The organism is Streptomyces sp. NPDC102274, assembly GCF_044766385.1.
In the GTDB taxonomy this organism is placed as follows: Bacteria; Actinomycetota; Actinomycetes; order Streptomycetales; family Streptomycetaceae; genus Streptomyces.
Map to the genome: position 1 here is coordinate 109,670 of NZ_JBIWLW010000009.1, position 113,033 is coordinate 222,702.

The 113,033-nt window shown below is 70.3% G+C and carries 110 protein-coding genes, 2 tRNA genes and 1 pseudogene (2 of these 113 running past the window's edge); 42 read left to right on the top strand and 71 right to left on the bottom strand.

What is annotated here, in order from left to right:
• From ACIRQP_RS15005 to ACIRQP_RS15090, 18 genes are all read left to right on the top strand, one after another.
• Positions 1–1,709, top strand: the 3' portion of a protein-coding gene (locus tag ACIRQP_RS15005) for a major capsid protein (RefSeq protein WP_403888967.1). 52 nt of this gene lie to the left of the window's left edge; the window shows 1,709 of its 1,761 coding nt (coding positions 53–1,761); the start codon falls outside the window, past its left edge; it ends in the stop codon at positions 1,707–1,709.
• 70 nt (positions 1,710–1,779) lie between these two features.
• A complete protein-coding gene (locus tag ACIRQP_RS15010; RefSeq protein WP_403888970.1) occupies positions 1,780–2,646 on the top strand; it encodes a hypothetical protein in 867 nt (288 codons plus the stop codon).
• Positions 2,647–2,662: 16 nt separating this feature from the next.
• On the top strand, positions 2,663–2,881 hold the full coding sequence (locus tag ACIRQP_RS15015; RefSeq protein ID WP_403888973.1) for a hypothetical protein: 219 nt from the start codon (positions 2,663–2,665) through the stop codon (positions 2,879–2,881).
• A complete protein-coding gene (locus ACIRQP_RS15020) occupies positions 2,881–3,576 on the top strand; it encodes a hypothetical protein (protein ID WP_403888976.1) in 696 nt (231 codons plus the stop codon). The genes ACIRQP_RS15015 and ACIRQP_RS15020 overlap by 1 nt, the downstream gene beginning before the upstream one ends.
• 65 nt (positions 3,577–3,641) lie before the next feature.
• Complete coding sequence (locus ACIRQP_RS15025) at positions 3,642–4,439, top strand: hypothetical protein (protein WP_403888979.1); 798 nt, start codon at positions 3,642–3,644, stop codon at positions 4,437–4,439.
• Positions 4,436–4,957 carry a hypothetical protein gene (locus ACIRQP_RS15030; protein WP_403888982.1) on the top strand — a complete coding sequence of 174 codons (522 nt, stop codon included), beginning with the start codon at positions 4,436–4,438 and terminating at the stop codon, positions 4,955–4,957. The genes ACIRQP_RS15025 and ACIRQP_RS15030 overlap by 4 nt, the downstream gene beginning before the upstream one ends.
• 145 nt (positions 4,958–5,102) lie before the next feature.
• Positions 5,103–5,513 (top strand): HK97 gp10 family phage protein, encoded by a 411-nt coding sequence (locus ACIRQP_RS15035; protein ID WP_403888985.1) that lies wholly within the window; start codon positions 5,103–5,105, stop codon positions 5,511–5,513.
• A 5-nt stretch (positions 5,514–5,518) separates the two neighbouring features.
• Positions 5,519–5,854 (top strand): hypothetical protein, encoded by a 336-nt coding sequence (locus ACIRQP_RS15040; RefSeq protein WP_403888988.1) that lies wholly within the window; start codon positions 5,519–5,521, stop codon positions 5,852–5,854.
• A complete protein-coding gene (locus ACIRQP_RS15045; protein ID WP_403888991.1) occupies positions 5,847–6,377 on the top strand; it encodes a hypothetical protein in 531 nt (176 codons plus the stop codon). Before ACIRQP_RS15040 ends, ACIRQP_RS15045 begins: the two co-directional genes overlap by 8 nt.
• Before the next feature lie 16 nt (positions 6,378–6,393).
• Positions 6,394–9,150, top strand: coding sequence for a hypothetical protein (locus tag ACIRQP_RS15050; RefSeq protein WP_403888994.1), 2,757 nt, complete (start codon positions 6,394–6,396; stop codon positions 9,148–9,150).
• Entirely contained in the window at positions 9,150–10,028 is an 879-nt protein-coding gene (locus ACIRQP_RS15055) for a hypothetical protein (protein ID WP_403888997.1), read from the top strand. The genes ACIRQP_RS15050 and ACIRQP_RS15055 overlap by 1 nt, the downstream gene beginning before the upstream one ends.
• 3 nt (positions 10,029–10,031) lie before the next feature.
• A complete protein-coding gene (locus ACIRQP_RS15060; RefSeq protein WP_403889000.1) occupies positions 10,032–10,631 on the top strand; it encodes a hypothetical protein in 600 nt (199 codons plus the stop codon).
• A complete protein-coding gene (locus ACIRQP_RS15065) occupies positions 10,631–11,770 on the top strand; it encodes a DUF5047 domain-containing protein (RefSeq protein ID WP_403889003.1) in 1,140 nt (379 codons plus the stop codon). The genes ACIRQP_RS15060 and ACIRQP_RS15065 overlap by 1 nt, the downstream gene beginning before the upstream one ends.
• A gap of 12 nt (positions 11,771–11,782) precedes the next feature.
• Positions 11,783–12,346, top strand: coding sequence for a hypothetical protein (locus ACIRQP_RS15070; RefSeq protein ID WP_403889006.1), 564 nt, complete (start codon positions 11,783–11,785; stop codon positions 12,344–12,346).
• Positions 12,343–13,074 carry a hypothetical protein gene (locus tag ACIRQP_RS15075; RefSeq protein ID WP_403889009.1) on the top strand — a complete coding sequence of 244 codons (732 nt, stop codon included), beginning with the start codon at positions 12,343–12,345 and terminating at the stop codon, positions 13,072–13,074. The genes ACIRQP_RS15070 and ACIRQP_RS15075 overlap by 4 nt, the downstream gene beginning before the upstream one ends.
• On the top strand, positions 13,074–13,652 hold the full coding sequence (locus ACIRQP_RS15080; RefSeq protein WP_403889012.1) for a hypothetical protein: 579 nt from the start codon (positions 13,074–13,076) through the stop codon (positions 13,650–13,652). The genes ACIRQP_RS15075 and ACIRQP_RS15080 overlap by 1 nt, the downstream gene beginning before the upstream one ends.
• Positions 13,649–13,858 (top strand): hypothetical protein, encoded by a 210-nt coding sequence (locus tag ACIRQP_RS15085; protein ID WP_403889014.1) that lies wholly within the window; start codon positions 13,649–13,651, stop codon positions 13,856–13,858. The genes ACIRQP_RS15080 and ACIRQP_RS15085 overlap by 4 nt, the downstream gene beginning before the upstream one ends.
• 1 nt (position 13,859) lies before the next feature.
• Complete coding sequence (locus tag ACIRQP_RS15090) at positions 13,860–14,444, top strand: hypothetical protein (RefSeq protein ID WP_403889017.1); 585 nt, start codon at positions 13,860–13,862, stop codon at positions 14,442–14,444.
• An 89-nt stretch (positions 14,445–14,533) separates the two neighbouring features.
• On the opposite strand, the gene ACIRQP_RS15095 is transcribed toward ACIRQP_RS15090, so the two are convergent.
• Entirely contained in the window at positions 14,534–14,734 is a 201-nt protein-coding gene (locus tag ACIRQP_RS15095; protein ID WP_403889020.1) for a hypothetical protein, read from the bottom strand.
• A 63-nt stretch (positions 14,735–14,797) separates the two neighbouring features.
• Between ACIRQP_RS15095 and ACIRQP_RS15100 the strand changes: the two genes are divergently transcribed.
• The 7 genes from ACIRQP_RS15100 (at position 14,798) to ACIRQP_RS15130 (ending at position 19,179) form a co-directional block, all read left to right on the top strand.
• Positions 14,798–15,439, top strand: coding sequence for an HAD family hydrolase (locus tag ACIRQP_RS15100; RefSeq protein WP_403889023.1), 642 nt, complete (start codon positions 14,798–14,800; stop codon positions 15,437–15,439).
• A 103-nt stretch (positions 15,440–15,542) separates the two neighbouring features.
• The gene (locus tag ACIRQP_RS15105) at positions 15,543–16,727 is read left to right on the top strand and encodes a helix-turn-helix domain-containing protein (RefSeq protein WP_403889026.1); all 1,185 of its coding nucleotides are present in this window, start codon (positions 15,543–15,545) and stop codon (positions 16,725–16,727) included.
• Between the two features lie 280 nt (positions 16,728–17,007).
• Positions 17,008–17,397: a recombinase family protein gene (locus ACIRQP_RS15110; protein WP_403889433.1), complete on the top strand. Its 390-nt coding sequence runs from the start codon at positions 17,008–17,010 to the stop codon at positions 17,395–17,397.
• 184 nt (positions 17,398–17,581) lie between these two features.
• Positions 17,582–17,890, top strand: coding sequence for a hypothetical protein (locus ACIRQP_RS15115; protein WP_403889029.1), 309 nt, complete (start codon positions 17,582–17,584; stop codon positions 17,888–17,890).
• The gene (locus tag ACIRQP_RS15120; RefSeq protein WP_403889032.1) at positions 17,887–18,132 is read left to right on the top strand and encodes a hypothetical protein; all 246 of its coding nucleotides are present in this window, start codon (positions 17,887–17,889) and stop codon (positions 18,130–18,132) included. The genes ACIRQP_RS15115 and ACIRQP_RS15120 overlap by 4 nt, the downstream gene beginning before the upstream one ends.
• A gap of 314 nt (positions 18,133–18,446) precedes the next feature.
• Entirely contained in the window at positions 18,447–18,944 is a 498-nt protein-coding gene (locus ACIRQP_RS15125; RefSeq protein ID WP_403889035.1) for a hypothetical protein, read from the top strand.
• A 43-nt stretch (positions 18,945–18,987) separates the two neighbouring features.
• Entirely contained in the window at positions 18,988–19,179 is a 192-nt protein-coding gene (locus tag ACIRQP_RS15130; RefSeq protein ID WP_403889038.1) for a hypothetical protein, read from the top strand.
• A gap of 18 nt (positions 19,180–19,197) precedes the next feature.
• On the opposite strand, the gene ACIRQP_RS15135 is transcribed toward ACIRQP_RS15130, so the two are convergent.
• Together ACIRQP_RS15135 and ACIRQP_RS15140 are read right to left on the bottom strand one after the other, a co-directional pair.
• Positions 19,198–19,455, bottom strand: a complete 258-nt coding sequence (locus tag ACIRQP_RS15135; RefSeq protein WP_403889041.1) for a helix-turn-helix domain-containing protein — start codon at positions 19,453–19,455, stop codon at positions 19,198–19,200.
• Between the two features lie 381 nt (positions 19,456–19,836).
• Positions 19,837–20,466 (bottom strand): annotated as a pseudogene (locus ACIRQP_RS15140) (alginate lyase family protein); the annotation flags it as partial.
• A 332-nt stretch (positions 20,467–20,798) separates the two neighbouring features.
• Between ACIRQP_RS15140 and ACIRQP_RS15145 the strand changes: the two are divergent.
• Positions 20,799–21,728: an LLM class F420-dependent oxidoreductase gene (locus tag ACIRQP_RS15145; RefSeq protein ID WP_403889044.1), complete on the top strand. Its 930-nt coding sequence runs from the start codon at positions 20,799–20,801 to the stop codon at positions 21,726–21,728.
• Between the two features lie 52 nt (positions 21,729–21,780).
• Here the strand turns inward: ACIRQP_RS15145 and ACIRQP_RS15150 are convergent, their stop codons facing one another.
• The 3 genes from ACIRQP_RS15150 to ACIRQP_RS15160 form a co-directional block, all read right to left on the bottom strand.
• On the bottom strand, positions 21,781–23,502 hold the full coding sequence (locus ACIRQP_RS15150) for a flavin monoamine oxidase family protein (protein WP_403889047.1): 1,722 nt from the start codon (positions 23,500–23,502) through the stop codon (positions 21,781–21,783).
• A 133-nt stretch (positions 23,503–23,635) separates the two neighbouring features.
• Positions 23,636–24,532: a carbon-nitrogen hydrolase family protein gene (locus ACIRQP_RS15155; RefSeq protein ID WP_403889050.1), complete on the bottom strand. Its 897-nt coding sequence runs from the start codon at positions 24,530–24,532 to the stop codon at positions 23,636–23,638.
• A 156-nt stretch (positions 24,533–24,688) separates the two neighbouring features.
• Positions 24,689–25,162, bottom strand: coding sequence for an Lrp/AsnC family transcriptional regulator (locus ACIRQP_RS15160; RefSeq protein ID WP_403889053.1), 474 nt, complete (start codon positions 25,160–25,162; stop codon positions 24,689–24,691).
• Between the two features lie 161 nt (positions 25,163–25,323).
• Between ACIRQP_RS15160 and ACIRQP_RS15165 the strand changes: the two genes are divergently transcribed.
• The gene (locus ACIRQP_RS15165; protein ID WP_403889056.1) at positions 25,324–25,719 is read left to right on the top strand and encodes an ATP-binding protein; all 396 of its coding nucleotides are present in this window, start codon (positions 25,324–25,326) and stop codon (positions 25,717–25,719) included.
• 123 nt (positions 25,720–25,842) lie between these two features.
• On the opposite strand, the gene ACIRQP_RS15170 is transcribed toward ACIRQP_RS15165, so the two are convergent.
• The 4 genes from ACIRQP_RS15170 to rpe all read right to left on the bottom strand — a co-directional run bounded on the left by ACIRQP_RS15170 (position 25,843) and on the right by rpe (position 30,459).
• Complete coding sequence (locus ACIRQP_RS15170; protein ID WP_403889060.1) at positions 25,843–26,718, bottom strand: SigB/SigF/SigG family RNA polymerase sigma factor; 876 nt, start codon at positions 26,716–26,718, stop codon at positions 25,843–25,845.
• Positions 26,719–26,914: 196 nt separating this feature from the next.
• On the bottom strand, positions 26,915–28,363 hold the full coding sequence (locus tag ACIRQP_RS15175; protein ID WP_403889436.1) for a GuaB1 family IMP dehydrogenase-related protein: 1,449 nt from the start codon (positions 28,361–28,363) through the stop codon (positions 26,915–26,917).
• A gap of 245 nt (positions 28,364–28,608) precedes the next feature.
• Positions 28,609–29,658 (bottom strand): sugar-binding transcriptional regulator, encoded by a 1,050-nt coding sequence (locus ACIRQP_RS15180; protein WP_403889063.1) that lies wholly within the window; start codon positions 29,656–29,658, stop codon positions 28,609–28,611.
• Positions 29,659–29,775: 117 nt separating this feature from the next.
• On the bottom strand, positions 29,776–30,459 hold the full coding sequence (rpe, locus tag ACIRQP_RS15185; protein ID WP_403889066.1) for a ribulose-phosphate 3-epimerase: 684 nt from the start codon (positions 30,457–30,459) through the stop codon (positions 29,776–29,778).
• Between the two features lie 342 nt (positions 30,460–30,801).
• On the opposite strand from rpe, the gene ACIRQP_RS15190 reads away from it, so the two are divergent.
• A complete protein-coding gene (locus tag ACIRQP_RS15190; protein WP_403889069.1) occupies positions 30,802–32,490 on the top strand; it encodes a TIGR03086 family metal-binding protein in 1,689 nt (562 codons plus the stop codon).
• A 34-nt stretch (positions 32,491–32,524) separates the two neighbouring features.
• Here the strand turns inward: ACIRQP_RS15190 and ACIRQP_RS15195 are convergent, their stop codons facing one another.
• Positions 32,525–33,958, bottom strand: a complete 1,434-nt coding sequence (locus tag ACIRQP_RS15195) for an RsmB/NOP family class I SAM-dependent RNA methyltransferase (RefSeq protein ID WP_403889072.1) — start codon at positions 33,956–33,958, stop codon at positions 32,525–32,527.
• A 95-nt stretch (positions 33,959–34,053) separates the two neighbouring features.
• Positions 34,054–34,992: a methionyl-tRNA formyltransferase gene (fmt, locus tag ACIRQP_RS15200; protein ID WP_403889075.1), complete on the bottom strand. Its 939-nt coding sequence runs from the start codon at positions 34,990–34,992 to the stop codon at positions 34,054–34,056.
• Between the two features lie 229 nt (positions 34,993–35,221).
• Here fmt and ACIRQP_RS15205 point away from each other — a divergent pair, with 229 nt between their 5' ends.
• Positions 35,222–35,746 (top strand): hypothetical protein, encoded by a 525-nt coding sequence (locus ACIRQP_RS15205; protein ID WP_403889078.1) that lies wholly within the window; start codon positions 35,222–35,224, stop codon positions 35,744–35,746.
• Positions 35,747–36,121: 375 nt separating this feature from the next.
• Here ACIRQP_RS15205 and ACIRQP_RS15210 read toward each other — a convergent pair whose 3' ends face one another.
• The 14 genes from ACIRQP_RS15210 to pyrR form a co-directional block, all read right to left on the bottom strand.
• Positions 36,122–38,266, bottom strand: a complete 2,145-nt coding sequence (locus ACIRQP_RS15210) for a primosomal protein N' (RefSeq protein WP_403889081.1) — start codon at positions 38,264–38,266, stop codon at positions 36,122–36,124.
• A gap of 158 nt (positions 38,267–38,424) precedes the next feature.
• Complete coding sequence (metK, locus tag ACIRQP_RS15215; RefSeq protein WP_403889084.1) at positions 38,425–39,633, bottom strand: methionine adenosyltransferase; 1,209 nt, start codon at positions 39,631–39,633, stop codon at positions 38,425–38,427.
• Positions 39,634–39,993: 360 nt separating this feature from the next.
• Entirely contained in the window at positions 39,994–41,211 is a 1,218-nt protein-coding gene (gene coaBC / locus ACIRQP_RS15220) for a bifunctional phosphopantothenoylcysteine decarboxylase/phosphopantothenate--cysteine ligase CoaBC (protein ID WP_403889087.1), read from the bottom strand.
• A 150-nt stretch (positions 41,212–41,361) separates the two neighbouring features.
• A complete protein-coding gene (gene rpoZ / locus ACIRQP_RS15225; protein WP_030355514.1) occupies positions 41,362–41,634 on the bottom strand; it encodes a DNA-directed RNA polymerase subunit omega in 273 nt (90 codons plus the stop codon).
• 77 nt (positions 41,635–41,711) lie between these two features.
• Entirely contained in the window at positions 41,712–42,275 is a 564-nt protein-coding gene (gmk, locus tag ACIRQP_RS15230) for a guanylate kinase (protein ID WP_403889090.1), read from the bottom strand.
• Positions 42,276–42,313: 38 nt separating this feature from the next.
• On the bottom strand, positions 42,314–42,637 hold the full coding sequence (locus ACIRQP_RS15235; protein WP_030355512.1) for an integration host factor: 324 nt from the start codon (positions 42,635–42,637) through the stop codon (positions 42,314–42,316).
• A gap of 399 nt (positions 42,638–43,036) precedes the next feature.
• Positions 43,037–43,900 carry an orotidine-5'-phosphate decarboxylase gene (pyrF, locus tag ACIRQP_RS15240; protein WP_403889092.1) on the bottom strand — a complete coding sequence of 288 codons (864 nt, stop codon included), beginning with the start codon at positions 43,898–43,900 and terminating at the stop codon, positions 43,037–43,039.
• On the bottom strand, positions 43,897–45,006 hold the full coding sequence (locus tag ACIRQP_RS15245; protein ID WP_403889095.1) for a quinone-dependent dihydroorotate dehydrogenase: 1,110 nt from the start codon (positions 45,004–45,006) through the stop codon (positions 43,897–43,899). The genes pyrF and ACIRQP_RS15245 overlap by 4 nt, the downstream gene beginning before the upstream one ends.
• A gap of 93 nt (positions 45,007–45,099) precedes the next feature.
• Entirely contained in the window at positions 45,100–48,438 is a 3,339-nt protein-coding gene (gene carB, locus ACIRQP_RS15250) for a carbamoyl-phosphate synthase large subunit (protein WP_403889098.1), read from the bottom strand.
• Positions 48,431–49,615, bottom strand: coding sequence for a glutamine-hydrolyzing carbamoyl-phosphate synthase small subunit (carA, locus tag ACIRQP_RS15255; RefSeq protein WP_403889102.1), 1,185 nt, complete (start codon positions 49,613–49,615; stop codon positions 48,431–48,433). Before carA ends, carB begins: the two co-directional genes overlap by 8 nt.
• Positions 49,612–50,190, bottom strand: coding sequence for a hypothetical protein (locus ACIRQP_RS15260; RefSeq protein ID WP_403889105.1), 579 nt, complete (start codon positions 50,188–50,190; stop codon positions 49,612–49,614). The genes carA and ACIRQP_RS15260 overlap by 4 nt, the downstream gene beginning before the upstream one ends.
• A complete protein-coding gene (locus ACIRQP_RS15265; protein ID WP_403889108.1) occupies positions 50,187–51,476 on the bottom strand; it encodes a dihydroorotase in 1,290 nt (429 codons plus the stop codon). Before ACIRQP_RS15265 ends, ACIRQP_RS15260 begins: the two co-directional genes overlap by 4 nt.
• A gap of 2 nt (positions 51,477–51,478) precedes the next feature.
• On the bottom strand, positions 51,479–52,540 hold the full coding sequence (locus tag ACIRQP_RS15270) for an aspartate carbamoyltransferase catalytic subunit (RefSeq protein WP_403889111.1): 1,062 nt from the start codon (positions 52,538–52,540) through the stop codon (positions 51,479–51,481).
• A gap of 85 nt (positions 52,541–52,625) precedes the next feature.
• On the bottom strand, positions 52,626–53,285 hold the full coding sequence (pyrR, locus tag ACIRQP_RS15275; RefSeq protein WP_403889114.1) for a bifunctional pyr operon transcriptional regulator/uracil phosphoribosyltransferase PyrR: 660 nt from the start codon (positions 53,283–53,285) through the stop codon (positions 52,626–52,628).
• A 221-nt stretch (positions 53,286–53,506) separates the two neighbouring features.
• Here pyrR and bldD point away from each other — a divergent pair, with 221 nt between their 5' ends.
• Positions 53,507–54,007, top strand: coding sequence for a transcriptional regulator BldD (gene bldD / locus ACIRQP_RS15280; protein WP_005319862.1), 501 nt, complete (start codon positions 53,507–53,509; stop codon positions 54,005–54,007).
• A 219-nt stretch (positions 54,008–54,226) separates the two neighbouring features.
• On the opposite strand, the gene nusB is transcribed toward bldD, so the two are convergent.
• The 14 genes from nusB to ACIRQP_RS15350 all read right to left on the bottom strand — a co-directional run bounded on the left by nusB (position 54,227) and on the right by ACIRQP_RS15350 (position 67,956).
• The gene (gene nusB, locus ACIRQP_RS15285; protein WP_030355501.1) at positions 54,227–54,655 is read right to left on the bottom strand and encodes a transcription antitermination factor NusB; all 429 of its coding nucleotides are present in this window, start codon (positions 54,653–54,655) and stop codon (positions 54,227–54,229) included.
• 2 nt (positions 54,656–54,657) lie between these two features.
• Positions 54,658–55,224, bottom strand: a complete 567-nt coding sequence (efp, locus tag ACIRQP_RS15290; RefSeq protein ID WP_403889118.1) for an elongation factor P — start codon at positions 55,222–55,224, stop codon at positions 54,658–54,660.
• Positions 55,225–55,273: 49 nt separating this feature from the next.
• Positions 55,274–56,389, bottom strand: coding sequence for an aminopeptidase P family protein (locus tag ACIRQP_RS15295; protein ID WP_403889121.1), 1,116 nt, complete (start codon positions 56,387–56,389; stop codon positions 55,274–55,276).
• A 154-nt stretch (positions 56,390–56,543) separates the two neighbouring features.
• Positions 56,544–57,518, bottom strand: coding sequence for an AAA family ATPase (locus tag ACIRQP_RS15300; protein WP_403889124.1), 975 nt, complete (start codon positions 57,516–57,518; stop codon positions 56,544–56,546).
• A 131-nt stretch (positions 57,519–57,649) separates the two neighbouring features.
• A complete protein-coding gene (gene aroQ, locus ACIRQP_RS15305; protein WP_403889127.1) occupies positions 57,650–58,090 on the bottom strand; it encodes a type II 3-dehydroquinate dehydratase in 441 nt (146 codons plus the stop codon).
• Positions 58,087–59,181 carry a 3-dehydroquinate synthase gene (gene aroB / locus ACIRQP_RS15310; RefSeq protein ID WP_403889129.1) on the bottom strand — a complete coding sequence of 365 codons (1,095 nt, stop codon included), beginning with the start codon at positions 59,179–59,181 and terminating at the stop codon, positions 58,087–58,089. Before aroB ends, aroQ begins: the two co-directional genes overlap by 4 nt.
• Positions 59,178–59,735 (bottom strand): shikimate kinase, encoded by a 558-nt coding sequence (locus ACIRQP_RS15315; protein ID WP_403889132.1) that lies wholly within the window; start codon positions 59,733–59,735, stop codon positions 59,178–59,180. Before ACIRQP_RS15315 ends, aroB begins: the two co-directional genes overlap by 4 nt.
• A gap of 50 nt (positions 59,736–59,785) precedes the next feature.
• Positions 59,786–60,970 carry a chorismate synthase gene (gene aroC, locus ACIRQP_RS15320; protein ID WP_403889135.1) on the bottom strand — a complete coding sequence of 395 codons (1,185 nt, stop codon included), beginning with the start codon at positions 60,968–60,970 and terminating at the stop codon, positions 59,786–59,788.
• 174 nt (positions 60,971–61,144) lie between these two features.
• Positions 61,145–62,011, bottom strand: coding sequence for a shikimate dehydrogenase (locus ACIRQP_RS15325; RefSeq protein WP_403889138.1), 867 nt, complete (start codon positions 62,009–62,011; stop codon positions 61,145–61,147).
• The gene (gene mltG, locus ACIRQP_RS15330; RefSeq protein WP_403889140.1) at positions 62,008–63,846 is read right to left on the bottom strand and encodes an endolytic transglycosylase MltG; all 1,839 of its coding nucleotides are present in this window, start codon (positions 63,844–63,846) and stop codon (positions 62,008–62,010) included. Before mltG ends, ACIRQP_RS15325 begins: the two co-directional genes overlap by 4 nt.
• 123 nt (positions 63,847–63,969) lie before the next feature.
• The gene (ruvX, locus tag ACIRQP_RS15335) at positions 63,970–64,434 is read right to left on the bottom strand and encodes a Holliday junction resolvase RuvX (protein ID WP_030355491.1); all 465 of its coding nucleotides are present in this window, start codon (positions 64,432–64,434) and stop codon (positions 63,970–63,972) included.
• A 6-nt stretch (positions 64,435–64,440) separates the two neighbouring features.
• Positions 64,441–67,110 (bottom strand): alanine--tRNA ligase, encoded by a 2,670-nt coding sequence (gene alaS / locus ACIRQP_RS15340; protein ID WP_403889144.1) that lies wholly within the window; start codon positions 67,108–67,110, stop codon positions 64,441–64,443.
• Complete coding sequence (locus ACIRQP_RS15345) at positions 67,110–67,505, bottom strand: DUF6167 family protein (protein ID WP_403889147.1); 396 nt, start codon at positions 67,503–67,505, stop codon at positions 67,110–67,112. The genes alaS and ACIRQP_RS15345 overlap by 1 nt, the downstream gene beginning before the upstream one ends.
• 7 nt (positions 67,506–67,512) lie before the next feature.
• Entirely contained in the window at positions 67,513–67,956 is a 444-nt protein-coding gene (locus tag ACIRQP_RS15350) for a DUF948 domain-containing protein (protein ID WP_030355488.1), read from the bottom strand.
• A gap of 169 nt (positions 67,957–68,125) precedes the next feature.
• On the opposite strand from ACIRQP_RS15350, the gene ACIRQP_RS15355 reads away from it, so the two are divergent.
• Entirely contained in the window at positions 68,126–70,390 is a 2,265-nt protein-coding gene (locus tag ACIRQP_RS15355; RefSeq protein WP_403889150.1) for an ATP-binding protein, read from the top strand.
• A gap of 37 nt (positions 70,391–70,427) precedes the next feature.
• On the opposite strand, the gene rpsD is transcribed toward ACIRQP_RS15355, so the two are convergent.
• Entirely contained in the window at positions 70,428–71,042 is a 615-nt protein-coding gene (rpsD, locus tag ACIRQP_RS15360; RefSeq protein WP_030355486.1) for a 30S ribosomal protein S4, read from the bottom strand.
• Positions 71,043–71,218: 176 nt separating this feature from the next.
• Here rpsD and ACIRQP_RS15365 point away from each other — a divergent pair, with 176 nt between their 5' ends.
• Positions 71,219–71,920 (top strand): DUF2470 domain-containing protein, encoded by a 702-nt coding sequence (locus ACIRQP_RS15365; RefSeq protein WP_403889153.1) that lies wholly within the window; start codon positions 71,219–71,221, stop codon positions 71,918–71,920.
• Here ACIRQP_RS15365 and ACIRQP_RS15370 read toward each other — a convergent pair.
• From ACIRQP_RS15370 to ACIRQP_RS15385, 4 genes are all read right to left on the bottom strand, one after another.
• Complete coding sequence (locus ACIRQP_RS15370; protein WP_403889155.1) at positions 71,917–73,272, bottom strand: replication-associated recombination protein A; 1,356 nt, start codon at positions 73,270–73,272, stop codon at positions 71,917–71,919. The genes ACIRQP_RS15365 and ACIRQP_RS15370 overlap by 4 nt on opposite strands.
• Before the next feature lie 105 nt (positions 73,273–73,377).
• Positions 73,378–74,013, bottom strand: a complete 636-nt coding sequence (locus ACIRQP_RS15375; RefSeq protein WP_403889158.1) for a vitamin K epoxide reductase family protein — start codon at positions 74,011–74,013, stop codon at positions 73,378–73,380.
• 166 nt (positions 74,014–74,179) lie between these two features.
• Entirely contained in the window at positions 74,180–75,442 is a 1,263-nt protein-coding gene (gene hisS, locus ACIRQP_RS15380; RefSeq protein ID WP_403889161.1) for a histidine--tRNA ligase, read from the bottom strand.
• 13 nt (positions 75,443–75,455) lie between these two features.
• Positions 75,456–76,178, bottom strand: coding sequence for an MBL fold metallo-hydrolase (locus tag ACIRQP_RS15385; protein WP_403889164.1), 723 nt, complete (start codon positions 76,176–76,178; stop codon positions 75,456–75,458).
• A 141-nt stretch (positions 76,179–76,319) separates the two neighbouring features.
• Here ACIRQP_RS15385 and ACIRQP_RS15390 point away from each other — a divergent pair, with 141 nt between their 5' ends.
• Both ACIRQP_RS15390 and ACIRQP_RS15395 read left to right on the top strand, forming a co-directional pair.
• Positions 76,320–77,117, top strand: coding sequence for a peptidylprolyl isomerase (locus ACIRQP_RS15390; protein ID WP_403889167.1), 798 nt, complete (start codon positions 76,320–76,322; stop codon positions 77,115–77,117).
• Between the two features lie 150 nt (positions 77,118–77,267).
• A complete protein-coding gene (locus ACIRQP_RS15395) occupies positions 77,268–78,497 on the top strand; it encodes a DUF349 domain-containing protein (protein ID WP_403889169.1) in 1,230 nt (409 codons plus the stop codon).
• Between the two features lie 174 nt (positions 78,498–78,671).
• Here ACIRQP_RS15395 and ACIRQP_RS15400 read toward each other — a convergent pair whose 3' ends face one another.
• The 18 genes from ACIRQP_RS15400 to pgsA form a co-directional block, all read right to left on the bottom strand.
• A complete protein-coding gene (locus ACIRQP_RS15400) occupies positions 78,672–79,847 on the bottom strand; it encodes a caspase family protein (protein WP_403889172.1) in 1,176 nt (391 codons plus the stop codon).
• Positions 79,834–80,238, bottom strand: coding sequence for a hypothetical protein (locus ACIRQP_RS15405; protein ID WP_403889175.1), 405 nt, complete (start codon positions 80,236–80,238; stop codon positions 79,834–79,836). The genes ACIRQP_RS15400 and ACIRQP_RS15405 overlap by 14 nt, the downstream gene beginning before the upstream one ends.
• On the bottom strand, positions 80,231–81,616 hold the full coding sequence (locus tag ACIRQP_RS15410) for a serine/threonine-protein kinase (protein ID WP_403889178.1): 1,386 nt from the start codon (positions 81,614–81,616) through the stop codon (positions 80,231–80,233). Before ACIRQP_RS15410 ends, ACIRQP_RS15405 begins: the two co-directional genes overlap by 8 nt.
• 34 nt (positions 81,617–81,650) lie before the next feature.
• Complete coding sequence (locus ACIRQP_RS15415; protein ID WP_403889181.1) at positions 81,651–84,257, bottom strand: RelA/SpoT family protein; 2,607 nt, start codon at positions 84,255–84,257, stop codon at positions 81,651–81,653.
• A gap of 108 nt (positions 84,258–84,365) precedes the next feature.
• A complete protein-coding gene (locus tag ACIRQP_RS15420; RefSeq protein ID WP_030355477.1) occupies positions 84,366–84,911 on the bottom strand; it encodes an adenine phosphoribosyltransferase in 546 nt (181 codons plus the stop codon).
• Positions 84,908–86,032, bottom strand: coding sequence for a protein translocase subunit SecF (secF, locus tag ACIRQP_RS15425; protein WP_403889184.1), 1,125 nt, complete (start codon positions 86,030–86,032; stop codon positions 84,908–84,910). Before secF ends, ACIRQP_RS15420 begins: the two co-directional genes overlap by 4 nt.
• A 1-nt stretch (position 86,033) precedes the next feature.
• Positions 86,034–87,833, bottom strand: a complete 1,800-nt coding sequence (gene secD, locus ACIRQP_RS15430; protein WP_403889187.1) for a protein translocase subunit SecD — start codon at positions 87,831–87,833, stop codon at positions 86,034–86,036.
• 144 nt (positions 87,834–87,977) lie between these two features.
• Entirely contained in the window at positions 87,978–88,430 is a 453-nt protein-coding gene (gene yajC / locus ACIRQP_RS15435) for a preprotein translocase subunit YajC (protein WP_403889190.1), read from the bottom strand.
• 165 nt (positions 88,431–88,595) lie between these two features.
• Positions 88,596–89,678, bottom strand: coding sequence for a Holliday junction branch migration DNA helicase RuvB (gene ruvB, locus ACIRQP_RS15440; RefSeq protein ID WP_403889193.1), 1,083 nt, complete (start codon positions 89,676–89,678; stop codon positions 88,596–88,598).
• Positions 89,679–89,755: 77 nt separating this feature from the next.
• The gene (gene ruvA, locus ACIRQP_RS15445; protein ID WP_403889196.1) at positions 89,756–90,379 is read right to left on the bottom strand and encodes a Holliday junction branch migration protein RuvA; all 624 of its coding nucleotides are present in this window, start codon (positions 90,377–90,379) and stop codon (positions 89,756–89,758) included.
• A complete protein-coding gene (gene ruvC, locus ACIRQP_RS15450) occupies positions 90,376–90,933 on the bottom strand; it encodes a crossover junction endodeoxyribonuclease RuvC (protein WP_403889198.1) in 558 nt (185 codons plus the stop codon). Before ruvC ends, ruvA begins: the two co-directional genes overlap by 4 nt.
• A gap of 128 nt (positions 90,934–91,061) precedes the next feature.
• Entirely contained in the window at positions 91,062–91,814 is a 753-nt protein-coding gene (locus ACIRQP_RS15455; protein ID WP_249951051.1) for a YebC/PmpR family DNA-binding transcriptional regulator, read from the bottom strand.
• A gap of 62 nt (positions 91,815–91,876) precedes the next feature.
• The gene (gene pdxT / locus ACIRQP_RS15460) at positions 91,877–92,467 is read right to left on the bottom strand and encodes a pyridoxal 5'-phosphate synthase glutaminase subunit PdxT (RefSeq protein WP_403889201.1); all 591 of its coding nucleotides are present in this window, start codon (positions 92,465–92,467) and stop codon (positions 91,877–91,879) included.
• A gap of 6 nt (positions 92,468–92,473) precedes the next feature.
• On the bottom strand, positions 92,474–93,388 hold the full coding sequence (gene pdxS, locus ACIRQP_RS15465; protein ID WP_403889204.1) for a pyridoxal 5'-phosphate synthase lyase subunit PdxS: 915 nt from the start codon (positions 93,386–93,388) through the stop codon (positions 92,474–92,476).
• A gap of 108 nt (positions 93,389–93,496) precedes the next feature.
• Positions 93,497–94,042, bottom strand: a complete 546-nt coding sequence (locus ACIRQP_RS15470; RefSeq protein ID WP_403889207.1) for a hypothetical protein — start codon at positions 94,040–94,042, stop codon at positions 93,497–93,499.
• A gap of 1,035 nt (positions 94,043–95,077) precedes the next feature.
• The gene (locus ACIRQP_RS15475) at positions 95,078–96,268 is read right to left on the bottom strand and encodes a glycosyltransferase family 4 protein (protein ID WP_403889210.1); all 1,191 of its coding nucleotides are present in this window, start codon (positions 96,266–96,268) and stop codon (positions 95,078–95,080) included.
• Complete coding sequence (locus tag ACIRQP_RS15480) at positions 96,265–97,170, bottom strand: phosphatidylinositol mannoside acyltransferase (RefSeq protein WP_403889213.1); 906 nt, start codon at positions 97,168–97,170, stop codon at positions 96,265–96,267. Before ACIRQP_RS15480 ends, ACIRQP_RS15475 begins: the two co-directional genes overlap by 4 nt.
• Entirely contained in the window at positions 97,167–97,835 is a 669-nt protein-coding gene (gene pgsA, locus ACIRQP_RS15485; protein ID WP_403889215.1) for a phosphatidylinositol phosphate synthase, read from the bottom strand. The genes ACIRQP_RS15480 and pgsA overlap by 4 nt, the downstream gene beginning before the upstream one ends.
• A 286-nt stretch (positions 97,836–98,121) precedes the next feature.
• On the opposite strand from pgsA, the gene ACIRQP_RS15490 reads away from it, so the two are divergent.
• Positions 98,122–100,329, top strand: a complete 2,208-nt coding sequence (locus tag ACIRQP_RS15490; protein ID WP_403889218.1) for an elongation factor G-like protein EF-G2 — start codon at positions 98,122–98,124, stop codon at positions 100,327–100,329.
• Positions 100,330–100,591: 262 nt separating this feature from the next.
• Positions 100,592–102,247 (top strand): hypothetical protein, encoded by a 1,656-nt coding sequence (locus ACIRQP_RS15495; RefSeq protein WP_403889221.1) that lies wholly within the window; start codon positions 100,592–100,594, stop codon positions 102,245–102,247.
• 20 nt (positions 102,248–102,267) lie between these two features.
• Here ACIRQP_RS15495 and ACIRQP_RS15500 read toward each other — a convergent pair whose 3' ends face one another.
• Positions 102,268–102,840: an HIT family protein gene (locus ACIRQP_RS15500; RefSeq protein WP_403889224.1), complete on the bottom strand. Its 573-nt coding sequence runs from the start codon at positions 102,838–102,840 to the stop codon at positions 102,268–102,270.
• Positions 102,841–102,906: 66 nt separating this feature from the next.
• Here ACIRQP_RS15500 and ACIRQP_RS15505 point away from each other — a divergent pair, with 66 nt between their 5' ends.
• Complete coding sequence (locus tag ACIRQP_RS15505) at positions 102,907–103,596, top strand: potassium channel family protein (protein WP_403889227.1); 690 nt, start codon at positions 102,907–102,909, stop codon at positions 103,594–103,596.
• A 65-nt stretch (positions 103,597–103,661) separates the two neighbouring features.
• On the opposite strand, the gene thrS is transcribed toward ACIRQP_RS15505, so the two are convergent.
• Complete coding sequence (gene thrS / locus ACIRQP_RS15510; protein WP_403889230.1) at positions 103,662–105,638, bottom strand: threonine--tRNA ligase; 1,977 nt, start codon at positions 105,636–105,638, stop codon at positions 103,662–103,664.
• Between the two features lie 239 nt (positions 105,639–105,877).
• Between thrS and ACIRQP_RS15515 the strand changes: the two genes are divergently transcribed.
• The gene (locus tag ACIRQP_RS15515) at positions 105,878–106,612 is read left to right on the top strand and encodes a 3'-5' exonuclease (protein ID WP_403889233.1); all 735 of its coding nucleotides are present in this window, start codon (positions 105,878–105,880) and stop codon (positions 106,610–106,612) included.
• A 73-nt stretch (positions 106,613–106,685) separates the two neighbouring features.
• On the opposite strand, the gene ACIRQP_RS15520 is transcribed toward ACIRQP_RS15515, so the two are convergent.
• Positions 106,686–106,757, bottom strand: a tRNA-Val gene (locus ACIRQP_RS15520).
• A gap of 124 nt (positions 106,758–106,881) precedes the next feature.
• Here ACIRQP_RS15520 and ACIRQP_RS15525 point away from each other — a divergent pair.
• Positions 106,882–109,389: an SCO7613 C-terminal domain-containing membrane protein gene (locus ACIRQP_RS15525; protein WP_403889237.1), complete on the top strand. Its 2,508-nt coding sequence runs from the start codon at positions 106,882–106,884 to the stop codon at positions 109,387–109,389.
• 58 nt (positions 109,390–109,447) lie between these two features.
• Here the strand turns inward: ACIRQP_RS15525 and ACIRQP_RS15530 are convergent.
• Positions 109,448–109,519, bottom strand: a tRNA-Val gene (locus ACIRQP_RS15530).
• A 54-nt stretch (positions 109,520–109,573) separates the two neighbouring features.
• The gene (locus ACIRQP_RS15535) at positions 109,574–110,044 is read right to left on the bottom strand and encodes a TIGR02611 family protein (RefSeq protein ID WP_403889240.1); all 471 of its coding nucleotides are present in this window, start codon (positions 110,042–110,044) and stop codon (positions 109,574–109,576) included.
• A gap of 190 nt (positions 110,045–110,234) precedes the next feature.
• Here ACIRQP_RS15535 and ACIRQP_RS15540 point away from each other — a divergent pair, with 190 nt between their 5' ends.
• Together ACIRQP_RS15540 and ACIRQP_RS15545 are read left to right on the top strand one after the other, a co-directional pair.
• On the top strand, positions 110,235–110,648 hold the full coding sequence (locus tag ACIRQP_RS15540; RefSeq protein ID WP_003959770.1) for an SsgA family sporulation/cell division regulator: 414 nt from the start codon (positions 110,235–110,237) through the stop codon (positions 110,646–110,648).
• Between the two features lie 209 nt (positions 110,649–110,857).
• Positions 110,858–111,433, top strand: coding sequence for a CGNR zinc finger domain-containing protein (locus ACIRQP_RS15545; protein WP_403889243.1), 576 nt, complete (start codon positions 110,858–110,860; stop codon positions 111,431–111,433).
• Positions 111,434–111,439: 6 nt separating this feature from the next.
• Here ACIRQP_RS15545 and ACIRQP_RS15550 read toward each other — a convergent pair whose 3' ends face one another.
• Positions 111,440–111,592 carry a hypothetical protein gene (locus ACIRQP_RS15550; protein WP_403889246.1) on the bottom strand — a complete coding sequence of 51 codons (153 nt, stop codon included), beginning with the start codon at positions 111,590–111,592 and terminating at the stop codon, positions 111,440–111,442.
• Positions 111,593–111,770: 178 nt separating this feature from the next.
• A complete protein-coding gene (locus ACIRQP_RS15555; RefSeq protein ID WP_403889249.1) occupies positions 111,771–112,220 on the bottom strand; it encodes a hypothetical protein in 450 nt (149 codons plus the stop codon).
• Positions 112,221–112,399: 179 nt separating this feature from the next.
• Between ACIRQP_RS15555 and ACIRQP_RS15560 the strand changes: the two genes are divergently transcribed.
• Positions 112,400–112,912: a DsbA family protein gene (locus ACIRQP_RS15560; protein ID WP_403889252.1), complete on the top strand. Its 513-nt coding sequence runs from the start codon at positions 112,400–112,402 to the stop codon at positions 112,910–112,912.
• A 19-nt stretch (positions 112,913–112,931) separates the two neighbouring features.
• Here ACIRQP_RS15560 and ACIRQP_RS15565 read toward each other — a convergent pair whose 3' ends face one another.
• Positions 112,932–113,033, bottom strand: the 3' portion of a protein-coding gene (locus ACIRQP_RS15565; RefSeq protein ID WP_403889255.1) for a GNAT family N-acetyltransferase. Its footprint extends 738 nt past the window's final position; only the last 102 of its 840 coding nucleotides appear in the window; its start codon lies off the right edge, out of view; the stop codon is at positions 112,932–112,934.

A 113,033-nucleotide genomic window follows, 5' to 3' on the forward strand; every position in this document is an offset into this window, starting at 1 on the left:
TCGACGACGACGCCCTGTACGCCGAGTACGGACGCATCCGCGAGCGCGGCGCCGAACTCTCCTCCAAGACCGACCTCACCGCCGAGGAGATCACCGAGTTCACCGACCTCGGCGACCGCGTCGACACCGTCCGCACCGAGATCGAAACCCGCCAGACCCGCGCCGCCGAACTGGCCGCGCGACGCGAGACCTTCGGCGCGCTCCCCGACCTCACCCCGCCGGCCGCCCCGCAGCCCCCGGCCGCGCCCGAGACGCCAGCTGCCCCGGCTGCCGAGCCGACCGCGCCGGCAGCGGCAGCTGCGGTTCCGTCCGTCGCCGAGCTGGGTGCGCAGCCCCCGGAGCCGCCGGTCGTCCTCGGCCGTGAGCGCCCGCGCGAGTTCTCCATCGTCCTTACCTCTGACGGCGCCGCCTCCGTGGGAAAGAGGTATGGGGAGGAAGTCACTGTCTTGGACGTCTCCAACGCCGTCGCAAAGTCGTTCTCCTCCTATGGCCGCGCCGGCGGCGGCCAGAGCAGCAAGCGGACCCTCGCGCAGTTCACGCGCGACCGCGGCGCTGACTTCAAGCTCGGCGGCGGCGAGGAGGCGGACTACACGGCGATCGAGCGGGCGCGGAAGGAGTCGCGTCTCGACGGCGGGTCGCTCCTCAAGTCGTGGTCCGGGCAGGTCACCGAGGACGCGAACAGCCTCACGGCGGCCGCCGGGTGGTGTGCACCGTCGGAGAACCTCTACGACACGTGTGGCCTGTGGTCGATGGACGGCATGCTCGACCTGCCGACCCTCACCGCGACGAGGGGCGGCTTCAACTACGCGTCGAACCAGCCGACCTACGCAGACCTCCAGGCCAGCACCAGTTTCACCGTGCTGACCGAGGCCCAGGTCATCGCCGACACCGCGAAGTCGTGTGCCGAAATTCCCTGCCCGACGTTCACGGACGCCCGCCTCGACGTCGCCGTGTCCTGCATCACCGCGTCGTTCATGCAGATGGCCGGGTACCCGGAGTGGGTCAACAACTACGTCGACGGGCTCCTCACCAACCACGCCCACAGGCTCAACGGGAACATCATCGCCCGCATCGCCACCAAGGCCGGCGCCGCGACAGTGATCCCCGCGCAGGGAGCCACCCCCGCGCCCGGCTCAGGCCCGGACTCCTCGGCCACCGCGTCCCTTCTGTCGGCGCTGGAGGTCGCCGCGACGGACATGCGGTACCGCGAGCGGATGCCGTTCTCCCAGACCTTCGAGGTGATCCTCCCGGAGTGGTCGCTCGCGCAGATCCGCGCGGACCTGTCCCGCCGCAACGCCTACCCGAACGACCCGTTCGCGATCACCAACCAGATGATCGTGTCCTGGTTCACCACCAGGAACATCCGGCCGCAGTTCGTGTACGACTACCAGGACGCCTACGCGACGACCCCCGCCACCGGACTCCCCGGCGGCACGACCGCGCTCACCGCGCTCCCCGTCACGGTGAACTTCCTGATCTACCCGGCCGGGGCGGTCGTTCTCGCCCGGCAGGACGTCGTCACCCTCTCCTCCGTGTACGACGCGGCGAACCTCGCTCAGAACCTGTTCACCCGCCTGTTCTCGGAGGAGGGCTACCAGCCCATCTACCCCTGCGGCTCCATCCGCCAGTACACCGCGCAGCTCTGCCCCTCCGGCGCCACCGGCGCCCAGGTCTGGACCTCCTGCGCCGTCCCCGCCGCCGCAGCCTGACCCACCCCTCTGACCGGCGGCCGGGCCCCGTCCCTGGCCCGGCCGCCACTCACATCAGAAGGGAGGGACCATGGCAATCCTCACCAACCCCCAACTCGTCGAGGCACCTTCGCCCGGCCGGTTGCGGTATGGCGTGTTCACCGCAGCCCGCGTCACGGATGACCTCGACGACCGCACCGTCGCATCGGGCTTCCAGTTCCCGGCGGAGGACTGCGGTGTCGCGCGGCTGTACGACGCGAACTGCGACACCCACCCGGACAAGGTCTTCGATGAGGGCCTCGGCTACGTCGCCGGTGACCCGTACTGGGTGTACGCCACCCACAAGTGCGGCTCAGTGGGCCGTACTCCCCAGGAGGTCGAACGGACCGTCCGGCGCAAACTCGCCGGCGCCGAGCAGGAGCAGGTGGAAGCCGCGATCTGGGGCGGCACATCACCGCCCGTCGATCCGGCGCTGACCACTACCGCCGGAGTCGTATCCGTCACCCCTGACGGGCCGGGCGCTGGTGCGGCGATCGCCGCCCTGGAACAGAGCTTTTACGACGCGTACGGGTACGTCGGGACCATCCACATCAACACCAGGGCGTACGCGGCCCTCGCATACGCCGAGCTGATCAGCGACAGCCCGTCGGCAGGCGTCCTCACCACGCCGCTCGGCTCTCAGTGGTCGATCGGAGCCGGGTACGGCGTCACCGGCCCGGCTGGCGCTGCCCCGGCAGTTGGTTCGGTATGGGCGTTCATGACACCACCGGTGTGGATCCGCCGCATGCAGCGGCCGATCGTCCCGGACGTCGTACAGACGATGGACCGAGTCCACAACCAGTACCTCGCGTTGGCGGAGCGGGTGTACGCGCACACGTGGGCGTGCCCGATCGTCCACGCCGTGCAGGTGCCCGTCGCTGCCCCGGCCGTCGTCGACATCACCCCACCGGCGGCATGACCCCATGGAGACCCTCATGAGTGACACCAGCAGCCGGGTGGTCCCGCCACCCGGGGAGATCAAGGAAACCGCGAAGCTCCTGCTGGAGCTGGCCGACGACCCGCAGGACGTCCTCACCGTCGCAGGCGGCGCCGAGTTCGTTGTTCCGGCCGCGCTGGCCGACGCCTACCACGACAAGGTCAGCGCCGCCGGGAAGCGCCGCACCTCCACCCCGAGCAGGAAGGGCGGCGCCTGATGCCTGCCATCTGTGGAAGTTACGCCCGCGGCAAAGCCATGCGCCTGACGCGCCTGGACGAGTGCGGTACACCGGTACCGGGCCCGACTGGCACGCTGGTCACCAAGGGCTTCGTGTCCGTCGGCATGACGCCGAACTACCAGGACCCCGAGGAAATCACGCAGCCCGACGCCAACGGTGACCTGTGCATCGACGACCAGGGTCGTCCGGCGCTGCGCTGGGTGGATCTGACGGTGGTGCTCTGCAACATCGACCCGGAGGCGCTGAACATCATCACCGGTAACCCGCTGGTGGTGAACGACGCGACGCCGACCCCGTCGTCCGTGGGCTGGCGCCTCGACTCCGACCTGACCGGAACCGCCAACTTCGCGCTGGAAGTGTGGTCCGGGAAGACCGGCCAGTCCTGCGGGACCGGTGGCCTCGAATACGGCTACTGGCTGTGGCCGTTCGTGGTGCAGGCCCGGATCGGCGAGGCGACCATCGCGAACGCCGCGCTCACCCTGACGCTGACCGCGCGGACGAGCACCGGCTCCGGCTGGGGTGTCGGCCCGTACGACGTCATCAAGTCCGCGGTCACGCCGTTCGCGGAGGGACCGCTCCTCACCGCGATCGGACCGGCCCAGCACCAGCACTTCGAGGTCACTACCGTCGCCCCGCCCACCCCTGCCTGCGGCGCCGTAGCACTGGCGTCCTGACCACGTCCGGACCCGCCGCGACTTCCCTGGCGGCGGGTCTGGGCCCTGCGCGAGGAGCGTGAGATATGCCCGCATGCGACTGGACGTTGAACACGTCGTGCTGCCCCGCCTGGTCCGGGTACGACGAGGCGGTACAGGCGGCTGCCACCGCGTGGGCAATGGGCATCCTCGACTCACTCACGGGCCACCAGTTCGGCCAGTGCCCCGTCACCGTCCGCCCCTGCGGCCCCAAGTGCGCCAACTGGGGCGGCTACATGACGTTCCCCGTCACCCGGGACGGCTACCTCCGCGGCAACGGCATGCCGTGGATGCTGCCGTACATCGACGGCGCCGGGGCGTGGCGGAACTGCACGTGCGCGGGCACCTGCTCGTGCCGGGCGCGCTGCGAGGTGCCGCTCCCGGGCCCAGTGGAGGCGGTCGACGAGGTCCGTGTCGACGGACTGGTCCTCGACCCCAGCGCGTACCGGGTCGACAACGGCTCGCTGCTGGTCCGCACGGACGGGGAGTGCTGGCCACAGTGCCAGGACATGGGCCTTCCGGTCACCGCAGAGGGGGCGTTCGCGGTCACGTACCGGCGCGGCCTGCCCCTTCCGCCCGCCGGCCAGATCGCGGCCGGGGAACTCGCCTGCGAGTTCGCCAAGGCATGCGCCGGGGACTCCTCGTGCGCCCTGCCGCAGCAACTTCAGTCCCTATCCCGGCAGGGCATCAACGTCCAAGTCGTCGACCCCCAAGCGGTGCTCTCCGAAGGGATGACGGGCATCGCAAACGTCGACCTGTGGATCCGCAGCGTGAACCCCAGCGGGAAGCGGCAGCGCTCCCGCGTCCACTCGCTGGACATGCCGGCCACGAGGTGGATGTCATGAGCGTCCCCGGAGACCTCGCGCAGCAGCTCCTCACCTGCTTCCACGCCGAGCTGGACGCCGGCCCGGCGCCGATCCCCGCGGACAAGGTGTGCCTGCGCGCGGGCGAGACGATCCCGATCAGCGCGGGCACGGCGGAGAACGAGGCGTGCGGCCTGGCGTGGGTGCGGATCGTCGGCATCGCCCCGGCGCAGGTCCTCATCCCTGGCGGCGCGGACTCCGAACCGAACTGCTCGGCCTCCGCGTGGCAGGTCGAGTTGGAGATGGCCGCGGTCCGCTGCCTGCCGTACGGGACGGTCGCCGCGGGCCCGTCGTGTGATGAGTGGACGGCGGCGGCGCTGCTGATGGACGCAGACGCGGCGGCCATGCGCCGGGCTCTGTGCTGCTTCACCCCTGTCGTCAACGACAACTGGCCCGTGGCTGCTGCTGCTCCGGGCGCGTGGGTGCCGCATGGGCCGGAGGGCGGCGCGCTGTGGTCGACACAGTCCGTCGTCGTGACCCTCGACTGCTCGGAGTGCTGAGAGATGACACGGAAAACGACGACGAAGCAGACCCGTATCCGGGTCCTCACCTCGTTCAACGGCATGGTCCACGGCGACGAAGCCACCGTCGACCTGGACGAACGTGTGCAGGGCTGGATCAACGCAGGGCTCGTGAAGGAGGTGGATGGTGGCGCGGATCAGGCTGGACCGGGCGGCGCTGAACAGGACGATCCGGGGAGCGAACCGGCGCGAGCTGGAGGCCGCCGGCCGTCAGCTTCTGAACCGGGCCCGGATCTTGGCGCCGGTTGATACAGGGCGCCTCCGCGCGAGCCTGCGCATGGAGTACCGGCGGTCGTTCACCCTGCGCCCCATGGTCACCGTCGGATCGGATGTCGAGTACGCGCCGATGGTCAACGACGGCACCGGTCCGCACATCATCCGACCGCGCCGCGCGCAGGTCCTTCGCTTCGTGATCGGCGGCCGGGTGGTCTACGCGAAGGTCGTCCACCATCCCGGCACCCGCGCCCGGCCCTTCTTGGACCAGGCGCTTCGAGAGACAGCCGCAGCACGCGGATATTCGTTCAGACAGGGATGACACACATGAACACGCTGGACATCACCACCCAGATCTCCGACGGCACGCCCCCTGCGCAGACTGTTCCGCAGCCCGAGCGGGTCGAGCTGCCCCGCAACTTCGTCTTCGCCGGCAAGACCCTCCGCGGAAAGCGCGTCACCGAAGGACAGCTCGTCGCCATCCAGATGGCCAAGGACGACGGCACCGAAGCCCTTTTCGCCGCTGTCCGCACTGTCATCCGCACGGCCGTCGGCGAAGCCAACTGGACATGGATGAACGAACAACTCCTCATCGGCGCGGTCGAGTTCTCTGAGATGACCAACGTCCTCACCCAACTGTCAGGCGCCCCGGCCGATGCCTGACCCCTACGCCGCGATCTCCCGCAGCCCCGCCACGGTCACCGTCGCAGGACACCTCGTCACGATTCCGCACCGCCCCGCAGGCGCCTGGCTGGCAGCGCTCGCCGACGCACGGCCCTCGCTCGCACTGATGCGGGTAGCGGACGGACCCTCCCGGGCGTGGCTGATCGGTCAGCTGGCCGCCGGAGACCTGCCGTGGGACATCGCGGCGCAGGGCTCATACGACGCGCTCACGGCGGCAGGCGGCCGGCCGTGGTGGGAGACGCACCGGCTGCTGTCGCTCAGCGTCGAGCCGTCCACGCTCGGGCATCTGGTGCTGGCCGGGCTCGATCCGTGGGCGCGGTCGACCGGTGAGTGGACGGCGGCGGTGTACACGCTGCTGACCCGTCACGCGAAGCCGGAGGAGGTCTTCAAGTTCGACTCTCAGCTGGGAGCGCCTCCGCCCGGCTTTGAGGACCACTGGGACGACGACACCGACTTCGAGGCCATGGCAGCCGCCGCCCGCAACATGCCTGGCATGAACTGAAAGGAGGTGAACATCCATGGCGTCAGAGGCTGAAGTTGACCTCATCATCAACGCGACCCGCGCGCTTCCCGAGCTGGAGCGCGACCTGTCGCGCATCGTTACCATCGCTGAAAACGGCGCACCCGACGTCGACGTACAAGCCGCCCTCGACCTCACCCAGAGCCTCAACCGTCTCACCCGCGACCTCGACCAGGCCGTTGCCAGCGCAGCGGCGGGCGCGAGCGACATCGACCTCGACGCCGTCCTCGACCAGCAGCAGACCCTCAGGCAGCTCCGGGCAGACCTCAACCGCGTAACTGCCGCGGCAACAACCGGAGCCTCCGCCGACCCCGTATCACTTCAAGGCGTCCTCGACGGAGCCCAGACGCTGCGCAATGTCCGCGGTGAGCTCCAACGCGTCGTTGCTGCGGCGCAGCTGACCGCTCCGGACATCACCATCGACGTGGATGTCGACGACGCGCCCCTGCGCCGCCTCGACGACACCACCGGCCGGCTGGGGCGTACCGCACTCGGCGCGCTGGGATCCATCGGCGGCCTGGCTGGCAGCCTGGGGACGGCCGGGGCCGCTGCGGGTTCCGCGGTGCCTCTTCTGGCCGGCGTGGTGACTGCGGTGGAGAATCTGTTGCCGGCCGCTGCGGTGGCGACGACGGGGATGTTGGCGCTTCAGTCAGCGTCGGGAGCTGTGCAGCTCGCCATGGTCGGGGTGTCGGAGGCCATCGAGACTGCTTTCGATCCGGATGCGACTCCGGAGGACCTCGCGGCGGCTATGGAGAAGCTCGCGCCGGAGGCACGCGCGTTCGTCACCGAACTCCAGGGCATGCGGAAGGAGTTGAACGGTCTCCAGCAGGGGGTGCAGGACCGCTTCTTCGCGGGCTTCGACGATTCGCTGAAGCAGTTGTCCACGTCGGTCCTTCCGGCAGTCCAAACGTCTTTGAATGCCAGCGCCGTGTCCCTGAACCGTATGGCGTTGGGGGCGTCGTCGGCGGCGGCGACGCTGGGCTCGTCGGGTGTTTTGGGGACCGCGCTCAAGAGTGCGAACGCGGGCCTGGCAGATCTGGAGAAGATCCCCGGGCAGGCTGTCACCGCGTTCGGGCAGCTCGCTGCGGCGGCTGGCCCGTCCTTCGAGCGGATCACCACGGCGGCGGCTGGGCTTGCGGACAAGGTCTCGGCGTCTCTGTCCCGCGCGTTCGCGTCGGGCGCCTTGGAGGACGCGATCGACGGCGCGATCGACCTGATCGCACAGCTTGGCCGCATCGCTGGAGACGTTTTCACGATTCTCGGGAACGTCCTGTCCGCCGCTTCCCAGGACGGCGAGGGCCTCTTCACTATGCTGGAGACCATCACCGGTGCTCTCGCCGATGCCACCGCGTCGAAGGGGTTCCAGGACGCGATCGGCGCACTGTCCGACGTGATGGCCACGGTGGCGAGCACCGTGGCGCCGCTTCTGGTGCAGGCTCTCGCGATCCTGGGTCCGGTAATCACTGCGCTGGCGCCGCCGGTGGAACAGCTTGTCGAGCTGATCGGGCAGCAACTCGGGAGAATCCTCACTGAACTCGGGCCCGTGCTGCTGTCCCTTGCGGAGGCGTTCGGTGAACTCATTGTCGCCGTGTCCCCGTTGATCACCTTGGCCGGTGATTTGATCGTCGCGCTGCTGCCCGCACTCGTCCCCCTGTTTCAGGCACTCGGTGAACAGATCGCGATCCTTGCGCCGTTCATCGCGCAGCTCGCGGAAAACATCGCCAACCAGCTCGTTCCAATCCTGGAATCCATCACCCCCATCCTCGAAGAGCTTCTGCCGCAATTCGCGCGCATGGCTGAGGAAATCGTGCCGGTCCTCACACAGGTACTGATCAACCTTGCCCCGTCCCTGCTGGAGATCAGCACTGCGCTCGCAGAACTCCTCATCGAACTGGCCCCGCTGATTGCAAAATTCCTGGAATTCCAGGTCCTGATCCTCAGCACTGTCATGCCCGTCATCGCGGACCTCGCACGCATCCTGACCGCACTCTTCGGAGGCGCACTCCGACTCACAGCTGACACACTGCGCAACGTAGTCATCCCCGCAATCCGGCTGGTCGCGGATCTCCTCAACGGAGATTTCCGGGGCGCACTGAACAACGCAATCCTCATCGTGAACAAAATGATCGGCACCGCCGTACAGGGCTTCAGCAACCTGAAATCGCAGATCACCACGATCATGGTGTCGATCGTCGCCACCATCGCCGGACAGGCCACTCAAGCAGGCCAGCGCCTCGTGCAGGGCGTCATCCAGGGCATTACTAATCTCCTCTCGCGGGTGCGTGCACTCCCAGGCCAGATCCGCGGCGCAGTCGGAAACCTGTCGGGCATTCTCTTCGCAGCCGGACGGTCCCTGATCTCGGGCCTCATCAGCGGTATTCAATCCAGAATCGGATCCCTCATCAGCACCCTCGGCAGCATCACCAGCCGCCTGCCTGATTGGAAGGGCCCCGAGGATTTGGACAAGCGGATCCTGATCCCCGCAGGCCGGTCAATCATGGACGGCTTCATGAAGGGCATCAGCGACTCCATCCCGGAATTGCAGCGGCAGCTCGGCGACGTCACCGTGGCCCTCCCCGGATTCCTGCCCACACAAATCGACTCGGCCCGCATCACCCGCCCCCAAGTCGCCTACACGCCGCCGCCGGTGTACGTGACCATCGGCAACGAGGCCGTCGACCGGTACGTCGACGTACGCATTGACCGCTCGAACCAGACGCGAGACCGCGTCATCGCGCAAGGGGTGCGTTTCTGATGACCGATCCCTACATCGTCCTCTCGGTCACCTGGACCGGCACAGCAGGCACCCAGACCACCGGAGACATCTACCGCTCCAGCATCAGCGCGTCGGGCCCGTGGACGTTCCTCCAGACCGTGCCTCTGCTCGGACAGCGCGCCGTGTTCTACGACACCGGCGCCCCAATAGGCACCCCCATCTGGTATCGAGCCATCGGCCACCCAGGAACCGGGCAGGAGCTGTTCGCGGGCCCGGCCCAGCTGCCGCAAGAAGGCTCGGTGTGGGTCAAGGACCCCCTGCGCCCATGGGCAGACCGGCCGTTCGACTTCTGCGCCGGCGGCACAGAGGGGCACGCCGAGGGCTGCTCGACACCGAACCCGGAACGGGTCTGGGTCGGCTTCGGCGACCGCAACCGCGAACCCGACGCAGGGCTCTTCGACCGCACCGGCGCCGAGACCCCTTCAGTCGTCTGGGCACGCCGCAAGAGCCACGAGGGCACCTTCACCTTCATGACCCGCACGCTGGCAGCGAAGGACGAGGTCTACGACCTGCTCACGGCCGGCGGCCCGCTCATGCTCCAACTGCCTCCGGAGTACGGGCAGAAGGACCTGTACGTACAGCCGGGCACGGTGAAGGAGGCATACCTCTATCAGGACCAGCGGCGCCCTCACCGGCTGTGGACGGTCCCGTACACGGTGGTCGACGGGCCTGTCGGCCCGAAGCAGGGCTCGGCGTGCGCCAACTGGTGCGCAGTCGAAAGCACCTTTCCGACGTTCGGGGACATGACTGCGGCGGCGGGCACCTACCAGGACTTGGCGGCCGGGACGCTCGTGTGCGGGTCCAGTACGGACGGCTACGGCGATGGGCTGTACGGCGATGGAATCTACGGAGAGTAGAAAATGATCACTCTGCCAGTTATCGGTACCCCCTCATGGGGCAGCCCCTTGAATTTTGCGTTGGCGGCCCTCGCGCACTCCGAGTTCCAGGCGAACGACCACGGCCTGCTCGCCTGGACGTACGACATCGCCCAGGTCAGCACCTCGGCCGCGCCGACATCGGGAACGATCCGCCTGATCAAACTGCCGTCCCTGGTGCAGTCGGTGAGCATCACGTCCGTGGCCCTCCACGTGAACACCGCCGCGAGCGCAGGTGTGGTCGGGCAGAACTTCGTGGGCCTGTACTCCTCGTCCGGCACCCGGCTTGCCCAGTCCGCTGACTGCACCGGCGACTTCGCCACCAGCGGCGCCAAAGTCATCCCACTCACCGCGCCATACGCAGCCGCCCCGAGCCGCTACTACGTCGCGGTCCTCGCCAACGCCGGGACCCCGCCGGTGCTCGGGCAGTCGTCTTCGTCGGCGAGCACCGTGGGCAACTTCAACCTCGCGACTGGGTCCGCGCGATTCGCGAACGGTCCGGCCGCTCAGACGGTGCTGCCCCCCACGATCACCATGACCGGTATCACGCCGTCGGCCAACGCCACGTGGGCTGGTATCGCCTGATGCGACCGACCTCGGACCTCTACCGGCAGACGCTGGCCCGGCCTCACCAGGTGGTTTTTCATGTCACCTCGACGGACATTGCCGGGGTGCCGCTGACGGTGGACTCGCTGGGGGCACCGTTGCTGCGGGATATTCCGTTCTCCAAGGGGTCGGTGACCGCGTCGATGACGAACCGGGTGACCAGGACCGCGACGCTGACGTTGTCGGATGACTGGTACCCCCGTACTCCGACAGCGCCGTTTGCACCGGAAGCGGCTGTGATTCGCATCAGCGGTGGCATGAAGTACGGCGACGGCACCGAAGAGGTCTTCCCGCTCTTCACCGGTCGGGTGTACGACGTGACCCGCACCCAGGATGGAACCGTGACCGTCAGCTGCGACGACCTCGCGGCGGACGTGATCGGCTACCAGCTCGAACAGATCTGGACCGTCCGCAACCGCACATCGGTGCTCGCGGAGATCCAGGCGCTCATCCGCGACGCCCTGCCGTCCGCCGCATTCGCCGTCGGCGACGCCGTGGATGCGCCGGTCCCTGAACTCAACTGGGACAAGGACCGAGGGTCGGCACTCGACAACTTGGCGCAGGCCCTCGGCGCCCGCTGGTACGCCCTCGGCGACGGTTCCTTCACCGTCAACCGCCTGCCGTACACCATCCCCGCAGTGCCGCCGCTGGTCATGCAGGACGGCCCCGACGGGACGATCAGCGGAGCGCGCATCAGCCGCTCCCGCGACGGCGTCGCCAACAGCGTGACCGTGATCAGCGAACGGACCGACGGCACCAACCCGGTACGGTCCACGTCCCGCAACACAGCCTCGGGCTCGCCCACCCGGTTCGGGGACCGCTTCGGACGCGTCGCCCAGGTCATCCAGGTCCAGACGCCGCTGACGCAGGCCGAGGCCAAGACGTTGTCCTTGGCGCAGCTCGGCGCCTCGATCGGTCTCACCGAACAGTGGGACGTCACCTGCGTCCCTGACTACGCGCTTGAGCCCGGGGACGCCATCCGCTGCATCGTCACCGGACAGGGCACCAACGAGCGCCTCATGGGTGACCAGATCATCGACCGGATCACCTACCCGCTCGACACCACCACCGCGCAGACCCTGGCCGGACGCGGCCCGGTCCCGCCCGACCTGTCCTGAAAGGGGGAACGTATGAAGCAGACACCCAACCGCAGTTACCCGTACCCGGAGTGCGAGCCGCCGGTACAGAAAGACGCCTCGGACATCATCCAGGTGAAGCAGCTGGCGGACGCGGTCAACACGGATGTCCAGACGCTCCGCAATCGGATCTCCGACGAGATGGCGTACCCGGACTGCGCCAAGATCTTCGCCAACGGGATTGTGACGACCGAGACCGACTTCAACGTGGTCTACACCAACTTCTCCTGGAACAACCGCTCCGGACTATGGGATGCGGCACGAGGCGGCTTCACGATCCAGCGGTCCGGCTGGTATCTGGTCATGGGCTACGTTTTCGCGACGTCCACCCTTCAGCTGCATCTGCGCTCCCGTCTCACGTTGGACGGCGCGCCACGGGGCAACTGGCAGGGCTACAGCCGCAACACGACGGGCATCGCGTCGCAGGCGCAGCAGTTCTTCTACAGCCTGCATCTGGACCAGGGGGACTTCCTCACCAACCAGATCCGCCACGCCTTCCCCGGTACGTCGATCACGTTCGGCTCCCGTATGGAGCTGGTCAGGATCGTGGCCGGATGACCAACCAGACCCCCATGCTCGTCGCCGCGGCGAATGGCCCGTACGCGCAGGTCCGCACGGGCACCGTGAGCGGCGTCTCCGACACCGCGCTGCGCGTCAACGTCGGCGGCACCACCATCACCGCCTCGTACCTCATCGGCTACCAAGCGGCGGAGGGAGACCTCGTTCTGCTGCTCCGGCAGGACGCCTCGTGGTGCGTCCTCGGCGCGTTGGCCGGCGTGGGCTCCAACGAGGTCGTGAACCCGTCTTTCGAGGACAACTCGGCCGAGATCATCAACTGGACGACGTACGACGTGTCCGGGACCTCGTCCATCACCCTCGTCGGCCCCGTAGACAGCGCACCCGACGGCGCCTTCTACGTCAACGCCGCCACCGACGGAACACCGGCCACCGCGCTGCTGTACTCCGACCCCATCCCCGTCACGACGGGCGACGCCTTCGCAGTGTCCGTGTACGTCTGGGGCAGCTACGTCGCCGACGCCCCCGAGACCGCCGACGGGGATCTGCTCGCACTGTGGTTCACCACCCCAACGGACCTGTACCCGACCACCTCGTCCGCAGACACAGTCATCGCCAGCGCGGTGGACGTGCCGGCCGCGCCCCCGTTTTCGACGTTGTCGGGTTCGCTGACGGCGCCGGTGACTGGCTATATGCGGGTCGCGCTCCGCTCGACGACGAGTGCGGACGCGTCCTTGAACTGGGACCTGGCCGTAGCAAGGAGGACCTGATGCCGCAGAACACGTCCCGGGGTTACCCGTACCCGCTGTACACAGACCCGCAGAACCTGCTGGGTGACATCCAGGCTCTGGCGACCGCGATCAACGACGACGTAGCGGTGCTGGACGCGGCCCGGCTGGCAGCCCTGGACGAGCCGACCGTCCGCGTGGGCAGCTCCACCAACCAGAGCATCCCCGGGTCCACGGTGACGCCGCTGACGTGGTCCGCTGCCTCGTACGACAACACGGGCATGTGGTCCGCGAGCACCCCCACGGTGATCACATTCACCGTCACCGGGATCTACCTGCTCTCGACCAGGCTTGAGGTCGCAGTCAGCGGCACCGCGACCGAGGTCGGCACGTACACCCAAATGGTCACGACCGGCACCTTCGGGCCGACACCAGTCGCACAGTCCCTCCGCATGTCCCAGACCGGGCCCACACGCCCGGACCTGTACGCCATCTACTACGTGGCCGCCGTCGGCGAGACCCTCGGCGTCAGCTTCTTCCACGACCACACCACGGCCAAAACGGTCGGCGCCCGCAACCTGACCGCCACCCGCATTTCGATCATTGGAGGACTCCCGTGACGACTATCCCCGAAGACGCGTGGACCCCGGGCCCCGAAGAGTCCGGCCCAGGGCCGGAGCCCGAGACCCCGCCGGAGCCGGACCCCACCACCGGCGTCGGCATCCCCGGCGACGACCCGCAGAACCCCCCGCCGCCCGAGCCCGACCCGCCTACGCCGCCGGACAACGGCGAGGAGACCCTCCCGGGCCCTGGAACAGGGACCTGACATGCCGGCCACGACATCGCGGGGCTATCCGTACCCAGTGCCGAGCGATCCGGCGGACGTCCCGCAGGCCCTGGGGGACCTCGCAGGGGCGATCGACGGTGATGCGCAGACGGTCTACAACGGGATCAGCTCCCGGCCGAGTGCGAAGGCGGTGGGGCAGACCACGGCGAAGTACAACAACGTCGTGTCCGGAAGTCTTCGCGGGCTGCCGTTCGAGTACTTCGACTTCAACATCGGTGGCGCTGCTGTCTCCGACACCCAGTTCTACCGGGTGATCCCGAAACTGCCGGGCTTTTGGATGGCGTTCGGCGCCGCATCGTTCCCGAAGCCGGCGGGCGGGGCGAGTGCGATCCATACGGCAATCGTGCTGCTGCTCAACGACTCCCAGGTCATCAGCCGGTCGGGGATCAACGGGAACACCTTGGCCGCTGATGGGACGGCGCAGCTGGTGACGTCCGGGGGCGCCTTCTGCAACGGGACCACCGACTACTTCAATCTCGTGTGGACGCCCACGCATACGTCGACGATCCCGTCTATCACGGTCAACAACCGGAATCTGACGCTGATCCGCATGACGCAGAGCTGACGGTGCTCCCCGCCTATGCAGGGACGTGAACGCCCCCTGCTCTGGCCCCACAGGGCTGGAGCAAGGGGCGCTTCCTCTGTTCGGCGCGGCTACTCGTCCGGCGCCGGGTGCCGTACGCGCCTTTTGAGCGCCTGCTCCACCTCATACCGGTTCTGCCCTGCCGCCTCGGCGTGCACGGTGATGGCGGCCTGGACAGCGACCGCGGTGTCCACGGTGAGCGCTCCGGCCTGCTGTTCCTGCCAGGCTCTTTCTTCGAGCTTGATCAATTCGTCAGTAAGTTCGATTGCCACGCCCGGAGCTTAGATCACCACTCGCCCGGCGAACCGAAGACTCGACCGCCATAGACTCGCGCCATGATCCGCGCAGTAGTCCTCGACATCGGAGAGACAATCACCCGCGATGATCGGTACTGGGCATCCTGGGCCGACTGGCTCGACATCCCGCGGCATACCGTCTCTGCGCTCGTCGGCGCCGTGGTCTCCCAGAGCAGGGACAACGCCGACGCCCTCCGGCTCATCCGCCCAGGCATCGACATCGCCGCCGAATACGAAGCCCGTGAAGCCGCCGGCCGCGGCGAGCACCTCAACGAATCCGACCTGTACCCCGACGTACGGCCTGCCCTGGCAAGCCTCCAGGCGCTCGGTATCCGCGTGGTCATCGCAGGCAACCAGACCGTCAAGGCGGGACAGATGCTGCGCGGCCTCGATCTGCCCGTCGATCTCATCGCCACCTCGGACGAGTGGGGCACCGCGAAACCGGACCCGGAGTTCTTCGCGCGGGTCCTTGACGCGGCCGGGGCGCTCGCGTACGAGACGGTGTACGTGGGAGACCACCCAGCGAACGACATATTCCCCGCACGGCAGGCAGGTCTGCGCACTGCCCATCTGCGGCGCGGCCCGTGGGGCTACCTGTGGGCGGATGCCCCGGAGGTGATCGAGGCAGCAGACTGGCGGATCGACAGCCTCACAGGCGTGGCCACGGCCATCGCACCCTGATCATGGAAACGACCTCGCCCTAACGGAGGAGACGGGGCCGTTCCCATGTCAACCGCCAGCTGACGGCGCTACGTTCGGAGTGACGCCCCGAACGGAGACCAGTATGCCCACGCCCTACGAGCGGGGGGTAGGCCAGCGTATCGCCTACTACCGCAGTGTTGTTCGCCCAAAGATGACCCAGCAGCAGCTCGCCACCGCAGCCTGCCTCGCCCTCGGCACCATCCGCAAGATTGAACGCGGAGAGCGCGGTGTCGGCGACAGCGCCCTCGACGCGATCGCTGGCGCCCTCGGCGTCGATCCGTCCCGGCTGCTCGACGACCGGCGCCCCCACACCCGTGTACACGAGGCGCTGCCCGCCCTCTCCGCAGCGATCGCCGCCTACGACCTCCCCGACGACGGCCCGGTCCGCCAACTCCACGAACTACAGGCCGCAGTCGCCGAGACGACATCCTGGCGCCTGTCTGCCCAGTATCTGAAGATCGCCCGCCGCGCGCCGAACCTTCTCCCCGAACTGACCCGCGCCCTGCACTCCGTCCCGTCAGAGCAGACGCCAACGGTGGCCTCACTCCTTGTCGCCGCATACCGAAGCGCAGACGCGGTCGCCTACAAACACGGAGCCAGGGACCTGTCAGCACGCCTCATCGAGCTGATGCGCTGGACAGCACCCCAGGCCGACAACCCGCTGATCGACGCCGGGGTGAGCTACGTCCGTACAGAGACGTTCTTCGCCGCCCGCGCCCACACCCAGGGACTACGCGCCCTGGAGAAGGCCATCGACACCAGCCCCACACCAGACACCCCGCCAGCAATCGCCGCCCGCGGAGCCCTACACATGCGCGCTGCCGTCATCGCTGGCCGGGCCCGACGTCACGATGCGGCAGACACCCACCTCGACGAGGCGCGGACCCTCGGTGACTCAATCGCCGAAGGCGTCTACCAGGGGACCGCATTCGGGCCCGACAGTGTCCGCATCCACGAGGTCAGCGTTGCCGTGAGCCTCGGCGACGAGCACGTGCAACGGGCATTCGACGTCGCCGCCGAATGGGCACCCCCCAAGAACCTTCCAGCCGAGCGCCGATCGGGTTTCTATGTGGAGCTGGCCCGCGCACAGCTGTGGGGCGGCCTCGCCGACGACGCGTTCGAGTCTCTGAAGGTAGCCCGGCGGATCGCCCCCCAGCACACCCGCGAGCACCCGTGGGTACGCGAGGACGCGGCAACTTTGCGCCGTCTGAAGCGGGCGGACGCTGAGTCCCTTACGGGCTTTGCCGAGTGGTGCAACGCCACCTGAGCAACTACCCCTGGGTACCCCTCACTGGGGTACTTGTGGCCCTTGCCGTACTCCACCATCTGTCTCACCTGCACGAATGAGACAGAGGAGCGGGCATGGTCGAGGAATCACCGACGCTCGTAAAAGGGCACGTCAGCGTCGCGCGGCTGCACGGCGAGGCGTGCTTCCACTGTGGTGCCGTGACGAGGCCGCTCTTCGCGCACGGTCACATCACGCTTGCTGGGACGGGCCGTGTCTGGCCGGTCGTCACCTGCGGCTGCTCCGCAGGCGGCACATCATGATGCCGCTCGTGTTCATTTACGACCGCCACGCCACGGAGCATCGCGCCCCCTTGGACTTGCGCCTTGACGGATGCCGGAACTGGGCAGAGCTCCACGGCTGGGAGATCGCGGGCATCTGGCTCGACCTCGGCGACAACGCGCTGACCGACGGGCGCAGGCCGCAGTTCGACGGCCTGTGTGGCGCGATGGCGCTGTACGCGGGCAGCCGTGAGGTTCTCTGCCTCGTCCACACCTGGGATCGCCTCACCCGCACCGGCGCCCTTCCCGGGTACCTGCGCCGGGTGGCGGCGGCCGGCGGGTACACGGTCACCGGCCTTGGCGAGGACGACCGCCAGGCGCTGGCCGCCGAGGGCCTTACCGCGCATGCCGGATCCACGGGACAGTCATGAGGCCCGCGGAAGGGAGACCCGCAGGAACCTCCGGGGGAACCACCAGCGCCATCCTCGTCGTCCCGCCGGAGGTCCAGGCGCCATATACCGACGCCCTCGATCACGTCGCGCAGTGCGGAGAGTGCAGCGCCCTCCGCGACTGCCCGACCGGCACCCGTCTGCGCCAGACCGCACGGGAGGCACGATGACCCGCTGCCCCGGCGGAAGCCACGACTTCCCTGTAGAGGACGAGGACGGCGCCCGCTGCGAACCGCACGGCATCACCCTGCTGTGGAACGGTGCCCCCATCACGGAGGACGACCTCCCCTCGGAGCCCGGTGCCCTGGCCCCGTGCGGGCCGTGCATGGCGGCCCGCATGTTCGAGCTCAGCTCTCCGCACCGGTGCATGGGCCTGAGCGTCGCGCGCGCCCTGGTCACCGGGATGGCGGTGTCGGAGCCCCAGCCCTGCCCCTGTGACTGCGGCACCGCCGAGCTCCGGAGCGAGGGGCCGTGACCATCCGACTCCAGCTTGACCCGACAGCTACCGGCGCACTGGGCGCCTGCTTCATGTGCGCCCGCAATCATCTCGCCGTGGTCACGGTCGGCGTGCTCACCCACACCGGCGGCCCCGGCCACCAGGCCACCGAAATCCCGCTGGACGCCTGCCGCGCCTGCGAGGGGCAGCTGCTCCTGCTGCTCGCCGACACCCAGCGGAGCCTAGTCCGGCCCTACGTAGCGGCCGGGCACCCCCATTGACCCCCGCCCGGCCGCTCAAGCAGCCAGGACGGGTCCACCAACCAGAGCAGCCCGAAGGGACGAACGAATTGTTCAATCGCACGGTCGGCACCGCTGGCGCCTCGGATGGGGTGTCTGCCCGCAAGGACAAGTCATCGAAGACAGCGACACCGGATGCGGCGGGGAACCGCGCGGAGCGGCGGGCGGCCGATAAGGCGGCCAAAAAGAAGAAGTAGGAGCCGCCCGCCGCTGACCCCCGCCCCGGCCGACACATCCCAGCCAGGAGCACGACCGGAGCGGGTTCCACCACCCATCCACCAGAACAGGAGGCACCTATGAGTATCACCACCCAGGCGCCCGCCACACGGGACGCCCGAGCCCTGCTGACGGACGAGGAGTTCACGGCCGTCGCAGGGACCGTCCAGCGCAACAACCCCGGCATGGAAGAAACCGTTGCCCGGAGCATCACCGAGGAGGCGCTGAAGTTCGAGGCGGCCTGCGCCGCTCACCCCCGCGCGCGCCTGAAGCCCAGCCGCGTGGTGGATGAGGGCTGGCACGCGCTGATCCTCCACACCCGTATCAAGGCCCGACTTGCCGAGTGCCTCGGCATCTTCGTGCACCACGTGCCCGAGCCGCCGGACACCAGCCGCCACGACCCCCACGCCCTGGCCCGCACCCAGGACGCCATCAGGGCCGCCGGCTACACCCCCGAGACCGCAATGTGGGCCGGCCCCAGCAACGGCACCATCCCCGTAGCAGCCGACTGCGAGCACTCCCCGCCGCCGCCGGAAAACACCTGCAACGGCGACTGCTCCAACACTGGCCCGAACTGACGTCTCATAGCGCTAGCCGCCCCGGCGGCCCTACCGTCAGAGAATGGAGAACGAGTCCGACATGGGCGAGTGGATCGACCCGCGATATGCCGAGGTGGTGGCCCGCTACCGGACGGCGAAGTCTGCGGCCGGGGAACCGAAGCGACGCGGGGGATGGCGGAAGAGGCCGTACGGTGACTCGTTCGTCGTCGTGGTCGACCCGGCGACTCTGACCCCCTACACGACGGGCCGCTGATTCCTGCTCCGGCTGGCGTTACGGCGCCGGCCGGGGCTCCTCCCGCACGAGGTGCGCGAGGGGCACGCCGATCGCGTCGGCAATCCGGATCAGCGTGTCCAACAGTGGGCTCGCGTGAGCCTGCTCAATCCGGTTGTACTGCGCGAGAGTCATATCAACACGGAGCGCCACGGCCTCCTGCGTCAGGCTCGCGGCCTTCCGGGCGGCGCGGATCTGGTCACCGATCTCCCGGCGGCGGGCAAGTACCCGCTCGGTGGGCGGCGGTGACGATGGCACTCGTCAACCGTGATCCGATCATGATCACGTGTCTTTACGCTCAAGCATAATTTTTCCCGGTCCACCGTTCGCTCTTGATATTCCTGCACCCTGCACCCAGCCTGGACCGGACGCATTGACTCCACGTCAGCGGGTGCCACCTCATCCGCCCTTACCCATGGTGACCCATGCCTCAGAGTGACGATCCTCTCCGACCGCCCCTCACAGCAGCGCAGGCCAGCAGAGTCGAGTTCGCCCAACGCGACCTCGACGACGCGCGCAGAGCCGACCTCGCTGCACTCCCCGCAACCGCCCTGATCTTTCAAGTGGAGCGACTTCGTGGCCGCCTCGACGACATTCTCCGCCTCCTCGAAGACATCACCGGTACCCCTAAGTAGACTTGTTGTGCGAGAAGTCGATGATGCCGATGGCACGGCCGTCGTACTTGCAGGGGATGAACTGCCCGTGGTCGAGGTTCGGGTTCATCCGGGTCTCGGGGTCGATGAACCAGGTGCGCAGAATCCGCGCCGCGTGCTCCGCGTACTGCTTCTTGCCCGTGTAGTACCAGGCCAGGCTGAGCGTGGTGGTCGAGTTGAAGACGTTGCCGATGTCGGGGCGGTCGGTGCCGGTGTCGACCTCGGGGTTCCGCTCGCCGTCGCGCTGGACGTACGGGCAGCCCCAGGGGTTGGCGTCGGTCTTCGGCTGTGACGGCCACCAGTACGGGGCCTGGCTGAGATAGTCGTGCGGGTCACCGCTGGGGGCGGGCTTCGGCTTGTCGGTGACGGTCCAGGGCCCCTTGTCGAGCCATGAATCCGCCTTCGCCGTAAGGGACTTGACTGCCGCGCGGAGGTGGGGGTCGCCGCGGTCGAGGGCGATACGGGCCTGCCGCATCCGCTTGCCGTCGATCACCACGGTCTGCGGAGCCACGGGATCCGCGCGGTGTTGGCCGGAGGGCTGGGCCGCGAGAGGGGACGCGGCGAAGGCCACTGCCGGGACGAGTACGGCGACGACGGCGGTCATGACGGCGAGCATGACGGCCGGACGCCGTCGGATGGATCCGCTCACTGGGCACTCCTATCATGTACGTGAACGTAATTCATGAACGAGGCCGTGTGAGCGTAGAGGCGACCGGTATCGCTGACAATGATCTGCGCACAATTCATGGATGGGGACGACCATCACCAACAAGAACCATCACCGAGCAAGCGACACCCGCCGCCGCGATCCGGTCCGGATGCATCCCTCCGCTTGCCGACGTCCCCCTGGCGGCCGGAAAATTATCGTACGGAGCTCCAAAAGTTGAGCCCTCAACAAGTCAGTGCCATACGGTAGTTGTTCCGCCGTTCGCACGAAGGAGTGCACACATGCCGGTCACACTCGGTCTCGGTCTTCCGCAGATGAAGCAGTACGACATCGGCCGCGATGTGCCCACCGTGGCACGAGCCGCGGAGGAGGCCGGATACGAGAGTCTCTGGGTCTTCGAACGGGTCCTCTTCCCCGAGCCCGCCACCCAGGGGCTGTACGGGGTACCGGGGCTGCCCTGGCCCGACCATTACCGGAGCGTCGCCGACCCGCTGATCACCCTCACGCTGGCGGCCGCCGCCACCGAGCGGGCCCGGCTCGGCACGAGCGTCCTGGTCGCGCCCCTGCACGTACCGTTCCAGCTGGCCCGTTCGCTGGCCTCGCTCGACGTCGCGAGCGGCGGCCGGGTGATCGCCGGCCTCGGCACGGGCTGGTCGCTCGACGAGTACGCCGCCGCATCCGTCGCCCCGTTCGAGAAGCGCGGCGCGGTCCTGGACGAGTTGCTCGACGTCTGCGCGGCCGTCTGGGGACCGGACCCGGTCTCGTACGAGGGCGAGCTGACCACCATCGCGCCGTCCGAGGTCGGCCCCAAGCCGGTCCGTCCCATCCCGGTCTATCTGCCCGCGAACAGCCCGCGCGCCACCCGGCGCCTGGTGGACCGGGCGGACGGCTGGGTGCCCGTCGCCATGGGCGCGACGCAGCTGACGGAGCAGTGGCAGCGGGTACGGGAGCTGGCCGCCGAGCGCGGCAGGGAGCGTCCGCTCGACGCCTGTGCGCGTGCCAACGCGCTCTACAGCGCCAAGCCGTTCGAGGGCGAGGGCCGGCAGCCCTTCCAGGGCAGTGTGGCGCAGATCGTCGAGGACCTGGTGGCGCACGCGGAGTCGGGGGTACCGGAGATCATGGTGGACCTCCAGACCACGACGCGTGACGCGGCGGAGCTGGCCGACGTGGCGGCCGAGGTGTACGCGGAGGCACGCGCGGCGGGCGTCTGACGGAGACCGCGACGGGGCCCGTTCCCCCTCCCCGGAGCGGGCCCCGTCGCCGTCAGTCCTCGGGCAGTTCGACCGGCGCCAGCTCGTCGTACAGATCACCGGGCCCCGGGTTCGTGGCGTCCGTGGCACCCCCGAAGTGGCTCATCACGCCCCACACCGCGTTGAGCGCGGTCTGAACGGCGCCCTCCGCCCATCCCGCGGTCCACGAGATGTCGTCGCCCGCCAGGAAGATCCCCCGTTTGTCGGCGGGCAGCCGGTCCTGCATGAAGTGGGTGAACAGCCGTCGCTGGTAGCGGTAGTGCCCCGGCAGATTGGCCTTGAACGCGCCCATGAAGTACGGCTCGTTCTCCCAGGAGACGGTCACGGGGCTGCCGATGAGGTGCTTGCGGATGTCCACCCTGGGATAGATCTCGCGCAGCGAGCTCAGCATGACCTCCATCCGCTCCTCGGCCGAGAGCGGCAGCCACTTGAGACTGTCGTCGCACCAGGTGTACGAGAGACAGATGACGGCGGGCCGGTCGGGGCCGTTGTCCAGCAGATACGTGCCCCGGGTCATCCGGTCGGTGAGCGTCATGGACATCGTGTCGCGCCCGGTCGGCACGCCCCGGTCGTCCACGGCCGGGTCCAGCCAGAACGGCCGGTCGACCGGCACGAACAGCTTGGACGACTCCATGTAGTGGGTGCGTTCCATCGCCGTCCAGTGGTCGATCGGGAAGAGCGACTCGTCACAGGCGATCTTGGAGAGCAGCAGCCAGGACTGCGCGGTGAAGACGGCGGCGCGGTAGGTACGGATCCGGCCGGAGGCATCGGTGACGGTGATCCGGTTGCCCGAGGTGCGGTGCAGCCGGGTCACGGCCGGCAGCGGCGCCCCCTCGTGCAGCGACGACAGTGAGGTCCCGGCCGGCCAGTGCGTGATCTTCCGGGGCTCGTCCTCCCACAGCCGCAGCGGCAACTGCTGACTGCCGCCCACGATGGAACGGTGGTGGTCGTCGGCCTCGGTGTAGACGACCCGCAGGATCTCCAGGATGGAGTTGGGGAAGTCGGTGTCCCAGCCGCCGGTGCCGAAGCCCACCTGGCCGAAGATCTCCCGGTGGCGGAAGGATGTGAAGGCCGGGGAGTCGCAGAGGAACCCGTAGAAGGTCTGATTGTCGAGCTTCTCGACCAGCCGCGCCCAGATCTCCCGGATCCGCGGCACATCGCGCTCGCGCAGGGCGCGGTTCATGTCGGAGAAGTCCGCGCCCTCCTCCAGACAGGTGGTCCAGGCGTCCATCACCTCGCGGTAGACCGGCGGCAGATCGTCCACGGTCTTCGCGTAGTGGGACTCGCCCTTGAGGTCGACCACGGTCGACGGGGTGCCCGGGGCCAGCGGATTGGGGAACGGCCTGGTCTCCAGACCCACCAGATCGATGTAGTGCCGCAGCGCGGTGGAGGAGGGCGGGAAGCGCATCGCGCCCATCTCGGCGGTCAGTTCCGGGTCGCAGCCCTCGAAGCCGACCGTACGCAGCCGCCCGCCGATCCGGTCGGCCTCGTACACGGCGGGCTTCAGACCCATCTTCATCAGCTCGTACGCGGCGACCACGCCGGAGAGCCCGCCGCCGATGACGGCGACCTCGGCGCCGTGCTCGGCCGCGGGTATCTGGCCCAGCCCGGCGGGGTGCGCCAGGAAGTCGTCGTACGCGTAGGGGAAGTCCGGTCCGAACATGGTGATCGGGGGCTGGGCGCCGACGGGGTGCGCGTCGGTGTGCTGGACGGCGGTGGGCACCGTGGACGTCATGGGGTACGGACTCCTTGCGGGTGCGGCGGGTGCGCGGCGGGTACGGCGTACGGCGGGTACGGCCGGTACGAGGGCGGGCGCGAGCGGCTCGGCGCGGGCCGGCTCAGCAGTGGTCGGCTCAGCAGTGGTCGGCTCAGCAGTGGTCGGGTCGGACGAGCGAGGTGTACAGCCCGGGGCGACGGTCCCGCAGATACGGATTGGCCGCGCGGGAGGCGCTCAGCAGGTCGCCGTCCACCTCTCCGAGCACCAGTTCCTCGCTCCGCCCCGCGCGCGCCCGGACAGCTCCGTCGGGGCCGGCGAGACAGCTCAGCCCGACGAACTCGAACTCGCCCTCCTGTCCTGTCCTGTTCACATACGCCACATACATCTGGTTCTCGAAGGCCCGGACCGGCACGACGGATTCGGCGACGAACTGGAACGGATGCATCTGGGCCGTGGGCACCAGCAGCAGATCGGTACCGGCCAGGGCGTGCGACCGTACGTTCTCGGGGAACTCGACGTCGTAACAGATCATGATCCCGATCCGCAGCCCGGCCAGCTCGGCCTGGACGACGGGCCGCTCCCCCGGGGTGAACCACTCGCGCTCGAAGCCGCCGTAGAGATGTGTCTTGCGGTAGTTGGCGAGCCGCGTGCCGTCGGGGCCGATCAGCTGCGCGGCGTTGTAGATCCGCTCACGGTCCCGGTCGCGGTCGCACTCGCGGTCGCACTCGCCACCGCTCTCCCCGTCGCGTTCGCCTTCCCGCCCGGGGCCGTACCCGGAGTCGCGTTCGGGGTAGCCGTACAGCACCGCGAGTCCATGGCGTACGGCGATCTCGGCGACGGCCGCGGCCCCCGGGCCGTCCGCGGGCTCCGCCAGCCGGGGCACCTGGTCGCCGACGGCGTAGCCGGTCAGGAACATCTCGGGGCAGACCAGCAGCCCGGCGCCCGAGGCGGCGGCACGGGCCGCCGCCTCGTCGAGCACCTTGAGGTTCCCGGCGACGGAACCGGGTCGGCCGGAGCTCTGAAGCAGGGCGGTGCGCAGCGGCGGCATGGCTGACCTCGGGCGGTGCGAAGGGGGGCGCGGGGGAGGGCGCGGGCGACGACATTGACGCTACGGTCCGGCCGCCGCCCCGGACAAGACGCGACCGTTGCGCGCGGACCACCGATCCATTGCGTGCTCGGCGGCGCTCTCGGCGATTCGTTGCGCTCAGCGGTGGGCGCCGCTCCCGGTCCCCTCAAGCCCCGAGTAGCGCCTCAGCAGCGGTGACAGCACGAGCACGGACTTCGTACGCTCCACATAGGGCTCGCCCGCGATGCGTTCGAGTACCTGCTCGAAGTGGCGCATGTCGGCGGCGAAGACCTGGACGATCGCGTCCGCCTCTCCGGTGACCGTGGAGGCGGACACCACCTCCGGAAGCCGTTCCAGGCCCCGTTGAATGGCTTCGGGCGAGGTCTTGCGCCGGCAGTAGATCTCGATGAACCCCTCGGTCTCCCAGCCGAGCGCCGCCGGCTCCACCCGTACGGTGAAGCCGGTGATCGCGCCCTCGGCGCGGAGCCGGTCGACGCGCCGCTTCACCGCGGGCGCGGACAGGCCGACGAGGGAGCCGATATCGGCGTAGGAGCGGCGGGCGTCCGCGGCGAGGGCATGGACGATGCGTTCGTCGAGATCGTTGAGTCGCACGGCTGGTGGTTCACTTCTCTGCGTGTCCGGAGGGACGGCGGGGGGCCGTCACCGAAGTAGAACACGGGGCCGCGGGACCCGGTGACGCTTGGCCGCAGGGCCGGGCTCACAATGAGGCCGATGCCGGTGAAAGACCGACAACGGGGTAGATGAGGCCAGTGATGAGCAACGAGCCGCATGTGGTGGTCGTGGACTCGCCGTACCGGGACAGCGCGGCGGCCCGCGGCGCCGCCGCCGAATTCCTTCAGCAGCACTGTCCGTGGGCCGATCTGGACGCGGTGCTGATCGTCGTCTCGGAACTCGTCACGAACGCCGTCCGGCACACCCCGGGGTGGTGGCGGCTCCATCTCACCGCGGAGGACGAGACGTTGACGGTGGAGATGGACGACTCCAGTCCGGAGCCGCCGGTCGCCCGCACACCCGACTTCTCCGGGGGCGGCGGGTTCGGCTGGCACATGGTGCTGAAGCTCGCGGGCCATGTCGAGGTCCGCCCGCTGCCGGACGGCAAGCGTGTCCAGGCGGTCTGGCGACGGCCGGCGGTCACCGCCCCTGTCTGACGGGGTGACCCGGCGACCGGGCACGACAGCCGACGGCGGACGGCGGACGTACGAGACGGACGTACGAGGGGGCGCTCCCCAGTCGCGGAGCGCCCCCCTCGTACGACGTCGCCGACGCGCGCCTCACTCCACCGCCAGCAGACCCGCCCTCAGCCGCCCGGTGATCCGCGACAGCAGCCGGGACACATGCATCTGGGAGACGCCCAGTTCGGCGCCGATCTCCGACTGGGTCATCTCATCGCCGAAGCGCATGCGCAGGATGCGCCGCTCCCGCTCGTCCAGCTCCTCGATGAGCGGCTTGAGCGCCTGGACGTTCTCCGCCGTCTCCATCCCGGCGTCGGGTGCGCCGATCCGGTCCGAGAGCGGGGCCGGGAAGCCCGACGCGTCATCCGTCGGCATGTCGATCGAACCGGCCGTATAGCCGTTGCTCGCGACGACGCCCTCGATGACCTCCTCCTCTTCCAGCCCGAGATGGCCGGCCAGTTCGGAGGTGGTGGGCGCGTGGTCGAGCCGCTGGGACAGCTCGTCGGTCGCCTTGGCCAGATCGATCCGCAGCTCCTGGAGCCGGCGCGGTACGTGCACGGCCCAGCTGGTGTCCCGGAAGAAGCGCTTGATCTCGCCGACGATGTACGGCACGGCGAAGGTCGCGAACTCCACCTCGCGGCTCAGCTCGAAACGGTCGATCGCCTTGATCAGGCCGATGGTGCCGACCTGGACGATGTCCTCCATCTGGTCCGCGCGATTACGGAACCGGGTGGCCGCGTAGCGGACCAGCGCCAGATTCAGCTCGATCAGGGTGTTGCGCACGTACTGGAATTCGTGTGTGCCTTCTTGCAGCTCCGCCAGCCGGGCGAAGAAGAGTTTCGAGATTTCCCGTGCGTCCTTGGGTGCCACTTCCGCCGGGCACTCCACGTAGGGAAGTTCCAGCTCCGCCGCCTCCGCGCGCTGCTGGGCTCCGTACTGCGTGCTTTCGGTCGGGACCGTGCTCGCCGTGGACACTTCGTCCTCCCCTGCTCCGTGGTCAGTGCACAGCCCGTGTACCCGCTCCCGGCACACTCATGCTTGTCCGATGCCGGATCGGGAAATGCCGCGTCCGGCCGCCAAACATGGCGGCCGGACGGTGAGTTGACCGGAGCCGGACAGAAGCTGGGTCCTGTCCGGCCGGACGGGAGCCAGGGCCTCTCGTTTGGAGGCCCTAACTCCAACTGGCGTGCAGGGGCTTGCCCTCGGCGTAACCGGCGGCGCTCTGGACGCCGACGATCGCCTTCCGCGCGAACTCCTCCAGCGAGTCGGCGCCGGCGTAGGTGCACGAGGAGCGCACCCCCGCGATGATCGAGTCGATCAGGTCCTCCACACCGGGGCGGGACGGGTCGAGGAACATCCGCGAGGTGGAGATGCCCTCCTCGAACAGCGCCTTGCGCGCCCGGTCGTACGCCGACTCCTCGCTCGTACGGTTGCGTACGGCGCGGGCGGAGGCCATGCCGAAGGACTCCTTGTAGAGCCGTCCGTCGGCGGCCTGCTGAAGGTCGCCCGGGGACTCGTACGTACCGGCGAACCAGGAACCGATCATGACGTTCGAGGCGCCGGCGGCGAGCGCCATGGCGACATCGCGCGGGTGCCTGACCCCGCCGTCGGCCCAGACGTGCTTGCCGAACTTCTTCGCCTCCGCCGCGCACTCCATGACGGCGGAGAACTGGGGCCGGCCCACGCCCGTCATCATGCGGGTGGTGCACATGGCGCCGGGCCCGACACCGACCTTGATGATGTCCGCGCCGGCCTCGATCAGATCCCGTACACCCTCGGCGGCGACGATGTTGCCCGCGACGACCGGCACCTTCGGGTCGAGCGCGCGGACGGCCCTGATCGCGGCGAGCATCGACTCCTGGTGGCCGTGGGCCGTATCGACGACGAGCGTGTCGACACCCGCGTCGAGCAACTGCCCGGCCTTGCCCGCGACATCGCCGTTGACGCCGACGGCGGCGGCGATCCGCAGCTTGCCCCCGGCGTCGGTCGCGGGCGTGTAGAGGGTCGCGCGCAGGGCGCCCTTGCGGGTGAGCACACCGGCCAGCCTGCCGTCGGCGTCGATGGCGGGGGCGATCTTGCGGTTGGCGTTGTCGAGCGTGTTGAACGCCTCGCGCGGGTCCATGTCCGCGGAGATCAGCAGCAGGTCCTTCGACATCACCTCGGACAGCTGGGTGAAGCGGTCGACACCGGTCAGGTCGTGCTCGGTGACGACACCGACGGGCCGGCCCTCGCCGTCGACCACGACACCCGCGCCGTGCGCCCTCTTCGGCAGCAGGGACAGGGCGTCGCCCACGGTCTGGAGGGGGGCGAGCACGATCGGGGTGTCGAGTACGAGATGGCGCGTCTTGACCCAGGAGATGACGTCGGTGACGACCTCGATCGGGATGTCCTGCGGGATGACGACGAGACCGCCGCGCCGGGCGACGGTCTCGGCCATCCTGCGGCCCGCGATCGCGGTCATGTTCGCCACGACGAGGGGGATGGTGGTGCCGGTGCCGTCCGGGGCGGAGAGATCCACCGCCTGGCGGGAACCCACGGCCGAACGGCTCGGCACCATGAACACGTCGTCGTACGTGAGGTCATACGGCGGCTGCAGGTCATTGAGGAAACGCACGTGCAGAACATCCCAGTCGATCGGAGTTGGCCCCGGTCGGTGGAGCCGGGGAAAACGCACGTACTTGATTGTCCCATGCCGGACCGGATACCCGGCCGGGGAGGAACGTCCAGCTCAGAAGGGGTGCCCTCGTACGATGATCCAACGCCCCACGTCCATCGTCCACCGTCCCGGCCGGCAGCCGGCCTGGCCACCACCGGCCCCCGCCGCACCGCCCAGCGCCCAGGAGATGTCGGATCAGGTCAGGCAGGTCAGGCCTCGTCCGGGTCGACCCGCTCCAGCGCGGGCCGCGGCCCCGGGGAGAACTCCGTCAGCAGGAAGTCCGCCGCCGCGGTGTCCGTGACCAGGCTGGTGACCAGCCCGGAACGGAGGACGGCCCCGATCGCCTCCGCCTTGCGCAATCCGCCCGCGATCGCCACGACCTCCGGGACCCGGCGCAGCCGGTCGGCCTCGACCGTGATGCAGCGCTCGCCCAGATCGCGGCCGACCCGCCGGCCCTCCGCGTCGAAGAGGTGCGCGGACATCTCGGCGGCGACGCCGAGCGAGGCGTAGTGGGTCCGCTCCTCCTCGGTGATCATGTCGTGCACCGTGGAGATGCCCGCCTCCCAGGAACCGATGGACACGGCGGCGACGGTCACCTTGTCGAAGTACTCGAAGGCGCGCGCGATACCGGTCTGGCTGCGCAGCGCGGCCGCGGTCGCCGGGTCGGGGAGCAGCATCGGCGCGTAGATGGGGTGCGCCTCGCCTCCGGACACCTGGGCGGCCCGCCGGACGGCCTCGACCGAGCCGCGCTCGGCGGTGCCCGCGTCGTACACACCCGTGAGCTGGACGACCGTGCAGGGCGGCAGCCGGTCGAGCGCGGCGGCCATGTGGATGGTGGACCGGCCCCACGCCAGGCCCAGCACATCGCCCTCGACCACCAGCTCACCGAGCAGATCGGCGGCGACCTCGCCGAGGTTCTCCGGGTCGGGCGACTCGTCCTCGGCCTCCGTGGGCGACTCGACGACCACCGCGTGCCGCAGTCCGTAGCGGGCGCGCAGCGCGTCGGAGCGCTCGGCGTCCAGTTCGGACGGGACGCGGATCTCGATCCTGACGAGGTCGCGCTCCAGCGCGGTCTCCAGGACCCGGGCCACCTTGAAGCGGCTGACGCCGAACTCCTCGGCGATCTGGATCTTGGACTTGCCCTCCAGGTAGAAACGGCGAGCCATGGCCGCCGCCTGCACCAGTTCCGCGGGTCCCATCCGCAGGGCTGGCCGACCCGCCGACATACCAGACACCGCGATCTCCTCACTGCTGTTCACACTCTGGACTCGCTGTTCATCCTGTCAGATCCAGCGATCCTTGATCAGCCCCGAAGGGCGCCGTTCATTTTCCCGTGGCGCACTGGTCGACCGGAGCCCGCCCGCTCGCGCGGAGGGTCAGTGACCGCATGCCCATGAGGCGGCGGAGGTGGCCTCGGTCGCCTGCTCGCGGAGCATCCGTACCGCCGCGGCCGGATCGTCCGTGCCGTACACCGCGGAGCCCGCGACGAAGACATCGGCGCCCGCCTCGGCGCACCGCTCGATGGTGGTGGCCGAGACGCCGCCGTCGACCTGGAGCCACAGTTCAAGACCGTGTTTGGAGATCAGCTCACGGGTACGGCGGATCTTGGGCAGCATGATGTCCAGGAACCCCTGGCCACCGAAGCCCGGCTCCACCGTCATGATCAGCAGCATGTCCAGCTCGGGGAACAGGTCCTCGTACGGCTCGACGGCCGTCGCGGGCTTGAGCGCCATGGACGCCCTGGCGCCCTTGGCACGGATCTCGCGGGCCAGTCGTACGGGGGCGGCGGCGGCCTCCACGTGGAAGGTCACCGAACCGGCACCTGCCTCGACGTACTGCGGGGCCCAGCGGTCGGGCTCCTCGATCATCAGGTGGCAGTCCAGCGGGATGTCCGTCGCCCGTCCGAGCGCTTCGACCACCGGCACGCCCAGGGTCAGATTGGGCACGAAGTGGTTGTCCATGACATCGACATGAAGCCAGTCGGCGCCTTCCACCGCCTTCGCCTCATCGGCGAGCCGGGAGAAGTCGGCGGACAGGATGCTGGGGTTGATCTGGGCCATGTGCCAAGCCTGCCATGCTCCGGACCACTTCCGGACCGCCCGGCGAACCTCGGTACGGACCAATGCCCGGTAATGCGGTGCGGGAACGGCACAGTCCGCGCAATCCGCGCGTCTTGCCCGGCCGACGGCGGCCCGGCCCGCCCGCTTGACCCGCTTGACCCGTACCGCCCGTATCGCCCGGCCCGCCCGCTCCGGCTCTCCCGGCCTGACTCTTTCGACCTGACTACTTTCGGGCCTGACTCTCCTGGCCTGGCTCTCCCGCGTTGACTCATCCGCGTTGACTCATCCGCCTTGACTCATCCGCCTTGACTCTCCCACGGAGGGAGACCGCACGGTGGCACCATGCACAGCGAACCCGTACCGGCCCCGGCGCCGGATCTCGCACCGGAACCCGCACTGCTCACCATCGGCGCGGTGGCCGAGCGCACCGGTCTGCCGGTGAAACTCGTCCGCCACTGGTCGGATCTCGGCATCGCACCGCCCGCCGACCGCACCGAGGCCGGCTACCGCCGGTACGGCCCCGAGGCCGTGGCCCGCCTCGATCTGGCGCGTACCCTCCGGGACCTCGGTCTCGGTCTGTCCACGATCCGGGACGTACTCGACCGTGAACGGGACCTGCCCGAGGTCGCGGCGGTGCATGCCGACGCCCTGGAGGCCCGGATCCGGACGCTGCGGCTGCGGCAGGCGGTGCTCCGGTCGGTCGCCCGTCGCGGTGCGGACGCGGGGGAGCTCACCGCCCTCGACGAACTGGTCCGGATGTCCGCCGCCGAACGCGAGGCGATCGTCCGCGCGTTCGTGGCGGGGGCGCTCGGCGACGTCGGGACCTCGTCCTTCGGACGGGGTCTGCTGGCGGCGATGCCCGAGCTGCCCGCCGACCCCACCGCCGAACAGGTCGACGCATGGTGCGAGCTGAGCGCTCTCGTACGGGATCCGGCCCTGGCCGCGGCGCTGCGGCGGATGGCCGAGTACGCGGCCCGGCACGCCCCGGCCGACACCGCCGCAGCCGCTCCCGCCGACACCGCCACAACCGGTCCGGCCGACGCCGCCACTGCCGAGGACGGGCGCCGGGCCCAGGAGGCGGAGCGGCTGACCGACGCCTGGGTACGGCGAGTGTCCGCGGCGATGGACAGCGGCCTGGCCCCGGACTCGCCCGCGGCGGACGCGGTGGTGACGGCCGTCGTGGCGGAGTGGCTTCCCGGCCAGAGCGGCACGCCCGGCGCACCGGACGGCGACGGACCGGCGGCGCGTGCCCGGCTGCTGGAACAGCTGGAGATGGCCGCCGAAGCCCGCGCCGAGCGGTACTGGCAGCTCGTCTGTGTCATCAGCGGCCGGCCCGTGCGGCCGAGCCTGGCCCCGGCCGGCGCCTGGCTGATGACGGCCCTCAGGACCAATCCGACGCCCGGCGCCCGTGCCACGGCGCTCGAAGCGCTCTACGACGGGGCCGCCGCGCCCGGCGCACCGGAGGGGCCCGGGGCAGGCACCGTGGACGCCTTCGCCTCAATACTGGCCGAGGTCGAGCGGCTGGTGAGCGCCGTGGGCCCCGACCGCTTCGGCGATCCGACCCCTTGCGCCGACTGGAACGTACGCGCCCTGCTGGACCATCTGGTCTGGGAGAACCTGATCTGGGCCGGGCTGGCCGAGGGCTCCCCGCCCACCGATCACGGGGCCGATCACCTGGGCGCGGACCATCTCGCCGCGTTCCGCGCCGCCGCATCGGCGACGATGACCGCCTTCCGCCGTCCCGGCATGCTGGAGCGCCGTTACGGCCCGGCCCCCGGCCGGAGACTGGTCGAGCAGTTGCTGATCGAAATGCTGGTGCACGGCTGGGATCTGGCCATGGCCACCGGACAGCGGCCCGGCTTCGCGAAGGAGACCGTGGAGGCCGTACTCCCCTCCATACGGGAGATCTACGGCGCGCTGCCCCGGACCCCGGGAGGTTCGTTCGCCCCCGAGGTGCCGGTGCCCGACGGGTCGGCTGCGACGGACCGGCTGGCGGCCTTCCTCGGCCGACGGGTCGCCTGGACGCGGTAGCCGCGCCGGCCCGGTCGGACCCCGGCCGTCACCGTCAGGCAGTACGCCGCAGCAGCGCCAGGTACATGGCGTCCGTACCGTGCAGATGCGGCCACAGCTGGACGTCGGGACCGTCTCCCAGCGCCGGTACGCCCGGCATCAGCGGCCTGGCGTCGATCCACTCGGCCTCGACCGCCGGGCCGCCGCGCCCCTTGAGGACGTCCTCGACGACCGCCTTGGTCTCGGCGGGGTGCGGGGAGCACGTCGCGTAGCCGACGACGCCGCCGACCCGTACCGCGTTGAACGCCTCGCGCAGCAGGCCGCGCTGGAGCGGCGCGAAGCCCTCCAGATCCTCCGGGCGGCGCCGCCAGCGCGCCTCCGGCCTGCGCCGCAGAGCGCCGAGGCCCGTGCACGGCACATCGACCAGGACCCGGTCGAAGGAACCGTGGCCCCAGGGCGGCCTGGTGCCGTCGGCGGCGATCACCTGATAGGGGCCGGGGTTTCCGGCCAGCGCGCGGGCGACGAGCCTGGCCCGGTGGGGCTGCTTCTCGGCGGCCAGCAGGGAGGCGCCGCGCCCGGCCGCCAGCGCGGCCAGCAGCGCCGCCTTGCCACCGGGACCGGCGCACCCGTCGAGCCAGCGCGCGTCAGCCCCCTCCAGCGGCGCGTTGGCCAGGGCGATCGCGACCAGCTGACTGCCCTCGTCCTGGACGCCCGCCCGCCCCTCCCGTACGGCGTCGAGCGCGCCCGGTTCACCGCCCTCGGCGAGGCGTACGGCATACGGCGACCAGCGGCCGGGCAGTCCGGAGTCCTCGCCGAGCACATCGAGCAGCTCCTCGGCGGTCGAGCGGCCCGGCCGGGCCACCAGCGTCACCTCGGGCCGTTCGTTGTCGGCCTCCAGGAGATCCTCGATACCGGCGCGGCCACCGCCCAGCGCGTCCCAGAGCGCGGAGACCACCCAGCGGGGATGCGAGTGGACGACCGCGAGATGGTCCTCGGCGTCCTCGTCGTACGGCGGAGCGACCCGCTCCAGCCAGGTGTCCAGATCGTCCCTGGAGATCTTGCGCAGTACGGCGTTGACGAACTTGGCGCGGCCGTCGCCGAGCACCACCCGGGCCAGCTCCACGCTCGCGGAGACGGCGGCATGCGTCGGAATCCGCGTCCCGAGCAGCTGGTGCGCCCCGAGGGCGAGCACGTCGAGGACGGGCGGGTCGACCTCCCGCAGCGGCCGGTCGACGCACGCCGAGATGATCGCGTCGTACGTGCCCTGGCGCCGCAGCGTCCCGTACACCAGCTCGGTGGCCAGCGCCGCGTCCCGCGCCTCGAAGCCGCTGTTCTCGCGCGCCTTCTTGAGCAGCGGCGGCAGGACGAGGTTCGCGTACGCGGCCCGCTCGTCGACCGCTCTGAGCGCCTCGAAGGCGAGGAGCCGCACGGGGTCCTTCTTGGGGCGGCGATACGGCTTGGAGGGGCGGCGAGGGGCCTGCTCGTTCAAAGGTGCTCCGCGGTGAGAAGAATTGATCCCTCCCAGCCTAATGCTCCTGCCCGAGCCGCTGGCCTCCTACCGCTCCCGGCCGAGCCGTCGGCCGCCTACCGCTCCTGCCCGAGGGTCTCGCCCGGGGCGATCCGTACCCCTCGCGCCCAGTCGGCGGCGCTCATCGGCTTCTTCCCCTGCGGCTGGACCCAGAGCAGCTCGACATCGTGCGATCCGGTGCCCACGTACACGTGGTTCTTGCCGGCGGCGAGCGCCCCGGGCGCCAGCTCCGTACGCTCCGGCAGCAGCCCCAGGTGGATCAGTTTGAGCCGCTCCCCGCGGAAGACCGTCCAGGCACCGGGCGCGGGTGTGCAGGCGCGAACCACCCGGTCCACGTGCAGCGCGGGCGCGGACCACTCCACCCGCGCGTCCTCGACAGTGATCTTGGGCGCGAGCGTGACGCCCTCGGCGGGCTGCGGTACGGGCTTGAGCGAGCCGTCCTCGATCCCGTCCATGGTCGCCGCGAGCAGGCCGGAGCCCGCGAAGGCCAGCCGGGTCAGCAGATCACCACTGGTGTCGGTGGGCCGTACGTGCTCCGTGATCACGCCGTACACCGGTCCGGAGTCCAGCCCTGCCTCGATCTGGAAGGTGGACGCGCCGGTCATCTCGTCGCCCGCCATGACGGCGTGCTGCACCGGCGCGGCACCGCGCCAGGCGGGCAGCAGCGAGAAGTGCAGATTCACCCAGCCGTGGACCGGCACATCGAGGGCGACCCTCGGCAGCAGCGCGCCGTACGCGACGACCGGGCAGCAGTCCGGCGCGATCTCGCGCAGCCGGGCCAGGAAGTCCTCGTCGCGCGGCCTCGCCGGTCTGAGCACCTCGATGCCGGCCTCCTCCGCACGCTGGGCGACGGGACTGGCGACAAGCCTGCGACCGCGCCCGGCCGGGGCGTCGGGCCGGGTCACGACGGCGGCGACCTCATGCCGTTCGGAGGCGATGAGTGCGTCCAGGGCGGGTACGGCGACCTCGGGGGTGCCGGCGAAGACGAGCTTCATCGGTGGCTGACTGCCTCTCGGGCTGAAAGTGCGGTGATCGGGCAGCGCACCAGTCTATGGGCCATGACGTCAGGGGGCGTACGACGGCCCACGCGCCCCGCGCATATGCGCATACGCCCCCGCAGCGTGACCACAACGCCAGGTGGCGCGTTGTCAAGAGAGATTGACCAACACGGGCCGCACCGGTGCGGCCCGGATCCTTTTCAACGCCGGTTCGAGAGGCTTGTTCATGGCCGACCACGCAACCCACGACGCACAAGCCCGAGCAAGTCTGCACCTGTTGGTGCGGGACATCGAGCGGGTCCGGCGACAGGTGGACGCATTGCGCACCCTCACCGCCCAGTTGGGCAATGTCTACCGCCCGCGGCGATCGGGTCCTTCGGCGGGCTTCGTCGTGTACGGCAGGGCACCCGCGCCGACCGTACGGCTCGCGCAGGAGCTGAGGGACAGCGTAGAGACCCTGGTGACCGCCGCGGTGGACTTCGACCGCTCGCTGGGCTTCTCCTGGGACGCGGTGGGTTCGGCGCTCGGCGTCACCAAGCAGGCGGTGCACCGTCGTTACGGTACGCGCCGTACCGCCCAGCAGCCGAGCGCGCCCGAGGCGGACCACCCGCAGGACGCCGCGGCGCCCCGTCCGACGGTGCCGGCCGCGGTACCCGCGGCCCGATCGATGCCACCGCAGCCGACGGCCGGCACACAATCCCTCCGGGAAGAGCCCCGCCCGAACGTCTTCCCGGGCCCAAGGGGCGGCTGACCAAAGGGGCTCCGCCCCGCACCCCCCACTGTCCCGGACCCGCACCCACCCCCACAGGGCGGCGGGTTGGTGGGACCCACCGGGGGGGGGAGGGGCGAGGTCGGAGGAGGTACGTGTCCGGACGCAAAGCGTCGCAGCTCGCGCGGAGCGCGGTGACCACGCGACGCGGTGGCGTGTCGATCGCGGCGCGGTCCGGACACGTACCTCCGCCCTCCGCGGGCCCCGGCTCCCGGCTCCCGGCACCCGGCACCCGGCACCCGGCACCATGAGGCAGGCAGGCAAGCACCCGCAGTCCCACCGGACGGCGCACCGCACCCGATACCCCGCTCCGCCGGAGGCGCGTCGCGGCCACGCCGCGCGCCCGGAGGCGGGATCTCACCCAATATCCGGCGGATCAATCCGCACCCGCACCGGATCCCCGTCGCCCCGAGCCAACCGCGCCGCCTGGGCCCCCTTCAGCGCCCCGGCGAGCGCGGCCCCGCTCCCCGGCGGCACCCGCACCAACGCCCGCTCCCACCGCTCCCCCGCCGGCGCGTCGCCCGCCCGGCGCGGCCTGCCCGGATCCGTGACCGGCATCGGCACAGGCCCCAGTACCTCCGCGTCGACGGGCAGCTCCGCGGCCGCCAGAAACGTGGCCACCGCCTCGCCCCGACCCAGCACCGCCGCCATCCGCGACACCGGCGGAAACCCCAGCTCGGCCCGTTCCGCCAGCTCACGCTGCGCGTGGCCCACCGGATCCCAGCGCACCAGCGCCTGCACGGGCCGCAGCGTCGGCTCGGCGACCACGACCACCGTGCCGCCCTCGCTCTGTCCGCGTACCAGCGACCCGGCCTGTATCCAGCGGCGCAGGGCCTCCTCCCCCGCCCGCAGATCCGGCCGCCCGAGCATCGCCCAGCCGTCGAGGAGCAGCGCCGCCGCGTAACCGCCCTCCGCCACCGGCTCGGCGCCCGGGGTGCTCACCACGAGGGCGGGACGGCCGGGGACGGAATCGAGCACGTGGTCGCGTCCCGACGTACGGACGGGGACGGCCGGGAACGCCCGTCCCAGCTCCTCCGCCGTCCGCCGCGCGCCCACGATCCGCGCGCGCAGCCGGGTGTTCCCGCACTCCACGCAGTGCCAGGCCGGTTCGTCCCGGTCGCACCAGCCGCAGTGCAACTCCCTTTCCCGCGCCGCCTCCAGCGGTCCCGCGCAGTGCCGGCAGCGAGCGGGCGTTCGGCACCGTTCGCAGGCGAGCCGGGGCACATAGCCGCGCCGGGGCACCTGCACCAGCACCGGCCCGGTCTTCAGCCCTTCCCTGACGGCCTGCCAGGCCAGGCTGGGCAGCCGCGCGGCACGCGCCGCCTCGTCCCGCGCCAGCTCGCCGTCGCCGATGGTGCGCACGAGCGGCGCGGCCGTACGCACCTGCTCGCGGCCGGCCGCGAGAGGCAGCGCCCAGCCGGTGCCGACCAGTTGGGCTGCCTCGACGGTGCAGGACGTACCGCCCAGCAGGAAGCCGCATTTGTCGTGCGCGGCCCGCAGCAGCAGCACCTCGCGGGCGTGCGGCTGGGGTGCGTGCTGCTCGCTGTGACTGCCGTCGCCGTCGTCCCAGATGACCACCAGTCCCAGGTCCCGCACCGGCGCGAACATGGCCGCACGGGTCCCGACCACCGCCCGCACCGCTCCGCGCCGTACGGCGAGCCACTCCCGGTAACGCTTCTCGGGCCCCGCCTCGGCCGTGAGCAGCGCATGCCGCCCCTGCCCCAGCAGCGCCGTCAGCGCCGTGTCGACCCGGGCGGCGACCCGCCCGTCCGGTACGACGACGAGCGCACCCCGCCCCGAGGCCAGCGTCGCCGCCACGGCGCGCGCCAGCTCGTCGGCCCAGTGCGGACCGGGCAGAGCGGTCCACACGGCCCGAGGCGCCCCACCGTCGGCGAGCGCGGCGAGGAAGGCGGGCCCGTTGACGTACCGCTCCCAGGTCCCGGCCTCCGGCGCGGCGGGGGGCGGCAGTGGCTCCGGAGAGGCCTTCGACTCGGCCCGCGCGTTCCGCGGCGGAATCGCGAGCTGAAGCACGTCCGCCAGGCTTCCCGCGTACCGGTCGGCCACGGCGCGGGCCAGCCCCAGCAGCTCGGCACTGAGCACGGGCTCGGGCGACACCACATCGGCGAGCGCGGCGAGCGGCCCGGAGTAGTCCGACTCGGCCCGCCGCTCGACCACGAACCCGTCGATCAGCCGCCCGCCCTCACGCCGCCCGCCCCGCACCTGATGCGCCCCGGCCCCGAACCGCACCCGCACCCGCACCCCCGGCTGCGCCGCGTCGTCCAGCTCCTCCGGTACGGCGTAGTCGAAGAACTGATCAAGATGCAGTACGCCCTTGTTGACCACCACCCGCGCCACCGGCAGCTCCCCGGCCAGCGCGGCCCCCCGCCACGTCCGCGGCTTCGCCCGCGGCACCTTGGCCTTCCGCACGCTCTCCCGAATGAGCGCAAGCTGCTCGGGCCCACCGCCGGCGGGATCCTCGGCCTGCCTGTCGTCGCTGCTCACAGCTTCATACCTACCAGACAGCACGGACACCCCCCACCTCACCGAGGAGCCGGTCCGCTCCGACCCCACGCACCGGGAGCGTCCTCATACGCGAAAGCCCCGGACCGTCGTACGGTCCGGGGCCTCAACGGCAAATCTGAAGGGACAACCCCGAAGGGTCAGACCCCCGCGGCCTTGCGCAGGGCGTCCACGCGATCCGTGCGCTCCCAGGTGAATTCGGGCAGCTCGCGGCCGAAGTGACCGTACGCCGCCGTCTGCGCGTAGATCGGGCGGAGCAGGTCGAGGTCACGGATGATGGCCGCCGGGCGGAGGTCGAAGACCTGCGCGATGGCCTGCTCGATCTTGTCCGTGTCGACCGTGGCCGTACCGAAGGTCTCCACGAAGAGACCGACCGGCTCCGCCTTGCCGATCGCGTAGGCGACCTGGACCTCGCAGCGCGAGGCCAGGCCCGCCGCGACAACGTTCTTCGCGACCCAGCGCATCGCGTACGCCGCCGAGCGGTCGACCTTGGACGGGTCCTTGCCGGAGAAGGCGCCGCCGCCGTGACGGGCCATGCCGCCGTACGTGTCGATGATGATCTTGCGGCCGGTCAGGCCCGCGTCACCCATCGGACCGCCGATCTCGAACCGGCCCGTCGGGTTCACCAGCAGTCGGTAGCCCTCGGTGTCCAGCTTGATGCCGTCGTCGACGAGCTCCTTGAGAACGTGCTCGACGACGAACTCACGCACGTCGGGGGCGAGCAGCGAGTCCAGGTCGATGTCCGAGGCGTGCTGCGAGGAGACCACGACCGTGTCGAGACGGATAGCCTTGTCGCCGTCGTACTCGATGGTGACCTGCGTCTTGCCGTCCGGGCGCAGGTACGGGATGGTCCCGTTCTTGCGGACCTCGGAGAGACGGCGCGAGAGCCGGTGCGCGAGGTGGATCGGGAGCGGCATCAGCTCGGGCGTCTCGTCGCAGGCGTAGCCGAACATCAGGCCCTGGTCGCCGGCGCCCTGCTTGTCCAGCTCGTCCTCGTCGCCCTCGACGCGCTTCTCGTACGCCGTGTCGACACCCTGCGCGATGTCGGGCGACTGTGCGCCGATGGACACCGAGACGCCGCAGGAGGCGCCGTCGAAGCCCTTCTTCGAGGAGTCGTAACCGATCTCCAGGATCTTGTTACGCACCAGCTGGGCGATCGGCGCGTAAGCCTTGGTGGTCACCTCGCCGGCCACGTGCACCAGACCGGTGGTGATCAAGGTTTCCACGGCGACCCGGGAGGACGGGTCCTCCTGCAGGAGCGCGTCAAGAATGGTGTCGCTGATCTGGTCAGCGATCTTGTCGGGGTGACCTTCGGTCACAGACTCCGAAGTGAACAGACGGCGGGACACATCGCTCCCTGTGGTTGCAGCGGCTGCTGGCTGATCGTTGGCGGACCGGCGGAGGGCTGCGGCCCCGCGACGGTCCACGACCACTTTATCGGTCGAATCGGGTCACGGGCGCAAGTGTCTCGATCTGTGGGAGTCCCGCGCCCGCGGCTCTGCATTATGCGATACGCCGATCGGCCCTGACCAGGGGCGCTACGCCGGGAATCTTCGGATTTCGGCCCGCCACCGTGGTGACTCCCCCCGGGAACCAGCCAGGAGCGGTGCCACAAAGAATTCATGCGCACCACGGCTCACGTTCAACCAGTGCCCTCGGTGAGCGGGCCGGGCCCGCGGGCCCTCCCCAGGTCCAGGGCCCGCGGGCCCTCAAACCCCCAGTCTCGGCGCCACCAGGTCCCAGACGACATCCGCCAGCGCCTCCTTGGGGCCGTACGGCACCGCCGTCTCGCCGCCGTCCGCCGCGAGCACGACCGCCTCGTTCTCCTCGGCGCCGAAGGTCTTCCGCTCCCCGACCTCATTGACCACCAGCAGGTCGCATCCCTTGCGCAGCAACTTCTTCCTGCCGTTGGCCAGAACGTCGTCCGTCTCCGCCGCGAAGCCCACGATCACCTGTCCGGGGCGGGCCCGCTCGGCGGAGATCTCGGCGAGGATGTCCGGGTTGCGGACCAGCGCCACCGGCGCGGGCTCCTCGCCGTCCTTTTTCTTGATCTTTCCCTCGGCGTAGGAAGCGGGCCGGAAGTCGGCCACGGCCGCCGCCATGACCACGGCGTCGGCCTCCGCCGCGGCCTTCAGTACGGCCTCACGCAGCTGTACCGCCGTCCCGACATGGACCACATCCACGCCGGCGGGGTCCGGGAACCCGGTATTCGCCTCGATCAGGGTGACCCGCGCGCCGCGCGCCACCGCCGTACGCGCCAGGGCGTACCCCTGCTTCCCGGAGGAGCGGTTCCCCAGATAGCGCACCGGGTCGAGCGGCTCGCGCGTACCGCCCGCGCTGACCACGACATGGTGTCCCGCCAGGTCGGGTACGGAGCCGGGCGCTGACACGCCGCGCGCCAGTACGCGCCGGCAGACCTCGAAGATCTCCTCCGGGTCCGGCAGCCGGCCCTTGCCCGTGTCGACGCCGGTGAGACGGCCGACGGCGGGCTCGATGACGACGGCGCCACGGCGGCGGAGCGTCGCGACGTTCTCCTGGGTGGCGGGGTGCTCCCACATCTCGGTGTGCATGGCCGGCGCGAAGACGACCGGACAGCGGGCGGTGAGGAGCGTATTGGTCAGCAGGTCGTCGGCGAGTCCGTGCGCCGCCTTGGCGAGGAGATCGGCGGTGGCCGGCGCGACGACGACCAGATCGGCGGACTGCCCGATCCGTACATGCGGCACCTCGTGGACATCGGTCCAGACCTCGGTGGAGACAGGGTGGCCGGAGAGGGCCGACCAGGTGGCCGCCCCGACGAAGTGCAGCGCCGAGTCGGTCGGTACGACCCGTACGTCGTGGCCCGACTCGGTCAGCCGTCGCAGCAGCTCGCACGCCTTGTACGCGGCGATCCCGCCCGCGACGCCCAGAACGACCTTCGGCTTGTCCACCGTGTCCCCATCTCTCTCGTCCGTCCCCGGCCCCACAGCTCCCCGGCCCTACGGAGTCCCTGGGGAGGCCCTAGGGACATGACACACCACAGGCCCGGCGGTCGTACCGCCGGGCCTGTGGTGAAGAGCCTGTACTGAAGAGCGTGACGCCTACTGGGCGGGGCCGTCGATGGCCTCGGAGGTCAGCAGACCCGCGTTGATCTCACGCAGGGCGATCGAGAGCGGCTTCTCGTGGACGTGGGTGTCCACCAGCGGACCGACGTACTCGAGCAGGCCCTCACCGAGCTGCGAGTAGTACGCGTTGATCTGGCGCGCGCGCTTGGCCGCGTAGATCACGAGGCTGTACTTCGAGTCCGTGGCCTCGAGCAGCTCATCGATCGGCGGGTTGATGATGCCCTCGGGCGTGGTGATGGAAGAGGACACTCTCTAGCCTTCCGAAGAAAATTCAGGGAGAAACCGGTAATCGCGGGATTCACGATGGAAGGAAATCCCACAAAAGATCATGCAACTGCCATCAAGGCTAGCAGCTCGCGCGCGACGTCCTCGACCGAGGTGTTGACCAGCGTCGTATCGAACTCCGATTCGGCGGCCAGCTCCACCTTGGCGACCTCCAGACGGCGCTCGATCACCTCGGGCGATTCTGTGCCACGGCCGGTGAGCCGGCGTACCAGCTCGTCCCAGCTCGGGGGCGCCAGGAAGACCAGCCGGGAATCGGGCATCGACTGCTTGACCTGCCGTGCGCCCTGGAGATCGATCTCCAGCAGCACGGGCTCGCCCGATCCCAGCCGGTCGAGGACCGCCTGGCGCGGCGTGCCGTAGCGGTTGCCGGCGAACTCCGCCCATTCCAGCAACTCACCATTGGCGACCAGCTTGTCGAATTCATCGTCGGTGACGAAGAAATACTGGACGCCGTGACGTTCGCCGGGGCGCGGCCTTCTGGTGGTGGCCGACACCGAGAGCCATACCTCGGGGTGGACCTTGCGCATATGGGCGACGACCGTGCTCTTGCCGACCCCGGAGGGGCCGGAGAGCACGGTCAGCCGCGGTCGTACCTCTGCTGCCATGCAGCGATTATCCAGGTTCCCGGGGGTACCCGGGAACGTCAGGCGGCCTTGCCGCCGAACTCGCGCTCCAAGGAGGCGATCTGGTTGGAGCCAAGACCACGCACTCGGCGGCTCTCGGAGATCCCGAGCCGCTCCATGATCTGCTTGGCGCGGACCTTGCCCACGCCGGGCAGGGACTCGAGCAGTGCGGAGACCTTCATCTTCCCGATGACGTCGTTCTCCTGACCCTGCTTGATGACGTCATGGAGGGAGGCGCCGGAGTGCTTGAGTCGATTCTTGACCTCGGCCCGCTCCCGGCGAGCCGCGGCGGCCTTTTCGAGCGCGGCTGCGCGCTGTTCAGGGGTAAGGGGCGGAAGAGCCACGCCTACGTCACCTCGGATGTCGAACTGTCGGATACGGACCGGTGAGGAACCTAATCGCCCCACACCAGGCGAGCAACGGGCAACGGACTGCACGTTGGCTCTCGACGGAGACTAGCGGCCATGGCCGCCGGAGTCAGCGAGAACAGACGAAAAGTCCTGGTCAACGTCGATCGGGCCGGACATTTCAGGCATATTGCCCAGCTTTTCCGTCAAGAATCTCTTCGTCGGCGTCCCAGCGACGTCCCAGCGACGTCCTATCGGCGTCCCAGCGATGTTCCCCTGGTGTTCAGGGGCGCCTCCGAAAACCGTCCTCCGCGCCATCGGAAGCCTCCCGGCACGCCCCCGGCGCACGCCCCCAAGCTGTCCCGCCGCATGCCCCAAACGTGTCCGCCGCACGCCTCACGCGCCCCCGACGGCCGCCCGCACCTCGTCGCTGAAACGCTCCGCCGCCTCCCTCAGCGCGCCGAGGTCCGGACCGTGCCGCAGTACGCCCCGGCTGACGCTCGGGACCACATTGCCGACCGCCGCGCCGAACACGCCGGGCAGATCGGCCGGGGTCGCGCCCTGCGCGCCGATTCCGGGCGCGAGCAGCGGCCCGTTGATCGCGAGATCGACCCCCGCGTCCCCCAGGGTGGCGCCGACGACCGCGCCGACCGAGCCGAGCGGGGTCGCGCCTCTGTTCTCCGCGGCCATGTGGTCGAGCATCAGCTGCGCGACCGGCCGGCCGTCCGCGGCGGTGGCGCGCTGCACCTCCGCGCCCTCGGGGTTGGACGTCAGGGCGAGTACGAAGACGCCCGAGCCGGAGATCGCGGCCGCGTCCAGTGCCGGCCTCAGCGACCCGAAGCCCAGGTACGGGGAGACCGTCACGGCGTCCGAGAAGAGCGGCGAGTCCTTGTCCAGATAGGTCGCCGCGTACGCGCCCATGGTGGAGCCGATGTCGCCGCGCTTGGCGTCCATCAGGACCAGCGCCCCGGCCGCCCGCGCCTCCGCGACGGTCTTCTCCAGGACGGCGGTCCCACGCGACCCGAAGCGCTCGAAGAACGCCGACTGCGGTTTGAGCACGGCCACCCGGTCCGCCAGCGCCTCCACCGTCGTACGGGCGAAGCGCTCCAGGCCCGCGATGTCGTCGCCCAGGCCCCAGTCCATGAGCAGCGAGCCGTGCGGATCGATACCGACGCAGAGCGGTCCGCGGCTGTCCATGGCACGCCGCAGTCGGGCCCCGAAGGGCTCCCCCGGGGTCGGGGCGGAAGCGGTGGGGGTCATGCGGTCACCTTCCTGGTGTCGGCGCCGACGGCCTCGGCGAGCGTCGCGTACGGGCTGACAGCCAGCCGGGCGGCGAGCCCCTTGTGGATCGTCCGGCTCCAGAACGGGCCCTGGTAGATGAAGGCGCTGTAGCCCTGGACGAGCGTGGCGCCCGCGAGGACGCGCTGCCAGGCGTCCTCGGCGTCCTCGATGCCGCCGACCCCGACGAGCGTGATCCGGTCGCCCACGCGCGCGTACAGCCGGCGCAGCACCTCCAGTGAGCGCGCCTTCAGCGGCGCGCCGGACAGTCCGCCCGTCTCCGCGACCAGGGCCGGAGCCGAGAGCAGCCCGAGCCCCTCGCGCGCGATGGTGGTGTTGGTCGCGATGATGCCGTCCAGGCGCAGTTCCACGGCCAGGTCGGCGACCGCGTCGATGTCCTCGTCGGCGAGATCGGGCGCGATCTTGACCAGGAGCGGTACCCGGCGGTGGGTGACGGTGCGGTCGGCGGCCTCGCGTACGGCGGTGAGCAGCGGGCGCAGCTGGTCGACGGCCTGGAGGCTGCGCAGCCCGGGGGTGTTGGGCGAGCTGACGTTGACCACGAGATAGTCGGCGTGCCCGGCCAGCCGCTCCGTCGAGAGCACGTAATCGCGGATCGCCTCACTCTCGGGGACGACCTTGGTCTTGCCGATGTTGACGCCGACGGTGGTCCTGAAGACCGGCCTGCGCGCCGCCAGCCGGGCCGCCACGGCGGCCGAGCCCTCGTTGTTGAAGCCCATCCGGTTGATCAGCGCGCGGTCGGCGACGAGCCGGAAGAGCCGCGTCCTCGGGTTTCCGGGCTGCGGCTCGCCGGTGACGGTACCGATCTCGATGTGGTCGAAGCCGAGCATCGTCATGCCGTCGATGGCCACGGCGTTCTTGTCGAAGCCCGCGGCGAGCCCGAAGGGGCCGTGCATCCGCAGTCCGAACGCCTCGGTGCGCAGTTCGCGGTGGCGCGGCGCCAGGGCGGCGGCGGCGAACGTACGCAGGACGGGGACGCGGGCGGCGAGCCGGATCCAGCGGAACGCCAGGTGGTGAGCGCGCTCCGGGTCCATCCGGCGGAAGACCAGCCTGAAGAAAATCTTGTACATGGAGTGGTGTGTCCTCGAACGGAGTGGTGTGTCCTCGAAGAGACCTCGTGAAGAGGGGGACACCGGCTTCGGTGTCCCCCTTCCTCGGGCCGACTAGTACGTGTTGCGTGCCGCGATCAGGTGTCGGGCGTGTTCCTGGAGGGAACGGACGCCGACCTCGCCGTGTTTGAGCGCGTCGATGCCCTGGACAGCGGCGGCCAGCGCCTGGACCGTCGTCAGGCAGGGAACGCCGCGCGCCACGGCCGCCGTGCGGATGTCGTAGCCGTCGAGCCGTCCGCCGGTGCCGTACGGGGTGTTGACGATCAGATCGACACCTCCGTCGTGGATCAGCTGGACGATGGTCTTCTCGCCGTCGGGGCCCTCACCCTCGCTCTGCTTGCGCACGACGGTGGCGTTGATGCCGTTGCGCTTGAGCACCTCCGCGGTGCCCGAGGTGGCGAGCAGCTCGAAGCCGTGGGCGACCAGCTCACGCGCCGGGAAGATCATCGAGCGCTTGTCGCGGTTGGCGACGGAGATGAAGGCGCGGCCCTTGGTCGGCAGCGGGCCGTACGCGCCGGCCTGCGACTTGGCGTACGCCGTGCCGAAGACGGAGTCGATGCCCATCACCTCACCGGTCGAACGCATCTCCGGGCCGAGGACGGTGTCCACCCCGCGCCCGTGGATGTCGCGGAAGCGCGACCACGGCATCACGGCCTCCTTGACGGAGATCGGCGCGTCCAGCGGCAGCGTGCCGCCGTCGCCCTGGGCCGGCAGCAGTCCCTCGGCGCGCAGTCCGGCGATGGTGGCGCCGAGCGAGATACGGGCCGCCGCCTTGGCGAGCGGTACGGCCGTCGCCTTGGAGGTGAAGGGGACCGTGCGGGAGGCGCGCGGGTTGGCCTCCAGGACGTACAGGATGTCGCCGGCCATCGCGAACTGGATATTGATCAGCCCGCGGACCCCGACGCCCTTGGCGATGGCCTCGGTCGAGGCGCGCAGCCGCTTGATGTCGAAGCCGCCCAGCGTGATGGGGGGCAGCGCGCACGCCGAGTCGCCGGAGTGGATCCCGGCCTCCTCGATGTGCTCCATGACGCCGCCGAGGTACAGCTCGCTGCCGTCGTAGAGCGCGTCCACGTCGATCTCGATGGCGTCGTCGAGGAACCGGTCCACCAGGACGGGCCGGGTGGGGCTGATCTCGGTGGACTCTGCGATGTACGAGGAGAGCCTGGTCTCGTCGTACACGATCTCCATGCCGCGCCCGCCGAGCACATACGAGGGGCGGACCAGCACCGGGTAGCCGATCTCGTCGGCGATGGCCTTGGCCTCGGCGAAGGTGGTGGCGGTGCCGTGCTTGGGCGCGGGCAGCCCGGCCTCCGCGAGGACCCGGCCGAAGGCGCCGCGGTCCTCGGCGGCGTGGATCGCCTCGGGGGGTGTGCCGACGACCGGTACGCCGTTGTCCTTGAGCGCCTGGGCGAGGCCGAGCGGGGTCTGCCCGCCCAGTTGGACGATGACACCCTCGACCGGGCCGGCCAGCGTCTCGGCGTGCACGATCTCCAGGACGTCCTCCAGGGTGAGCGGCTCGAAGTAGAGCCGGTCGGAGGTGTCGTAGTCGGTGGAGACCGTCTCCGGGTTGCAGTTGACCATCACGGTCTCGTAGCCCCCCACAGGAGTCGGCGCCGTGCTGAGCGCGAAGGAGGCGTGGACGCAGGAGTAGTCGAACTCGATTCCCTGGCCGATCCGGTTGGGACCGGAGCCGAGGATGATCACGGCGGGCCTCTCGCGCGGCGCGACCTCGTTCTCCTCGTCGTACGAGGAGTAGAAGTACGGGGTCTTCGCGGCGAACTCGGCGGCGCAGGTGTCGACCGTCTTGTAGACCGGGCGGATGCCGAGCGCGTGCCTGACCTCGCGGACCACGTCCTCGCGGAGCCCGCGGATACCGGCGATCTGGGCGTCGGAGAAGCCGTGCCGCTTCGCCTCGGCGAGCAGCCCGGGGTCGAGCTCGGGCGCCGCCGCCAGCTCGTCCGCGTACTCCTTGATCAGGAACAGCTGGTCGACGAACCACGGGTCGATCTTCGTCGCGTCGAAGACCTCCTCGGGGGTGGCACCGGCCCGGATGGCGAGCATGACGGTGTTGATCCGGCCGTCGGTGGGAATCCTGGCGGTCTCCAGCAGGGCGTCCTTCTCGGCGGGACCGCCCGCCTCGCCGGTGAAGTCGAACTGGCTGCCCGCCTTCTCCAGCGAGCGCAGCGCCTTCTGGAGGGCCTCGGTGAAGTTACGGCCGATGGCCATGGCCTCGCCGACCGACTTCATGGTGGTGGTGAGGCTGGCGTCCGCCGCCGGGAACTTCTCGAACGCGAAGCGTGGCACCTTCACGACAACATAGTCGAGCGTGGGCTCGAAGGACGCCGGGGTCTTCTCGGTGATGTCGTTGGGGATCTCGTCCAGGGTGTAGCCGATGGCGAGCCGGGCGGCGATCTTCGCGATCGGGAAGCCGGTGGCCTTGGAGGCGAGCGCGGAGGAGCGGGAGACGCGCGGGTTCATCTCGATGACGATGACCCGGCCGTCGTCGGGGTTGATCGCGAACTGGATGTTGCAGCCGCCGGTGTCGACGCCGACCTCGCGGATCACGGCGATGCCGATGTCCCGCAGGATCTGGTACTCGCGGTCGGTGAGTGTCATCGCGGGCGCGACGGTGATCGAGTCGCCGGTGTGCACGCCCATCGGGTCGAAGTTCTCGATGGAGCAGACGACCACGACGTTGTCGTGCTTGTCGCGCATCAGCTCCAGCTCGTACTCCTTCCAGCCGAGGATGGACTCTTCGAGGAGCACCTCGGTGGTCGGGGAGAGCATCAGGCCCTGCCCGGCGATCCGGCGCAGGTCCTCCTCGGTGTGCGCGAAGCCGGAGCCGGCGCCGCCCATGGTGAAGGAGGGGCGTACGACGACGGGGTAGCCGCCCAGTTCCTCGACGCCCTTGAGCACGTCGTCCATGGAGTGGCAGATGACCGAGCGCGCGGACTCGCCGTGGCCGATCTTGGTGTGGACGGCGTCGACGACCCCCTTGAAGAGGTCGCGGTCCTCGCCCTTGTTGATCGCCTCGACGTTGGCGCCGATCAGCTCGACGCCGTACTTGTCGAGCGTGCCCGCGTCATGGAGCGCGATCGCGGTGTTGAGCGCGGTCTGCCCGCCGAGGGTGGGCAGCAGCGCGTCGGGGCGCTCCTTGGCGATGATCTTCTCGACGAAGTCGGGGGTGATCGGCTCGACGTAGGTGGCGTCGGCGATCTCCGGGTCCGTCATGATCGTGGCGGGGTTGGAGTTGACCAGGATGACGCGCAGGCCCTCGGACTTGAGGACACGGCATGCCTGGGTGCCGGAGTAGTCGAACTCAGCGGCCTGGCCGATGACGATCGGTCCTGAACCGATGACCAGGACGGACTGGATATCGGTGCGCTTAGGCACGCTGGCCCTCCATGAGCTCTGTGAAGCGGTCGAACAGGTACGCGGCGTCGTGCGGGCCCGCGGCCGCCTCGGGGTGGTACTGAACGCTGAAAGCCGGCCGGTCGAGCAGCCTGAGCCCCTCGACCACGTTGTCGTTGAGACAGACGTGGGAGACCTCGGCGCGGCCGTAGGGGGTGTCGGAGACCCGGTCGAGCGGGGCGTCGACGGCGAATCCGTGGTTGTGGGCGGTGACCTCGACCTTCCCCCATGTGCCGGCGGCGTCACGCTCCTGCACCGGCTGGTTGATGCCCCGGTGGCCGTACTTCAGCTTGTACGTGCCGAACCCGAGCGCGCGCCCGAGCAGCTGGTTGCCGAAGCAGATGCCGAAGAGCGGGGTGCCGCGCTCCAGCACACCCTTCACGACGGTGAGGTCGGCGGTGGCCGGGTCGCCGGGGCCGTTGGAGAGGAAGACTCCGTCGGGCCCGGTCGCGTACACCTCGTCGAGGGTGGCGGTGGCGGGCAGGACATGCACCTCGATGCCGCACTCGGCCATCCGGTGCGGGGTCATGCCCTTGATGCCCAGGTCGAGCGCGGCGACGGTGAAGCGCGCCGTGCCCAGCGGGAGTGCTTCGCCGTCGGGGCCGAGCGCGGGGACGACGTACGTCCGCTCGGTGGCGACCTCGGCGGACAGGTCGGCGCCGGTCATCTCGGGGGCCCGCCGGACACGGGCGAGCAGCGTCGCCTCGTCGGCCAGGGCGGCGCCGGAGAAGATACCGACGCGCATCGCGCCGCGCTCGCGCAGATGGCGGGTGAGCGCGCGGGTGTCGATCCCGCTGATGCCGACGACGCCCTGGGCGATCAGCTCGTCGTCGAGGGAGCGCCGGGAGCGCCAGTTGGAGGGGGTGCGTGCCGGGTCGCGTACGACATAGCCGGAGACCCAGATCCGCCGCGATTCGGCGTCCTCGTCGTTGACGCCGGTGTTGCCGATGTGCGGCGCCGTCATCACGACGACCTGGCGGTGGTACGACGGGTCGGTCAGGGTCTCCTGGTAGCCGGTCATGCCGGTGGAGAACACCGCCTCGCCGAAGGTCTCCCCCACGGCCCCGTAGGCACGGCCGCGGAAGCTGCGGCCGTCCTCCAGGACGAGTACGGCGGGAGTCGCCTTGTCGCGGGCGGTTCCCGGGGTGGAGGTGGTCATCGTGCGGGACCTTCCGTCGTCATGGACTGGTTCATGAAGTTGATGGCGTCGACCCATGCGGTGTGCTCGGCGGAGTGGTCGGAGCGGAAGCCCGAGTCGATCAGCTTGTCGCCGTGCCGCCAGGTGACGATCAGCAGCCCGCCCTCGGCCAGGACCTTGCCCGCGATGCCCTTGTCGAGCCGGGCCTCGCGCAGCTGGGCGGCCGGGACGAAGAAGTCGTTCGCGCCGGGGCGTACGACATCCAGCCCCGCGTCCGTGAGCGTCAGCTCGACGCGGCTGCGGGCGCCCAGACCATGGGCCACGATCCGGTCGAGCCACTGCCCGGCGGTCGTGGAGCCGTGGTAGCGGCCGCTCAGGCTCAGCCTGGCCTCACCGGGCGTTTCGGGCGCGCCGGGCAGCTCCGGCAGATCGGACTGGAGAGTGCCGCGCCACTTCCACCCCTGGCGCATCAGCCAGTACACGAAGGCGATGAAGAGGAGCAGACCGAGGACCCAGCCGATCCGGGCGGCCCAGTCGGTCACCTCCGCCGATTTCTGCTCGGCGGCCAGAGGCACGAGAAGGTTCGCAGTAGTCACGCCAGATTCCCATCGACGACCGTGGCACGGCCCCGCAGGAAGGTGTGGGTCACCCGCCCCGGCAGCTCACGCCCCTCGTAGGGGGTGTTACGGCTGCGGGAGGCGAACCCCGCGGGGTCCACGGCACCACGGTATGCCGGATCCACCAGGGTCAGGTTGGCGGGCTCACCCGGCGAGACGGGACGGCCGTGGCCGTCGAGCCTGCCGATGCGGGCCGGCCGGAACGACATCCGGTCGGCGACCCCGGCCCAGTCGAGCAGTCCGGTCTCGACCATCGTCTCCTGTACCACCGACAGCGCCGTCTCCAGCCCCACCATGCCCATGGCAGCGGCCGCCCACTCACAGTCCTTGTCCTCGTGCGGGTGCGGCGCGTGGTCGGTGGCGACGCAGTCGATCGTGCCGTCCGCGAGCGCCTCGCGCAGGGCCGTCACATCGGCCTCGGTGCGCAGCGGCGGGTTCACCTTGTAGACGGGGTTGTACGACCGTACGAGTTCGTCGGTGAGCAGCAGATGGTGCGGGGTGACCTCGGCGGTGACGTTCCAGCCCTTGGACTTCGCCCAGCGCACCAGATCCACCGAGCCGGCCGTGGAGAGATGGCAGATGTGCACACGGGAGCCGACATGGGCGGCGAGGAGGACATCGCGGGCGATGATCGACTCCTCGGCCACGGCGGGCCAGCCGCCGAGTCCCAGCTCGGCCGAGACGATGCCCTCGTTCATCTGGGCGCCCTCGGTCAGCCGCGGTTCCTGGGCGTGCTGGGCGATCACCCCGTCGAAGGCCTTCACGTACTCCAGCGCGCGGCGCATGATCACCGCGTCGTCCACGCACTTGCCGTCGTCGGAGAAGACCCGGACGGCGGCGGCCGAGTCGTGCATCGCGCCCAGCTCGGCCAGCTGCTTGCCCTCGAGGCCGACCGTGACGGCGCCGACGGGCTGGACGTCGCAGTAGCCCGACTCCCTGCCCAGCCGCCAGACCTGCTCGACCACACCGGCGGTGTCGGCCACCGGGAAGGTGTTCGCCATGGCGTGGACGGCGGTGAAACCGCCCACGGCCGCGGCCTTCGTACCGGTCAGCACGGTCTCGGAGTCCTCGCGGCCGGGCTCGCGCAGATGGGTGTGCAGATCGACCAGACCGGGCAGCAGGATCCGGCCCTCGGCCTCGATGACGGTCGTCGCGTCGTCCACGGGCAGCCCGGTGCCCACCTGGGCGATGGTCTCGCCGTCGATCAGTACGTCCTGTGCCTCGCCGCCGAGTACCCGCGCGCCCCGGATCAGAATCTTGCTCATGGTTACTTGATCTCCTCGGCGTCAGGGGTGTGCGCGGAGCGCTCGGGTTCGGGGGTGGCGGCGTGCGACGGGCGGGAATGGTTGACGGCGGGCTCGTTGCCGCCCAGCAGCAGATAGAGCACCGCCATCCGGATCGAGACACCGTTGGCGACCTGCTCGACGGCCGTGCAGCGGTCGGAGTCGGCGACCTCTGCGGTGATCTCCATGCCGCGGTTCATCGGCCCGGGGTGCATCACGATCGACTTCCCGGGCATACGGCCCATGCGCTCGCCGTCCAGCCCGTAGCGGCGGGAGTACTCCCGCTCGGTCGGGAAGAACGCGTCGTTCATGCGCTCGCGCTGCACGCGCAGCATCATCACGGCGTCGGATTCGGGCAGCACCCGGTCCAGGTCGTACGAGACCTCGCACGGCCACCGCTCGACCCCGATCGGTACGAGCGTGGGCGGAGCGACCACGGTGACCTGGGCGCCCAGGGTGTGCAGCAGCAGGACATTGGAGCGCGCGACCCTGCTGTGCAGCACATCGCCGACGATGGTGACGCGCCGCCCGTCGAGATCACGCCCGATGCCCGCGTCCGCGCCGACGAGCCGGCGGCGCAGGGTGAAGGCGTCGAGCAGCGCCTGGGTGGGGTGTTCGTGCGTACCGTCGCCGGCGTTGACGACCACACCGTCGATCCACCCGGAGGTGGCGAGGCGGTACGGGGCACCGGAGGCACCGTGCCGGATGACGACGGCGTCGGCGCCCATCGCCTCCAGGGTCAACGCGGTGTCCTTGAGCGACTCGCCCTTGGAGACGGACGAGCCTTTGGCGGAGAAGTTGATGACATCGGCCGACAGGCGCTTGGCGGCGGCCTCGAAGGAGATCCGCGTACGGGTCGAGTCCTCGAAGAAGAGGTTCACCACGGTGCGGCCGCGCAGGGTCGGCAGCTTCTTGATGGGCCGGTCGGCGACCCGCGCCATCTCCTCGGCGGTGTCGAGGATCAGCACGGCCTCGTCGCGACTGAGGTCGGCGGCGGAGATGAGATGGCCGGGTGTGCGGGGGCCGGCCCCCGGGAGGCGCAGCATCTGGGAAGTGCTCCGTTGTGTGGGTGTGCGGGCGTGCGGGCGCGCGAACGCATCCGTACGGGACGGGTGGGCGTACGGAGGCGTGCTATCGCTCGCCGGACGCGGCGGAGTGCTTGAGGCCGAGCAGCACGGTGTCCCGGCCGTCTTCCTCCGCGAGCTGGACCTTGACCGTCTCGCGCAGCGAGGTGGGCAGGTTCTTGCCGACGTAGTCGGCACGGATCGGCAGCTCGCGGTGGCCCCGGTCGACGAGTACGGCGAGCTGGACGGCGCGCGGGCGCCCGATGTCGCCGAGCGCGTCGAGGGCGGCCCGGATCGTACGGCCGGAGAAGAGCACGTCGTCGACGAGGACGACCAGCCGTCCGTCGACGCCGTCGCCGGGGATGTCGGTACGGGCCAGCGCGCGGGCGGGTCGCAGGCGCAGGTCGTCGCGGTACATGGTGATGTCGAGGGAGCCGACGGGGATGGAGCGGCCGGTGATCTCCGCGAGCTTCCCGGCCAGCCGGCGGGCCAGGAAGACTCCGCGGGTCGGAATGCCGAGCAGCACCACGTCGTCTGCGTCCTTCGCGCGTTCCACGATCTCGTGGGCGATACGGGTCAGGGCTCGTGCGATGTCGGGGGCCTCCAGGACGGGGCGTACCGCCTCGCCCGCGCCTTCCGTCCGGCCGGTCCCGCCACGATGACCGGACTCGCCGCGATGACCGGTTTCGCCGGTCTCGCCGATGTCGCTGGTTTCGCTGGTGTCCATATGAAACGGACCTCCTTCTCCGCCTCACGGGACGGATCTTAAAGGACGTCGAAATTACGCCACCCAGGCTAGCAGGAGGCCGGCGGAGTACCTGGTCGCACCCCTGTCATGGCACGGCGGAAAGCCCGCTGCGGACCTTGGTGCGACTCCTTCGGCTTGACGCATCCAAGTAACGCTGCGTAACCTCACAGTGAGTTACCAGACTTCGTCCGGGGAGCTATATGTCCAGCGAATACGCAAAGCAGCTCGGGGCCAAACTCCGCGCCATCCGCACCCAGCAGGGCCTCTCGCTCCATGGCGTGGAGGAGAAGTCCCAGGGCCGTTGGAAGGCAGTGGTGGTCGGTTCGTACGAGCGGGGCGACCGCGCCGTCACGGTGCAGCGCCTCGCCGAGCTGGCGGATTTCTACGGGGTCCCCGTGCAGGAGCTTCTTCCCGGCACGACCCCCGGCGGAGCCGCCGAGCCGCCGCCGAAGCTCGTCCTCGACCTGGAGCGGCTCGCCCATGTGCCGCAGGAGAAGGCGGGCCCCCTCCAGCGTTACGCGGCCACGATCCAGAGCCAGCGTGGCGACTACAACGGCAAAGTGCTGTCGATCCGCCAGGACGACCTGCGCACGCTCGCCGTGATCTACGACCAGTCGCCCTCGGTCCTGACCGAGCAGCTGATCAGCTGGGGCGTTCTGGACGCCGACGCGCGCCGTGCGGTCGCCCACGAGGAGAGCTGACCGAGCCCACCGCAGACCAGCAGAAACGTCACCTCCGGAGGGTGGGTCCCGTATGCCGTACGGGCCCACCCTCCGGTGCGTTCAGCGGCCCTCGCCCCGGGAAGCGGCAAAGCGCCGGACAGGGCTGGGACAGCCCGTCCGGCGCTTTCGCGGTACGCCGCGGTGAGCCGACTCGCGGAACGCCGGCCGTTTCCGTGATCCGGCGGGTCCCGAGGCCGTTCAGACGCGGCGCAAGCTCGGCTTGAGGTCCTTGAACCGGCCGAGCAGGCCGTTCACGAAGGACGGGGAGTCGTCGGTGGAGAACTCCTTGGCGAGCTGCACCGCCTCGTCGATCACCACCGCGTCCGGGGTCTCGTCCACCCACACCAGCTCGTACGCGCCGAGCCGCACGATGTTCCGGTCGACGACCGGCATCCGGTCGAGCGTCCAGCCCACCGAGTAGGTGGAGATGAGCTCGTCGATGCGGTCCGCGTACTCCGCGTACCCCTCGACCAGTTCCATCGTGTACTCGCCCACCGGCGGCTGGCGGTCGTCGGTCCGGGCGTGCCGTATCCAGTCCGCGAGGACCGTCTGCACGGACGCCCCGCGCTGGTCGGCCTCGAAGAGAATCTGGAAGGCGCGCTTACGGGCCTTGTTCCGGGCAGCCACGGTTAGCTGTTCACCCGGCCGAGGTACTCACCGGAGCGTGTGTCGACCTTGATCTTCTCACCGGTGGTGATGAAGAGCGGGACACCGATCTCGTAGCCGGTCTCCAAGGTGGCGGGCTTGGTGCCGCCGGTGGAGCGGTCGCCCTGGACGCCGGGGTCGGTGTGCTGGATCGTCAGCTCGACGGCGGCGGGCAGCTCGACGTAGAGCACCTCGCCCTCGTGGGTGGCGACGCTGGCCGTGAAGCCCTCGATCAGATAGTTGGCGGCGTCGCCGACTGCCTTGCGGTCGACCATCAGCTGGTCGTAGGTCTCCATGTCCATGAAGACGAAGTACTCGCCGTCCATGTACGAGAACTGCATGTCGCGGCGGTCAACGGTGGCCGTCTCGACCTTCACGCCGGCGTTGAAGGTCTTGTCGACGACCTTGCCGGAGAGCACGTTCTTCAGCTTGGTGCGCACGAAGGCCGGGCCCTTGCCGGGCTTGACGTGCTGGAACTCGACGACGGACCAGAGCTGGCCCCCGTCGAGCTTGAGCACCAGGCCGTTCTTGAGGTCGTTCGTGGAAGCCACGGTTGCGGAATCTCCTGGACTGAAGCTGGTGGACGACCGAGGGTGCGCGCTAGAGCGCGAGCAGCTCCTTGGTCGTGATGGTGAGTAGCTCGGGTCCGCCGTCCGCCTCGGGGCGGACGACGAGCGTGTCATCGATCCGGACACCGCCCCGGCCCGGGAGGTGGACCCCCGGTCCGACGGTGACCGGCACACAAGCGTCCAGTTTACCCATGGCGGCGGGGGCGAGCTGCGGGTCCTCGTCGATTTCGAGTCCGACACCATGTCCCGTACGGGGTGCGAGCCCCTCGCCGTGCCCCGCCGCCTCCAGCGGAGACCGGGTGGCGTGGTCCACCTCGCGGTAGCCGGCGCTCGGCACAAGAGCCTCCCGACCTGCCCGTTGTGCCGCGAAGACCAGCTCGTACAGCTCGATCTGCCAGTCGGCCGGGGAGGTCCCGATGACAAACGTGCGGCCGATCAGACAGCGGTAGCCGCGGTAGTCGGCACCAAGACTGACGGAGAGGAAATCACCTTCCTCGACCCGGCGGTCCGACGGATGGTGCCCGCAGCGGCCGGAGTTGGGGCCGGTGGCGACGGCGGTCGGGAAGGCGGAGCCGTCCGCGCCATGGTCGACGAGGCGCCTCTCCAGCTCCAGCGCGAGATGGCGTTCGGTACGGCCCACCAGGATCGACTCCAGCAGCTCGCCCAGCGCCTGGTCGGCGATCTCGGCCGCGATCCGCAGACAGGCGATCTCCTCCTCGTCCTTGACGATCCGCTGCTGCTCGACGGCGCCGCCCAGATCGGTCAGCCGCAGCCGTGGCGCCACGGAGCCGATCGCGCGGTGGCGGACGACGGTCAGATGGTGCTCCTCCACGGCGAGGGTCCCGGCGAGCGAGGAGCCGAGGGTTCCGGCGGCGGCGATCGCGGGGTCGCCGGTGGTGTGGGGCAGGACGGTGAGCCGGAGGTGCTCGTCGATCCGCCGTCCCCCGGCGTCGTCGTCGGCGGGGGGACGCGGGCAGAACAACATGTCCCCGTCGGGGGCGGCACCGAGCAGCAGTACGGCGCCGGGGGGCACCCCGCCCGCGAGGTAGCGGACGTTGGCGGGGCGGGAGACCAGGGCCGCAGCGTCCCCCGCCGCCGAGCACCGGTCACGCAGCCGCGCGCGGCGGGCCGCATACACGTCTGACATGACCCGAGCGTATGAGCGAGGGCGTCACCCGGCCGGTTCAGCGCGTCCGACCGGGGGGCGCGGCTCGCGACGGGGGCACGGCACACGCCGGGGGTGCGGCCCACGTCCACGCCCGCGCGCCGCTGTCAGTCGTCGGATGCCAGCCGTCAGCCCCTCACCAACTGGGCGGGCTCGTGAGAGAACGGGCGAGGACGTCGTCGAGGACCCGGGCGGTGGTCTCCACGTCGTACTTGGAGTTGTCGATGATCGGCAGTCCCGAGCCGTACCAGCCGGCCATACGGCCGTGGATGCTGGCCACCTCCTCGTCGGAGAGCCTGCGGTTGCCGCTGCGCTCGGCGTTGCGCTCCAGCACGATCTCCAGTCCCGGCAGCAGCACCACTGGCAGCAGACCGGGGCCGACATGGCGCTTCCAGCCGCCGAGGCCGACGACCGGCCGGTCGGGGAAGACCGCGTCGTCCAGGATGCAGGAGATGCTGTTGGCGAGGAAGTTGCGCGCGGCGAAGCCGCAGGTGCGGCGGGCCAGCCGGTACTGCGCCTCGGAGTGGTCGTTCCATCCGGACTGCGGATCCGCGAACCCGGAACAGACCCATTCGCGGACATCGTCGAGACTGATGTGCGCGGTGGGCACCCGGCGGCTCATCGCCCAGTGCCTGGCCACGGTCGTCTTACCGGCGCCGGCCGGGCCGATCAGCAGGACGGCGAGGGTCGCCGCACCGGTGCCGCCGTCGAGGGCCGGTGGCGGGGCGGGTACGGGCACCGGGCCACCGGGCGGCAGCTGGATGTGCCCGGTGGAGTCCACGGAGGGCGGCCCGGCGGGCGGCCCCTGCGGCGGTACGGGCGCACCGTGCGGGGCATGCGCCGGACGCGGGCCGGGAGGCTGGTGCGGGCCCGGAGGCTGGTGCTGCGCGGGCACGTGATGCGGCCCCGGAGGCTGATGGGGCACCGGCGGCTGCTGCGGCCCCGGGTGCGCTCCTGGGCGGGTGCTCGAGTGCGGTCCCTGCTCAGATCCTTGCCGCGGTCCCTGCTCAGGTCCCTGCCGCGGCCCCTGCTGCGGCCCTTGGTGCGCCCATCCGCCTGATCCGTACCCCGGTCCCTGAGGCGGCAGCGGAGCCCCCGCTGAGTGCTGCATCCGGTGCCACTCCGTCTCGTGCGACTGACGCTGGTCGGCGGCCGCTTCCTGCCTGACGGCCGCGCGCTACCGAACGGTACCGTCCCCGGCCGCCACACTGGCAACGGCCGGGGTGCGCCAACAGTGCCCGGTCAGCCGGACACCTCCTCCGCGATCGCCCGCAGGGCGAGCCGGTACGAGCCGATGCCGAAGCCCGCGACCGTACCGCTGGCGACGGCCGCGACCACCGAGGTGTGGCGGAATTCCTCCCGTGCGTACGGATTCGAGATATGCACCTCGATGAGCGGCGCGGTGCGCTGAGCTGCCGCGTCCCGCATTCCGTACGAGTAGTGGGTGAAGGCTCCGGGGTTGAGAACGACCGGAATCGAACCGTCCGCGGCCTCGTGCAGCCAGCGGATCATCTCGCCCTCGTCGTTCGTCTCACGGACGTCGACCTCGAAGCCGAGCTCCTTGCCGAGCTCACGGCAGGCGTCCACCAGACCCGCGTAAGTGGTCGCGCCGTAGACATCGGGCTCGCGCGAGCCGAGCCTGCCGAGGTTGGGGCCGTTGAGAACGAGGACCCGTCGGGTCACGCCGACACCTCCCCGTACGCGGCGAGCAGCACCGCCGGGTCGGGGCCCTCCAGGACAGTCGGCTTGGCGAGCCCGTCCAGCACGATGAACCGCAGCAGGTCGCCGCGGGACTTCTTGTCGACCTTCATCGTCTCCAGCAGCTTGGGCCACTGGTCACCGCGGTAGGTCAGCGGCAGCCCGACGGACTCCAGCACGGAGCGGTGCCGGTCCGCGGTCGCGTCGTCCAGCCGGCCGGCGAGCCGGCCCAGTTCGGCGGCGAAGACCATGCCGACGGAGACGGCGGCGCCGTGCCGCCACTTGTAGCGTTCGTTCTTCTCGATCGCGTGGGCGAGGGTGTGGCCGTAGTTCAGGATCTCGCGCAGCCCGGATTCCTTGAGGTCGTTGGAGACGACCTCGGCCTTGACCCGGATCGAGCGCTCGATCAGCTCGGCGGTGTGCGGTCCGGAGGGCGTACGCGCTCCTTCGGGGTCGGACTCGACGAGATCGAGGATGGCCGGGTCGGCGATGAAGCCCGCCTTGATGATCTCGGCCATGCCGCTGACGTAGTCGTGGACGCCCAGCGAGTCCAGCGCGGCGAGGTCGCAGAGCACCGCGGCGGGCGGGTGGAAGGCGCCGACGAGGTTCTTGCCCTCGGCGGTGTTGATACCTGTCTTGCCGCCCACCGCCGCGTCGACCATGGCGAGCACCGTGGTCGGTACGGCGATCCAGCGCACCCCGCGCAGCCAGGTCGCGGCGACGAACCCGGCCAGGTCGGTGGTGGCCCCGCCACCGACACCGATGATCACATCGGTACGGGTGAAGCCGGTCTGCCCGAGCGCCTTCCAGCAGTACGCGGCGACCTCGGCGGTCTTGGCCTCCTCGGCGTTGGGCACCTGGATCGCGACGGCCTCGTACCCCTGGTCCGCGAGATCCTGGCGCAGCGCCTCGCCCGTGCCCTCAAGCGCCTCGGGGTGCAGGACCGCGACCCGCTTGGCCTTGGGGCCGACGAGCGCGGGCAGCTCCCCCAGCAGCTGCCGGCCGACCAGCACCTCGTACGGGTCGTGCCCGGCCGCGCCGCCGACCTGGATACGGGTGACTGTCTGGTCCGTCATGCGGGGTTCTCCTTGCCGGGGGTCCGGAGTTCTTCTGCCGGGAGGTGCTTGAGCTCCAGCGCGTCGAGGACGGCCTCGGCGACCTCTTCGGGCGTGCGGTCGTCGGTGGGGACCACCACCCGGGCCACATCCGTGTAGTGATGGCGGCGGGCCTCCATCAGCGTCTTCCACTGCTGGCGGGGGTTGACCGCCAGCAGCGGGCGGGCGACGTTCAGTCCGACCCGCTTCACCGCCTCACCGACCTCCATCGACAGAAAGACGACGGGCAGCCCGGCGAGCAGCTCACGCGTGGCGGCGTCGAGCACCGCGCCGCCGCCGAGGGCCAGTACGCCACGGTGCTCGGCGATCGCCAGCCGTACCGCCTCGCGCTCCAGCTCGCGGAAGCGCGGCTCGCCCTCGTCGACGAAGATGTCCGCGATCGACCGTCCCTGGGTGGCGACGATATCGGTGTCGCTGTCGCGGAAGCCGGTGCCGAGACGCTCGGCGAGCAGCTCGCCCACGGTGGACTTGCCGACCCCCATCGGCCCGACCAGCACGATGACAGGTGCGCTCACCTGCTCTGCCCCCTTCACCGGATCTGCCTTCCCTACCGGATCCGGCCCGCTCATCGGATCCGCAGGTTGTCGAGGTACGAGCGGACATTGCGCCGTGTCTCGGGCACGCTGTCGCCGCCGAACTTCTCGGCGACCGCGTCCGCGAGGGTCAGCGCGACCATGGCCTCGGCGACGATGCCTGCGGCCGGCACGGCACACACGTCGGAGCGCTGGTGGTGCGCCTTCGTGGCCTCGCCGGTGACCACGTCGACGGTGGCCAGCGCGCGCGGCACGGTCGCGATGGGCTTCATCGCGGCCCGTACCCGCAGCAGCTCACCGGTCGTCAGCCCGCCCTCGGTGCCGCCGGAACGGCCGGACGCGCGCCTGATGCCGTCGTCGGTCGCCACGATCTCGTCGTGTGCCTGCGAACCCGGCACCCGCGCCAGTCCGAAGCCGTCGCCGACCTCGACGCCCTTGATCGCCTGAATGCCCATCAGGGCGGCGGCGAGGCGCGCGTCGAGCCTGCGGTCCCAGTGCACGTGCGAGCCGAGCCCGACGGGCACTCCGTACGCCAGCACCTCGACCACGCCGCCGAGGGTGTCGCCGTCCTTGTGGGCCTGGTCGATCTCCGCGACCATCGCCTTGCTCGCATCCGCGTCCAGACAGCGCACGGGATCCGCGTCCAGCTTCGCCACGTCGGACGGGACCGGGTACACCCCGTACGGAGATTTGGCCGCGGCCAGCTCGACGACATGGGACACGATCTCGATCCCGGCCGTCTCCTTCAGATACGAACGCGCCACCGCGCCGAGCGCGACCCGCGCGGCGGTCTCCCGCGCGCTGGCCCGCTCCAGGACCGGCCGGGCCTCGTCGAAGCCGTACTTCTGCATCCCGGCGAGATCGGCGTGGCCGGGCCGGGGCCGGGTCAGCGGCTCGTTACGGGCGAGTCCCGCCAGCACGTCCGGGTCGACCGGATCGGCCGCCATGACCTGTTCCCACTTGGGCCACTCGGTATTGCCCACCATGATCGCGACGGGCGATCCCATGGTCAGACCGTGCCGTACACCACCGAGGAAGGTGACCTCGTCGCGCTCGAACTTCATCCGGGCACCGCGCCCATAGCCGAGGCGCCGCCTGGCCAGGTGGTCCGCCACCATCTCCGTGGTGATGGGCACACCGGCGGGAAGTCCCTCCAGAGTCGCCACGAGTGCGGGGCCGTGGGATTCCCCCGCGGTCAGCCAGCGCAACCTGCTCAACGGTGCTCCTCATACTCGCGCCCGGAACTGCGGAGGCATGACCGGGTGCGCGGCCCTGGCCCGCCTTGTCCGATCCTCCCACGGCCGGGAGGCGGACCGACGACACGGTCCGATACGCGGACAAAGACGCGCCGAGAGGGCCCGACGGCGGGGCCCGGCGACAGGGCCCCGCCGTCAGAACGAGGACGGAGACGAGCCGGCGGCGTTCACGTTCTCACCGATCGCTGCGGTTCCCGCCGCGCGCATGACGGCGAGCGGGGCGGGCGAGCGGCCGGTCATCAGTTCCACCTGGAGCACCGCTTGGTGCACCAGCAGATCGAGCCCGCTGATGACCGCCCCGTCGCGCTCCGCCCAGGCCGCCGCGAGCGGCGTCGGCCAGGGCTCGTACAGCACGTCGAAGAGCGTCCCGGCCCCGGTCGGGACGGCTGCCACCAGCTCGTCGGTGGCACCGGCCGGGGTGGTGGCGATCACGAGAGGGGCGCGCAGAGCCCGGTCCGCCTCCGCCCAGCCGACGACCCGGACGTCGACGGCGAGCCGCTCGGCCCAGCCTCGCATCTCGGCCGCGCGGATCTCACTGCGTACGTACGCGGTGACCGGGCCCGTGCAGATCAGGGCGAGCGCCGCGACGGCGGACGAGGCGGTGGCGCCCGCGCCGAGGATCGCCGCGGACTCCACCTTCTCCATGCCTCGCTCACGCAGCGCGGCGATCATGCCGGGAATATCGGTGTTGTCGCCGGTACGCCGGCCGTCGTCGCCGAAGACGACGGTGTTGACCGCCTCCACGGACGCCGCGGTGTCGGTGATCTCGTCCAGCAGCGGGATGACGGCCCGCTTGAGCGGCATGGTCAGCGAGAGACCGGCCCAGGACGGATCGTCCCGCAGCCTGTCGAAGAAGCCGGGCAGCCCGACCTCTCCGACCTCGAACCGGTCGTACGACCAGTCGTCGAGGCCCAGCGCGTCGTACGCGGCGCGATGCAGCACCGGGGACAGGGAGTGAGCGATGGGCGATCCGAGGACCGCCGCCCGCCGACGTCGGATCACGGTTTCTTGCTTTCTTTCTCGTACTGCTGACGGTTCTCTTCGTGCTCCTCGTTGGTGACGGCGAAGAGCGTCTTGTCCGAGGTCACCGAGACGAAGTAGTACCAGGGACCATCCGCCGGATCGATCGCCGATTGCAGAGCGTCGGTACCCGGATTTCCGATCGGGCCCGGAGGCAGACCCTTGATGTCGTACGTGTTGTACGGGTCCTTGATCTTCCGGAGATTGTCGACCGCACCGAGATCCAGTCTGCTCTGGCTCTTGATGTAGTTCACCGTGGAGTCGAACTCAAGACGTCCGACGGTCTCCGTGTTGTCCGGCTGGAGTCGGTTGTAGACGACGCGCGCGACCTTCTCGAAGTCGTGCTTGTACTTGCCTTCGGCCTGGACGAGGCTCGCGACCGCGATCAGCTGGAGCGGTGATTTCAGTCCGAGCTTCTCGGCCTCGCCCTTGAGGTCGTGCTTGCTGTATTCGGCGTTGGCTCGGGCGACCATCTTCTTGAGGACGGCCTCGGGCTTCATTCCCTTGGCGACCGGATAACTCGCGGGGAAGAGGAAACCCTCCAGCGGATCCTTGATGTCCTTGTTGTCATTGGCCCATGTCGGCAGACCGAGGTTCTTCGCCTCCGCCTTGGCGACATCGGCGGTCTCGCCCTGCTTGAGTCCGAGCCGCTTGTCGATCTCCTCGTAGACCCAGGAATTGCGCCTGCCCTCGGGAATGACCAACGCATTGCGGCTGCTCGGGCTGAGCATTGTCTTCACCGCGTTCGCCGCGGACATTTTCTTGCTGAGCCGGTAGACGCCCGCCTGGATGGTATTTCCCTTGGGATTCGCCTGCTGCGCGGAGACAAAGGCGCGCTGGCTCTTCACCACGCCTTTCTTCACCAGGAGCGCGGCGATCTCATAACCGCCCGCCCCCTGCGGAATCTCCACCTCCACCGAGCCGGATCCGGTGCCGGCGAAGTCCGGCGGGGGGCCGAATTTCTGCTGCCAGTACTGGTAGCCGACATAGCCGGCGCCGCCGACACCGCCGACCAGCACCACGGCCACGACCATGCAGGCGACGCCGTTGCGGCCCTTCTTCTTCGTCTTGCCGCGCCGGTCCCGCCCGCCGCCGCCCCGGCGGCCCTCGCCCGGTTCGGCGTCCTCGCCGTCGCCGTCACCGGTGAAGAAGGGGTGGGTCTCCTTCTGCGGCTCGTCGTCCCAGCCATCACCCTGATCGGGCGCGGGCTCCGGCTCGGCCCGTCGCTGAGCGGGCGGCTGTGGCGGCGGATACGCGTCGGGGGTGGCGTAGTAATCCTGGTTGTCGCCGTAGCCGGCGGGCTGCTGTGCGTCGTAGGACGACCCGGGCTGTCCGCCGTACGGCATGGTGGCCTGCTGGCCGGTGTCCCAACTGCCGTTGTACTGCGGGTCGTTGTACTGCGGCTGCGGATGCTGCTGAGGTGACTGCGGCGCCTGTTGGGCATGCTGCTGCGGCTGTTGGGCATGCTGCTGATGGAGCTGCTGCTGTTGACCGCCGTACTGCTGGGCCTGGTGGGACTGCAGCGGGTCGCCGTACGGGGGGTTGTGGAACTGCTGCCCGTCGTACTGCGGCTGCTGCGCCTCGTAGTGCGGCTGCCCACCCTGCTGCGGGTGGTACTGCTGTTGGTACGGGTCCTGACCGCCCCCGTAGAGTGCCTGCACCTGCGGGTGCGGCTGCTGCGCATACTGCTGCTGAGGCTGCCCGGCATAGGGAGCGCTGCCGTCGGTGGCCTGCTGTGCCGCCCACCCCTGGTCCCCGTACAAGGGGTCCTCGGGGTGCCACGGTTCGGAGCCGGGGCCCCGTCCATAGTCAGTCATCGATCCCCTAGAGCCGCGAGGCGCTGATCGCGGAGCACCGTGGCACCGCGTCCGTTTCGCCTCTTTGCTGTGCGGCAGCTGTTCGAACACTGCCGCATCGCGCGGAACGTTACCGTATCGCGATCAGATGACCACTTCGACGCCCTCGCCGGGAGGATTACCTGATACCCGTTCGGCCTCAAGGGCGCTCTGGAGGATGACGACTGCCGCCACTTGGTCGATCACGGACCGGCCTTTCTTCGCTTTCACGCCCGAGGCCCGCAGTCCCTGACTGGCCGTCACTGTGCTCATCCGCTCATCGACCAGTCGTACGGGCAACGGCGCGATGGACCGCGCCATCTCCTCGGCGAACGTCCGTACCTTTGCCGCGGCCGGTCCCTCGCCCCCGTTGAGGGAGCGCGGGAGCCCGATCAGCACCTCGATCGGTTCGTACTCCTCGACGATCTGGCGCAGCCGCCGGTGGGCGGCCGGGACATCGCGTCCCGGCACGGTCTCCACCGGCGTGGCGAGGATCCCGTCGGGGTCGCACGAGGCGACCCCGATCCGGGCGTCCCCGACGTCGATCGCGAGGCGGCGTCCGCGTCGCATACGGCGTCAGGCCGTCTCGGCGACGAGGCGTTCCACAGCGGCGACGGCGTCCCCGATGGCGTTGGGGTTCTGGCCGCCGCCCTGGGCGACGTCCGGCTTGCCGCCGCCGCCGCCGCCGAGGGTCTTGGCGGCGGCACGGACCAGGTCACCGGCCTTGAGACCGCGTCCTCGGGCGGCCTCGTTGGTGGCGATGACCGTCAGCGGGCGTCCATTGGCCGTGGTGAACAGCGCCACCACGACGGGTCGGTCGCCCTGGATGCGGCCACGGACATCGAGGACCAGCTTGCGCAGATCGTCGGCCGAGGTGCCGTCCGGGACCTGTCCGGTGACCAGCGCCGTGCCCCGTACGTCCTTGGCGCTCTCGGCGAGTCCGGCGGCGGCGGCGAGCACCTTCTCCGCGCGGAACTTCTCGATCTCCTTCTCGGCGTCCTTGAGCTTGGCCAGCATGCCGGAGATCTTCTCGGGCAGCTCCTCGGACCGGCCCTTGAGCAGTTCCTGGAGCTGGGCGACGACGGTGTGCTCCCTGGCCAGGAAGTTGTAGGCGTCCACACCGACCAGAGCCTCGATACGCCGCACCCCGGAGCCGATGGACGACTCACCAAGCAGTTTCACCAGACCCAGCTGGGCGGTGTTGTGGACATGCGTACCGCCGCAGAGCTCCTTGGAGAAGTCGCCGATGGTGACGACACGGACCCGCTCGCCGTACTTCTCGCCGAACTCGGCGATGGCGCCCTGCTTCCTGGCCTCGTCGATCGACATGACCTCGGCCTGCACATCCAGCTCGCGGGCGAGGACCTCATTGATCTTCTGCTCGACATCGAGGAGGACCGTGCCGGGTACGGCGGCGGGCGAGCCGAAGTCGAAGCGGAAGCGGCCCGGCGAGTTCTCCGAGCCGGCCTGGGCGGCCGTCGGGCCGAGGGCGTCACGCAGCGCCTGGTGCGTGAGGTGCGTGGCGCTGTGGGCGCGGGCGATGGCGCGGCGGCGGTTGACGTCGATGGCGGCGTACGCGGAGGAGCCCACCGTCACCTCGCCGACCTGCACGGATCCCTTGTGCACGGAGACGCCGGGGACCGGTTGCTGGACGTCCCGGACCTGGATGACGGCGCCGGTGTCGAGCTTGATCCGGCCCTGGTCGGCGAGCTGGCCGCCGCCCTCGGCGTAGAAGGGGGTGCGGTCGAGGACGATCTCGACCTCGTCGCCCTCGGTGGCGGCCGGCGACGGCACACCGTCGACGAGGAGTCCGACGATGGTCGACTCGCCCGCGGTGGAGGTGTAGCCGGTGAACTCGGTGGAACCGCTGTTGTCGGCGACGGCGCGGTAGGCGGAGAGGTCGGCGTGGCCGGACTTCTTGGCCTTGGCGTCGGCCTTGGCCCGCTCCCGCTGCTCCTTCATCAGCCGCCGGAAGCCGTCCTCGTCCACGGAGAGGCCCTGTTCGGCGGCCATCTCCAGGGTGAGGTCGATCGGGAAGCCCCAGGTGTCGTGGAGCAGGAACGCCTTGTCGCCGGAGAGGACCTGACCACCGGCGGACTTGGTCTCGGTGACAGCGGTGTCGAGGATGTTCGTACCGCCCTTGAGGGCCTTGAGGAAGGCGGCCTCCTCGGCGAGGGCCACGGTCTCGATGCGCTTGCGGTCGGTCTCCAGCTCCGGGTACTGCTCACCCATGGTCTTGATGACCACGTCGATCAGATCGGCGACGACCGGTTCGGTGGCGCCGAGGAGCCGCATATTGCGGATGGCGCGGCGCATGATGCGGCGCAGCACATAGCCGCGGCCCTCGTTGCCGGGGGTGACGCCGTCGCCGATGAGCATGGCGGACGTACGGATGTGGTCGGCCACCACGCGCAGGGAGACGTCCGAGCCGCGGTCGGCGCCGTAGCGCACCCCGGTCAGCTCGGTGGCCTTGTCCATGACGACGCGCAGGGTGTCGGTCTCGTACATGTTCTGTACGCCCTGGAGGATCATGGCGAGACGTTCGAGGCCGAGGCCGGTGTCGATGTTCTTGGACGGCAGCTCGCCGAGGATCTCGAAGTCCTCCTTGCCGGTCCCCTCACCGCGCTCGAACTCCATGAAGACCAGGTTCCAGATCTCCACGTAGCGCTCGTCGTTGACGGCGGGACCGCCCTCGACGCCGAATTCGGGGCCGCGGTCGTAATTGATCTCCGAGCAGGGGCCGCAGGGACCCGGCACGCCCATCGACCAGTAGTTGTCCTTCTTGCCCAGCCGCTGGATGCGCTCGGCCGGTACGCCGATCTTCTCGCGCCAGATCCGCTCGGCCTCGTCGTCGTCGAGGTAGACGGTGATCCACAGGCGCTCCGGGTCGAGCCCGTAACCGCCGTCCGCCACGGAGCCGGTGAGCAGCTCCCAGGCGTAGGTGATCGCACCTTCCTTGAAGTAGTCGCCGAACGAGAAGTTGCCGCACATCTGGAAGAACGTGCCGTGCCGGGTGGTCTTGCCGACCTCTTCGATGTCCGGTGTGCGCACGCACTTCTGCACGCTGGTGGCGCGCTGGTACGGCGGCTTGACCTCGCCGAGGAAGTACGGCTTGAAGGGCACCATGCCCGCCGGGACCAGCAGCAGAGTCGGGTCGTCCGCGATGAGCGACGCCGAAGGGACGACGGTGTGACCGCGCTCCTCGAAGAAGCTCAGCCAGCGGCGACGAATTTCAGCCGACTCCATCAGTGGTCCTCATTCCGGTTGTGCGGGTTGTAGTGACGCGGGTGGGAGTTCCGCGGGCGGGCGTCCTGCGGCCGGCCGTCCTGCGGCTGGGCGGAGTACACGGTCCGGGGTTGTTCGGTGTACTCGATGGCGGCGAGGTGCCGGGGCCCGGGAAGCGCTCGGTCGGCGGGCGCTTCGAGGCCGAGGGCCTCACCGAGCTCCGCCTCGCGCCGCACCATCCCGGCCCTGACATCAACAGCGAATTCCCTGACTTTGTGCCCGGCGTCGATCGCCTTGTTCGCGGCCTGGGCGGCGAGGTTCTCCGGGGTCAGCTGCTTGAGCTTGCGGTGGACCTTGGTGGTGGCCCAGACGCCGGCGGCCGCGCCCGCGGTGAACCAGAACGTACGGCGGAACATCGCTGCGTCAGCCCTTCTTCTTCCTGCGCCGGGCGGACGGCAGCGTGCGCCCGGCGATGACCGTGCGCCGGACGGCCGGCTCGGGCGCCGCGCCGGCGTCCGGTGCTCCTCTGCGCCCGAGCGCCTGGCGTACGCCGTAGCCGAACGCCGCGACCTTGACCAGCGGGCCGCCGAAGGTCGAGGCGACCGTCGTGGAGAGCGCCGAGGCGTTGGAGGTGACTTCCTGGACGTCCGTCGCGATGGCGTCCACCCGGTCGAGCTGGGTCTGCGCGGAGCGGACCGTCGCCGACGCGTCCGCCAGCAGCGGCACGGCCTGTTCGGTCACCTCCGCCACCAGTCTGGTGGTCGCCTTGAGGGTCTGCGCCAGCCTCACCAGCACCACGGCCAGGAAGGAGACCAGAATGGCCCAGAACACGGCCACCAGGATCCCGGCAACCTCTCCACCGGTCACGCCGCACCGCTCCCTGATCGTCGACGGTCATCTGGAAAGCGACTGGAAAGTCGTCCTCCGACCCTATCGCGCCGGGGATCGCGTCCCGTACCGGATTAGCGGGGGCCGGGATGGCGTTCAGTGAGAAAGATTGTACGGAGTGCGGCGGGTTGAGTACTCTGCGTGTCCCATGCGACGCCCCTTTCGCTCCGGCCCTCCGTCGGCCGTGCCCGCCCCGGCTCCGGGCAATCTCCCCGCCGAGCTGAACCTCTTCGTGGGGCGCGACGACGAGCTGGCCGCCCTGACGCGGCATCTCGGGGAATCCCGGCTGGTCACGGTGGTGGGGGTCGGCGGAGTCGGCAAGACCCGGCTGGCCCTGAAAGCCGCCGATGGCCTGAAGAAACGCTACTGCGATGGCATCTGGCTCGCCGAGCTCTCCGCGCTCCGCGACCCCGAGCTGCTCGAACACGCGCTGGTGGAGGCGCTCGGGCTGGCGGACCACAGCAGCAGGCCCACGCGCCGGGTGCTCGCCGGGCATCTCGCCACGCGCCAACTGCTGCTGGTCATCGACGGGTTCGAGCAGCTCGTCGACGCCTGTGCCGTGCTCGTCCATGAACTGCTGCGCCGGGCACCGGAGTTGCGGGTGCTCGCCGTCGGCAGACGACCGCTCAGGGTGGACGGTGAGCTGACCTTCTCGCTCGCCCCGATGGCGGAGACGGACGCGGTCCGGCTCTTCACCGAACGGGCCGCCGCCGTATCACCCGGCCCGCTCGTCCCGCCCGGCCCGTCCGACCCGCTCGTCCCGCCCGCTCCCTCCGGTTCCGTATCCCCCGGTCCGGGTCCGGGGCGGGCCGATGCCCGGTCCGCGGCCGTACAAGAGCTGTGCCGGCGCCTCGACGGGATCCCGCTCGCGCTGGAACTGGCGGCCGGACGGCTCCCTGTCCTCTCCGTCGAGCAGATCCTCGACCGCGTCGGGGACCGCTTCCGGGTGCTCACCGAAGGCAGCCGGGGCGCGCCGCCGCGCCATCAGACGCTCAGGACCGCGATCGGCTGGAGCCATGAACTGTGTACTCCGGCCGAACGGCTGCTGTGGGCACGGCTGTCGGTCTTCGCCGGACCGTTCGACCTGGAGGCCGCCGAGTATGTGTGCGGCGGCCCCGAGCTGCCGGACGAAGAGGTCCTGGACGTCCTCGCCGAACTGATCTCGCAGTCCCTCGTCATCCGCGAGGAGACCCCGGCGGGTACGCGCTACCGGATGCTGGACACCGTCAGGGCGTACGGCGCCGAGTGGCTGGACGCCCTGGCGGACACCGAGCGGATGCGCCGCCGGCACCGCGACTGGTACATGGGGCTGGCGACCTGGTACGAGCTGGACTGGTTCAGCCCGCGCCAGGCGGATGTCGCGGCCGGTACGGAGAGCGCGCTGCCGAATCTGCGCGCCGCGCTCGAACTGTGTCTGGAGAGTCCCGACGAGGCGCATCTGGGCCAGCATCTGGCGGGCACGCTCTGGTTCTACTGGGCGGGATGCGGCAGGCTGACCGAGGGGCGGCACTGGCTGGACCGGGCCCTCGCGCTGGACACCCCGTACGACGAGTCGCGGCTCAAGGCCCTGTGGGTGCTCGGCTATGTCGCGGTTCTCCAGGGCGACAGCACGGCCGCGGTGGGCGCGCTGCACGAGTGCCGGGAGGAGGCCGCGCGCACCGGCAACGCGCTGGCGCGGGCCTATGCCGTGCACCGGCTGGGCTGTCAGGCGCTGCTCACCGACGACATGCCGCGCGCCGAACGACTGCTGCGCTCGGCGCTCGGCGCGTACCGGGAACTCGGCGAGCTCAACAGCAATGTGCTGATGGGCCAGGTCGAGCTGGCCATGTCGCTGGTCTTCCAGGGCGATCTGGAAGCGGCGGTCGCCCTGTGCGAGGAGGTCCGCGAGATCTGCGAGGACAGCGGCGAGCGCTGGACCAGGGCGTACGCGCTGTATGTGCTGGCCTACGCGGCCTGGACACGCGACGAGCACGCCGAGGCGCGCGCGCTGATCGCGGAGTCGATCGCCATTCACCATGGATTCAACGATCTGGTGGGGCTGGTGCTGGCCGTCGAACTGATGGCGCTGGTGACGGCGAGCGAGGGTGATCCGGCGGAGGCCGCGGTGCTCCAGGGGGCCGCGAGCCGACTGTGGGAGTCGGTCGGCCCGCCGCTGTTCGGCTCCGGCTTCTTCGGTGCGCCGCGCGCGCTGTGCGAGCGGCGCGCGAGCGAGGCGCTGGGTACGGAGCGGTACGCGGCGTACGAGGGCGAGGGGCTCGGGTTGTCGATGAGCGCGGCCGTGGAGCGGGCGCTCGCCGAGCGCCGGCCGGCCGCCGCGCCACCGCACCAGCAGCCGGACGCGCATCCGCCGGCCCGGAAGACGCGGAAGCCCGCCGGCTCCCCCACCTCACGGGGCGGGGAAGCGGCGGGCTGAGACAACGTGTCCGCGTCAGCGGGCGTCGTACTCGACGTCAGCGGGCGTAGTACTCGACGACCAGCTGCTCGTCACAGATGACCGGGATCTCCTTGCGCTGCGGGTCACGGTCCAGGCGGAACGCCAGGGCCTTCAAGTTGACCTGCAGGTAGCGCGGGGTCTCGCCGTCGGTGTCGTAGCCACCCTCGCGCGCGACCTGGAAGGGGACCTTCTCGCGGCTGCGCTCGCGGACCATCACGACGTCGTCGGGACGGACGCGGAACGACGGCTTGTCGACCTTGCCACCGTTGACCTCGATGTGGCCGTGCACGACCATCTGGCGGGCCTGGTAGATGGTGCGGGCGATGCCCGAGCGCAGGACCAGCGCGTCGAGGCGGCGCTCCAGCTCGACGACCAGGGCCTCGCCCGTCTTACCCTCGGCCTTGCGGGCGCGGTCGTAGGCGCGGGCCATCTGGCGCTCGCTGATGTCGTACTGGGCGCGCAGGCGCTGCTTCTCCAGCAGACGGACCTTGTAGTCACTGTTCTGCTTGCGTCCACGGCCGTGCTCGCCCGGCGGGTAGGGACGGGCCTCGAAGTACTTGACAGCCTTCGGCGTCAGCGCGATACCGAGCGCGCGTGACTTCTTGACCTTGGGACGCGACTGGTTAGGCACGTTCTCCAGACCTCCGTTGTAGGTTAGGTTAGGCTCACCTTACTTAAGGAGATCGCATGTCTCGCCCTGGGAACACCACGCGCATCACAGACAGCCTCGGCGCACAGAGCGACGATTCGACGGAGGTCCGATCAGCTCATGGTCAGCCGCGTCCCAGCGGGCTTGAAATCGATCGGATGCCGTCAGCAGCCGAGCGCACACGAACTCTCGTACAGAGTACATGCTCGGCAGTACTGATCATTCCGGGCCTGGACGGGACCAAGCCCTACCAGCTGATGCCCGATACGCGGAGCGTCGGCCCGGACGGCGAGGTGTTCCTCGCGTTCCCCGCCGACTCCCCCGCCGTACGCGCCGCGACGCACGCGCAGGACGACGAGCTGACCGCGGTGCTGGAGATCACGGACGTCGCGCCGGTGTCCGTACCCCACCGTATCCGGGGCCGGGCCTGGCTCTCCGGCTGGCTCACCCGCGCGGCGGGCGGGGCCGAACCCGGTCGTATGACGCTACGGCTGGAGGTCGGCGAGGCGTGCGTGGACGATCTCTGGGGCGCGGAGTCGGTGGAGCCCGAGGACTTCGCCGCGGCCGCGGCCGATCCGTTGATGGAACACGAGGCGGAACCGCTCCAGCATCTGCACTCCGCCCACAGCGCGGAGGTCCAGGCGCTGCGCGGGCTGCTCGGCGAGCGGGCCGCGGGCTCCTCGGAGGCCGGGGCCGCCGGGACCGTCGCCGTACCTGTCGCGCTCGACCGTTTCGGGCTGCGGGTGCGCTTCACCGGGGTGCGGTGCTTCGACGCGCGGTTCGACTTCCCCGAGCCGGTGCGGAACGTCAACGAGCTGCGGTACGCGATGCACACGCTCTTCGACGCGGCCGCGGGCTAGGCGCCGTCCCCGCGCAGCCGCTCGCGCACCTTGTCGACCACATCGGCGTAGCGCGCCTCCGCGCCGTACCGCGTGGGCTCGTAGTAGCGCCTGCCCCGCACCTCGTCCGGGGCGTACTGCTGGGCCGCGATCCCGCCCGGCACATCATGCGGATAGATATAGCCCTGGGCATGGCCGAGCTTGGCCGCGCCCTTGTAGTGGCCGTCGCGCAGATGCGGCGGGACCGGTCCCGCCAGCCCCTTCTTGACGTCCTCCAGGGCGGCGGAGATGGCGGTCGTGGCCGCGTTCGACTTGGGGGCCAGCGCCAGCGCGATGGTGGCGTGACTCAGGGTGAGAGCGGCCTCCGGGAAACCGATCATGGCCACGGCCTGGGCGGCGGCGACCGCTATCGGCAGGGTGGTGGGATCGGCGAGGCCGATGTCCTCGCTCGCCGAGATCATCAGCCGTCTGGCGATGAACCGGGGGTCCTCCCCCGCCTCGATCATCCGGGCCAGATAGTGCAGCGCCGCGTCCACGTCGGAGCCGCGGATGGACTTGATGAGCGCGCTCGCCACGTCGTAATGCTGATCGCCGTCACGGTCGTAGGCCACCGCCGCCCGGTCGACGGTCTCCTCCACGGTCCGGAGGCTGATCTCCTTCTCGCTCTTGTCGATCGCGGCACCGGCCGCCGCCTCCAGCGCCGTCAGCGCGCGCCGGGCGTCGCCGCCCGCGATCCGCAGCAGATGCGCCTCGGCGTCGTCGGGGAGCGTGACCGCGCCGCCGAGACCGCGCTCCTCGGTGAGCGCCCGCCGCAGCAGACCGCGCAGATCGTCGTCGGTGAGCGGCTCCAGCGTGAGCAGCAGAGAGCGGGAGAGCAGCGGGGAGATCACCGAGAAGTACGGATTCTCGGTGGTGGCGGCGATGAGCGTGACCCAGCGGTTCTCGACTGCGGGCAGCAGCGAGTCCTGCTGGGCCTTGCTGAAGCGGTGGATCTCGTCGAGGAAGAGGACGGTCTCCTTGCCGAAGCCACCCGAGGCGCGGCGGGCCCCGTCGATGACGGCCCTGACCTCCTTGACGCCCGCGGTGATCGCGGAGAGCTCGACGAAGCGCTTGTTGGTCGCCTTGGAGACGACATACGCGAGGGTCGTCTTGCCGGTGCCCGGCGGGCCCCAGAGGATCACGGACGAAGGACCGGCGGGGCCGCCGTTGCCCTCTCCCACCAGCCGCCGCAGCGGGGATCCGGGCTTCAGCAGATGACGCTGGCCGACGACTTCGTCGAGGACGCGCGGGCGCATCCGTACGGCCAGGGGGCTGCTGGACGGGTCCTTCTCCTGGCGGTCTTCCGCCGCTGCGGTAAAGAGGTCGGGCTCCACGCGTGAAGCCTATGCCAGACCGCTGACAACGCCGTTTCCGTCGGTGTCCCCGCCCGCCGGCGGAGTCCTCGGCACGGCTCGGGGCCCTGTCCGGTTCTCGGCTGCTCAGCCGGTCCAGAAGTCCCACCAGCGGGTCAGGATGAGCATCCCGATGATCCCGATGTGCAGCACCGGCAGCACCCAGGTGAACTCGCTCAGGAAACCGCGCAGCCAGGACGGCGCGGGCAGCACGCCTGCGCGGATGTTGTGGGACGTGACGTACCAGAACATCAGGATCGTGGCGACCCAGGCCAGGCAGCACCACAGGCAGAGCGAGTTGATGGTGTACAGCGACTGGTACTGGAGCCAGGTGCAGAATCCGACGCCGAAAAGAGTGCCCGCGTTCAGCCCGAGCCAGAACCAGCCGCGGTAGCGCGCCCCGGCGAGCAGTCCGATCCCGATGAAGATCACCACGGCATAGGTGACGAGTCCGAGCATCGGGTTCGGGAAGCCGAAGGCGGACGCCTGGTCGCTCTTCATGATGTTGCCGCAGGAGACCACCGGGTTCAGGCTGCATCCGGGGGTGAAGTTCGGGTCTTCCAGCAGCTTGAACTTGTCGAGGGTGATCACCCAGGCCGCCAGCAGCCCCGCCGCGCCGGTGATGACCAGCAGGAGCGCGAACGCCCGACTTCCGCCGACCGTGCCCGTGGCCGTCCCCTCATCCCGGTCGGAGGAGACGTCGTCCACCACTGCTCGCGCCATATCACCGTTCCATCACTCGGGGAGTTCGCACAGGGAGTTCGCGCACTCGGGGACCTGCGGGGCAGGCTCATTGTGCCGCACGGGTCCCGGTGTCCACCGTTCGCCCGGCATAAGCAAAGCGGGGCCCGGACGGTCTCCGTCCAGGCCCCACACCGTCTCCGCGCGGTCAGCCGAGCCGCTGTGTCAGCTCCGTCACAAGGTCGTCGAGAGCCACCGCCGACTGCTCGCCGCTCTCCATGTCCTTGAGCTGGGCGACACCCTCGGCGAGATCGCGCTCGCCCGCGACGATCGTGTAGCGGGCACCGGACCTGTTGGCGTTCTTCATGGCGCCCTTGAGGCCCTTGGCGGCGTACGAGAAGTCCGCGGGGATCCCGGCCCTGCGCAGCTCGGTGACGACGGCGAACAGCCGCCGCCGCGCCTCCTCGCCGAGCGGCACCGCGAAGACGCTGGTGGCGTTCGGGAGATCGAGCTGGATTCCCTCGGCCTCCAGCGCCAGCACCGTACGGTCCACGCCGAGCGCCCAGCCGACCGACGGGAGCGCCGGTCCGCCGATCATCTCGGAGAGCCCGTCGTACCGGCCACCGCCGCCCACCGCGGACTGCGCGCCGAGCCCGTCGTGGACGAACTCGAAGGTGGTCCTGGTGTAGTAGTCGAGGCCGCGTACGAGCTTCTCGTCGTCCTCGTACGCGACCCCGGCGGCCGTCAGCAGCTCGCGTACCTCCTCGTGGTACGCCTTGCACGCGTCGCACAGATAGTCGCGCAGCATCGGCGCCCCGACGAGCTGCTTCTGTACGTCGGCGCGCTTGTCGTCGAGCACCCGCAGCGGGTTGATCTCGATGCGCCGGCGGGTGTCCTCGTCGAGGTCGAGCCCGCGCAGGAAGCCCTGGAGCGCCTCGCGGTAGACGGGGCGGCACTCCTTGTCGCCCAGCGAGTTGAGCAGGATACGGAAGTCGCGCAGCCCCAGGGAGCGGTACGCCTGGTCGGCCAGGACGATCAGTTCGGCGTCGAGCGCGGGGTCCTCCGCGCCGATCGCCTCGGCGCCGACCTGCGAGAAGTGGCGGTAGCGGCCCTTCTGGGGACGCTCGTAGCGGTAGTAGGAGCCGGAGTACCAGAGCTTGACCGGCAGGTTCCCGGCCTTGTGCAGATTGGCCTCCAGCGCGGCGCGCAGCACGGAGGCGGTGCCTTCGGGGCGCAGCGCCAGCTTGTCACCGCCCTTGGTCTCGAAGGCGTACATCTCCTTGGAGACGATGTCGGTGGACTCGCCGACACCGCGGGCGAACAGCTCGACGTTCTCGAAACCGGGCGTCTCGACATAGCCGTAGCCGGAGTTCTTCAGCGGTGCGGAGATGGCCTCGCGCACCGCGAGATAGACCGCCGAGGCGGGCGGGATCAGGTCGTAGGTGCCCTTGGGGGCCTGGAAGGCGCTCATGGAGATCGGTGCTTCACATTCCTCGTCGCGGAGCGGCGGTCGGGCCGCTTCCGTAGCCGGCGGCCAGCTCCCTGAGGTAAGGGTTGGCGGCGCGCTCGCGGCCGATGGTCGTCTGGGGGCCGTGTCCGGACAGCACCACGGTCGAGTCGTCGAGCGGGAGGCACACCCGTGCCAGGGACTCGAGGATCTCGGCGTGGTCGCCACCGGGCAGATCGGTGCGTCCGATGGAGCCGGCGAAGAGCAGATCGCCCGAGAAGAGGACCGGCGGAATATCGGCACCACCGACCGCCTCGGGCGTTCCGAACGTCACCGACCCCTTGGTATGGCCCGGGGCGTGCGCGACGGTGAACTCCAGTCCCGCCAGCGTCAGTTCGGCGCCGTCGGTCAGCTCGTGGACCTCGTCCGGCTCTCCCACGGTCAGCTCGCCCATCAGCGGCATCCCGATCGAGCGGCCGATCGACTTCTCGGGGTCGCTCATCATGTAGCGGTCCGCGGGGTGGATCCACGCCGGTACGTCATGTGCTCCGCACACGGGGACGACCGAGGCGACATGGTCGACGTGCCCATGGGTCAGGATGACGGCGACGGGCTTGAGCCGATGCTTGCGCACCGCGTCCTCCACGCCCTGAGCGGCCTGGTGGCCCGGGTCGATGATCACGCACTCCTCGCCCGCGGCGGGGGCGACCAGATAGCAGTTGGTCCCCCAGGCCCCGGCGGGGAACCCGGCAATGAGCACGATCGTCCTTATATGTCGTCCGTCGGGAGAATGCAGCAGTTCAGAGACTACCGGCGGTCCTCAATCCACAGCGAACCCATATACCGTACGGGGCTAGATCAGGCCGGACAGGATCACATACACATACGAGGAGTGGACCCGGTGGTCAACAGCGATCAGCGGCGGCGGCAGCTCGCCCGGGAAAAGTTCGAGCGGCAGCAGCAGCGCCGGGCCGAGGCGCGGAACAAGGCGAAGCGCCGCAATGTCATCATCGCGTCCGCGCTGGCCGTGGTGGTGCTCGCGGGAGCCGCGGCGTACGCCTCGGTCGGTCTGACGGACGGGGACAGCAGCGACAAGGCCGCCGCCCCGGAGTCGAGCGCCTCCGCCTCCGCCTCGCCCTCGCCGAGCGAGAGCAGCGTGCCCGAGCCGAAGATGACCGTCGACAAGAACGCGAAGTACACGATGGAGCTCAAGACGAGCCAGGGCGACATCTCCATCGCGATGGACGCCAAGAAGACCCCGCACACGGTGAACTCGTTCAAGGCGCTCACGGACAAGAAGTACTTCGACAACACGAAGTGTCACCGGTTGACCACCGAGGGCATCTTCGTGCTCCAGTGCGGCGACCCGAAGGGCGACGGCACCGGCGGTCCCGGCTACACGATCGAGGACGAAAATCTGACGGCTCTCGGCAAGGCGGGCGCCGACGGCTCGGTCACGTACCCGGCAGGGACGGTCGCGATGGCCAATACCGGCCAGCCACACACCGGCGGCAGCCAGTTCTTCCTGGTCTACAAGGACACCAAACTCCCGCCCAGCTACACGCCGTTCGGGACCATGGACGACGCCGGCCTGAAGGTCGTGGAAGCCGTGGCGAAGGCCGGAGTGGACGGCGGCACGGGCGACGGCGCGCCCAAGAAGACCGTCACCGTGGAGAAGGGGACGGTCGACACGGCGTGACCCTGTGAATTTCGGCCGTGCTGAGTGCGGACAGCCGGGCGGCCGGTCGCCTAGATTGGCGTTGTGCAGGGCGGGCGCAGCCCGTCCCAGGAAACTGTGGATGATGCCCGGGGGCCACACCCCTCACGGACATCAGGTGGAGGAGGCGCTGTGAGCAGCGACCCGTGGGGCCGCGTCGACGAGACGGGCACCGTGTACGTGCGTACGGCCGAGGGCGAACAGGTCGTCGGATCGTGGCAGGCAGGCTCTCCGGAGGAGGCTCTGGCCTATTTCGAGCGCAAGTACGAGGGCCTGGTTGTCGAGATCGGCCTCCTCGAACGGCGGGTGAAGACCACCGACCTGTCCGCGAAGGATGCGACGACGGCCATCGAGCATCTGCGCGGCCAGGTCGACGAACACCACGCCGTGGGCGATCTCGAAGCGCTGCGCAAGCGGCTCGACGCGCTGGTGGCGACGGTCGACTCGCGCCGTGAGGAGCGCAAGGCGCAGCGGGCGAAGCAGACCGACGAGGCGCGCCACGCCAAGGAGGCGCTGGTCACCGAGGCGGAGGAGCTTGCGCAGAGCGATCAGTGGCGGTCGGCCGGTGAGCGGCTGCGGGCGCTGGTGGACACCTGGAAGGGCCTGCCGAGGCTCGACCGGAAGTCCGACGACGAGCTGTGGCACCGCTTCTCGCACGCCCGCTCGGCGTTCTCCAAGCGCCGCAAGGCCCACTTCGCGGCGCTCGACGCGCAGCGCGAGGATGCCCGTAAGGCCAAGGAGAAGCTGGTCGCGGAGGCCGAATCGCTGTCCGGCTCCACCGACTGGGGCGGTACGGCCGCCCGCTACCGCGAGCTGATGACGGAGTGGAAGGCGGCGGGCCGCGCCCAGCGCGAGGCCGAGGACGATCTGTGGAACCGCTTCCGCGGCGCCCAGGACGTCTTCTTCGCGGCGCGCGGCGAGGTCTTCGCCGAGCGGGACGCCGAGCAGACCGAGAACCTCAAGCTCAAGGAGGAGCTCGCGGTCGAGGCCGAGCGGCTGGTGCCGGTCACGGACCTCAAGGCGGCCAGGGCGGCGTTCCGGGCGATCAACGAGCGCTGGGAGGCCATCGGCCACGTACCGCGTGACGACCGGCCCAAGGTCGAGGGCCGGATGCACACGGTGGAGCGGACGCTTCAGGAGTCCGAGGAGAACGAGTGGCGCCGGACGAACCCGGAGGCGCGTGCGCGCGCCGCGGGTCTGACGGGTCAGCTCCAGGGCGCGGTCGACAAGCTGCGTACGCAGATCGACGCGGCGCGCGCGGCGGGCAACAACGCCAAGGCGGACAAGCTCGCCAAGGAGCTGGAGGGCCGGCAGGCCCTGCTCGACCAGGCGCTGAAGGGTCTCCAGGAGTTCGGCGGCTGAGACCGGACCGGGCACCGTCCGGCACGGCGTCATCCGCATACGCGAAGGGGCTCCCCGTCTATCGGCGCGGGGAGCCCCTTCGCGTTTCCCGGTCCGCGTCGCGCTTCCCGGTCTGCTTCGCGTTTCCCGGTCTGCTTCGCGTTTCCCGGTCCGCGGACACGCCCTGGGCAGGGCCTAAGGCCGCCGCCCGTGGGTGTCGGCCAGTTCGAGCGCGTGCTTGAGCACCTCGCACGCCTGAATGTGATTGCCCGATTCCTGGAGCAGATCGGCGAGACGGCGGCAGACCAGCAGCGCGTCGGGACCGTAGAACTTGTGCACCTGCTGAAACGCCTGCTCCAGCACCTCGATGGCCTCCCGGATCTGGCCGGTCTCGGCGAGCATCTCGGAGAGTTCGAGCTGAACGGCCAGCAGACTTCCCTCCCCGTCCGGAACCCGCTCCTGCAATGCCAGCCGGAGCACGGGGAGGGCGTCCCTGCTCCGGCCCGCGGCGCGCAGCATCCGGGCCAGTCCGAGTCCCGAGGCGACCATGGCGGCCCGCACATCGGTGGCGAGCACGGGCCCGGCGGGGATACGGCGGGCGGCCCGCGCCCTGTTCCTGGCCAGTGGCAACCGTCCGACACCGTTCTCCTGGGAGCGCTGCGGCAGTGGCCGGTTCTTGGCCCGCAGGCGCTCTTCCAGTACGCGGTGGAGCGTGTCCAGGTCGATCAGCTCGGGACCGTCCTCGATGCCCTGGCGCAGCACGCCGAGCATCTCGCCGGTGAAGGCGGTGTGCCGCTCCCCGTCGGGCGCCAGCGCGAGCCGGTCGCGAGGCGACGCGGTCAGGACGAAGGCTCCGTCGACGGCGGCCTGGGCGGCGAGGACATCGCTTCCGGCGGAGAGCGTACGGGCGGCCCGGCCGCTGAAGCAGCAGTCGAGGACCACGATCTTGCGCCGGGCGCGGGCGGAGCGCAGCGCGGCCCGGACATGCTGGTAGGCGACGGCGGTGTAGCCGGTGTTGTCACGGGAGCCGCCGAGCGCCAGATAGAGGTCGGCGGATTCGGAGTCCCGCATTCCGTGGCCCGCGTAGTAGACCAGCAGGGTGTCCGTGGCCTGGTCGCCCGCCCGGTGTACGGGATCGAGCATGGCGGTCGCGTTCTGCGGGTCGGCGACCACGGTGCAGTGCTCACGGGGCAGCCCCCACACCGTGGCGTCGCAGAGTTCGGCCGCGAGGTCCGTGACATTCGCCTGGACGGCGGGGAGCGCGGGCAGATGCCGGTAGGCGGCGGTGCCGATGAGGACGGCTCTGGACGCCGCCGGGTCGGGCAGCCCCACCCGTCCCGCCAGCCCCACCGTCGAATCAGTCGGTGCCACCGTCGTCGCCGCTCTCCTCGGCCCGGTCGAGCAGCTCCACCGCGCGGCGGAGCGTCTCGGGATCGGCCGACGCCTCACGCGAGAGCTCGATCTCGGCGCCACCGCGGCGCAGGACGACCGCGGGGGCGGCGCGCCGCCGGGAGGTCTGCCACTGGAGTACGGACACGACGAGCGACGCCGTGGAGACAGCGGTGCCGACCGCGAGCTGCAGCAGGTCGAATGCGGCGCCCATGTGCCCGGAGCCCAGCGGCTCGTCGCCCCCGACCGCTCCTCGTACGGCGCGGTCGAGGCTCTCGTCCTCGGTCAGCCACCGCAGCAGCGACCGCAGTTCGTCCTCCCGGTCCTCCTCCTCGGCCGGTCCAGCGGCGAACCGGACCTGGTACTCAGGCATGCTCCCCGTCCCTCCCCTGATCGATATGCGTCCGATCGATACGTGTCCGGCCGATACGCGTCCGACCGTCTCGCGTGTGATCGTCTTGTGTGTGATCGATATGCGTGTGGACGCGCGAGAACAGTTCGAGCGCCTCGCCGCCCGCCCCGAGCCTGGCCAGACATACCGCCTGCCAGTACTGGCCGGCCAGGGTCGTCGGATGGCCGGGACCGAGGGACGACAGGCAGACCTGGGTGATGGCCGAGAGCATCTGCACCGCCTCCTGGAGCTCGCCGCGCTGCACGAGCGTCACCGCTTCCCGCAGCCGGGAGGCCGCGTTCCGCGGGGTCATGCTGCTGAGCACCATCCAGCGGGTGGTGTTGCTGAGCGTCAGGGGACGAAACGGGTCGCGCTCCACCCCGCGCGGTGCCGGCACGGCGGAGGCCGCGTCCCAGTCGTACTCGGGCTCCCCCGCCGCCGCGTCGCCGAAAGCCGGATCGTCGAAGACCTGTTGCAGGGCGGTGTCCCGGACCTGTCCGGCGACCAGCTCGCGCAGCGCGGACCGTCCGTCGCCCACCAGTGGGGCGAGCGACGCCTCGACCTCGGCGGCGGTTCGCGGTCTGACGGCCGGGTCCTGGGAGCAGAGCAGATCCACCAGGGCTCTGAGCTTCTCCGGATACGGCAGATCGTCCCGATGGCGCAGCTTGGGCACGCCCGCGCCGACCGCGCGCTCCACTATGGCGCCGACCTCGACGGCGTCGTGGAACGGCACCTGTCCGGTCATCATCAGATAGAGGCAGGCGCCGAGACCGTACAGATCGGCCGTCGGTCCCGGCCGCGCGCCGCGGATGATCTCCGGGGCCATGAACTGCGGGGTGCCGACCATCGCCGTGAGTTTCGTGAGCGCCGACTCCCCGACCAGCCGGGCGAGACCGAAGTCGTGCAGGACGACGCGCCCGTCACCGGTGACGCCCACGTTCGTGGGCTTGACGTCGCGGTGCAGCACCCCGGCCTCGTGGGCCGCGCCCAGCGCGTGGGCCATGCCGAGCGCCACGCCGCACGCCACCTCGGACGGCAGCGGGCCGTGGCCCGAGACGAGCCGGGCCAGGTCGAGACCGTCGAGCAGTTGCATCACGAGGAAGGGGGCGCCCTCGTGGACGCCCTCGTCGTAGAGCGTCACCACCCCGGGGTGGTCGATCCGTGCGAGGGCGCGGGCCTCCCTGAGAAACCGCGAGAGTAACTCGTCGTCCCTGGACAGCCCGCCGAGCGACGACAGGACCTTGACGGCCACGCGCCGGCCGAGCCGCGTGTCCTCCGCCTCATGGACCACGCCCACGCCGCCCCGGCCGAGCAGCCGGACCTTCTGGTAGCGCCCCGCGATCAGATCCTCGCCGGCCATCTCGTCCCCCGGGTCGTCTTCGGTCAGGTCTCGGTCAGGGCCTGCGCGCCGAGGTGACCCGGTAGACGTCGTAGACGCCCTCCACGCCCCGCACCGCCTTCAGTACGTGTCCCAAGTGCTTCGGGTCGCCCATCTCGAAGGTGAAACGGGACGTGGCGACCCGGTCGCGGGAGGTCTGGACGGCCGCGGACAGGATGTTCACATGCTGGTCGGACAGGACGCGCGTGACGTCCGACAGCAGCCGAGAGCGGTCCAGCGCCTCGACCTGGATGGCGACCAGGAAGACCGACGACTGGGTCGGGGCCCACTCGACTTCGAGGATCCGTTCGGGTTGCTGGGAGAGCGAGTCGACGTTGACGCAGTCGGCGCGGTGCACCGAGACGCCGCTGCCGCGCGTGACGAAGCCGATGATCGGGTCGCCCGGGACCGGCGTACAGCAGCGGGCGAGTTTGACCCAGACGTCCTCGACGCCCTTGACGACCACGCCGGGGTCGGCGTTGGCACGGCGTTTGCTGCGGCCACGCGAGGGCGGGGCGCTCTCGGCGATGTCCTCGTTGGCGGCCTCCTCGCCGCCGAGGGCCTGCACCAGCTTCTGCACGACGCCCTGCGCGGCCACATGGCCCTCGCCGATCGCCGCGTACAGGGACGAGATGTCGGGGTAGCGCATCTCGTGCGCGAGCGTGACCAGCGAGTCGCCGGTGAGGATGCGCTGGATCGGCAGGTTCTGCTTGCGCATGGCGCGCGCGATGGCGTCCTTGCCCTGCTCGATCGCCTCGTCGCGGCGCTCCTTGGAGAACCACGCGCGGATCTTGTTCCTGGCCCGCGGCGATTTGACGAAGCCCAGCCAGTCGCGCGAGGGGCCCGCGCCGGACGCCTTGGAGGTGAAGACCTCCACCAGATCGCCGTTGTCCAGCGTCGATTCGAGCGGTACGAGCCGCCCGTTGACCCGGGCTCCTATGGTCCGGTGGCCGACCTCGGTGTGCACCGCGTACGCGAAGTCGACGGGGGTGGCACCGGCGGGCAGCGCTATGACATCGCCCTTGGGCGTGAAGACGAAGACCTCGTTGCGGGACAGGTCGAAGCGGAGCGACTCCAGGAACTCGCTGGGGTCCTCGGTCTCCTTCTGCCAGTCCAGCAGCTGGCGCAGCCACGCCATGTCGTTGACGGTGTCCTGGCCGGCGCCCTTGCCCGCGTTCCTGGGCACGTCCGTGCGCACCTTGGAGGCGCCCGCGACGGCCTCCTGCTTGTACTTCCAGTGCGCGGCGATGCCGTACTCGGCGCGGCGGTGCATGTCGAACGTACGGATCTGGAGCTCGACGGGCTTGCCGTTGGGTCCGATGACCGTCGTGTGCAGCGACTGGTACATGTTGAACTTGGGCATCGCGATGTAGTCCTTGAACCGGCCGGGGACCGGATTCCACCGCGCGTGCACGGTGCCGAGCGCCGCATAGCAGTCGCGGACGGTGTCGACGAGGACGCGAATGCCCACCAGGTCGTAGATCTCCGCGAAGTCCCGGCCGCGGACGATCATCTTCTGGTAGACGCTGTAGTAGTGCTTCGGCCGGCCGGTGACGGTGGCCTTGATCCGGGCGGCGCGCAGATCCGACTGGACCTCGTCGGTCACTATGGCCAGATACTCGTCCCGCTTGGGGGCACGCTCCGCGACGAGCCGGACGATCTCGTCGTACATCTTCGGGTAGAGGATCGCGAAGGCGAGGTCCTCCAGCTCCCACTTGATGGTGTTCATGCCCAGCCGGTGGGCCAGGGGCGCGTAGATCTCCAGCGTCTCGCGGGCTTTCTTCTCCTGCTTCTCCCGCTTGAGATAGCGCATGGTGCGCATGTTGTGCAGCCGGTCGGCGAGCTTGATGACCAGGACCCGCGGGTCCTTGGCCATGGCGACGACCATCTTGCGTACGGTCTCGGCCTGCGCCGCCTCACCGAACTTGACCTTGTCCAGCTTGGTGACGCCGTCGACGAGCAGCGCGACCTGGTCGCCGAAGTCGCGGCGCAGGGTGTCGAGCCCGTACTCGGTGTCCTCGACGGTGTCGTGCAGCAGACCCGCCATCAGAGTGGCCGGGTCCATGCCCAGCTCCGCGAGGATCGTCGTCACCGCGAGGGGATGGGTGATGTACGGGTCGCCGCTCTTGCGCTTCTGACCGCGGTGCCAGCGCTCGGCGACCTGGTAGGCGCTCTCGATCTGGCGGAGCGTGGCGGTCTCGATCTTCGGATCGTTGCCCCGCACGGTCCGCAGGAGAGGTTCGAGCACGGGGTTGTACGGCGACGAGCGCTGCACCCCGAGCCGGGCGAGCCGGGCCCGTACGCGGTTGGAGGAGCCACCGGAGCGCGGCGCGGCCGTGGGGCCCGGCTTGGGGGCGGTGACGGGCGTGGAGGGGCGCTCCGGGGGCGCGGGGGGCACGGGCGCCGGACGCGCCTCCACGGGGCGCCCGTCCAAGGTCTCCGCGGACGTCCGGGCAGCCTTCTCCTCCGCCGCGACCGCGGCCTTGTGCCGCGACACGGCCGCTGCCGCCGCGGCCTGCTCGGCAGAGTGATCGGGCATCGCGGCGGCCAGTGGCTGGACCTCTTCTGGCAAGAGCGCTCCTCGTGCGGATCCAGGTCCCCCGGACAGGCCCGGAGGTTCCATGGTATCGACCTCCGGCGTCCCTCTCGCCCCAGGACCCAGGACCCCACAAAACGACGGACAGGCACCCGGTTGTTCCCGGGTGCCCGTCCGTATGCCTCACAGGGCCGCTCAGAGCGTGATCAGAGCCTCCAGCGGGGCCCCGCGCAGGGCGGGCTCCAGCCGGGCCCGGCCGCCCAGGAAACCCAGCTCCATCAGGACCGCGACGCCCACCACCTCGGCGCCGGCCCGCCGGACCAGCTCCAGCGAGGCCTCGGCCGTACCGCCGGTGGCCAGCACGTCGTCGATGACGAGAACCCGGTCGTCCTGGTCCAAGTCCTCCGCGTGGACCTCGATCTCCGCGGAGCCGTACTCCAGCTCGTACGCCTGCGACAGCGTCGCGCCGGGGAGCTTGCCCGCCTTGCGCACGGGGATGAAGCCCACGCCCGCCCTGACCGCCACGGGGGCCGCCAGGATGAAGCCACGGGCCTCCAGGCCCACGATCTTCGTCGCGCCGTGCTTCGCGCACAGCTCCGCGAGCGCGTCCGTCAGCGCCGTGAAGGCCTTCGGGTCGGCCAGCAGCGGCGTGATGTCCTTGAAGACCACGCCCGGCTTGGGGTAGTCCGCGACATCACGGATGCGGCTGAGCAGCAGCTCCCGCGTGCTGGTGTCGGTCACCGACGCCTCCCCGAGCCCGACGGGCGCCCTCGCCCGCCCCGGGCGCGCGGGCCGGCCACAGCGGCCGCCGGCGCTCCTGGAACCACGTCCTCCGGACCGTCCTCGACGGCGTCGTCGCCGTCCGAGGGGCCGTCGGCCTGCTCCCCCTTGGCGGCAGCGACGGCCCGCTTGGCGAGCACCCGCTTCTTCAGCGCCTTGATCTGCGGGTCGCGTTCCTTCAGGTCGGCGACGAGCGGCGTGGCGATGAAGATCGAGGAGTACGCGCCGGCGGCGAGGCCGACGAAGAGCGAGAGCGAGATGTCGTTCAGCATGCCGGCGCCGAGGAAACCGCCGCCGATGAAGAGCAGACCGGCCACCGGCAGCAGCGCGACCACGGTGGTGTTGATGGAACGCACCAGCGTGCCGTTGATCGAGCGGTTGGCGACCTCGCTGTAGGTCCAGCGGGTCTGCTTGGTGATGCCCTTCGAACCCTCCTTGAGACTGTCGAAGACGACGACGGTGTCGTAGAGGGAGTAACCGAGGATGGTGAGCAGACCGATCACCGTACCCGGGGTGACCTCGAAGCCGACCAGTGCGTACACACCGACGGTGATGGTGAGGTCATGGATCAGGGCGACCAGTGCCGCGACCGCCATACGCCATTCGAAGGCGATCGCCAGATAGATCACCACCAGGACCATGAAGATCCCCAGGCCCATCCATGCCTTGTTGGCGATGGTCGCGCCCCAGCTCGGACCGACGAGTTCGGCGTTGATCTTCGCCTCGTCGACGTTCAGGTCCTTGGCGAGCTGTGTCCGCACGCCGTCGGCCTGCTTGGTGTCCAGTTCGGTGACCTGGATCCGCATGCCGCCGTTGCCGAGCTTCTGGACGATCGCGTCGTGGCCGGAGGCCTCTTCGGTGTCCGTCCGGGCCTGGGTCACGGAGACGCTCGTGCTCGGGATGGTGAAGACGGCACCACCCTTGAACTCGATGCCCATGTTGAGGCCGCGCACCGCCACGCCCGCGATGGCCGTGATGGTGATCAGGATCGAGAGCGCGTACCAGAACTTGCGCTTCCCGATGAAGTCGTAGCCGACTTCGCCGCGGTAGAGCCGGGCGCCGAGTGCGCCAAGTCGCGACATCTCACGCCTCCTTCGGGTCGGTGGGAGCGCTGACACGGCGGGAGCGGCGCAGCGGGGGCTTGGCGCCGAGCCGCTTCGGGTCCAGTCCGGACCAGGGATGACCGCTGGCGAAGAACTTCGTACGGGCCAGGAGCGTCATCACCGGCTTGGTGAAGAAGAACACCACGACCACGTCGAGGAGCGTGGTCAGTCCGAGGGTGAACGCGAAGCCCTGGACCTTGCCGACCGTGACGAGGAACAGCACGGCGGCGGCGAGGAACGACACGAAGTCGGAGACGAGGATCGTGCGCCGGGCGCGGGGCCACGCGCGTTCGACGGCGGGCCGGAGCGTGCGGCCCTCGCGGATCTCGTCGCGGATGCGCTCGAAGTAGACGATGAACGAGTCCGCGGTGATACCGATGGCGACGATCGCGCCGCACACGGCGGGCAGGTTCAGCGCGAAGCCGATACCCGGGCCGAGCAGCGACATGATCGTGTACGTCATGATGCCGGACGCGCCGAGGCTGAGGATCGCGATGCCCGCGAGGCCGCGGTAGTAGGCCACCAGGTAGATGACCACCAGGGCGAGGCCGATCGCACCGGCGATCAGGCCCGCCTGGAGCTGCTCACCGCCGAGCGCGGCGGTGACCGTCGTGACGCTCTGCTCCTGGAAGGAGAGCGGCAGCGCGCCGTAGGACAGGATGTTGGCCAGGTCCTGGGCGGACTGCTGGGTGAAGCTGCCGGAGATCTCGGCGCTGCCGCCGAGCGTCTGGCTCACCGAGGGCGCCGAGACGACATTGCCGTCGAGCACGATGGCGAACTGGTTCATCGGCGGCTGCTGCTGGGAGAGCTTGCCGGTGATGGACTGGAACTTCTTCGTGCCACCGCTGCTGAAGTCCATCGTGACGATCCACATGCCACGCTGCGGGTCGAGAACGCCCTTGGCGTCGTCGACGTCCGTGCCCTCCAGCTCGGCGGGGCCGAGGATGTACTTCTCCCACTCACCGGCGGAGTTCGTGCCGCAGGCCACGATCGTGTCCTTGGGCGTGGTCTCCTGGTTGGCCTTGGTGCGCGAGGCCTGGTCGGTGCAGTCCAGGTCCGTGAACTTCTTCTCCAGCGCGGCCGTGGCCGGGTCGGCGGAGGGCGTGGCGGAGGGGGCGGGGCTCTCCGAGGCGCCGGGCTTGTCCGAGGAGGACGCGCCCGGGGAGGGCGTCACGTCCTTCTTCAGGCCGTCGGTGACAGCACGGCCCTGAGTGGTGGAGCTCGACGAGGGCGACGCGGACGTGTCGGCGTTACCGGCCGACTGCTCGCTCGACGGGGTACCCGCGGAGGAGGAAGGGGAGCCACTCGGAGAACCGCTGGGGGAACCGCTCGGGGAGCCGCTGGTGGAGGGCTGCGGAGCGGCCGGGCCGCCCGCGGCGACCGTCAGTACCGGCCGGAAGTACAGCTGGGCCGTGGTGCCGACCTGATCACGGGCCTGCTTCTCGTTCGTCCCCTTGGGGATGTTGACGATGATGTTGCTGCTGCCCTGCGTCTGAACCTCGGCCTCCGAGACGCCAAGACCGTTGACACGCCGCTCGATGATGCTGACGGCGGTGTCCATGTTGGTCTTGTTGATCGCGTTTGGCTTGCCCGGCGTGTTCTTCGCCTGGAGCGTGATGCTCGTGCCGCCGGCGAGGTCGATTCCCAGGCGTGGCGTGACATGACCGGACCAGAACATACCGCCCGTGAGGGCGACCATGGCAATCAGAAACAGGGCCAGGGTGCGCCCTGGCCTGCCTGGGGACCCCGCTTGCCTGCGGCCCTTATTAGGTGCTGCCACCTTCTCGTTTCTCCCTGTCCAACCGCCCCACGCCGGGTGTGCGCCGGAGCGGCCACGAAGTGTTGTGGGGACCTGCCCCCGCAGTATTCCAGCGCGACCGTACGCCGCGACGGGCCGCGGAGCGGCCCGTCGGTACGGTCGGGACTACTTCGCGCCGGCCTCGCCGTCGGCCTTGCCGTCCTTGGGCTCGGCGTCGTCGGCCTCGGGCTTCTTGCCCAGGTCGATCTTGGCGTCGTCCGGGGTGCTGTCCGTCTCGGTCAGCGAGGAGGCGTCGTCCGGGACGACCGGAGCGTCGAGATCGCTCTTGAGGTCGCCCTCGCCGTGCACGATGCGGTTGTACTCGTCGTCGTCCAGGACGGCGCCGATGGCGTTCTTGGCGTAGACGGCGTGGACGCCGGGAGCGACCTCCAGAAGAACCATGTCGTCGTGCACCTCCTTGACGGTGGCGTACATGCCCCCGATGGTGCGGATGCCGGTGCCGGGCTGCATTTCGTCGCGCATCTGCGCAGCTGCCTGCTGCTTCTTCTTGGCAGACCGGGTCATCAGGAACATGGCCCCGATGAGCACGATGAAGGGGAGGAGGGTCACGAGACTCACGGGAGGGAACTTCCTTCGCACGACCGCGCTGTCGAACGGCCTGGTATACGGGGGTGGGCACGCCGACCCGGAAGGGCGGCATCGGCGGAGTCTAAGCGAGTCCGCTTCGTTGGAACAACGCCCAGCATCGCACCGGGGTTCCTGACCCGGCGAGTGTCATCGCCCTCACGCCCCGAACAGACCCTGCTGTCCACTCGCGCCGGGGGCCTGCTGCGGGGGTGCGAGCCCCAGGTGGGCCCAGGCGGCGGGGGTCGCGACCCGGCCGCGCGGAGTGCGGGCGAGCAGTCCCTCCCGTACGAGAAAGGGCTCCGCGACTTCCTCCACCGTCTCACGCTCCTCCCCCACGGCCACCGCCAGGGTCGACAGACCGACGGGGCCGCCGCCGAAGAGCTTGAGCAGGGCCTTCAGTACGGCGCGGTCGAGCCGGTCCAGCCCGCGGGCGTCGACCTCGTAGACCCCAAGGGCCACGGCCGCCACCTCGCGGTTGATGACGCCGTCCGCCTTGACCTGCGCGTAGTCGCGTACGCGCCGCAGCAGTCGGTTGGCGATACGGGGCGTGCCCCGGGAGCGTCCCGCGATCTCCGCCGCGCCCTCGGTGTCGATCTCCAGGTCGAGGAGGTGGGCGGAGCGGTGGATCACACGCTCCAGCTCGGCGCTCTCGTAGAACTCCATATGGCCCGTGAAACCGAAGCGGTCGCGCAGCGGGGGCGGCAGCAGCCCGGCCCGGGTAGTGGCGCCCACCAGGGTGAACGGCGGCAGCTCCAGCGGGATGGCGGTGGCGCCCGGGCCCTTGCCGACGATGACGTCGACCCGGAAGTCCTCCATCGCCATGTAGAGCATTTCCTCGGCGGGCCGGGACATCCGGTGGATCTCGTCCAGGAAGAGGACCTCACCCTCCTGGAGGGAGGAGAGGATCGCCGCGAGATCGCCGGCGTGCTGGATGGCGGGGCCCGAGGTGATCCGGATCGGGGCGTTCATCTCCGCCGCGATGATCATGGAGAGGGTGGTCTTGCCCAGTCCCGGAGCGCCCGAGAGCAGTACGTGGTCGGCGGTCGCGCCACGCGCCAGGGCCGCTTTCAGCACCAGGTCGAGCTGCTCGCGGACCCGCTCCTGCCCGACGAACTCACCCAGCGACTTGGGCCGCAGCGCCGCTTCGACGGCCTGGTCCTCGCCGTCGGCGGACGAGCCGACGAGCCGCTCGGCCATGTCGTCCGGCGGCGTACCGCCGCTGATGTCGTCCCAGTTCACTCTGTTTCACCTCGGGAAAGGGGCGCGTCGCTCGACGGCGCCTTGAAGTACGGCACGGAGGGGCGGCCGGCGCCGGCTCAACGCGTTCTGTTCAGGCTCTGGAGCGCGGCCCGCAGCAGCCGCGGCACGGGAGGCTGCGCCCCCTCGGCGAGCGCCGCCTCGGCCTGCGGGGTGACCAGCGCCACCGCGTCGTCGGCCTCGCGGGTGGCATAGCCGAGACCGATCAGGGCGGCGTGCAGCTGGTCGCTCCAGGAGGCGGAGACGGCGGAGCCGACGCCCTGCCGACCAGCCGCGCCGAGCGGCTCGCCGAGCCGGTCCTTCAGTTCGAGCAGCAGCTTCTGGGCGCCCCTCTTGCCGATGCCGGGGACCGCGGTCAGCGCCTTCTCGTCGCCCGTGGAGACGGCGAGACGCAGCGCGTCCGGGCTGTGCACGGCGAGCATGGCCTGAGCCAGCCTCGGACCCACCCCGCTGGCGGTCTGCAACAGCTCGAAGACCTGGCGTTCGTCGTCGTCCGCGAAGCCGTACAGGGTCAGGGAGTCCTCCCGCACGACCAGGGAGGTGGCGAGCCTCGCGTCCTGTCCGACGCGCAGCCCGGCGAGCGTGCCGGGCGTGCACTGGACGGCCATGCCGACACCGCCGACCTCCATCACCGCTGTGGTCGGGGCGAGGGCGGCGACCGGGCCGCTGACGAAGGCGATCATCGCGTGACCTTCCGTACGGATGCGGTGGCGGGAATACGGGAGGGACGGACCGCCGCCTGCGCCTGCTGGAGGCGGCTCAGCGCGGGGGCACGCCAGATATGGCAGATGGCGAGCGCGAGGGCGTCGGCGGCGTCGGCCGGCTTCGGCGGGGCGTCGAGGCGCAGCAGCCGGGTCACCATCGCGCCGACCTGGGCTTTGTCCGCCCGGCCGCTGCCGGTGATGGCCGCCTTGACCTCGCTGGGGGTGTGCAGGGCCACCGGGATGCCACGGCGCGCGGCGCAGAGCATGGCGACCGCGCTGGCCTGCGCGGTGCCCATGACTGTACGCACATTGTGCTGGGCGAACACCCGCTCCACCGCGACGAGTTCGGGCCGGTGCTCGTCCAGCCAGGCATCGATGCCCTGCTCGATGGCGACCAGCCGTTGGCCGGTCTCGGCGTCCGCGGACGTACGGACCACGCCGACGCCGCGCATGGCCAGCGGACGGCCCGCGACGCCCTCGACGACGCCCACACCGCACCGGGTCAGCCCGGGATCAACTCCCAGAACCCGCATGGCGCCCCCTCCCTCGGTCAAATGTTCCAGCTGATCAGCACAGTATCGGTCGCCACTGACAACGCGACGGGCCGACGGGAGGGTGTGTCCCGTCGGCCCGTCAGATGAAGCCGTGTCAGCCGTGACCGTCAGGCGTCGACCTTCTCCATCACATCGTCCGAGACGTCGAAGTTGGCGAAGACGTTCTGCACGTCGTCGCTGTCCTCAAGGGCGTCGATCAGCTTGAAGATCTTGCGCGCGCCCTCCTCGTCCAGCTCGACCTGCATGGTCGGGACGAAGTTGGCGTCGGCGGAGTCGTAGTCGATACCCGCCTCCTGGAGCGCGGTGCGGACCGCGACCAGGTCGGTCGCCTCGCTGAGCACCTCGAAGGACTCACCGAGGTCATTGACCTCCTCGGCGCCCGCGTCGAGCACCGCGCCCAGCACGTCGTCCTCGCCCAGCTCGCCCTTGGGGACGATCACGACGCCCTTGCGGTTGAAGAGATACGAGACGGAGCCCGGGTCGGCCATCGACCCACCGTTACGGGTCATGGCGACACGGACGTCGGAGGCGGCGCGGTTGCGGTTGTCGGTCAGGCACTCGATGAGCACCGCGACACCGTTCGGACCGTACCCCTCGTACATGATCGTCTCGTAGTCGGCGCCACCGGCCTCCAGGCCGGCGCCGCGCTTGACGGCCGAGTCGATGTTCTTGTTCGGTACCGAGCTCTTCTTCGCCTTCTGGATGGCGTCGAAGAGGGTCGGGTTGCCGTCGACATCGGCACCGCCGGTGCGGGCCGCGACCTCGATGTTCTTGATCAGCTTCGCGAAGAGCTTGCCGCGCTTGGCATCGATCACGGCCTTCTTGTGCTTCGTCGTAGCCCATTTAGAGTGGCCGGACATCTGCCTGTCTCCTTCGCGTAACCAATCCTGCTCCGTTCGGCAGCGATCCTACCGGGATCCGGTCACCGTGCGGAGCGCACCAGGTCGGTGAAGAACCGGTGCAGCCTGTGGTCGCCCGTCAGCTCCGGATGGAACGAGGTCGCGAGGGCGTTGCCCTGCCGCACGGCGACGACATGGCCCCCGTACTCCGCGAGCACCCGCACCTCGGCGCCGACCGACTCGACCCAGGGGGCCCGGATGAAGACGCCCTCCACGGGGCCGCCGTCGACACCGCTGACCTCGACCGCCGCCTCGAAGGACTCGTTCTGCCGGCCGAAGGCGTTCCGGCGGACGATCATGTCTATCCCGCCGACCGTCTCCTGGCCGGAGCGCGGATCGAGGATCTTGTCGGCGAGCATGATCATCCCGGCGCAGGTGCCGTAGACCGGCATCCCGGCCCGTACACGCTCCCGCAGCGGCTCCAGCATGCCGAAGAGCACGGCCAGCTTGGACATCGTGGTGGACTCCCCGCCCGGGATCACCAGCCCCTCGACCCCGTCGAGCTCCGCCGGGCGCCTGACGGTCCTGGCCTCGGCTCCCGCCGTCGCCAGAGCCGTCAGATGTTCCCGGACATCGCCCTGGAGCGCCAGGACGCCGATCACAGGGGTGCTCATCGCCGGTTACCAGCCACGGTTCGCGTAGCGCTCGGCCTCGGGCAGGGTGTCGCAGTTGATGCCGACCATGGCCTCGCCCAGATCACGGGACGCCTCCGCGATGACCTTGGGGTCGTCGTAGAAGGTGGTGGCCTTCACGATCGCCGCGGCGCGCTTGGCCGGGTCACCGGACTTGAAGATGCCGGATCCGACGAAGACGCCCTCGGCACCGAGCTGGCGCATCAGCGCGGCGTCGGCGGGGGTGGCGACACCGCCCGCGGAGAACAGCACCACCGGCAGCTTGCCGAGCTCCGCGACCTCCTTGACGATCTCGTACGGCGCGCGCAGCTCCTTGGCGGCGGCGTACAGCTCATTGCTGTCGAACCCGCGCAGCCTGGCGATCTCGTTCTTGATCTGCCGCAGGTGCCTGACGGCCTCCACGACATTGCCGGTGCCCGCCTCGCCCTTGGAGCGGATCATCGCCGCGCCCTCGCCGATCCGGCGCAGCGCCTCCCCCAGGTTGGTGGCACCACAGACGAAGGGCGTGGTGAACGCCCACTTGTCGGAGTGGTTGACCTCGTCGGCCGGGGTCAGCACCTCGGACTCGTCGATGTAGTCCACGCCGAGCGACTGCAGGACCTGGGCCTCCACGAAGTGACCGATCCGGGACTTGGCCATCACCGGGATCGAGACCGCCTCGATGATGCCCTCGATCATGTCCGGGTCGGACATCCGGGCGACGCCGCCGTCCTTACGGATATCGGCGGGCACCCGCTCCAGCGCCATCACAGCGACCGCGCCGGCGTCCTCGGCGATCTTCGCCTGCTCCGGCGTGACGACGTCCATGATCACACCCCCCTTGAGCTGCTCGGCCATGCCGCGCTTCACGCGCGCGGTGCCGGTCTCGGGGGACTGGGGAACGGTGGGAAGCGTGGTGGACACGGAGCGACCTCACTGGCTGAAAACGATGGGCAAGTGCATCCCAAGAGAACGCCCGGGAACCAGTCCACAGCAAGGGCCAATGAGGAGGCGGTGGCTCGTTTCGCGTGCTCAGGAACCCGGCCGGTCGGCCAGCGCGACCGGCGGCTCGTCGTCCATCTCGAACGCGAGCGGAAACGGCGCGTGGCCGGCGAGCCGGAACCAGCGGACCTTACGGTGCCGCCGCAAGGCGCGGGCCGCGCGTACGGAGTCGTTGTGGAACCGCCGCGCCATGGGTACGCGCCGCACCGCGGCGGCGAGCTCCCCGGCGGCGTCCTCACCCCCGGGGGCGGCCCGCACCGCCTCCACCTGCGCGGCCTCCCCGAAGACGGCTCGCAGCGCCTGGCTCAACTCGCTCTCCGCGACTTCCCGTTGCTCCTCCTCGGCCTGCCGGGCGGCGTGCGCGGCCTGATACAGGACGATCGACGCGGCGGGATCGAGCACGCCGGAAGAGGCCAGCTCCTGAGTGACCGAGGCGCGCCGCAGCAACTGGGCGTCGAGGGCGGCGCGGGCGGCGTCGATGCGGGCGTGCAGGCGGTCGAGGCGGCCGGCGGTCCAGCTGAGGTAGAGGCCGATCGCGACGACGGCGACGACGATCCAGATAAGGGTCTCGATCACGGCGCCACGGTATCGCCTCCCGGCGGGGGGTCGTGGTGCGGTTTCGCCGTCCGACGGGGGGGTTCGCCGTCCGACGGGGGGGGTTCGCCGTCCGACGGGGGGGGTTCGCCGTCCGACGGGGGGGTTCGCCGTCCGACGGGGGGGGTTCGCCGTCCGACGGGGGGGGTTCGCCATCCGACGGGGGGGTTCGCCATCCGACGGGGGGGTTCGCCATCCGACGGGGGGGTTCGCCATCCGACGGGGGGGTTCGCCATCCGACGGGGGGGGTTCGCCATCCGACGGGGGGGTTCGCCATCCGACGGGGGGGGTTCGCCATCCGACGGGGGGGGGTGGGGGTGCGGGTCTGGGTTGCGGTCGCGTCGTCATGGGCCGGGGCCCGGGGCCTCCGGAGGTCCGTGTCCGGACTGCGCTGCGATCGATACGCGACTCCGTCGCGTGGTCACCGCGCTCCGCGCGAGCTGCGACGCTTTACGTCCGGACACGCACCGCCTCCGACCCCGACCCCCTTCCCGCGGCGGTCGCCCACACCTGCCGTTCGGCTGGGGGGGTTGGGGTGAGTGCGGCCCGGTGGCCCCGGCCACTCGCCATCTCGGCGGGGGTGAGAGGGCCGATGCGGCCAGAGCCTGGCTACTCGCACGTCCTGGCGGAGCGATCGGGCTCGATACGGGAGGATGCCGCCGCCTCCCCCACCCGCCCCGCGCACGACCCCGTGGCTTGTGCGGGCGGTGAAGGGGGGCGCGCAGGGGTCGTGTCCGGGACACTAAAGCGTGATGTGTGGCGCGCGACCGCCCGTCTCTCAACGCTGGGCAGCTGCGCGCCGTACGGGGGTCCGGGGGGGTCCCCCGGGAAAGCACAGCATGCCGTCCCGGGCGCGAGCCCCGGAGCGACACCCGGCAACAACCCGCACCGCACCACCGGCCCCAGCCGAAACGCACCCCGGACGGCGCATCGCGGCACCCGGCAACAACCCGCACCCGGAAACCAGCCCCCGGCCAAAGACAAACGCACCCCGCACCAGGGCCCCGCCGGACGGCGCTACGTGCTCGAGAAGAGCGCCTCGCCGCCGCTCTCGCCCCGCCGCCACAAGCGGCCCCGCAGCCCCGTCCGTTCGTCCGTCGCCACCAACGCCGCCCCGTCCGTCACCGTCTCGTACACCGCCAGGATGTCCGCCGCCACCGTCGACCAGTCGAAGCGCCGCACATGTGCGCTCCCCCGCTCCCTCAGCTCCGCGCGCCGCTCCGCGTCGCCCAGCAGCCGTACCGCCGCCCCCGCCAGCGCGTCCGCGTCCTCGTTCGTGAACAGCTCGCCCGCCGCGCCCTGGTCCAGGACCTGCGCGAACGCGTCCAGATCGCTCGCCAGCACCGCCGCGCCCGCCGACAGCGCCTCGACGAGGATGATGCCGAAGCTCTCGCCGCCGGTGTTGGGGGCGATGTACAGGTCGACGCTGCGCAGCAGCCGCGCCTTGTCCTCGTCGCTGACCATTCCGAGGAACTCGACGCGCTCCCGCATCGCCTTGGGAAGCGACTCCACCGCCTCCTTCTCGTCCCCGCGCCCCGCCACCAGCAGCCGCGTCTCCGGGTAGACGGCGAGGATCTTCGGGAGGGCGTTCATCAGCACCGGCAGGCCCTTACGGGGCTCGTCGATCCGGCCGATGAAGCCGATGGTGCGTCCCTGCCAGGCCGGATTGACCTCGGCCTTGGCGAAGAAGTCGACGTCGACGCCGTTGGGGATGACCACGGCGTCGCCGCCCAGATGCTCCACCAGCGTCCGTCGCGCGTACTCGCTCACCGCGATCCGCGCGCTGATCTTCTCCAGCGCGGGCTGGAGGATCGGGTACGCCGCGATCATGGCCCGCGACCGCGGGTTCGACGTGTGGAACGTCGCGACGATGGGGCCCTGCGCGGCCCAGCAGGTGAGCAGACCCAGTGACGGCGCGGTCGGCTCGTGGATATGGATCACGTCGAAAGCGCCGTCGTGCAGCCAGCGCCGTACCCGCGCGGCGGACAGGAAGCCGAAGTTCAGCCGGGCGACCGAGCCGTTGTACGGGACGGGCACGGCGCGGCCGGCCGAGACGACGAACGGCGGGAGCGGGGTCTCCTCGTCCGCGGGGGCCAGTACGGACACCTCGTGTCCGAGCCCGATCAGATGGTCCGCCAGGTCCCTGATGTGGAACTGGACGCCGCCCGGTACGTCCCAGGAGTACGGGCAGACGATGCCGATCCTCACTCGGGCCCCCGCTCCAGGTCCTTGAGCCACAGCCGTTGCAGCATGTGCCAGTCCTCCGGGTGCTCGGCGATTCCGTCGGCGAAGGCGTCGGCCATCGCCTGTGTCATCACAGACGTCTTCGCGGCGCGGGTACCTGTCTCCGGCACCTCGATCGCCGGATACACACGTCCCCGCATGACCGTCGAATCGTCGAACCAGAGCGTCGCCGGCATCAGCAGCGCCCCGGTCTGCTGAGCGAGCAGCGCGGGTCCCGCCGGCATCCGGGCAGTGTCCCCGAAGAAGTCGACCTCGATCCCCGACGACGACAGATCGCGGTCGGCGACCAGGCAGACCAGGCCGCCGCCGCGCAACCGCCGCGCGAGTCGGCCGAAGGCGGAGCCGCCGGTGTGCGGCAGGACCTCCATGCCCAGGCTCTCGCGGTAGGCGACGAACCGGTCGTACAGCGTCTCGGGCTTGAGCCGCTCGGCGACGGTCGTGAACGGCACCCCCTGTCCCCGGGTGAGCCACGCGCCGGCGAGGTCCCAGTTGGCCATGTGCGGCAGGGCCAGCACGACGCCTCGTCCGGAGGCGAGTCCGTCCATCAGCAGGTCGATGTCCTTGATCTCGACGCCCGCCCGCACCCGCTGCCGGCTCCAGGCCGGCAGCCGGAAGGACTCCATCCAGTAGCGCATGTACGAGCGCATCCCGGCCTTGGAGAGCGCGGCGAGCCGCTCGGGCCCGGCGTCGGGCACCACGCGCGCGAGATTGGATTCGAGGCGCAGCACGCTCGGCCCGCGCCGCTTCCACGCGGTGTCCGCGATGGTCCGGCCCAGGGCCGTGGCCACGGGCTCGGGGAGCTTCTTGACCGCGCCCCAGCCGAGCCCGTACAGCGCGTCGGTCACGCGGTCGCGCGCCCCGCTCATGAGGTGGCCCCGCTGCCCCGTGAGCCGGCTGCGGCCGCGTCGGCCTCCGCGGACTCGCGGCGTACCGTGACGACGCGCTGGCCGAGTGTGACGAGGCTGCCCACGGCGACGATCCACAGGGCGATCGGCAGCAGGATCTCGATGCCCGGGACTCCGAAGCCGTGCAGCCCGGCGAGACCGGCCGCGACCAGCGAGATGACCAGCCGCTCGGCCCGCTCGACCAGTCCGTTGACGGCCACGGGCAGCCCGATGGACTCGCCCCGGGCCTTGGTGTACGAGACGACCTGGCCGCTGGCCAGACAGAAGATCGCGACGGCGCACAGCACGTTGTTGTCGCCCGTGCCCGCGTACCAGAGCGCGAATCCGGCGAAGATCGCGCCGTCCGCGACCCGGTCGAGGGTCGAGTCCAGGAAGGCGCCCCAGCGGCTGGAGATCCCGGCCTGCCTGGCCATATTGCCGTCGATGAGATCGGAGAAGACGAAGACGGTGATGACGATGGTGCCCCAGAAGAACTCCCCGCGAGGGAAGAAGACCAGCGCACCCGCCATCACTCCGGCCGTACCGATGAGCGTGACCGCATCCGGACTGACTCCGCGGCGGAGCAGAAATGCGGCGAACGGTGTGAGGACACGCGTGAAGAATGCACGCGCGTACTTGTTCAGCATGGCCTTCCCGAGGTTCGGTGGGCCGAGCGGCCCCGACGGCCCTCGGCTGGGCCCTGTCCGGTGGGTCTCCGTGGGCCTTCGGACAGGACCTGGCCCATCGTAGCCAGGACCCGGGCGCCGTACTCCCGGGCACCCACACCATGGGCCCGCGTACGACGTATGGACGCACCATGGCCGGAGTGCGAAGCTCGAAGGACCACCGCGGGCCTCGCCGGAGCTGCCGCGCGGCTCACCCGGCCCGCTCCTCTCTCCATCCCCTCACCTGGACGATCGGGAGGCAGGAATCATGGGCGACAAGGCGCATATACACCCCGGGGCCGCCGGAAGGGCGCCGACGGCCGACCGGCCCGCGTCCGTACGGAACGTGGTGCTGGTGGGCCACAGCGGTTCGGGCAAGACCACTCTGGTCGAGGCTCTCGCGCTCACCGCCGGAGCGGTGAACCGGGCGGGCCGGGTCGAGGACGGCGCGACCGTCTCGGACTACGACGAGATCGAGCACCGCCAGCAGCGCTCCGTACAGCTCTCTCTCGTGCCCCTGGAATGGGGCGGATGCAAGATCAATCTACTGGACACCCCCGGCTACGCGGATTTCGTCGGGGAGCTGAGGGCCGGTCTGCGGGCTGCGGACGCGGCCCTCTTCGTTGTGTCCGCCGCCCAGGAGGCGGAGGCCGTGGCGGGTGCGACCCGTACGGTCTGGGACGAGTGCGCGGCGGTCGGGATGCCGCGCGCGATCGTCGTCACGCATCTGGACACGGCGCGCACCGGCTTCGACGAGATGACCCGGATCTGCGCGCGGATCTTCGGCGGGGACGATCCGGACGCCGTACTGCCGCTCTATCTCCCGGTGCACGGAGCGGAGGGCCCCGACGGACACGCGCCGTGCACCGGGCTCGTGGGGCTGCTGTCGCGGAAGACCTTCGACTACGCCTCCGGGGAGCGCCGGGAGAATCCGCCCGGCCCCGGCGAGCTGCCGCGGATCGAGGAGGCCCGTGACCGGCTGATCGAGGGGATCATCGCGGGGAGCGAGGACGAGACCCTCATGGACCGCTACCTCGGCGGCGCGGAGATCGACGTCAAGACGCTGATCGAGGATCTGGAGAAGGCCGTGGCGCGCGGTGTCTTCCATCCGGTGCTCGCGGCGGCTCCCGCGCCGCCCGGCGCCCGGCAGGGCCTGGGTACGGTCGAGATGCTGAACCTGATCGCCGACGGCTTCCCGACCCCGCTGGAGCGGCCGGCCCCCGCCGTGACCACCCCGCGGGGCGCCCCGCGCCCGGAAATCCACTGCGATCCGCGGGGTCCGCTGGTCGCCGAGGTGGTCAAGACCGCCTCGGACCCGTACGTCGGCAGGATCTCTCTCGTACGGGTCTTCTCCGGCACCCTGCGGCCGGACGAGACGGTCCATGTCTCGGGCCATGGCCTGACCGACCGGGGACACGAGGATCACGACGTCGACGAGCGGATCGGCGCCCTGTCCTCCCCCTTCGGCAAGCAGCAGCGCGTGCTGGCGCACTGCGTCGCCGGTGATCTGGCCTGTGTCGGGAAGCTGTCCCGCGCCGAGACGGGCGACACGCTGTCCGCCAAGGACGATCCGCTCCTGGTGGAGCCCTGGACCATGCCCGATCCGCTGCTGCCACTGGCCGTCGAGGCGCACAGCAAGGCGGACGAGGACAAACTGTCCCAGGGGCTCGCGCGGTTGGTCGCGGAGGACCCGACGATGCGGCTCGAACAGAACCAGGACACCCATCAGGTGGTGCTCTGGTGCCTGGGCGAGGCCCATCGGGAGGTCGCGCTGGACCGGCTGCGCGGCCGGTACGGCGTGCAGGTGGACGCCGTACCGTACCGGGTCGCGTTGCGTGAGACCTTCGGCGAGAGCTCCGCGGGGCGCGGCCGGCATGTGAAGCAGTCCGGTGGCCACGGCCAGTTCGCGATCTGTGAGATCGAGGTGGATCCGCTGCCTCCCGGGTCCGGGATCGAGTTCGTCGACAAGGTCGTGGGCGGCGCGGTGCCGCGGCAGTTCATCCCCTCCGTCGAGAAGGGCATACGCCTCCAGGCGGCGCGCGGTGTCGCGGCGGGTCATCCGCTCGTCGACATCCGGATCACGCTGCTGGACGGCAAGGCCCACTCGGTGGACTCCTCCGACGCCGCGTTCCAGACGGCGGGCGCCCTGGCGCTGCGCGAGGCGGCGGGCGACGCGTCCATCCATCTGCTGGAGCCGGTCGCCGAGTTGGCGGTCCTGGTGCCCGACGAGTACGTGGGTCCGGTGATGAGCGATCTGTCCGGCCGGCGCGGCCGGGTGGTCGGCACCGAACAGGCCGGGCCGGGAAGGACGTTGGTGAAGGCGGAGGTCCCGGAGCTGGAGATCGGCCGGTACGCGGTGGACCTGCGGTCGGTCTCGCACGGCACCGGCCGCTTCAGCCGGTCGTACGCGCGCCACGAGCCGATGCCGCCCGCGGTCGCGGACCGGCTGCGCGAGAAGGAGGAGGCCGGGGTCTGAGCCCTGTCCGGTTCTGGTGAAGGGGTCTGAAGTCCTTTCCCGCAGGTCCTTCCGGTAAATCCTTCCGGTAAATCCGTTCCGGGGCCGGAGAGTTGCCCCGTTCCAACCTTTCGGGTGCCACGTCTGGCGAAAGAGCGCCAGGTCTCCTGACGCGGAGGGTGCGGCCCGGTTACGCTGAGGTGCCCAGCTCCAGCAGGTGTGCGGGGCACGCGCGCCGGTAAGCCGGCCGCGGCAAGCGGATCCTTGTGGCGAAGGGGCGTCAGTGGCGGACGACGTATTCGACTTCGGCCCGGGGGCACAGGTCCCGCTCCTGGGTTCGGCGGGACAGACCGCGGCGACGCATGCCCTCGCCTCGGCCGCGTACCGGGACAGTCCGGTCGAGGAGATCCTCAAGGCCGACAACGAACGGCACAAGTCCACCGTCTCGAAGGGCAAGTTCTCGCTCTTCGAACCGAATCTGGGCGAGGCGTTCTCCCGTGCCGTACAGCTCCGGATGCTCGGCGGCGGCCGTGGCGCGCTGATCCAGTCCTTCGGCATGGAGCCGCAGACGGTGGTGGAGCACGCCCTGGCGGCGACGCGTATCCGCAAGGAGCGTGATTCCAAACTCACCGCCGTGACCGTGGTGTTCGGAGTGCTGTTCCTGCCCGGACTGCTGCTCTGGCTGGGCGTGTTCCAGCTGCGCCGCACGCTGGCGGGGGCCAAGGACAAGCGGACCGGCATGGTGGGCGGCGCCCTGCTGCTCGCGGTGGCGGTGCTGGCCGTGATCGTTCTGGTCGCGCTGCCGTTCAACGGCGTGCTCGGCTGGTATCTGCGCGGCATGATCGTCGCGCCCGTCGTCGGCTGGCTGGTCGCCAGGCGGATCTGCGAGACGACGGCGAAGGATCTGCGCACCCGCTGGGACAATCTCCTCTCGGGCGGCGGCGTGGGGGCCAAGATCCCCGAAGCCGTGCCGGGGAACCCTGGTGACGCGACCCGGGAGGCGCTCCGCCAGGGCCTGGAGAAGCTCACCGCCGAGCAGCGGTCCAACATGGTCTTCTACGCCGGCCCCAAGGGCATATTGGGCATGGGCACCCGCTGGGGCAGCTGGCAGCTGGCCGAGGAGCTCGTCCCCAAGGACGCGGGCAAGGAGATCCACCAGTTCCGCGCCTATGACGTGATACGGGCGATCCATGACCAGATGAAGATGTTGGAGCGCGGGCCCCTCAACTCCGGTGGTTTTCCGACGCCTTCGGTGAAGCACTGGATCGTGTCGCCGGTCGGCGAGGGCGCGGGCTCGGTGTCCCGGCGTGAGGGCCAGGACGTGGAGGCGTTCCAGGTCAAGCCCCACGAGATACAGCGCATCTGCAACCACCAGCAGTTCGGCAGCGGCGACCGGCACTATCTGGGCGTGCAGTTCGTCCTCTGGGACGGCCAGCTGGTGATCACGATGATGATCACGGTCACCGTGCTCCACGAGACCCTGCGTATCGAGGTCACCGGCCATGCCCTGGGCCCCGTGCACTCCCTGTTCACGACGAAGTCCTCGCCGAAGAAGGTCACTGTCGCCAAGACGATCCGGTTCTGGGAGACCACCTCACGGACGCTGCCCCTGGTCGAGCCGCCCGAGGTGGTGCGGCTCGCGGTCCGCGCGCCCTTCACCTGGTATCCGCCGATCCTGGACTTCCTCGGCGGCAAGCTGTCGCTGCCCGAGCCCTTCGGTCTGCGGCACGCCTGGGCCGATCAGCCCTGGCGCCACCGCTTCATGGCCGACGACGCGATGCGCGCCGCCACCCCCGTACTGCGCGTGGCGCACAACGCCGCGTTGCGGGTCCTCGAGGACCACGGCGTGGACACCGAGCGCTTCAAGGGCCGTGCCTCCTCGCTGAGCGGCGCGGTGCAGGATCTGTCACCGAAGAAGGCCGACGCCTACGACGCGTAGGCCGTGTCCGACGGCGCCGCCTACTGTGCGGGCGTCCGGTGCGGCCAGGCATCGGCCAGCATGGTCCGGGTGTCGGCGAGCAGCTGCGGAAGCACCTTCGTATGTCCGACGACAGGCATGAAGTTGGTGTCGCCGCCCCAGCGCGGCACCACATGCTGGTGCAGATGGGCGGCGATCCCGGCCCCTGCCACCGTGCCCTGGTTCATCCCGATGTTGAAGCCGTGCGCCCCGGACGCCGTACGGAGCGCGGTCATCGCCCGCTTGGTGAACAGGCCGAGCTCGGCGGTCTCCGCCTCGTCCAGCTCCGTGTAGTCGGCGACATGACGGAACGGCACCACCATCAGATGCCCGCCGTTGTACGGGTAGAGGTTCAGCACCGCGTACACCCGCTCGCCGCGCGCGATCACCAGTCCGTCCTCGTCGGACTTGGACGGGATGGAGCAGAAGGGACAGCCGTCCTCGGCGCCCGGCCCGGTGGGCTTGTTCTCGCCCTGGATGTAGGCCATCCGATGGGGCGTCCACAGGCGCTGGAACGCGTCCTGGGTCCCCACTCCGATCTGCTGCTCCGGCTCACTCGTCATGCTGTGCAGCATATGACTTCGGCCCCGCGGAGCGTGTCGCCGGGCCCGTGCCCGACGGGCCCCCGCGATGCTGGGGCGATGCATGTCCGAAATGGCCCCGACCGGCAGCTCGGCTGGGAGCGGCGTACGGAGCTGCCGCTCCTGGTGGCCTCGGTGCTGTTCCTCGTCTGCTACGCGGTACGCGTCCTGCACCACGGCACCGACCCGTTCTGGCGCGACTTCGCGGAGGCCCTGGCCCTGCTGATCTGGCTGCTCTTCGCGGTGGACTACGGGGTGCGACTGGTGCTCAGCGGCCAGGGGCTCCGGTTCGTCCGTACGCACTGGCTGGACACCGTCGTACTGGTACTGCCGCTGCTGCGTCCGCTGCGGATCGTGAACATCTATGTGACGCTCCGGCGGCGCCGGGAGCGACCCCGGCTCAGTCTCTACGGGCGGGTGATGGCGTACGCCGGGATCTCGTCCGTCCTGCTGAGCTTCGCCGCGGCCCTCGCCGTCTATCAGCAGGAGCACGACGCGCCGGGGGCCACGATCACCACGTTCGGCGACTCGGTCTGGTGGGCCTGCTCGGCGATCACCACCGTCGGCTACGGCGATGTGACGCCCGTGACGCCGCTCGGCCGGGTGTTCGCGGTGTTCCTGATGGCGTGCGGACTGGCGCTGCTCGGCGCGGTGACCGGTTCGTTCTCGTCCTGGCTGATCCAGATCTTCGGCAGGGAGGACGAGGAGGGGCCCCCGGGGAGCGATGGCTCTCCGGGGGCACCGTCCTGACCGGTCAGGTCTCGGACCCGACCGCGGTCTCGGACCCGACCGCGGGCTGGGGCCCGACCTCGGCCTCAGATCTGGGCGCGCTCGTCGACGACCTTGGCGATCTTCGCGATGGCCTCGTCGAGGGGGATCCCGTTCTCCTGCGAACCGTCGCGGTAGCGGAAGGAGACGGCGCCGTTGGCCATGTCCTCGTCACCCGCGATGATCATGAACGGAACCTTCTGCTTCTGCGCGTTCCTGATCTTCTTCTGCATACGGTCGGACGACGAGTCCACCTCGACCCGCAGCCCCCTGGCCCGCGCCGTCTTGGCGAACTCCTGGAGGTACGGGATGTGCGCGTCGCCGATCGGGATGCCCAACGCCTGCACCGGTGCCAGCCACGCCGGGAACGCGCCCGCGTAGTGCTCCAGGAGCACCGCGAAGAAGCGCTCGATGGAGCCGAACAGCGCGCGGTGGATCATGACCGGGCGCTGCTTGGACCCGTCCGGCGAGGTGTACTCCAGGTTGAAGCGCTCAGGCAGATTGAAGTCCAGCTGCACCGTCGACATCTGCCACGTACGGCCGATGGCGTCCCGCGCCTGCACCGAGATCTTCGGACCGTAGAACGCCGCGCCACCCGGGTCGGGGGTCAGCGGCAGCCCCTGCTTCTCGGCCACCGCGCGCAGGACCTCGGTGGCCTCCTCCCACGCCTCGTCCGTGCCGACGAACTTCTCCGGGTCCTTGGTGGACAGCTCCAGATAGAAGTCGGTCAGACCGTAGTCGCGCAGCAGGTTCAGTACGAAGGTGAGCGTCGAGTCCAGCTCGTCCGCCATCTGCTCCTTGGTGCAGTAGATGTGCGCGTCGTCCTGGGTGAAGCCGCGGGCCCGGGTCAGTCCGTGCACGACGCCGGACTTCTCGTACCGGTAGACCGTCCCGAACTCGAACAGCCGCAGCGGCAGCTCACGGTAGGACCGTCCCCGCGCGTCGAAGATCAGGTTGTGCATCGGGCAGTTCATGGGCTTGAGGTAGTAGTCCACGCCCTCGTCGAGCTGCATGGGCGGGTACATGCCGTCGGCGTACCAGTCCAGGTGCCCGGACTTCTCGAAGAGCTTCCCCTTGGTGGCGTGCGGCGTGTAGACGAACTCGTACCCCTCCTCCTCGTGCCGGCGGCGCGAGTAGTCCTCCATCGCCCGGCGGATGACGCCGCCCTTGGGGTGGAAGACCGCGAGACCCGAACCGACCTCGTCGGGGAAGGAGAACAGATCCAGTTCGCTGCCGAGCTTGCGGTGATCGCGCTTCTCGGCCTCGGCGAGGAACTCCAGATGTGCCTTCAGCTCTTCCTTCGACGGCCACGCGGTGCCGTAGATGCGTTGGAGCATCGGGTTCTTCTCGCTGCCCCGCCAGTACGCGGCGGCGTTCCGCATCAGCTTGAACGCCGGGATGTTGCGGGTGGTGGGCAGGTGGGGGCCGCGGCAGAGGTCCTTCCAGCACAGCTCGCCGGTCTTGGCGTCCAGGTTGTCGTAGATGGTCAGCTCGCCGCCGCCCACCTCGACATCCGCGCCGTCGTCGGTGGAGGCCGCGCCCTTGATGCCGATGAGCTCCAGCTTGTACGGCTCGGCCGCCAGCTCCTCGCGGGCAGCTTCGTCGGTGACGACGCGGCGCGAGAAGCGCTGCCCGCGCTTCTGGATCTCCTGCATCTTCTTCTCGATGGCCTTGAGGTCATCGGGGGTGAAGGGGGTCGCCACGTCGAAGTCGTAGTAGAAGCCGTCCTTGACCGGCGGGCCGATGCCCAGCTTGGCCTCGGGGTGCAGCTCCTGCACGGCCTGCGCCATGACATGCGCGGTGGAGTGGCGCAGGATGTCGAGGCCGTCCTTGGAGGAGATCTCGACGGGCTCGACGATCTCGCCCTCACCGATCTCGTACGCGAGGTCCTTCAGCTCGCCGCCCACACGCGCGGCGATCACGGTGCGCTCACCGGGGAAGAGCTCGGCCGCCGTAGTGCCCGTCGTCACCACGCGCTCTTCCCGCTCGGAATCGCGTTGGATGATCACACGGACGTCTGACACCGGTCTCTCCTGACTCACGGGGCGCGACAGCGGACACTGCGCGCTCTGAATCGTACCGAGCCCGGAGGACCGCACGCGAAACGGTTTGCCGTGGGGCCGGCGGACGCGGGGCGGCCCCGCCCGCGGGCCGGTCACCGTACGGCGCTCACCGGACACGGTGCGTACCGCACGACCTGTCCGGGTATCCCCTTTTCGGGCAGAGCCGGAACATCTGCCGCTCATGCGCGAGGAGTTCGGGAATGACGTGTTGGTACGAAGGGCCGCTGGCCGCATTCGACACCGAGACGACGGGGGTGGACGTCGAGGAGGACCGGATCGTTTCGGCCGCTCTGGTCGTCCAGGACATGGCGGGCGCCCGGCCGCGGGTGACGCGCTGGCTGATCGATCCCGGTGTGCCGGTGCCCGCGGCCGCCACCGAGGTACACGGGCTCACCGATGACTTCCTGCACCGCAACGGCCGCTGGCCGGCGCCGGTGACGGAGGAGATGGCGCGGGCGCTGGCCGGGCAGTGCGCGGCGGGCCGACCGCTCGTGGTGATGGACGCGCCGTTCGACTTGACGGTCCTCGACCGTGAACTGCGCCGCCACCGCGCCTCGTCCCTCGCCGAGTGTTTACAGAACGTACCGCTGTGTGTACTGGACCCCTTGGTCCTCGACAACCATCTGGACCGGTACCGCAAGGGCGGCCGTACGCTCGCCGATCTCTGCGCCCACTACGAGATCGAGCTGGACGGGGTGCGGGACGCGACCGGTGGTGAACTGGCCGCGCAGGCGGCGCTCGACGTCGTGCGCGCGGTCGGACGGCGTTTCTCCGCGCGGATGGAGCGGCTGAGCGCCATGGAGCTGCATACGCTCCAGGCCGTCTGGCACGCGGCGCAGACCCGGGGGCAGCAGACCTGGTTCTCGCGCGGCGGCGAGGATGCGACGGAACCGTCCTGGCCCCTGCGGCCCGAACTGCCCGCCGAGGCAGCCTGATCGGAGGGGCGCGCCTCAAGCGGTGCGTAACGCGCGAAGGCCGGTCCGTCATCGACGGACCGGCCTTTCCCGGTGGGCGATACTGGGTTCGAACCAGTGACCTCTTCGGTGTGAACGAAGCGCTCTCCCACTGAGCTAATCGCCCGGGAACGAACTGAACCATACAGGTCCTCGCGGGCTTCCTTCAAACCGAATACGGCGTACTCACCCGCGTATCTGAGTACGCGCGCCGATGGCGGACCGTGTGGCGCCGAACACACTCGCTGTCCATGGAGAACATTCCGCCGCCCGGCCAGGAGCTGGCGATGATCGACCAGGAACTGGTCCGACTCGACGCGCGCAGGGGCCAGTTGCTGGCACGCAGGGCGCAGCTGCTGAGTCTTCTCGCGCGGTCCGCGCCGCCGCCGTGGCCGTACGCGCTCCCAGCCCCGCCCGGCTCGCCGCCGTCTCCCACCCCGCTCGCCGCCGGGGAGGTATCCCCACCCAGTGCGCAGAATGTGCTCCTCGCGCTGGGCGGGATGCTGCTGACGGTCGCCGCGATCGCGTTCACCCTGGTCAGCTGGGGGCATCTGAGCGTCGGTGGCCGGGCGGCGGTACTGACGGTCATCACGGTCGCGGCGCTGGCCGTTCCGGCGGTGCTGCTGCGCCGGAAGCTCGCCTCGACCGCGGAGGCGGTGGCCGCGTTCGCGCTGGCGCTGATGGTGCTCGACGCGTACGCGCTGCACGAGGTGGCGCTCCCCCGAACGGACGGCCTCCACTACACGGCGGGCGCCGCCGCCGTGCTCGCCGCGCTCTGGGCCGGGTACGGATCGGCGCTCGGCCGGCTCCGGCTTCCGCTGCCCGCCGCGCTGGTGACGGCCCAACTCCCGCTGTTTCTGGGGTCTCTGGCCATCGAGGCGTCGGCGCTGACGACGGCCTGGGCCCTGCTGGTGACAGCCGCGCTGGACACGGCGCTCGCCCGGTGGCTGAAGCCGGGCGCCGTACGGACCGTCACGGTCGTGGCCGCCTGCGCGACGGCGGGAGCGGCGCTGCTGACGGGTGGTTCGCTCTCGGTGGCGGCCGGAACGCCGCTCACGGCGGCCCGGCCCGGCGTGCTCCTGCTCGCGGCGGCGGGGCTCGGGCTGTTCATGGCGGGGCGCGCGAAGATCAGCCGGACAGGCCCTGGTCATATGGCGTCCGCGTGCGCGGTGGTGGCGGGCCTGGCGGCGGTCGCGGCGGCCGGCGGTGTGGTGCGCACGGCCGTGCCCGACGGCGCGGCCGTGCTCGGGTATCTGCTGTGCGGGGTCGCGCTGTTCACGGTCGTACGGACCCGGCTGCCGCGTGCGGTGATACGGGGACTGGCCGGCGCGGCCGGGGCGGTGACGGCGGCCTCGGTCCTCTGGACGCTGCCGGCGCCGGCCGTGGTGCTGCTGGGCGCGCTGAGCCGGATCACGGCGGTCTGGACGGGGGCTCCGGGCGACGCGCGTGCGGCGTTCGGTGTGGATCTTCCCTGGGCGTCGCGGCCGACGGCGCCACTGGTGCTGCTGATCGCGGCCGGGGTGGCGGCGAGCGCGTACCGCCTGCTGCCCGGCGCGCCGGGCTCCGGCGGCGAGCGGCAGTGGCGCGTCCCGGCGCTCGGCGGTGCTGTCGCGCTCGGCTGGGCCGCCGTTCTGGTGGCGCCGCCCGCGCTGGACCTGGGGTACCCGGCGGCGGTGGCGGCGCCCCTGGTGCTGACGGCGGTCCTGCTGGCGGTCGTCGTGCGCCCGCACACTCCGGCGGGTACGGCGGGTACGGCGGTGACGGTCACCGCGCTGGTCTGCGCCCTGGCGAGCTCGCTCTCCGTGTCGCTGCTGGCCCTCGCCACCCGGACCGCGACGGTGACGACGCTCGCGGCGCTGTGCGTGCTGTTCACGGCCGCGGCCGTCGCGGCGGAGACCGTACACGCGCGAGGCGCCGCAGCGGGCGCCCAGGCGGCTTCACGGCCGGTGCGGGCGCTCCTCGCCTGCGTGGCCGTCGGGTACGCGACCGCACTGGTGGCCGCGGCCTGCCCGGCGGCCGGGCTGCCCGCCGAACGCACCGCCCCGGCGCTTCTGGCCGTACCCGCGGCCGTGGCGCTGCTGGGCGCCCGGCTGCGGCGTCATCCGGTGGCGCCGCCGATCGAGCTGACCGCCGCCGGGGCCGCGATGCTCGCCGTGGCCCTCGCCTCGGGCCGGGCGCCCGTGCTGGCGCTGGTGCTCTCGCTGTGCGGGGTGATCGCGGCGGGCACGGCGGTACGGACCGAGCGGCGGCGGGTGGCCGGGTACGCCGCCACCGCGCTCTTCGTCCTCGCCACGTGGGTACGGCTGGCCTCGTCCGGTGTGTCGGCGCCTGAGGCGTACACGCTGCCGGTGACGCTGCCCGCGCTCGCCGTCGGGCTGCTGCGGCGCCGACGCGACCCGGAAGCCTCGTCGTGGACCGCGTACGGCCCGGGGCTGGCGGCGACGCTGCTGCCGAGTCTGCCGGCGGCCTGGGGCGACCCGGACTGGCCGAGGCCGCTGCTGCTCGGCCTGGCGGCGCTGGCGCTCACCCTCGCCGGAGCCCGGCTGAGGCTCCAGGCGCCGCTGGTGCTGGGCGGTGCGGCGCTGGCGCTGGACGCGCTGCACGAGCTCGCGCCGTACGTCGCGCAGTTGGCGGGCGTACTGCCGCGCTGGCTGCCGCCGGCCCTCGCCGGGCTGCTGCTCCTCGCGGTGGGGGCGACGTACGAACAGCGTCAGCGAGAGGCTCGCCGGCTTCGCGGGACACTGCGCCGGATGCGGTGACGGGAGAAACGACTGAGGCTCCGAAGACCTCGCGGGTCTTCGGAGCCTCGGTTCCGGGTGGGCGATACTGGGTTCGAACCAGTGACCTCTTCGGTGTGAACGAAGCGCTCTCCCACTGAGCTAATCGCCCGGACGCACCGCACACATTACCCCATGTCAGCGGCGTCCCCGTACGCGTAACGGGTCACTGGTCGATCTTCCAGGGCATGACGATCCCGAACTTCCAGAGATAGATCCCGAGCAGTACGACGATGATCACGACGCCGATGGTGGTGAGGATGATGTTGCGCCGTCTGACCTTCGGGTCCAGGGCTTTCCGAGCCGCCTCGGTGACCTTGCGCCGGGTCCAGCGCAGCACCAGCTGCGCCCAGACGAACTCGGTCGCCCATATCGCCATACCGCCGAAGATCACCAGCCAGCCGGGCCCCGGCAGCACGAGCATGGAGACGCCCGCGACCACCACCGCGAGGCCGACGACGAACACGCCGACCTGCCAGCTCAGATGGAGCGTCCGCGACGCCTTGACGAACCGGGGCGCCCGGGACCCTAGCTCACGCTCCGGCTCCACCGTCACACCCTCCGCCACGTCCCCCGCGACGGGTCGCTCAGCCGTCGGCACCACGACCTGCCCCCGCTCGTCACTCTCCGCATGCATGATTCCCAACCTACCGGAATCGCCCGCGTCACTGGAATGGCCGTATAACCCGAAGTCACACACCGCCGTACGAGCTACCCGAAGAATCACAAAACAGACAGAGGGGTTTACAACGGCACCGTAGGTGGCATGTCGACTTCGCCGACGTGCGAATCCCCGAGCGCACACTGAGCGAAAGGCCCTGGCGCTTATGAACACCACGGTCAGCTGCGAGCTGCACCTGCGCCTCGTTGTATCGAGCGAGTCCTCACTGCCTGTACCCGCGGGCCTCCGGTATGACACGGCCGATCCCTATGCCGTGCACGCCACCTTCCACACCGGAGCCGAAGAGACGGTCGAGTGGGTCTTCGCCCGCGACCTTCTCGCCGAGGGGCTGCACCGGCCCACCGGCACCGGCGACGTCAGAGTCTGGCCGTCCCGCAGTCACGGTCAGGGCGTCGTCTGCATCGCACTGAGCTCCCCGGAGGGCGAAGCCCTGCTCGAGGCCCCGGCGCGGGCCCTGGAGTCGTTCCTCAAGCGGACCGACGCCGCGGTGCCACCGGGCACCGAGCATCGTCACTTCGACCTCGACACGGAGCTCTCACACATCCTGGCCGAGAGCTGAGCCAGGCAGAGAGCTGCACGGCGCCGTCCGACTCGGGGAGACGGCGCCGCGCGGACAACCGCATACGGAGGACACCGGCGCCGTCGCCGCGGAAACCACCGCGACGACGGCGCCGGCGCGTTCACGCCCCGGCCCCGTCCGGCGCGGGCAGCGACTAAAGTCGGCGGGATTCGGCGGGCACCGGCCCGCGGCAGGCCAGGGAGCGGATCGTGCTGATTCCACACGACACCCGGATCGCCCTCGACACGGTCGTCGATCTGGTGAACACCGCGCCGGAGGAGGATTCGGGCGGCGTCGGCGCTACGGACGGGCTCGGGGACGTCGAGGCGCTGTACGGCTTCGTACGGAACCATGACATCAGCGGGGTGGGTGATCTCGGCAACCGCGATCTGCGGGCCGTACTGAACGTACGGGCCCTGTTCGCGGAGGTCTTCGCGGCGCCGGACCCGCGCTCCGCGGCCGATCTGATCAATCAGCTGGTCGCGGCCGCGGGGACGACGCCGCAGCTGACCGATCACGACGGCTACGACTGGCATGTGCACTACTTCGCGCCGGGCGCCTCCGTCGCCGATCATCTCGCCGCCGACTGCGGCATGGCGCTGGCGTTCATGGTCGTGGCCGGGGAGCAGGAAAGGCTGCGCCGCTGCGAGGCCCCGGACTGCGGGCACGCGTTCGTCGACCTGTCGCGGAACCGCTCGCGCCGTTACTGCGACAGCCGCACCTGCGGCAACCGACTGCATGTGGCCGCGTACCGGGCACGTCGCAAGGAAGCGGCGGCCGGCTGACAGCGCTCACAACAGGAAGAGATCGTGCACCGCCGCCATCAGCAGCAGCGAGCCGATCACCGTGAGGAAGATCATCAACGGCGGCTGGGAGAGCGCGAAAAGACAACCGCGCTGCTCATCGGTGGGTGCGGGGGGGTCGCCCCGTGAGGTATCGAGCATCTCGGGGCGATCATGACGTACCCCGAACCGGGCCGTTGACCAACACGCGTCCTCGGAGCGGGAGTTCATCATATTCCGTTAAAAACGTCCCCGAAATCCCACCGAATCCCGTCTCACCTGCGATGCTGCCCCGCACTCGGGTAAACGGGGAGCGCGCTCCGGGTCGGTCGCGGGGGGCTCAGATGCCGTGCTTCTTGAGAATGGCCTCGATGTCGCTGAAGTCGTCCCCCGGCTTCGCGGCGGGCTGCCGGGCCTTGGGCTGAGCGGCCGGCCGGGTGCCGGGGCCCAGCGAGGGCGCGGACGCGGCGGGTTCGACCGCGGCGTCCTGGCGCGCGGCCTTCGCCGCGGCTCTGCGCTCCTTGCGCGTGCCGCCCCGTCGGCGCTCCACCGCGCGGGTGGTCATGAACAGCAGCCACGCCACCGCCAGAACCCCGAAGCCCGCCCACGCCATCGGGCTGAACGCCGTGTTGGCGGCCCACTTCACGATGCCCGTCATCGCCAGCGCCACCGGCACCAGCGCATAGGCGGCGATGCGGGTCGCCGCGAGGAAGCGCTTCCGGTACGCCGTGATCGCGGCGATGCCCAGGCCCGCTGCTGACACCGCGGAGCAAATGGTCTCGGCAATCATCAGGTCCTCCAGGCGGGGCGCGTCTCGGCCGGATACTTCTCGCTCTCCATCCTGCACCTCGCGACCGGCCGGGGCCACGGTCCGGGGCGAGGCCGGGCGGATCTGGGGGAGATCTCGGGGACGGGATCCTCCCCAGGTCCCGGTCGGCCGGGGGTACGGCGGGCTGGAAGACTGGTCCCATGAACGACTCCACCACCATCCGCCCCGTCGTCCTCGACGTCTGGTGCGACCTCGAGTGCCCCGACTGCCACCGGGCCCTGAACGATCTGCGCGCGCTGCGCGCCCGCTACGGGGACCGGCTGGAGCCGCGGCTGCGGCACTTCCCCCTGGAGAAGCACAAGCACGCGTACGCCGCCGCGCAGGCCGCCGAGGAGGCCGCGGAGCAGGGGCGCGGCTGGCCGTACATCGAAGCCGTACTGGCCAGGACGGCGGAGCTGACGGCCACGGGGGAACCCGTCCTGCTGGAGGTGGCCCGTGAGCTGGGGCTGGACGCCGAGGAGTTCGACACCGCGCTGATCGACGGCCGGCACCTCCTGGCCGTCGACGCCGACCAGGCCGAGGGCAAGGCGATCGGGGTCACCGGCACCCCCACGTATGTCATCGGGGACGAGCGGCTGGACGGCGGCAAGAGCCAGGAAGGGCTGCTCGGGCGCGTCCAGGAGATCGCGGACCGGTTGCTGGCGAGCGCTTAGGCCGTGTCCGGGGCGGCGCTCAGAGCAGCTGCTTGAAGAAGTTGCGGTTCGTGGTGGCGTACTGGAGCGATTCGTACAGCCGGACGGCCGGGGTGTTGTTCGCGAACACATGCAGCCCCAG

Excerpts from the sequence above, each read along its gene's own strand:
- ACIRQP_RS15455 (WP_249951051.1), bottom strand. The coding sequence starts at position 91,814 with ATGTCCGGCCACTCTAAATGGGCTACGACGAAGCACAAGAAGGCCGTG.
- ACIRQP_RS15090 (WP_403889017.1), top strand. The coding sequence starts at position 13,860 with ATGCCGGCCACGACATCGCGGGGCTATCCGTACCCAGTGCCGAGCGAT.
- ACIRQP_RS15075 (WP_403889009.1), top strand. The coding sequence starts at position 12,343 with ATGACCAACCAGACCCCCATGCTCGTCGCCGCGGCGAATGGCCCGTAC.
- ACIRQP_RS15025 (WP_403888979.1), top strand. The coding sequence starts at position 3,642 with ATGCCCGCATGCGACTGGACGTTGAACACGTCGTGCTGCCCCGCCTGG.
- carA (WP_403889102.1), bottom strand. The coding sequence starts at position 49,615 with ATGACCACCTCCACCCCGGGAACCGCCCGCGACAAGGCGACTCCCGCC.
- ACIRQP_RS15560 (WP_403889252.1), top strand. The coding sequence starts at position 112,400 with ATGAACGACTCCACCACCATCCGCCCCGTCGTCCTCGACGTCTGGTGC.
- ACIRQP_RS15050 (WP_403888994.1), top strand. The coding sequence starts at position 6,394 with ATGGCGTCAGAGGCTGAAGTTGACCTCATCATCAACGCGACCCGCGCG.
- ACIRQP_RS15060 (WP_403889000.1), top strand. The coding sequence starts at position 10,032 with ATGATCACTCTGCCAGTTATCGGTACCCCCTCATGGGGCAGCCCCTTG.
- ACIRQP_RS15415 (WP_403889181.1), bottom strand. The coding sequence starts at position 84,257 with ATGGAACCTCCGGGCCTGTCCGGGGGACCTGGATCCGCACGAGGAGCG.
- ACIRQP_RS15105 (WP_403889026.1), top strand. The coding sequence starts at position 15,543 with ATGCCCACGCCCTACGAGCGGGGGGTAGGCCAGCGTATCGCCTACTAC.
- ACIRQP_RS15405 (WP_403889175.1), bottom strand. The coding sequence starts at position 80,238 with ATGCCTGAGTACCAGGTCCGGTTCGCCGCTGGACCGGCCGAGGAGGAG.
- ACIRQP_RS15500 (WP_403889224.1), bottom strand. The coding sequence starts at position 102,840 with ATGCTGCACAGCATGACGAGTGAGCCGGAGCAGCAGATCGGAGTGGGG.
- ACIRQP_RS15265 (WP_403889108.1), bottom strand. The coding sequence starts at position 51,476 with ATGAGCAAGATTCTGATCCGGGGCGCGCGGGTACTCGGCGGCGAGGCA.
- pdxT (WP_403889201.1), bottom strand. The coding sequence starts at position 92,467 with ATGAGCACCCCTGTGATCGGCGTCCTGGCGCTCCAGGGCGATGTCCGG.
- ACIRQP_RS15375 (WP_403889158.1), bottom strand. The coding sequence starts at position 74,013 with ATGGCGCGAGCAGTGGTGGACGACGTCTCCTCCGACCGGGATGAGGGG.
- alaS (WP_403889144.1), bottom strand. The coding sequence starts at position 67,110 with ATGGAGTCGGCTGAAATTCGTCGCCGCTGGCTGAGCTTCTTCGAGGAG.
- bldD (WP_005319862.1), top strand. The coding sequence starts at position 53,507 with ATGTCCAGCGAATACGCAAAGCAGCTCGGGGCCAAACTCCGCGCCATC.
- pyrR (WP_403889114.1), bottom strand. The coding sequence starts at position 53,285 with ATGGACACCAGCGAAACCAGCGACATCGGCGAGACCGGCGAAACCGGT.
- ACIRQP_RS15535 (WP_403889240.1), bottom strand. The coding sequence starts at position 110,044 with ATGCATGCGGAGAGTGACGAGCGGGGGCAGGTCGTGGTGCCGACGGCT.
- fmt (WP_403889075.1), bottom strand. The coding sequence starts at position 34,992 with ATGAAGCTCGTCTTCGCCGGCACCCCCGAGGTCGCCGTACCCGCCCTG.
- gmk (WP_403889090.1), bottom strand. The coding sequence starts at position 42,275 with ATGGCAGCAGAGGTACGACCGCGGCTGACCGTGCTCTCCGGCCCCTCC.
- pgsA (WP_403889215.1), bottom strand. The coding sequence starts at position 97,835 with ATGCTGAACAAGTACGCGCGTGCATTCTTCACGCGTGTCCTCACACCG.
- ACIRQP_RS15355 (WP_403889150.1), top strand. The coding sequence starts at position 68,126 with ATGCGACGCCCCTTTCGCTCCGGCCCTCCGTCGGCCGTGCCCGCCCCG.
- ACIRQP_RS15055 (WP_403888997.1), top strand. The coding sequence starts at position 9,150 with ATGACCGATCCCTACATCGTCCTCTCGGTCACCTGGACCGGCACAGCA.
- ACIRQP_RS15190 (WP_403889069.1), top strand. The coding sequence starts at position 30,802 with ATGCACAGCGAACCCGTACCGGCCCCGGCGCCGGATCTCGCACCGGAA.
- ACIRQP_RS15065 (WP_403889003.1), top strand. The coding sequence starts at position 10,631 with ATGCGACCGACCTCGGACCTCTACCGGCAGACGCTGGCCCGGCCTCAC.
- ACIRQP_RS15555 (WP_403889249.1), bottom strand. The coding sequence starts at position 112,220 with ATGATTGCCGAGACCATTTGCTCCGCGGTGTCAGCAGCGGGCCTGGGC.
- ACIRQP_RS15045 (WP_403888991.1), top strand. The coding sequence starts at position 5,847 with ATGCCTGACCCCTACGCCGCGATCTCCCGCAGCCCCGCCACGGTCACC.
- ACIRQP_RS15480 (WP_403889213.1), bottom strand. The coding sequence starts at position 97,170 with ATGAGCGGGGCGCGCGACCGCGTGACCGACGCGCTGTACGGGCTCGGC.
- ACIRQP_RS15540 (WP_003959770.1), top strand. The coding sequence starts at position 110,235 with ATGAACACCACGGTCAGCTGCGAGCTGCACCTGCGCCTCGTTGTATCG.
- ACIRQP_RS15030 (WP_403888982.1), top strand. The coding sequence starts at position 4,436 with ATGAGCGTCCCCGGAGACCTCGCGCAGCAGCTCCTCACCTGCTTCCAC.
- aroB (WP_403889129.1), bottom strand. The coding sequence starts at position 59,181 with ATGACGGACCAGACAGTCACCCGTATCCAGGTCGGCGGCGCGGCCGGG.
- ACIRQP_RS15115 (WP_403889029.1), top strand. The coding sequence starts at position 17,582 with ATGACCCGCTGCCCCGGCGGAAGCCACGACTTCCCTGTAGAGGACGAG.
- ruvX (WP_030355491.1), bottom strand. The coding sequence starts at position 64,434 with ATGCGACGCGGACGCCGCCTCGCGATCGACGTCGGGGACGCCCGGATC.
- ACIRQP_RS15365 (WP_403889153.1), top strand. The coding sequence starts at position 71,219 with ATGCCGTCAGCAGCCGAGCGCACACGAACTCTCGTACAGAGTACATGC.
- ACIRQP_RS15550 (WP_403889246.1), bottom strand. The coding sequence starts at position 111,592 with ATGCTCGATACCTCACGGGGCGACCCCCCCGCACCCACCGATGAGCAG.
- ACIRQP_RS15270 (WP_403889111.1), bottom strand. The coding sequence starts at position 52,540 with ATGCTGCGCCTCCCGGGGGCCGGCCCCCGCACACCCGGCCATCTCATC.
- mltG (WP_403889140.1), bottom strand. The coding sequence starts at position 63,846 with ATGACTGACTATGGACGGGGCCCCGGCTCCGAACCGTGGCACCCCGAG.
- ACIRQP_RS15515 (WP_403889233.1), top strand. The coding sequence starts at position 105,878 with ATGACGTGTTGGTACGAAGGGCCGCTGGCCGCATTCGACACCGAGACG.
- ACIRQP_RS15070 (WP_403889006.1), top strand. The coding sequence starts at position 11,783 with ATGAAGCAGACACCCAACCGCAGTTACCCGTACCCGGAGTGCGAGCCG.
- ACIRQP_RS15020 (WP_403888976.1), top strand. The coding sequence starts at position 2,881 with ATGCCTGCCATCTGTGGAAGTTACGCCCGCGGCAAAGCCATGCGCCTG.
- ruvA (WP_403889196.1), bottom strand. The coding sequence starts at position 90,379 with ATGATCGCCTTCGTCAGCGGCCCGGTCGCCGCCCTCGCCCCGACCACA.
- ACIRQP_RS15295 (WP_403889121.1), bottom strand. The coding sequence starts at position 56,389 with ATGTCAGACGTGTATGCGGCCCGCCGCGCGCGGCTGCGTGACCGGTGC.
- ACIRQP_RS15130 (WP_403889038.1), top strand. The coding sequence starts at position 18,988 with ATGGAGAACGAGTCCGACATGGGCGAGTGGATCGACCCGCGATATGCC.
- ACIRQP_RS15525 (WP_403889237.1), top strand. The coding sequence starts at position 106,882 with ATGGAGAACATTCCGCCGCCCGGCCAGGAGCTGGCGATGATCGACCAG.
- rpe (WP_403889066.1), bottom strand. The coding sequence starts at position 30,459 with ATGGCCCAGATCAACCCCAGCATCCTGTCCGCCGACTTCTCCCGGCTC.
- ACIRQP_RS15205 (WP_403889078.1), top strand. The coding sequence starts at position 35,222 with ATGGCCGACCACGCAACCCACGACGCACAAGCCCGAGCAAGTCTGCAC.
- hisS (WP_403889161.1), bottom strand. The coding sequence starts at position 75,442 with ATGAGCGCCTTCCAGGCCCCCAAGGGCACCTACGACCTGATCCCGCCC.
- ACIRQP_RS15100 (WP_403889023.1), top strand. The coding sequence starts at position 14,798 with ATGATCCGCGCAGTAGTCCTCGACATCGGAGAGACAATCACCCGCGAT.
- ACIRQP_RS15125 (WP_403889035.1), top strand. The coding sequence starts at position 18,447 with ATGAGTATCACCACCCAGGCGCCCGCCACACGGGACGCCCGAGCCCTG.
- ruvC (WP_403889198.1), bottom strand. The coding sequence starts at position 90,933 with ATGCGGGTTCTGGGAGTTGATCCCGGGCTGACCCGGTGCGGTGTGGGC.
- ACIRQP_RS15505 (WP_403889227.1), top strand. The coding sequence starts at position 102,907 with ATGCATGTCCGAAATGGCCCCGACCGGCAGCTCGGCTGGGAGCGGCGT.
- ACIRQP_RS15165 (WP_403889056.1), top strand. The coding sequence starts at position 25,324 with ATGAGCAACGAGCCGCATGTGGTGGTCGTGGACTCGCCGTACCGGGAC.
- ACIRQP_RS15300 (WP_403889124.1), bottom strand. The coding sequence starts at position 57,518 with ATGCAGCACTCAGCGGGGGCTCCGCTGCCGCCTCAGGGACCGGGGTAC.
- ACIRQP_RS15150 (WP_403889047.1), bottom strand. The coding sequence starts at position 23,502 with ATGACGTCCACGGTGCCCACCGCCGTCCAGCACACCGACGCGCACCCC.
- ACIRQP_RS15155 (WP_403889050.1), bottom strand. The coding sequence starts at position 24,532 with ATGCCGCCGCTGCGCACCGCCCTGCTTCAGAGCTCCGGCCGACCCGGT.
- ACIRQP_RS15080 (WP_403889012.1), top strand. The coding sequence starts at position 13,074 with ATGCCGCAGAACACGTCCCGGGGTTACCCGTACCCGCTGTACACAGAC.
- ACIRQP_RS15245 (WP_403889095.1), bottom strand. The coding sequence starts at position 45,006 with ATGTACAAGATTTTCTTCAGGCTGGTCTTCCGCCGGATGGACCCGGAG.
- ACIRQP_RS15145 (WP_403889044.1), top strand. The coding sequence starts at position 20,799 with ATGCCGGTCACACTCGGTCTCGGTCTTCCGCAGATGAAGCAGTACGAC.
- ACIRQP_RS15345 (WP_403889147.1), bottom strand. The coding sequence starts at position 67,505 with ATGTTCCGCCGTACGTTCTGGTTCACCGCGGGCGCGGCCGCCGGCGTC.
- secF (WP_403889184.1), bottom strand. The coding sequence starts at position 86,032 with ATGTCGCGACTTGGCGCACTCGGCGCCCGGCTCTACCGCGGCGAAGTC.
- pyrF (WP_403889092.1), bottom strand. The coding sequence starts at position 43,900 with ATGACCCCCACCGCTTCCGCCCCGACCCCGGGGGAGCCCTTCGGGGCC.
- ACIRQP_RS15490 (WP_403889218.1), top strand. The coding sequence starts at position 98,122 with ATGGGCGACAAGGCGCATATACACCCCGGGGCCGCCGGAAGGGCGCCG.
- ACIRQP_RS15010 (WP_403888970.1), top strand. The coding sequence starts at position 1,780 with ATGGCAATCCTCACCAACCCCCAACTCGTCGAGGCACCTTCGCCCGGC.
- ACIRQP_RS15035 (WP_403888985.1), top strand. The coding sequence starts at position 5,103 with ATGGTGGCGCGGATCAGGCTGGACCGGGCGGCGCTGAACAGGACGATC.
- ACIRQP_RS15040 (WP_403888988.1), top strand. The coding sequence starts at position 5,519 with ATGAACACGCTGGACATCACCACCCAGATCTCCGACGGCACGCCCCCT.
- ACIRQP_RS15110 (WP_403889433.1), top strand. The coding sequence starts at position 17,008 with ATGCCGCTCGTGTTCATTTACGACCGCCACGCCACGGAGCATCGCGCC.
- ACIRQP_RS15015 (WP_403888973.1), top strand. The coding sequence starts at position 2,663 with ATGAGTGACACCAGCAGCCGGGTGGTCCCGCCACCCGGGGAGATCAAG.
- ACIRQP_RS15410 (WP_403889178.1), bottom strand. The coding sequence starts at position 81,616 with ATGGCCGGCGAGGATCTGATCGCGGGGCGCTACCAGAAGGTCCGGCTG.